The sequence below is a fragment of the Vibrio tapetis subsp. tapetis genome (assembly GCF_900233005.1).
Lineage (GTDB): Bacteria > Pseudomonadota > Gammaproteobacteria > Enterobacterales > Vibrionaceae > Vibrio > Vibrio tapetis.
Window position 1 is genome coordinate 230,687 of sequence record NZ_LT960612.1, and the last position, 115,343, is coordinate 346,029.

The window sequence follows — 115,343 nt, forward strand, 5'->3', positions numbered from 1 at the left end:
TTAACCACAATGTTCCTGTTTCATCATTACTGATTTGTTCCATTTCGGCGTCAAATATTGGGTCACCAACCGCCACAATACCAAGGTCTTTATAACGGTCTTTTTCTAACAAGCTATTGACGGCTGGAGCGATCTTCTTACGTGGATCCACTTCGTTTTTCGGGTAGGCGTGTAACTCTACGAGCACCCCTAAGTACCGAGCATCACCTGAAACAAACAATCCTTGATAGAGTTCATTTTTAGACAACCGAGTGATCTTTTCTAACAATTCTTCCTTCGATTCTTTCCCTGACAGGTACGCGTCTATAATGATTGCCCCTTCACCCACCGTGCGCATTTTTTCTAGGTTGTTAATACCTGTAGCAGCGCGAACATACGGGATGGAGGTTTCTAGGTCATGGGTCAATTGATTGAGTTGCGCGATCGTCTTATCCGGATCTGTCCGTGAAATAGGCATAGCCAAAACTAAGGTGTCTTCGTTCCCAAAGGTCGCTTTGAAACTTTCCATGTCAGCAATTAGTGACGAACTGACAGGTAGAAAGCTCTCATTACTATTGTCAAACTCTAATGTTTCCAGACGGGTAAAAAGACCGGCAACAAGCAACACAGTCGCTAAAATAACCCAATAGCGAAAATGAATAATAAAACGAACCCACTTTTGAAAGTGGAGATTAACTTTGGATTGATTCAACGGATCATCCAATTTCCATTGCGAACTCATAGATGTGCGCCCTCGCATAATTTTGTGTGCTGCCAATAAATTTCTGCGAAGATTATCACCCCAATCGATAATGATTACCATTCACAATCGGGAGGGCTTTTATCACTTAAGGTAGGGTTTTGAATCAATAACGAATAAAAAACGAGCGATGGTATGTCGCTCGTTGTTATTCAATCGATTTGCAGTCTCTATTTTATTTAAGTTTGAGAGGGGAGAAGAGTCAGTGCATCCGTGTAAAGCGCAAAGAGCTCTGAGCTAACAGGAGACAAAGATAAACCTAATGATTCAATGTAGGCGCAAGTAAGAGTACTATCAGCCACAATAGGTAACAGCGTTTCAGCATCCTCTTCCTCAACTGTATACGGCACAAGATTACTCAATTCTGGATATTGTTCCAGATGGGATAACAGGGCAATGCGCCACTTTGATGCCGACAAAGGTTTCAGCTTCTTACCTTTAACTAGAGTCTCTTGATAAAGGGTTGACCAAGGCATTGGCTCAGGGTTGTTCATATGCCATATAGGACGTCGAAAATCATCGACTTTGGCGCGAACCAACACATCAGCAACCTCATCAGTCACCGTTAGATCTGCCAATGTACCTGATTCAGGATACGCTTCTAGCAAATGACACGCCTGAACTGATCGCCAAATAATGTCTTTCTCGTTGTTGATTCCTGTCTGCTTATCTCCAGACATGCTTGCCAGTCGATAAATGGAAACATCCAATCCTTGCGAACACGCTTGTAAACACAGTTGCTCCGCAACCCATTTACTTTGATTGTAACCACCAATTAAATGTTGCCAGTTAGGCATTAGGGACGACTCAGTAATGCCTTCAATATCTGATGCAGAAGAAATTAAGCTCATGGTAGAAACAAAGTCGAACGATTTAATACTTGACGTCGAAGCCAACTCTAGAAGAGTGCGCGTTGCCTCAACGTTAGCCCGTTTCAAAAGACCATAAGGATAGGCAAAGTTCACCAAAGCACCACAATGCACTATGTGACTGACGGATTTCGCCAAATTTTGCCAAGATTCTAGCCCAAGACCTAATTTATGTTGCGATAGATCCCCTACGACGATAGCAATTCGCGTTTGGTAGTCATTGCACCATAACTTCAATTCAGTTAGCTTACTTTTTACCCGAGAAAACCCCTCTTTCTTATCATTGGCTCGAACAATACAAACCACTGTTCTATCGGTATTTTTTAATATACTTGCGCATAAATGAGCACCGACAAATCCTGTCACTCCAGTTAACAGCCATTCTCCATTCTCTGCTTTTAGCAGCCCATCTGGCACTAAATCCTGAGCGAGTACAGCCTCTTCTCCAAGATCATAATGAGTAACAATTTGGCGTAACGGCATTTCATGACCATCTTGTCTAAGATTAAGCCAATCTGCCAAGGTCTGCATCGAAGGGAGTTGGTAGAACTCATTCAACGGAATGTCAACATCAAACGTCTCCCTGAGTTGGCTAACACATTGCGCGACCTGCAAAGAGCTTCCCCCCATCGCAAAGAAACTTTGATCTAAGTAAGAAATCTCACTTTTGAGTAATTCACTGAGTAAGTTAAGAAGTGTTAACTCTGTACCAGAATAAATCGCTTCTTGAGTCGCTTGAACATATTTTTGCTGAGTTAGCGCTCTAGCATCAATTTTATTATTAGGCGTTAATGGCCAAGCTTGTAAACAAGTGAAGGTTGACGGAATGACAGAGTTAGGGAGCTTACGCACCAAATGCTGGCGAATGACCTCGGAAGCGAATGGACGACCGTCTTCTGTTAAATAGTACGCATATAATGCGTCCACTTGTCCATCCATATAGTTAGGAACCACTCTTGCCTCTTTCACAGAAGCAAACTCTGACAACGCATACTCTATTTCTGACAACTCCACTCTTACGCCGAGAATTTTTATTTGGGTATCCAATCGGCCCAAAATAAAAACGAAACCATTCTCATCACTTTGGCATTGATCGCCACTTCGATAAAACTGAGATTGACCACTCGAAATGAAACGCGCAGACGTCAGTTCATCTCTTTGATGATACCCTTTTGCTACTCCTGTCCCTCCGATATACAGCTCACCAGAAACCCCGCTTGGTAAGGCATGCCCGCACTGATCGACAAGCCCAATATCAACGTCAGATAAAGCCAATACTGTCGTACTTCCGCGTTTTATGTACGGGGTTGGCCACGCAAAAAATGCTCGCTTCTGAAGGACCATACAAATTATACAATTGCCCTCTTTCTGCCCATTTTCTTGCCAAAGCTGGTGGGCAGCGATCACCACCGACACCGACCCAAGAAAGCCTTTTAACTTGCGTTACGTCAACGTGAGTCAGCAGCGCGGGAGGCAAAAATATCATCGTAATCTGATGTAATTGGATGATTTTGGTGATCTCTTGAGGATTGCGAACACAATCAATATCGTCAAAGACCAACGTCCCTCCGCTAGCCAACAGCATTAATACTTCAAGTACCACAGCATCAAAACTCATACCTGAGCACTGGAGTAATCGGTGGGGTTGATCCATGGTGGATGACAAGAACGCCATTCGGCTCGCTAGCCCCTCATGGGTATTGATTGATGCTTTAGGCTTACCCGTCGTCCCAGACGTATAAATTAGATACGCAATATCATCACATTGCGTCATTATTTGTAAATATTGATCTTTATTGCCAGAACAAGCACTAAGCCCGTCGACGGCTTGAATGTTGTTTACTTCACAGTAGTCATTCAACCAAGCTGGCATGTTTTCATTAAATAAGAGGTGCTTCGAGCCACTGTCTGACAGCATATCTGAAACCCGTTGTTCTGGGTATTGAGCGTCAAGCCCTAGATAACAAGCCCCCATCTCCATAACCGCAAGCATATTGAGAATCGACTGATGCTCGTTACGGCTAAAACAAGCAACAACCTGCCCCTTTTCGACTCCCTGATGTCTAAGTAAAGCGATAAGGCTCTTCACTTTCTGCCATGCTTGAGAGTAGCTCAACGTAACGTTAGATACCTTGTCTTCAATGAGTGCTAATTCTGGTTGAACCTCGACTAATTCACGTAATCGCTGCGATAAGAGAGGCGTTTTTTGCTGTTTTGCTTATCGCTTGAGACGCCATAGGCAAGTACGTTGTCAAGCCGCTGAGTGGGCTTTCACCCTCCCTCAATAGCGATGTCATCACATCACACACTGAGTTAGCCAAAATATTAATTAGCGATGCGTTCCAGCGCGACGTATCATATCGAACTTGGATCTTGAACGGGTCACCCGGCCACGCGTAAATCGCCATTGGGTAACCAACCGATTCCTTAGCCAACACTGGGGTCACTTTAAATGGCAGAGTTGAATCCGATTCAACGTCATGCGCTTCATATTGAAAGACCGTTAACACCTGAAATGGCATAGAATTCGCTTCCCAGTCCGCCGCTTTCATTATTTGACTAAGAGGCAACTGATTATGGTGAAAACTTTCGCTCAATTCTTGATGACGTTGGATCAAATAGTCACAGCATGATTGCGACCAGTCAAACCGCCAAGCTTGAGGCACGGTGTTCAACAACGGACCGATAATCCTTGATTCATCAAACTGGCTCATCTCTCTCATTAACGTCGTCATGCCTAGCACCACGTTATCTTCATGAGTCCAACGTGCCATCACTAAGCTACAAGCACTCTGAAACAAACTGCTTTCTGTAATGGATAACTTCTGACAACCGGCTTGAATAGAATCACGCCAAACCTTGGAGCGTAATACTTCTAGGCTACCTTGACCTTCCCCCGAATGCCCGACTTGTGAACCCATCGCCTTGCCAACATCATATCCCTTCAGTTTGTCTTTCCAAAACCAGGCTGACTCTTCTTGCTCAAGCAATGATACCCTTTTAATGTGATGAGCAAGGGATGGGGCAAATGGCAATGCACCAGAATCCTGAGAAGATAGCCTGACGTAAGCTTCACCTAATTCTTTGGCTAAAACCCCAAAAGACCAGCCATCAATAATCACATGGTGCACCGTCACCAACATATACAACTTATCACTGGATACCCGCACTATATTCACACGGAACAAGGGGGCATTTTCTAAATCAAAACCTTTGGCCTTTTCTTGCTCCGCATAGTCATGAATGTTGAATTTTTCGTCATTAATGTCAGAAAAAGACCAAGGTACAACACTGTTAGATGGCTTAAACACAACTTGATGTGGCTTTTTCAATCCTGAAAAGTAAAGACGCGTACGCAAAGCTGAGTGAGCATGCATGACCGCTTCCCACGCCTGCTTATTAAGTTTAACATCATAACTACCCGTAATTTCAACCGCCAGTTGCTCAATATAGAGCGCATCATTTGACTGTATTGACTGATTGAGAATAGCGGATTGCATCGCAGTTAACGGAAACGCATCCGAAACAACATTATTCCAAGTTTCCACAGCTCTCTCCTCGCGTTTTCCATTGTTTAATGATGACGGTTTTCTCTTCTAGGGAAAGAGTGCTCAGTTCAAATGGTTCAATAGTCTCACTCTGTTTATCCAGGTGTTGGGGTCTCTGTCTATATCCACCGTTAACCTTATCTTCCATCGTCTTCAGGTTCAGGCACTGGTATGCTTCAGAGACAGACAACTGGCCACCGTGCAAGGATACTTGTCGAACCAAATCTAATAGATCGACCGAGCTACCGCCCAACGCAAAAAAATGGTCATCATCAGACAGTTCTGAAGCGTTAATTCCTAATATGTTCGACCAAATAGACTTCATGCTCACCGGGTCACTTCGCTTAGCGATCTCTTCAACTTCTCCACTTTGAGTCGCCTTTGAATCAGAAAGTGCTTTTACTGTTAGCTCAATCTCTGCCCAATAGCGTTGAGGAGCGAGTGCAATGCTCGGTAGCGGGACTCGACGTCCCTCATCAGAGCACCAATCCTGCCAATCAATGTTAAAGCCATGAACCCAAAGTGTCGCGAGTGTCGTTAGCCACTGCCCTACGCCCGAGTGGTTAGGCTTATTAGCCGTATTCGTGACGGTGCTAGTCACCTCACTAATTAGCGGGCTTAATTGAGGTTTTGCCCCAATTTCTAAATAGAGTGCATTGGGATATTCTCGATGAATATTGGTAACAGCGTCCCCAAATTTGACCGTATTTCGTAAGTGATCACTCCAATACTGTGCGGTGGTAACTTGCTGAAGATCCACTTCTATTCCGGTGACATTGCTGTACCAAGTATGACGAGGAAAATTAGGGCATGACTGTTCTACAACCGCTGAAAACTCTTGTAAGATGGGTTCCATCGCCCGACTGTGGTAAGCCTGAGACGTATTTAATTGAGTATGCCGTACTGAATTGTCATTCAGAACTTTCAACAACCACGCCAGTTCACCGTTTTGTACACTGAGAACTAACTGTGTTTCACTGTTGATTGCAGCCAAGTCTACCTTCTGCTTCCAATCTTCTCCGAGAACCTCATGCAGCTGATTCTCTGCCAGATGACAAGCGATCATTGCTCCTTTTTCCGCCCGAGCCATCAGGCTTCCGCGAAGAAATACTAAATCTAGAGCTGTTTCATAGTTCCATACCCCTGCATAGCAAGCTGCGACAAACTCACCAAGGCTATGACCAACCAAGGTGTCAGGTGATAACTTGGTACTTTTCAGAAGTTCTAGATAGCTCATCGCTAGAATAAACAATGCTGGTTGGACAAGAGCCGTGTTCTGCAAAGCTTCATCTAAGTCGTTACTCGCCTCAGTTAACAAGGGTAACAACTGAACACCGTAACTTCTTTCAATATACGCGCAGCCTTGGTCAATCATTGCACGTGCAACAGGATAACTGTGATAAATGCCAGCCGCCATGCCTGAAAACTGACTACCTTGACCAGTAAAGACGTACACTAGCTGATCACATTGACGTTGAGAAACAATAGGTTGTTCTAAGGCGTCGGCCAGAACTTGATTCGGTTCAATCACGCACGAACAGCGGTGAGAAAATGCTTTTCTCGTGTGTCGTAAGGTCCATTCAATATCTCCCAACGAATGTGCTCGAACTGACTTCGATTGCTCAAACAAACGTACCGTTTCTACAGATTGAGCATAACTCGGCGTTGACCATTGTAGAACATGATGCTGTTGACTAAACACGGCATTCCCCCCCTAAAAATTCGGGTGCAGACGATAAAACAACATGTGCATTAGTGCCGCCAAACCCAAATGAACTGACTGCCCCAAAAATGTCACCTGACTCCCTCAAAGAAAACGCATCTGAATTAACAAAGAATGGACTGGACTCTAGCCCTAAGCGAGGGTTAGGTTATTTCATAATGCAAAGTAGCAGGGAGCACTCGCTGTTCAATCGTTTTTGCTGCTTTGATTAGTGCGGCGATACCGCTCGCACAATCCAAATGCCCAATATTTGATTTGATGGAGCCAAGGGCACAATATTGCGAGCCACATTCACCATAAGCACTTTTTAGCGCAGACAGCTCCATGGGGTCACCTAGTTCAGTTGCCGTACCATGGGCTTCGACAAAGTGAATCTCTTCAGGACCAACACCAGCTACATTCATTGCCTCTTGAATAACTTCAGTCTGACCAGCCAAACTTGGAGCGGTAAACCCTGCTTTGCTCGCCCCGTCGTTATTAACGGCAGAACCTCTCACAACCGCATAAATATAATCATTGTCAGATTGTGCATCTTCGAGACGCTTCAATGTCACCGCTCCAACACCATCACCAAACAAAGTGCCAGACGATTGATGATCAAATGGACGGCAATGACCGTCTTTCGAACGTATCCCTTGTGGCGAGTAGAGATACCCCATTGGACCATATGCCGAAATCGAAGCACCACCAGCTAAAGCGAGATCACACTCACCCGCCAACAGCGCCTGACAAGCTTGATGCACTGCCACCAAAGAGGTTGAACACGCGGTTTGCACTGTCATTGCGGGTCCCGTCAGGTTCAATTTATATGCGACACGCGTACAAAGAAAATCCTTATCATTGGCCATCATGATGCTCACTGGATCACGATGAGCATACTTCGGATTACCAAGAATATTGTTTGCAAAGTAAGTGCCTATAGAACAACCTCCGAAAACGCCGGTTTTTAAACCCACCGTTTCTGGCTCTGGGTAGCCAGCGTTTTCTAAAGATTGCCAACAAATTTGTAAAAACAAACGCTGCTGCGGGTCCATCATTTCTGCTTCTGCGGGCGTGATATCAAAAAAGCTGGCATCAAATAAACTCGGTTCTTGCAGGCATGAAGCACGCAAAACATAATGTGGATGATCAAGCCACGATGAGTCCACTTTCCCGACTAAAGCCTCATGAGGGATTGTCTCTATGGTTTCTTCTTTTAAAAGTAACCGTTGCCAAAGTTCGTCTACACTCCCAGCTTTCGGGAACAATCCGGCCATTCCAACAATGGCAATCGCTTCTTCACTCATGCGATTCCCTCTAGATCTAGCCCTTGCTCACGCACTTCTTTTTCTAGGCTTTCAGCAATCACCAATTGATCAGCAATGACCGTTTGTAAGTGACTACGTGTTGTGAGTGGATTTAGCATCACAGCTCGGAATAATACGAGAGATTGCTCTGGGTATAGATTAGTTACCCGCTTGGTTCGTGAAACAAACGTATTACCTAATGCCCTCTGTCGCTTCTGCAACACAACATTAAAGGCGTTAACGTATTCATTTTCTTGTTCATTTAAGTGTCGTTCACGGTAGCCTTCTGGTAAATAACGGTAAACCATCAAATTCATTTTTGGCTGATGAACCAATTCAAACTCTTGAGTTTCATTAAGTATCTGCGCCATCACCTTGGCTCTGGATAAGCTTTGTGACAAGAGCTCACCATAGCCAGACTTACCGATAAGGTGAAAGGCTGCGTGCAAGTACAACGCCATAGCAGGGCGAGTTCCCTCTAAAGTAAAACGACCTTGATCAAGAGAGGAACTCCGGATGGCATAAGGCGCTTCTTTACGAATTTGCCCTAACGTTTCAACTTCACGTGTTAAAAGCAGACCACACCCAATTGGCGTCATCAATTGTTTATGTCCATCAATGGTTACCGAATCTGCACGATGGATATCAGAGAGGATCGCTTTACCTTCTTCGCACAGCACCATAGCCCCACCCCAAGCACCATCCACATGAAGGTGAGCGCCATTTTCTTGAGCCAACTCAGACATTTCAGCAATTGGATCCACACTGCCAAAATCAGTGGTTCCGGCGATGGCCACTAAAGAGACAACAGGCTGATTCTTTTCCTTTACCTTGTTCAACGCCTCTTTAAGGTGGGTGAGAGATAAACGATATTCATGATCAAAAGGAAGTCGAATTAAGTCTAATCCTAGCAAATCTGCCGCTTTGTCAAACGAGTAATGCATGAGTTCTGAACCAATGATGACGCCTCGTTGTGTGTTTGTACCATCAGCTTGTTGGCGCTTGTTTCTGGCCACCCACATCGCGGTAATATTCGCGACCGTACCACCACTTGTAAAGCAGCCAAAGTTAACATTCGCATCTTGAACACTTTCTAGATACGAATCTTCACTTAAATTAAACACCTCTTTATGAAGCATCGCTAAGACTTGCCTTTCCAAGAAATTCAGTCCACGACAAGACTCAATTTTCATCATATTTTGGTTAAGAATCATCACGATCCTTGACAATTGGCTCACAAAGTTAGGAAGAGGCGACGTCATATGCCCTACGTAAGTCGGAGAGGCTAAGTGCGAGCAATGGGGCAAAATATCATTTTGAAACCCTTCCAAATAGGATCCCATTGACTGCTGCTGAGCTGGAATTGTCGTGTCTGTAAACAAGGTTTTCAGTTCACTTATCTTCATCGAGTCACGACTGTCCGTTGAACTTAAGAACTGTTGACACATCTCATCGATCCAGCCATCAAATTGACTGAATCCCTGAGTAAATAAGCCTTCAACATCTAAATTATTGTCGGCCGCTAATGGGTTTGAGTAGATATTCATTTGTTATTCCTTCGGCTTATTTTGTTCTTCTACGCACTCTAGAAGTGCGCTGTCCGCGTCTAGCGGGCTTATTAGTTGATAGGTCTTTTGAACCAAAAAGATACTGAGCAAGAGAGCGAATTGTCGGATATTTCAGTAATGTCACGACGTCTACGGCTTTGTCTAAGGTAGTCATTACTTGGTGCTGAACCTGATTCAGCTCCAGAGAAGAAAAACCAAGATCAAAGACATTTTTGTCAATGTCACAAGCGTTAACTTGCAAGACACCCGCATAAATATCTTCTAACGCTTGTTCATGTTCAGTTTTTTCGGCTGGAGCTTGCGACTCGATTAAACTCCGCTCCGCTTCGACCAATTGTTCTAGTGCTGGCATATTCACTTTGCCGTGTGGCAGCAAAGGGATCTGACTCAAACAGTAGAGTTGGGATGGCACCATATAAGCAGGCAGTCTCTCCAACAATTGTTCACGGGTAGATTGGGGGCTGTTAGAACCTCTCCAACAGCCAATGAGTGCTGAGTATTGATGAGAAAAGTACACCACGGCGCCGCTATCCCCCGTCGACTCACGCAAGTTCATTTGAACTTCCAGTACCTCAACTCGATTGCCACGAATCTTTACCATGCCATCTTTGCGTCCAATGAGTCTCACTTGTCCTGAAGGCAGAACCGCCGCTAAGTCACGCATTTTAAACGCTCCCTGCTGCCCATTATCAGATTCCTCTGCTGGCGTCTGATGATGGGTATAACCAAGCAGTTTCTGCTGACCAGTAAGTTCAATTTCTCCGGGGCAACCAATGGGCATAAGGCGACCAAACTGATCCACAATCTCTATTCGCGCACCCTCTACGATTTGCCCTAAATAGCCCGACATAACACTTTCTACGCAGACTTTATGCCAAGCGATATCATTCACTTCTGTTGAACCGTAGAGGTTAAAGACATCAGCCTCCGGAAAAGTTTCCTGAACCTCAGATAGCAATGTCAGAGAAAAAGGCTCTGCCGTTGAATAGACATGCCTAAGTGTCGGAAAGACATGATTTCCCATACACAGCATTCTAAGCAGACTCGGTACGGCATATAGCTTCGACACCTGCTGAGTATTGACCAACTCAGCCAAAAGCGACCCAGAAGCTACCTCATGATTCTGTGCAACAATACTCGTCGCCCCTGTCATTATCGTGTCGAGCACTTCCCACAGTGCATCGACAAAACCCAAAGGCGTTCGCTGTAAAACACGATCGCTTGGCAAGGTCGTCAACGTGTTACGCGCAAAATTCAACCTCGCATTCGCCGCACCGACAGAAATGGATACGCCTTTAGGCAACCCCGTCGTGCCAGATGTATACAACACGGCAAATTCTTCAAACGACGTTCTAGGTTCAATAGTTTGGATCATCGAGGTAAAATTCGACACGGTCTTAGCGAGTGCGTCCTGCGTGAGGATCTCAGCTTGAGTTGAAAACTCTACCGCAGGCTGCTCCCCCTCTTCAAAAATCAGCAAGGTTGGGCAAGCATCATTAATGATCTGCTGGCAACGCACTTCTGGTAATGAGCGGTCCAACGGGACATACGCCACCCCAAACACCGAACAAGCAGCAAGTACTGCCTGTTGTTCCAGTCCTCTTTCTCCCCAAAAAGCAACACGTTCACCTCTTTGAAGTTGACGGCTTCTAAACGTTTCCAACCACAACGAGATGCGTTGTTTGAGCGAACCATAAGAGGTCACCTGCCCATCTATCACCATCGCGGTGTAGCTATCGCTAATAGAATCCAAACGTGCTGCCAGTTCAGACAGCATATCGGGCTGGTCTGTTTTGCGGCGATCTAACGTATTCAGTATTTCCTGTTCTTGTACGGTAACAATCTCGACAGATTGCAACGGTTGCTCTAGTGGCGCTGTTGCAAACGACCTCAATACTTGCTCATAATGATCTGCTAACCATTGAATTCGCTGCTTGGTATATCTTGAACTGTCGTAGTTAAGGACTAATTCAAATGCGTCTCCTTTTGGCCAAACGTAAATTTCCAGGTCCATGTGCGCGTACGAGCTTTCAGCCTCTAACGCTCTGATTTCCAGCTCTCCCCAGCTATCGAGAGACACTTGTTCAGGTTGCATCACCAGACCAATCTGATAAATAGGGTGCCCTTCACTTTGCCAACCAACCGATTTCACCACTTCTGGAAAAGGGGCAGATTGATTCGCCAATGCTTCTAACCCTGTGCGCTTAGAGATATCCAAGAAAGCGTGTAAATTGTCTGATTCACACCACGCCTGACGAAGTACGATATTGTTGACAAAACACCCTATTAGCGACTGACTTTCGGTTTTATCTCGCCCAGATACGTAGGAGCCAATCACAGACTCTTGAGTATCGTTATAACGCCCAACCAAATACTGCAACGCCGCACTAAACAGCATAAAGTTCGACATGCCAAGCGCTTGCCCACGAGCAGACAGAGCACTCGCTAAACTGTCTGGTAAATTATGCCGAACCACCGCGCCTTGAAACGCCTTAGTGTCCAATGAAGGCAACACATCCGCTGGCAATCTAGTGACAGGGGCATTTGAGAGTTTCTGTTGCCAATAGTTGAGCGCATCTTTACTTGCAATCTCTTGGCTCATCCCAGCAACGTCAATGTAATCTTTAGTAATCACATCGAGATCTTGCTGTTGCTCTAAGTAAAATGCTCTTAACTCATCCAGTAAAATCCCTGTAGACCAACCATCAAACGCGATGTGATGAAACTCCAAGCTAAGGATATGTTCTTGTTCGTTCAGTTTAGCGACCGTGGTTCGATAGACTTCACCTTGTTGAAAATCCAATGGTTGGTTATTCTGACAAGAAGCGCGTTCAAGCCAGTCGGATACATCATCGAAGCGTTGCACGTTTAATGGTTTCGACTCTGCTTCACACAAAAACTGTACCGCTTGCCCCAAATTCGAGTCAAAACGATACCCCGTTCTTAGTGTCGCATGACGTTGAATCACACCTTCAAGGGCGTGACCCAGTTTCGTTAAATCTAGGGGGCCTTTCACCAACAAGTGCATCGTAATGTTATACGCGGCACTGGCCTTAGCATCTTGAGAGACTAACCAAACACTTTGCTGAGAAGGGCTTACCGGATAACTCTCCCCAAGCTTTCTCTCTGTGCTCCGCGCCTTGTTTACTGATCTCGTTTTGGCTTTTGCCTTTTTAATCAGCGCATTAAGCTGTTCAGTATTAAGCTGTTGAATATCAATGGTTGACATGATTACTCGTCTCCTTGACGCGTTGCTTGAACGAGCTTCTCACCAATCAAAATCGATTGTTGTTGAATCGTTGGGGAAAGAAAAATGTCGGCGAGTGAGAGTTCAATACCAAACGTGTCGTTGACCAAACTCGACAAACGTGTCGCGGTAATAGAGTCAGCCCCTAGCATGAAGAAGTTATCGCCCATGTACTGCACATTCTCATCAATCAATTGCTGCCAAAGCTGAGCAAGAAGAACAGACAGCGCGCTTTCAATCGCTTGCTGGTCTTGACCTGTACTGCTGCACCAATCGCACAATTGCTGCCTGTTAATTTTATTGTTGGCCGTAAGAGGCCACTCATTGAGGGCTAACCAACTCTGAGGCATCAGCGCCACAGGTAATGACTCTGACATGCGTTGCTTTAAGCGCACGTCAAGTGTGTCATCTGGCGAATTATCGGCGAGATAACACAAGGCAAGTCTATCGCCATGATCCCCTGTGATAATTAAGGCGACACTTTGAATCACACCCGAAACGCTCGCGGCGATTTGCTCTATTTCACTTAACTCAATACGGTGTCCATTCAATTTCACTCGGTTATCGGTTCGACCAATGAACTCAATATTTCCACAAGGGCGCATTCTACCAATATCACCCGTGCGATAGAGACGACCATATTTAGGGTGTGAGATAAACGCGTGTTCATTCAGGTCAGGGCGATACAGATAACCATCAAACACGCCCGTGCCAGTGCACAACATTTCACCAGCAACCCAAGTCGGTGCAAGCTCACCGTCATTAGAGAGGATCAAGTAGCCACTGTTATCGACTGGTCGTCCATAAGGCAAAGAGGGCCAATCACCAGCATCGTGGGATACTTTGGAGAAGATATTCCAAACGGAGATCTCGGTAGGACCACCAACGGTGTACAGTTGGCAGTTTGGCGCAACAGACTTAAGCAGCTCTGGTGTCTCTGTCGGTACCCAATCACCACCTAAGATCATGAGCCTCAAACTCTCCAACGTGATGGCTTGTGCATTTGCCGTGGCAATCAACTTTTGGGCAGCCGCAGGAACGCCATTCCATACTGTCACTTTCTGAGCGTTTACCAATTGCATCCACTCTTCAGGCAAACGACGATGCGCCTCGTCAGGAACAATCAGCGTCGCGCCCGCCAGTAATCCACTAAATAAGTCGAACACTGACATATCATGATGGATGGCACTCAACGCCATAATGCGATCATTTTGATTGAGGCCAAATGTTCTTTGATTAAACTGGGCAAAATTGCTTAACCCTTTATGTTTGATCGGGACCCCTTTTGGCGTGCCTGTTGAACCTGACGTGTAGATCACATACGCTAAATCGTCAGCGTCGCTGTCTTTACGAGACAGTTGCTCGCCCGAGCCTTTAGTCAATACATCCACGTTGATTTTTTGTATATCTAGCCCAGACAATACCGAATCCGTTTGATACACAAGCACATCAGCACCAGACTCTGAAAGAATCGAGCTAACCCGCTCACTAGGCGCTTCAATATCAATCGGTAGATAGGCGTAGCCTGCAATCACACAGGCGTATGCCGCCATAATTTGGGCTGGTCCTTTTCGCAAAAACAACGCCACCAAACCAGATTGTGGGTTAGCTGCTTGTAAATTGACGGCCATCGTCTGGACCTCAGAATACAGTTCCGCCCAAGTGATCACATCGGAACCACATACCACAGCGATACTTTCAGGTTGACGATACGCATGATCTTGGAGTACGGCATGCCAATCGACAAGCTGATAAGGCGTAACCGTATCGTTGATTCCATCCCACATAGTCTGCTGTACTTCTGGAAGACAAGCTTTCAACGACGTGTTCCAATTGGCATTGTTTGATGAAATAGCGCACAGCAATCGCTCAAATTCATCAAACATCGCCGAAATCACACCTTGTTCGAACTTGTGAACCAATGCATCCCAATTAACGTTGAGTTCATCTTTCAACATAAAGTACTGGCAATCTAAATCGACTTGAGGCGTTTGAGAGATGGCATGTTTGATTGAGCCGAAGATTGCAATCTCATCCTCAAATTGCTTTTGCTCTTGACCTAGCTCCGGCGAAGCGGTGAACACCACAGGCATATTCGCAACACTGCCATGCTTTTGCGTAAGAGAGCGTAACAACTCCATACCACTCACAGATGAATGTTCCATGTCTTTCATCATCTGGTTCTGAAGGTTTTTCACCTGCTCAACGAATGGCAGTTCAGTATCTAGGCTAACCTCAAGCAATGAAAATGTCGCAAATTCACCAATTACCTGATTGATGTCAGGGTGTACACTCGGTCGATTAAATCTTGGAATATTCAGCGTAAAACCATTGTCACCAGACCACTTACCCAGAACTAAACTGTAAACCGTCATCAAAACACTGCTCAGCGTGACACCATGATGCTGTGCATAGGCTTTTAATTGTTGAGTCTGATCTTGTGGCAACGTAGTGAGAAAACGTTCAAACCCTTGCCCTGCTTCTTTTCCATTACGCTTCGCTGGCAGACTCGGCGCTGACGGGAGCGTCTCAAGGCGCTGCTTCCAATACTCTTTCGCTTTCAGGGCGGTGTCAGTGTCTCGCTGAGATTGTTGATACACAACATAGTCTCTAAACGTCAGTGTCGATGAACCCAAACCATCGCTGCTTCCATGCTGGTACAAAGAGGCGAATTCTTTCAAAAGAATCTGATAGCTTCGACCATCAATGCACCATAAATCTAAGCTCAGATGCAGACGGTAGTCGTTCTCAGCCAGTTTTGTGACAACAACCTGGTTTTGTGGCCACTGAGTGAGATCTGATTTCCGATGCGCCAATTCCTTGCGTAAAGCCTCTAAACGGTGAGGCTCAACACTGAAATCTAACAGCTCGATATTCACTTGAGGGATATCTTGCAAAACTTGTTGATATTCCGAATCAAGCACCACAGCATGCAACATGTCATGCCTTGCTATCACCTCATTGAGTGCCCACTCGATCCGTTCAATATCATAAGACCTATTTTGGAACTCCAAATACAGATGCATAGCGACATCACCACCGTCAAGATGGTGACCTCTTCCTAACCAATAGGCTTGTTGCATATCGGTCATGGCGAACGGTTCGTAACGTGAATCTCTGTGCGACGTAACAGCCTCGGCCTTTGGTTGATTGTTCCTGAGCCGATTAAGAAGTTTCGCCTTGATTAGACTCGATTCCTGCGTCATCGGATGTTCTCCATCTCTTCTGGTTGTTCTTCAGCCAATGCCATTAACGTATTCATAAATTGGCCGAAAGTGCGTTGATTTAGAAAGCGGCTGATCGGAAACGAAAGGTCTAGCTGCTTCTCAAGCTGATCGCAGATTTGAATCGCGGCCAGTGAATTCCCCCCCAACGCATAAAAATCGCTGTCATCGTTAATGGTGACTCCCGCACCTAACTCGGCGCACCACAAAGATTTAAGCCAAGCGGTAAGTTCATCGTCGACAACCTCTTCGGCCTCATCTTGTGACAACACTTTGCTATTTACTTCACTTTGCCAGCGAACCGCATGTGGAGCTTGCTCACTCCAAAAACGAGTTGTATCAAAACAGTAACTGGGAATGTTAGCCGGTGGCTGGCGTTTGGACTCGCCGTTCAAACGATCGCAACAAAAGGCGATGGCGTGAGACTCTGCCAACCACTTATTTTCCTCATTTTTCGAAAATACCGTGGTAACAGAAAATTTGGTGAGCTTTGCTTGAACAAGGTCACCCAACACGCTGGTGCCACCACATTCAATCATTGCAACATCGTGCTCCAACAAGTTGTCGATCACCAAGTCAAAGCGCACTTCCTGAGTGAGATGTTTAACCCAATAATCCGCATCGACGCTAAACAATCGTTGACCGGTTAAGGAGCTTATCCAATCACCTTGTACCGGTTGGAACTCAACACATTCACATGCTAAGCGAAAATCTTCACATGCCGACATCATCTGTCTGGAATGGAAACCATGTGTGGTCTTGAGTCGCTTTGTTTGATAATTTCTACGCTTCAGCTCGGACTCAAAATCTTGAAGTTCCGTATTACAACCCGCAACAACACACTGCTGTTCACCATTCACGACAGCAAGATCAAGTGTTTCTGGCAAAAGCGACAGTACTGCCTCTCGGTCTAGACGTATGGCCATCATTCCCACGTCACCTTTACAGTGCTTTTCAATGGCTAAGCCACGCTGGCATACTAACGACACCGCTTCTGGCAAAGTCATCACGCCACAAATTAACGCCGCGGCGAATTCTCCAAGGCTGTGACCAACCACAGTGTCATATTGAACACCTGCAGCCGTTATGGTTTTCGCCAAAGCAAATTGATAACAGAACTGGTAATAATGTGCGCCACCAGCATTAGAAAAAGCATGGTTGAAATCGACGTCCCCTTTCCACACCGAAGACGCCGGGTAAATATCGAGTGCTTCGTCAAGATAATCATCACATTGATCAGTCACCGATTTAAATATCGGATCATTTTGATACAGGTAACGCCCCATGCCTTTCCATTGCGCTCCCTGACCAGTAAAGGCAAGAACCAATCGACTTGCGCCTTGCTTTAATACGCCATCAGTTAACGACGCTGTAAGCTCTTGCCAGTTATGCCCCACTGCCGCGGTACGATAGTTAAAATGATGTCGATTCCACATCAACGCGTTGCTTGCGGCACGCAGCTCAGATTGGTTTGGTCTATTTTCTGTCAGCCAAGTTTGCCACGAAGCAACTTGTTCGATTAATGACGCTTCACTTGTGCCACTAAACGTTAATAGGCTGGTATCTTGAGGCTCAATCTGTTGGGGCTGATCATCGGCTTTCAAGCGCGGCGCTTGTTCTAAAATAAGGTGTGCGTTGGTGCCACCAAAACCAAGTGAGCTGATCGCTGCCCGTCGAACATCACACTCCGGCCATGTAAGCAAAGTTTTTGGTAATGCAAAGTGAAACGCGTCAAGGTTCAAAGTAGGATTAGACTCGGTATTGCCTGCATTGGGTGCAATTTTTCCATGGTAAAGAGACAGCACCGTTTTAATAAAACCAGCAATGCCCGCTCCTGCGTTGGCATGACCTATGTTGCTTTTTACAGCACCAAGGTATTTCGTGGACTGTGAATCCCCGTACACTTTACTCAGAGCGCGAACTTCTATTTCATCGCCAAGTTGAGTCCCGGTTCCGTGTGTTTCAATGAATTGAATTTGAGCAGGCAACAGATCTGCCAACTGCAAAGCTTTGTTCATCACGGCAGACTGCCCCTCAACACCAGGAGCCATAAAGTCCATCTTGGCTCGCCCATCATTATTAATTCCAGCACCACGAATCACAGCCCAAATATGGTCACCATCATCAACGGCATCTTCCACGCGCTTTAACACTACCGTAGCCACCGCATTGCCATTCAAGGTGCCCGAAGCATCTTGGCTAAACGGTGAACACTGCCCATCTTGAGACAAAATACTGCCTTGCTGACGAACGTAACCGACCTCTTGAGGTAAAGTTAACGCTGCCCCACCCGCAATCATCAAATCCGCTTGATAAGTCTGAAGCTGTAAGCAGGCGTTCGCGATAGCAACCAATGAGCTTGAACACGCCGTCTGAACGGTCAATGCTGGTCCAGTTAAGTTAAGTTTGTAGGCTGCCCAGGTCGCTAAAAAGTCATTACTGTTACCAGTTAGCACTTGCAATGCTTTGGCATGATGGTTTGCATCCAAATGTGCGGTAACCGTTTCCCCTAAATAACCGTTCGGATTACTGCAAGCGATGACCCCAGCGTTCAGAGTATTAAGCTTCATTGGGTTATAGCCCGCGTGCTCTATTCCTTTCCAACACGCTTGAAGGAATCGACGACATTGAGGATCCATTGTCTCTGCCTGTACTGCCGTCATTTCAAAAGCACGGGCATCAAACTGGTCTACATCTTCAATGGGCATTGACCACGGAACATAATTTTCATCATGAGTTTTCTGTGCGGGCATACCTATTTTCGTCGCGTTGTCGGGAGAGGTATAACGCCCAGCGCTTTTTCCAGATTTTAAGAGAGACCAGAACTCATCAATGTTTTTACAGCCAGAAAATTCGCCTGACATACCGATAACGGCAACTGCCCCCAAATCGGATAAGATACTGATGTCCGCTTGAGCCTTTTTAAAATTTTCCATTATTTATTCATCCGTCGCTTAAATCGCTCTTTGACTGACGCATTACGCACCGCGCGATTATCTTTTTCGAGTGGTTCATTTGGCGTAGTCGCCTCTTGCGGGGTGAGCCTAGTCAACATCAATGTCATTGACTGCAAGGTAGGCGCTGAGAAAAGATCCGCCATCATGACGTTTTGATATCCCAATTCCTTTTCGATAAGATGCTGAAGCTTGTAGAGCAAAATCGAGCTCCCCCCTAACTCAAAAAAGCTCTGGTTAGCTGGAATATCATTACGCCCGAGTAGCTCCTGCCAAACCTTACGCAACGATGCTAGACTCGTTTTATTGATCCCCCCAGCCTCTGAAGGACTTAACTCAACGGTAGGTTGTACTTCGCCGTTTTTTTCTTTTGTTCCAATCAGGTAATCACCCGATGGAAGAGCAAGGAGGCTAGACAACATGTTCATGCAATCCTTAGCTTGAAGACTTTGTAATCCAGCCTGTTTCAGCGCCGTAGTGTCCACTTCACCGACTGACATCCCAGTGTCTTCCCACGCACTCCAACCCAACCAAGAAGCTGATAATCCCTGCTCCCTAAGTCTTTCAACAGCGCTTCGTGTTGCCGCTTGTGACAAGTTGTAAGAAAGGCTTTGATGTCCCCCACGCACACCATTTAACGAACCAAACACAAGCCATTGAATTGATTCAGAATTAATGTAACCGCGTAACAAAGAGACCAACTTTATCAAGCCTCCTTCGTTTACCGCTTTGACCTCTGAAAGTGTGGTCAGATCCAAATCATCGATGGAATCACGATGAAATTGCGCGGCCAAGTGATAAACACGTCGAGGAGCCTGCTTTAATTGCGGCGCATCGGTTCGACGCTCCTTCCAATACTCATCCAATGATCTCTCATCGGAAAAATCGGTACGAATCCATAGATACTGCCCTGTAAGTAATGTGTTGGTGATCTCTGGCTTGGAGCGAGAAAGCAGCACAACAAACTCACCTTGATTCACAAGTTCTTGAATAAGATGATGTGCTATGCCACCCGACGCCCCCGTTACCACTGAATAGGTGTCTGTTTTTAACGTCTGTGACTCGTTCACCTGCCGCCAATCCGTCATGAACTCGCGGTCTTCGAAACCATTCACGCCATCAAAATGAAGACGTTTGATCGTGGAATGTTTCGGCAACGAATGAACATTCATAGGGGATTGACAGGTTACTATCTGGATCGACGTATCTATGGCCATCGACTGATATGCCTGCGCCCAAAGCTCCAGGACGGGTCCTAAAGCTCTCTCGGCTAACAGCACAAGTTGATTGATTCTTCCGTGATGAAGTGCTTGTTGAATCTCACCCTTACTACGTATTAGCAACTCAATGTCATTGGCCATCACTGCCACAACGGTTCTGTTCGAGCAGGCACGACCACCAACTAGATCAACCGTTGAAATTGGCGAAACACGTTCGATCTTTTGTTGAGGAATAGGAACAGGAAGTAGCCGAACCATCGCGATCGGGTTGTCATTTAACGCTTTTTCCAGGAGCCAGCGTTCAACCATTTTACGGCGCTGAATTTTTCCTGCGGTTGTTTTGAGAAAACCTCCATATTCAAGTATCACGAGTTCAGTCGGGTAAAATTGCAGTTTTTCACCCAACTGTCTGCGAATGCGATCTTCTAACTCATCCAAACTGCTTTGAGATGTTGCTACGTAAAATACGACCGCCGAATCCCCATGATCCTGATAGCCAACAGCAGCCACACAGGTTTCGTCAACACCATCAACCGAACCAACCAAGGCTTCAATATCATGGTTAAAGAAATTCATGCCATTAAGAACAATGCTCTCTTGCATCCTTCCGGTCAGATATAGCTCCCCCCCAGCGATGACACCACAGTCCCCAGTATCAAACCAGCCATCTCCAACAAACGCCTTTTGATTCAATTCTGGCGATTCAAAGTACCCCATGGTGATTGAAGGACCACGCAGTTGCATTTTTCCCACTTCAAACTCTTTAACGACTTCATTGTGCTCATTCGCGATACGTATTTCGGTGTTGGCAACGGCCTTACCCAATGACACAAATTCGCTGTGCCCAATCTGGGTATATTCATCTTGGCTATCAATCGAATAACTAGGTAGTGAAAAAGCCTCACCTTGATTGATTGGTTTCGTCGAGATAACTGTGCACGACTCCGCCATACCAAAAGCAGGCGTTAAAACGTTCGACTTCAACCCCCATGGAGTAAATGCTTCAGTAAATCGGCGCACCGTTTCAGCGACCACCATTTCACCGCCATTGATTAACTCTTTAAGTGAAGAAAGGTCATAACGTTGATTCGAGGATGTCGCTTCAGTGATCATCATTTTGTAAGCAAAGTTAGGGCACCAACTGTGGGTCACTTTGCACTCTTCAACTAAAGCAAGCCATCGTAAAGGTGACTGGAGCACATAAGGGGTTGAAACATGCACTTGCTCGCATCCGAGGTAAGTATCACGCAGGTGCGTAAACAATAAGCCACCAACGTGATCAAATCCCATCCAATTCAGAGAGACATCCGTTGAACGTTGCTCTCGGGTTTGGGTGATCAAATCGCAATATTCAACAATCGTTTGATGGCTTTGTTGAATGCACTTGCTTTTGCCCGTTGAACCGGACGAAAGCTGAATGATCCCAGGGCTATTCTCATCAATCGCACACTGGACGTAACTCTGTAGAGGCAAGTGGTTCGGAACCACAATCTGGACATCGTCTGTTTGTTTCAGCAAATCGGCAATAGCACCTTTTCCAGCCTCGCAACAGACGATCAACGCTTGATTGAGCTGAACAAACGCATCGTAGATTTTTGTTAAGCCTTCCTGCGTTTCCACTTGTGGTGCATTGATTGTGGCAGGTTGCCCCCCAGCTATGACCACCCCCCAAAAATTCACCAGATATTGTTGTAAATCTGCGGCAAGAACGATCACCGGACGCCCGGCATGAGACCAATTTTTCCCTTGTTGCAATTGCCCAGCCACTGTTTTGGCTTTTTGATAAAGTTGGGAATAAGTCAAAACACTCCGAGCCCCATCAACCGCTACGAAAGTGAGTAACTTATCTGGGTTAATTTGGGCCGTCTTTTCTAGCATTTCCGCTAGATTTTTCGGCAGATCCAACGGCTTTGGTAACTCAGCACCTTTCATCCAAGCTTGCTCAGGTTTTGGTTCAGACACCAACGAAAATTCGTTCAACGCATGCTCAAACCGCAAGAGTAAGGTATGAATCTCTGCTTCTTCATACCAATTTGGATCGTACTCCACGTTTATCGTCAATTGTCCGTTGATCGTCGCCATTTGTATCGACAGTGGCAGTTTGGCATAAGAGTTTTTCGCCGCCTCTAACGTGTGAGGAAGATCAGCATGTTCTTCGTCCCAATCGAAGCTTTGGTAGCCAATAACAACTTGTGTTAACGGATTATCATGGCCAGTTCGCTCATGTTGAACTGAATTGACAATATGGCCAAAAGGGACTCCTTGATGAGCAATGCTCTCCAACCATTGCCCTTTAACTGATTCCATCAGCTGCTTAGCGGACGTAGTTAATAGGTGGTTTTGGGTAACGGGAACCACATTGTTGAAGTAGCCCAAACTGGATTCGATTTCGTTGTGACAATCACGATTTGCAACCGCAACCCCTAACACCATTCGGTTGCAACAATATTGACGTCCTAAGGCCAAAAACCACGCTGATAACAATGCATTAAATTGTTGGTGATGCTGAACGTGCTTTATCAAATCCATACCAATACGGTGATCTACATGACCCGCTCGGCTGCTTTTGGGTGCTTTTCTTGTTAACCAATCATTCTGCATCGGTGCTGATGCGAGCAGAGTTTTCCAGTATTCGAGACTTTGCAGCCATTCACCTTGCCCACTAGCGTCACGTTGATACTGTGCAAAGCGATCTGAACCTGAGTGTTCTTGCACCTCGGTGGCATTTAAGTTCTGCCCGTAAGCGTGGCTTAACTGCTCGCGAAATAATGCGGAACTCCAACCATCCCAAACAATATGATGAACAATAATGACCAACCTGCTTGTTTGTTCCGTTTCAACAAAGAAAAACTGCCATAGAGGTGGCGAACTAAGATCAAACGGCGCTTGACTCACCTTTTTAAGCCAAGTGTCATAGTTTTTTTCTTGCAGCTCGATCGATTCAAAAGGAACCTCATCGACTGCACGACGAAACATGACGACATCACCATCCTGACGCTCAAAACCACTGCGCAACGCGGGTTGCTTAGCCTGTATAAATGCTAAGGCTTTTTTTAAACGTTCGATGTCAGGTTGTTGTTCAAAACACAGGGAAAAACACAAGTTATAACTCGCGTTAATCGAATCCTTTTGACACAACAAATACATATTTTCTTGTGAGATAGAACATTGAGGTGTGCATTTGAGTGAAGCCTCGTCATTCGACACTGACGCTTTTAACAAGGTCACCAGTTGCGATTTGTTTCCCTTCAAAAGATCAACTTCTTCACTGGTCAATGAACGCTGCGCTTCATAGCCCAGATTTCCATCATCAGTAATATGCAAAAAAATGCCTTCTGATCGCATTGATTGCAATAGTTTTAACGCGATTCCCATTAGATAATACCTGTTTCTTTAATGCTTGATTTGACGAGATTTGTCGTCGTAAGCGTCTCGATTAATTGGGCCATTTCGCTGAGCACAAGCGAGTCGTAAACCAGACCTAAGCGAAGTGATAACCCAAAGGTTTTATTCAATGCATTTGTTAGCGAGTTCACCAGCAGAGAGTGGCCTCCCATGTCAAAGAAATGACTTTCTGGATCTTGTGGGTAGATACCTGTCAGCGCCTGCCAAATTTGAGCAATGTCATGTTCGCTTTTAGTCATTGCTCGCGCATCTACAGGTAAATTAGGGCGTTGCTTAAGGCAATCTGCGGCCGCCTTTAAATCGACTTTTCCCGTTGCTAGCAATGGCATTGTAGTCACGCCATGCCAAACTTGAGGGCGCATATATCGAGGTAAAAATTGTTCGGCAATACCTTGAAGTGACGTTGCACTTACGCTTTCAGGTGTATAGATAACGCCAATACGATGCTCATCCACCATAACCACAGCCAGCTGTGTAACGGCCTCGTGCTGAACAAGGGTTTCCTTTATTTCTGCAAGGGAGACCCTCTGGCCTCTAATTTTCACTAACTGCTGCTGGCGTCCAACAAATACAACTTCGGTCGTTTCAAGATTCGCATCACCACAGTGAAATTGGGCCATATCTCCAGTTGCAAACGTCGCTTCTCCAAGTGAATTTTGAGGAAACGCGTTTTCATTGAGATAACCAGAAATGACCTGACGACCAGTAACCGATAACTCACCTTTACCACCGTGAGGTGTTAGAGCTCCCCAATTGTCGCGTAGAGAAACAGTAGTATTGAGCAGCGGCTGACCCAAAGTAACGTAAGTTCCACTTGACTCTATGCGACACGCGAGTACATCAGCCGCCACTTCTGCGCTGCCATATACATTCCATAACTCAATATGAGGCCACAAGGTCAGTACGCGATCAGCCAAGGCCTGCGATAAGGTTTCACCACTGAGGGTCCAGTACTTAAGAGTCTGATAACACTTGTTAGACTCAGGGTCATTAAGACGGTGTTCGACCAATGTTTCCATCAGTGATGGCACCATAACCAAACGTGTGATTTGATATTTTTCAAGGCAGTCCGCGAATGCTTCAGGCGAACACTGCGCCTGAGTTGGAATAACCGCAAGAGGAACGCCTTTAAGAAGTGGAGTAAATATCTCTGCGATAGAATCAACAAAGCTGATCGATGTTTTCAGTGCAGAGATTTCTCCAGCAACGTAAGGCATATTCTGCCAAGTCCATGAGAATCTATTCAGTGCACCCATTTCCGTTGCCGCAACGGCTTTAGGTGTCCCCGTTGACCCAGACGTAAACGTCACATAGAGGAAAGGTTTGTTGGCCTGCGGATGAACGGTGGTCACCAAGTTTCTCTGGCTCTTAACATCCGTAGAGTCAAGATATGGCGCACCTATATCAAATGTATTACAACCTAAGACCAACTCACATTGCGCAATCTCTACCATTTGTTTTAAGCGACCTTCAGGCAGAGTTCTTGCCAGCGGTACATAACACGCAGAAAGCTTGACGATGGCGAGCAATGACACCAACAACTCTTCCCCAAGATCAAGGTGAACACCGACTCTTGTTTGATAACCAACACCAACAAACGCTAACTGACGCGCTAATGTCTCTGCTTTGTCATTCAATTGTTCAAATGTGCACGTAACACCGTCATCAAAAAAAGCTGGCGCTTTAGGGGTAGCTTCAACCACTTGTTGCCATACTTCGTAGATGCTGCTGTCCACAATTGGCGTTAACGGCCCTTGCAATACCCCATGTTGATTGTGTGAGTTGTAACAAAGGGCACTTAATTGGCATGAAGGGCGAGCAATCATTTGCTTCAACACCCCCTGATATTGATCCAATAACTGACGCATACTCGATGCCGTAAATAACCCCTTTCTGAACACCAGATTAATTCGTCCTTCGCCTTTTCCTAGCTGAACATTCATTTCTAGTTCATTGGAAATCGCAGCCTGTTCCGTGGGCTTAATCACACACCCCAGCTCTCCTTCAAGAGTATTTGAATTGTCTAAAACAAAGCTGATCTGATAAATAGGATGACGACTTCCATCACCTCCAGCAGCCATCTCACTGACCACTCGTTCAAACGGAACATTTGAGTGCTTCATCGCTGAGAGTAATGTTTTAGTTTGCTCGGTAATGAGTTGCTCAACACTCCAATCCCCATTCAAACGTTGACGAACCACAATGTTATTCAGGAATAGTCCGGGAATTGACTGCATTTGAGCGGTTGGTCGATTGGCAACATGCGTCCCAATGACAACATCATCCTGAGCGAGATATCGGCTAATTAAGAGTTGAAATGCAGCCATCATCACAGCGAATTCCGTGGTGCTGTGCTTTTCTGAAAAACCTCGTAAAGACTCAACCATAGAAGCATCCAGTGACAATGCCTCCGTCTGGGCCGTAAAATCTATATGTTGAGGATCAAGCTGTGTAGGCAATAACGCCGAGTCTTGAAAGTCCTCTAGCTGTGAACGCCAAAAATCGAGTTCCCCATCAACACCATTCTGCGCAGATTCCCACTCACAATAGTTGAAATAATCCGCACGTTGAGTGACTAGCAACCCTTCATCGCGGTAGCAGTCTTGCCATGCCTTCAACAGAATTTGCAAAGACCAACCATCGAACAACACGTGGTGTACGGTCAACAACAACTCACAGTGCCCTTCTTCATGATTGACCAGCAAAGCACCCCAACCCTTTCCGCTGGACAAATCCAACATTTCAGAAGCCTGCTCTTGACTAAGCTTGTCAATTTCCACTTCATTTAACGGCAGACTCTCTAACACAACGCGCGGGGTATTGGCAGTACGCACCCATTGACCATTCACCAATTTCGACTGAAACACATCAAACAGGGACAGGGTTTTCTCTAACGCACTTTTTAACCGTTCTGCTTCACAATCACGTCCTAAAGCAATTCTGAAAGGCAAATTGAATAGGTTTTTTCTTTGCGTCATTTGCTCAACAAAACAAATACGCTTTTGGCTTTGAGAAAGCTCAACAGAATCAAGCCGTTCTTCGGATAATGCCAAAACGTTGCTGCCAGCACTCTCTAACATCAACTCGCGTGCTGAGCAACCGTTCTCAATTCGAATAGACTGACTACCGATTGAGTGTCGTGACCTTGTGGAAACATAAGAGCAAACAGCTCAACCGCAGCGAGTGAATGGCCACCAAACAAAAAGAAATCATCGTTTGTCTTTTGAGGGGCTCTACCGAGTACTTGCTTCCATAGCATGGCGACGCGCTTGTGCTCGGAGAGTAAAATGTCCGCCGCGTCGATTTGGCTGAACGCTAGCAACTGACTATCTGACGAAGCTAAAGCTGCTTTATCTACTTTGCCATTGCCCGTTAATGGTATTGCCTTAACGACAAAATAGACGGAAGGGATCATTTGCTCAGGCAACATATTCCTAAGCAAGGAGTCCAGTTGCCCTGCTGACACGGTGTGATCGTGTTCCCCCACAACAAACGCCTGCAATTGACCGTTGTCGACCAAAATTTGAGCCTGATTTACGCCTTTGTGACTCTCTAAGGCACGATGGATTTCTTGAGATTCAATTCGGTAGCCTCCCACCATGATCTGATCATCTTTACGTCCAATGAACTCGATTTCACCATCTGCACGATAGCGACCTATGTCTCCAGTGCGGTAATAACGGCATCCATCTTCAGGCTCAAAGAATTTATCAACCTCAAGTTCAGGGCGATTTAAATACCCCTGTGTCACACCGATTCCGCTGCAACACATTTCTCCCTCAACCCAAGGTGGGCAATCTCTTCCGTGACGATCTAAGATTCGATATTGGTTGTTCGCAATAGGTTTGCCATATGGCACACTCGACCAAGTATTGTCGAAAATATCGACCTCATACATGATATTCCAAAGCGTTGTTTCCGTTGGTCCGCCAACAGAAACCAAGCGTGCATTGGGAAGAGAAGTCTTCATGTCTGAGTTCGTTGAAAGTGGGATCCAATCCCCTCCTAAAAAGGCAATACGAACACTGCTTAATGCACCAGGGCTCTTCTGCTTTAACGCCGTCAGCAGCATTTGCATCAATTGTGGTACGCTGTTCCAACACGTAACCCCATAACGCTCAATCTGGCGGTTCCACGCAAGCGGATCACGACAATCCTTAGATGCCGGGTAGACGAGTTGCCCCCCAGTCTTGACAGCAGCCAACAGATCAAACCATGCCATGTCATGATGAAGCTGAGTCAGGCCGAAGAAAACGTCTCGATGATCAAATTGGAATCGTTCAATGGTTGCACTCACCGCATTGTTCATCGCGACTGCAGAGATCTTCACGCCTTTCGGCTGCCCTGTTGAACCTGAGGTATAAATGATCAACATGGTCTCAGAGTAAGGCTGTGTTCTCGCCACTGCACCATTGCCCGATACTTTCGCAATATCCAATATCGGCAACCCGAGCTTAGCCGCTTTTTCCTCATAAATTTCAGTACACAAAATCAGTGGCGCTCTAGTATCATCGGAAATAAATTGAATGCGCTCGGCGGGATTTGAACAATCAAGCGGGACAGCAATATGACCTTGATGCATCACTGATAAAGAGGCAGCAACTTGCTTCCATCCTTTTTCAGCCATGATGAGAATTGGCTGACTCGGAGCTAGGTTGAGTGATGAAATGTGGCCAGAGAGTGCATTCACGCGTTCATTCAATTGCGCCCACGTCATTTCACCGTCTTCACACACAATCGCAACCTTGTTTGGGTAACGTAAGACTGTATTTGAAAAATCGGCCCACAAACTTTCTTGTAATAAATGTTCTTCCGGTATCAGAGCCACGCTGTCTACTTTAGGACGTTGCTCTTTCTCAGGTTGTTCAACCAAATCTAAAATGCCATTTAGAAACAAATCGAACATCTGCTCAATTTGATCCGGATAAAACGCGTCTTCTCTTGCATCCCAAAATACGTAAAGCCCATCGCGACTCTCATGGTACTGGCAATCAACCTTTACTTGCGGCGTTTGCGAAATTGCGTATTCCAGTGGACCTAATTGTCGAAGGGTATCAATGAATGACTGTTTTTCACCGCTTTGAGTCACCCATTCAGGGGCATTGGTGAACACAAAAGGCATTGTTTGAACACTTTGCGAAAGCTCATTTCTTTTTCGTAAGATGTCGACGCCAGATACACCGGCTTCCACACTTTCTAATACTACTTTCTGAGCGTGCTTAATTCGGCTCACACGGTCCATTTCAACAGTAAAATCAAAACTAATCAGTGAAAATGTCGCGAACTCACCAATAATATGATTAACCCTAGAATCGTCAGTATTGCGATTAAACCGTGGAACATTCACAGTAAAAGAATCATTGCTTGACCACAGTTGTAGCACTTCTGCATACAAGGTCAGCAAGGTTGAAGCCAACGTGACGCCTTTGTTTGAGCACCAATTCTTAAGCTGCTGTACCTTTTTGTCCGACAACCAGCGCTCATAACGCTGAAATCTCGGCACCGACTGTGAGAGTGAACATTCAGGCAAACTAGGCGCTGGAGGTAAACTACCCGCCATATTATCGATATAGTCTTGCTGCTGTATTGAACATTGCTCGCTATTAAGGTGAGTACAATAATCTCTGAAGGTCAGTTCAACCTCGGATAATGCCCCTTCGTCCCGATACAACTGCAACCACTCCTGAAAGAGGATTTGGTAACTCCAGCCATCGATGCACCAGCAATCAATACTCAAGCATAAGGTTTTCTTATTGCTAGAGGTTACAACCTGAAAAGTGTGCTGGGGCCATTTCGTTAGATCATAGTTAGCATGAGACAGGCGGTTCCGTGTATTGAGCAAAGCTGCGTCAAAATTCGGTTTATTAGCCTCAATCATACGAAAAGGGGCTACAGTCACCTCTTTGAGAATCCTCTGTTGCCCATCTGAAGTGACGACAGCGCGAAGCATGTCATGGCGTCGTACCATGGTATCCCAGGTATTGTGAAGCCTATTTATATCCAACTCAGTCGCATCTATTTCAAAATAAAGATGGATAGCGACACCACCCCCGTCAACAGACGCACTGCGACCTAACCAGTAGGCCTGTTGATTTTCATTGAGGTTAAAAGGTTCAAATCGTTGCTCGACAAATGAAGCAATCGTTCCATTGCTTGATTTTTCACTTAAATAACTAAGCAATTTGTCTTTATTGAGTGTGAGCAGCTCCCTCGTTTCAGCGTCTAGCGTTCCACTTTGAATAGACACCTTTAACTGCCCATTCAACGCCCTCAATTTGATGCCTTTCGCTTTAAATTGTTTTAAAAGAGAATATGTGTCTTTATGATTCATTGTTAAAACGTCCATTCTTCAGTCGTGTCATCTTCCATTTGATTCCATTGCTGTAGTTCAACCCAATCGCATACCTCAACAGGCGACGAATTTTCGGCCAAAAATGACAGTTCAATGCTGTGAGAAAACGTCTCGCGCAGTTCCGTTAAGAGCTGCATTAAGTGAAGTGAGTTACCACCGAGTTCAAACAATGACGAATCGATACGAGTGACAGGAGCACATAGCAGTGCTTCATAGAGGGATAAAACTTTGCGCATGGTCCGAGATACGCTTTCAATCGGCTCAACAGCGCGTTTTTGATCAATAATGGCATCCAACGCTTTCTGATCGATTTTGCCATTTGGATTAAGAGGAATGCTAGGAACCCAGCAAATATCAGTAGGCTGCATATAGTGCGGCATATTTGAAAGCATAAGGCGAACGTCATCAATATCTACGTCAGAACCACTTGTAATAAATGCTTGGATCTGGCGTTTCTGCGTACTTAAACGAACATAAGCCGTCGATATCTTCGCATGATTCCTTATTGCACTCTCAATTTCGCCCAGCTCAATACGAAAGCCATTCAGCTTGATTTGCGAATCCACACGCCCAACAAATTCAATATTGTTCATTGCAGAAAAGCGGGCGTAATCACCAGTCAAATAGCCTCTATGACCTTTAAAATCAATGAATTTTTCTTCCGTTTGCCCCTTCGAACCCACATATCCTGTTGCTAAACCTTCACCAAAACACACTAGCTGACCAACTTTACCTTGTGGTACGGGCATAAAGTCATTATCTAAAAGAGCAACGTATGTCCCTGTTACTGGTTTTCCAATTGGGATGTCTTTCAAATAGTTCACGGAGTTGGATTCGACAACGTGTGTCGTGGTAAAAATTCCGTTTTCAGTTGGACCGTAACAATGAATAAACTGAGCATTCGGAGCTAGACTCAACGCTCGTTGCACATGAGAAACCGACACCTTTTCTCCTCCGAACATCACGTAAGAAAGAGAGTCAAAGATCAACGCATCTGCATCGGAAATTCGGTTAAACAAACCTGAAGTGAAAAACGAGGTTGTGACGTTGAATTCCCTCAACTTCCGCGATAGCAACTCAACATCCAACACCTCATCTTTATTCAATATTGCCAATGTCGCACCGTTATACAGCGCTCCCCACAATTCCAATGCTGATGCATCAAATGCCAGGTTAGCAATATAACTAATGATTTGCTCCGTCATAGGACCTAAAAAATTAGGTTGGTCGATGATTCTCGCGATGGCTAGCCCGGGAAGAGCGACCCCTTTAGGCATCCCCTCTGAACCCGAAGTAAAGTACACATAGCTAGGCTTTTCCAGCGCTAAGGGCCGCAGTTGTTGAGGGCTGATTTGACGACTAGTGCTTTGATTCTTAGCTTCAAGTAGATACTCAATCGTTATCACATTTGTTTTACTTTGTAGCTCATTCGCTTTTTCAACAGAAGTGATAATACTTTGGCACTCAACAAGCGATAACTGTTGTTTTACGCGCTCAAGCGGTGTGTCGTAGTAGATAGGGACAGCCGCACAACCCAGTGCGTGGCAAGCTAATGTCGCCACGATTTGATAGACATCTCTTTCCAAGTAAAGCGCAATTGGATCATTAGATTCTAGGTATGGCACGACTTGAGAAATAATCGCTTCAGTTTCAGCCAAAAGTTCAGCGTATGTCCATTTCACATTGGTGGATATGATCGCTAATTTATTCGGATTACTAAGCGCTTGGTTGCGGAAAGTTGAGTACAACGAATGATCGGGATTGCATTTCTTCGTCTCGCCCACCATAAATACGTTGCCAAGTAAATCCTCGCTCTCACAATGTTGAATAAACAGTTCGATCTCTTTCGCATCATAACCGTCCGTAAAGTAGATAACATTGTCACGGCCTAACGACACAACCAACGCATCAGCATTTAAACCCAGCAACACATGAAGCTCACTTGGTTTTTTGGAATCAAAGCTCACTATCGTGCGTACGTTTTTCTTCGGTAAAGCAGCCGCTTCAAAACAGAACTGTTTTATTTTCTGCTGTCGAAGTGACCATTCGAGTGAAGCTGTATGCCATTGTTCATCCATCAAAACGTTGCATTCAACGTACCCTTGGCCGGTCATTGAAGCACCGACTGAGAGAAGGTGACGAACGTATGCCTGTACATTTTCCCTGTCCAAAGCTTGTATCGGCCGTGAGTTTAACGCTGAAAACTCCGATACATCGCGCCCAACGGGAAGTAGGAAGTAATGGGCACCCTGCTCTCTTTCAAGCGGAGAAGTTTGTTCTACTAACACGTGAGATGTCCCAATAATGTTTTAAAAGATCATCAGGTTAAACAAATATTACCCAAATGCTAATGATATCCATTATCAAATCCGTAGGGTGAATATATTGCTCCGCATAATGACAAAAACATTGTTTCCCACATGCCACAATACCGAAATCGAGCAACATAACTTAACCATGGATTAATACATGAACAAGAAAACACCGATTTATAAAGAGATAATCAAACTCTCTTTACCACTAATGTTTATCCAAATATGCCAAGCTTCACTAGGACTCGTCGACACCCTTCTCGCCGGACAATACCATTACAAGGATCTCGCAGCGGTGGGACTGGCTAGTAACATATGGACTCCTATCGCCATTCTTATTACGGGCATTATGTACGCGTTGGTCCCGAAGTTTTCAGCGGCAGATGCTAAACAAGATAATGCAGCTTGCGCGAAATTGTTGGCTATGGGTAAACGTAATGCCGCGGCGCTGTCTGTGATTGGATTCATTGCATTACAGCTTTGTGCCTTCTCAGCCCCCTATATCATCTCTGATCAGGAGGTCGCAAAAATAAGTCAAAACTATCTTCACGCTGTTGCCTTCGCCGTACCCGGTCTTACTTATATGATTCTTTATCGATTTTTCAATGAAGGTCGGGGAAAAATGCTACCGATTGCAGTTACTGGGGCTCTACTGTTGATGCTCAATAGCGTTCTCAATATTGTTCTTGTTAATGGTTATCTAGGGTTACCAGAACTCGGAGGATTAGGTTGTGGGGTAGCAACGGCAATCACGACGTATTGTGCTCTTATTTGTCTATTCGCCCTTTCCAGAAAGTCACTTAAATCCACAACTCATCAACATATCCACTTTGAGAACTCGGAAGCAAGAAACTTAATGCTAGAGGGCTTACCGATCGGCATTGCGCTCATCCTAGAAGTATTGGCACTGACTGCGTTAGCTTTCTTTGCTTCGGCACTTGGCACCAAAGTGATCGCTGCACATCAAGTCGCCATAAATATTGCTATGGTCGTATTCATGATTCCGGTAGCAATAAGCAGTGCCGCGACCATTCAGGTATCCAAATATAGGGGAATGACTTTGCCATTGGAATCTAAACGTTCTGGTATCGCAGCTCTCACCATAGCAACCCTATATGGAGGGATCATGACGGTACTCATTTTAGTGTTTGGTAATCAAATCGCACCTTGGTTTAGCGATGATCCAGAAGTAACAACGCTCATTTCGAGCCTGATTATTTTCATTGCGATGTTTCAGCTCGTCGACGCAATACAAATGGTCGCCGCAGGTATCTTACGTGGCCTAGAAGAATTTGTGCGACCTCTAGTGACGGTGTTGTTTGTCTATTGGATTGTCATTATACCTATCAGTTATTTAATTGGAGTCAAAGGTTGGCTAGTTGACCAACCTAACATCGAACATATCTGGCTCTTGCTCACCTGTGGACTTACCTTTGCTGCGTTGTTGTTAGGTACTCAAAGCTACCTTCAGTTAACAAAAAATGTACACAAATCCGAGCTAGCAAGCGCATAGAAAAAAGGCTCAAGCAATGCTTGAGCCTTTTTTTACCCTACGTGAACCGATTTTCGTCGGTAATGTTTTGGGCTACACATGTACTGCTCTTTAAACTTTTTTGAAAAGTGTCCTACGTGTTTAAATCCAACAATATGCGCCACTTCCTGAACGGAGAGATCACCCACAGCCAAGAGTTCTCCAGCCTTAGCCATGCGCTTATTGGATAAAAACCCATACACAGTATCTCCGAAGACCATCTTAAAATTTTTCTTCAGTTTGTTGTCGTTAATACCAATTTGGCGGGACAGCTCGATTAATGATGGAGGCGAGTCCATACGCTCTTCCATAATTCGAGCCGCTAGCTGAATACAATCCATGTCTCGCGGCGTCATTCCACAACATATATTTACCTCTCGGTGCATGTTGTGATAAATAAGGGCAAGCAGTTCCAACACTTTACCTTGCAAATAAAGAATGTTGGCGGTTTTTCCTAGTTTAGAACGAAAGATTTCATCTACGTTCTTGACAATATCAGAGGTCACTTGAACAGACTCAAATCGATTAATTTCAAAATGTGCACCCGAACCATCTTCAAATAACGACTCCATCATTGCCTTGGGAACACAGAAGTTTATAAACTTCACTCGAGATGTATCGTAACGAAACTCCAATTCCCCTTCGTGACAAACAAAAAACAGCGCCTTATCTTTATCTATAATTATCGATTCTTTCTCACCTGATACTAATACCTCAACCTCTCCTTCAATTGCGAGGCATGCTCCAAAGTAGTCCTGCGCAACCTCTTTAAAGCTAGTAGGGCTATTAAAAGTAACGTCACTGTAGGTGATATTTAGGCCAGGAGCTAATTCAACAATGTAACCATGACCTAAACATACATTTTCATCGAGCTCGACTTTTGTTGTTGCATAATCCGCAAGTCGATTTTCGCCGCCCCCTTCAAACCCTTCACACATTTTAAAAGCAGACTGAACGTTACTTTTTACATAGGCCATGATTACATCTCTTAGCTTTTATTCTCTAGTGAGTAGCCCTTGAAAATACTACAAATGATAATTATTATCAATTGGGTTAATAGTTGTACAAATGTTAGAATCGAGAGATAAGCTTATAAAAACAATATGTTAAGCAACCCAGCCTTGCGATTCTAACTGGTCATTCCACAGTGTTTTATATACATTGGACGATTTCATCAACTGCTTATGGGTACCAATCGCTTCTATATTGCCATTAGCCAAGACAACTATCTGATCAGCATGGACCACATTCAACAGATTATGAGCCACGACGATCACTGTTTTGTCTTTCACTAAAGAGGAAATAGCTCCTTGTACAAGCATTTCATTATTCGCATCCAAAGCCGAAGTCGCCTCATCAAGTAGAACAATAGGTGCACATTTTATCAGCGCTCTGGCGATAGAAATTCGTTGTTTTTCACCACCAGAAAGTCTCGTCCCTCCCTCACCGACAATCGTTTGTAATCCTTCCGGAAAACGATGAATGAACTCCCAACATTGAGCTTGACGACAAACCATCTCCAATTTTGATGATGAAATTTCTTGTCCCATCACCAAATTGTTATAGATAGTATCGTCAAAAAGGTAAACCTCTTGAAAAACCATACTAATATGTTCAGAGATCTCGGTTTGACTCATGTTTTTTACATTCTTTCCGCCAATAGTGATGGTGCCTTCATCCGTGTCCCAAAAACGAGCAAGCAAACTCATCATTGTTGATTTACCTGATCCCGACGGTCCTACTATCGCCGTTACAGAGCGCTCAGGAAAAGTAACATTCATACGATTGAAAAACGGTGCATCTTGATAACTAAAGTGCACATTATTGAAACTCACTTCATGACCTTCGTTTTTCAGTACAGTCTCAGTCTCTTCCTCCAGTTCTTCTTGCTCTAATACCCCTTCAATACGAGACATAGAAATCTTAAAATATTGAAATTGAGTCAGTAAAATGGCAAGTTGCGTGAGAGGGCGATAGAATTGCATTGAGACAAGTAAGAATAACAAAAAAACAGTAATTGGAAGCGTTTCTGTCCCGATAAAATAAAGACCAAACATGATCAAGCTGGCAAAACCTGACTCAGAAAAAATAATGAATGCGGCTGGGGCTAAACTCGCTCTCATTTCATATTTTAGATGAGCGTCTCGTGCACTTTTCATTTTGTCGTCAAGTTCGAGGAACTCTCCATCAGCTTGCCCATGCGCTCTAAGTACTCGTATTCCCATAATGTACTCAAAGATTGCGCTACTTAATTTGTCTGCGGTTCGAAACAGTTTACTTTTCCCCTGTTGACTTAAACGAGACAAAACCACGAACATAACGATCGCTATAGGAAAACCGATCAGCATGCTCAACGCTAAACGCCAGTCAAATATGAATAGACCAACCATTAACAATACAAGAACACAGGCAATTCCGAGCACATAACTAATAACGTGAGATAATGTATGCTCTGTAAACTCAACATCTTTTAATAAAGTATTATTGAGCTTTCCTAAATCCATAGAGAGTAATGAACCTAATGGAATGTGAGTGAGCTTTCTCATCATATCTTTACGCATTTTGTAACCGGAACGACTACTAAATTCACTGTGCGTAGTGAACGTCATTTTCACTGCGATCAGCCGGGCGACCAAACAAACAACAATTAAACCACAATAAAAAAAGAGGTTGTTTATAGATGGCGTTGGAGCCAACATTTCGGTAAGGATAAAGAACACACAAAAATTCGGAATAATCATTGTTACCGCATCAGCTATCGTTACGGCTATATTTTTCCCAATCGTTGCCATCGAGCAACCAGATAAACGCATTATTTGATCAAGCACAATTCATTTCCTCATTCTTTGCTTTGTTGGTCACTGACCACTTTTGAGCATTTTGGCTGGTACGCCACATTGAACCATATAAGCCATTAAGTGCGATCAATTCATCATGCGTCCCTTTCTCAATAAGCTTCCCTTCGTCTATAACGAGGATCTGGTCTGCCCGCTGAATCGTGACCAGACGATGAGCAATAATGATCACTGTTTTTCCTATCATCAGTTTGTTCAAGGCGCTTTGAATAAGCTTTTGATTTGTAGCATCGGAATGAGAGGTCGGCTCATCCAAAATTATGATTGGTGCATCTTTCAATATCGCGCGTGCAATGGATAGCCTTTGTTTTTGACCACCACTAAGTCGTGTATCTTTGCCGATCACGGTGTCATACCCATCAGGAAGCTTACAAATAAAATCATGAGCATTTGCCGATTTTGCTGCCGCTACAATCGCCTCTGTTGAATAATATTTACCCATCGAAAGGTTATTCGATACCGACTGAGTAAATACAAAAGGGTCTTGGTAAACCATTGCTATGGCATCCATACGCTTCTCTTCAGACATCTGTGATAAAGCGACCCCGCCAATAAGAATTTCGCCTCCAGTCAACGGCCAGAAACCTGCTAACAAAGAAGCCAACGTGGTTTTCCCTGCCCCAGAAGGACCAACGATAGCAGTAAGACTTCCGGAAGGTAACGTGAAGCTAACATCATTGATCGCCTTGCGTTGCTGCTCTTCATAGCAAAAGTCGACATTTTTAAACTCTATGTCATGCCGATGTATTTCGGATTGACTCGCAATGCCTTCCATTTCCGGTAAATTGGCTATTCTTATTAAACGCGCAACACCTTCAAATACTTGCCCAAGATAGGTACTTAATAACGTGAGATTAAACAGCGGCTCTAACATACCCACACCAAGCAAGATGCACAGTAGAAAGCTAGAGATACTTAACGAACCCTGAGCCCAAAAATACAAGCCGAAAGGCACCAGAAAGACAAGCCCAGAACTAAGAACGATTTTAAATAAAGCAAACGGCCAACCCGCACTTTTAGTCCATGATTCAATATAGTTCTTATGGTGTTGTATATCATTGTCTAGCTGGCTATAAGAGTGCTCACCAATACCAAATAAACGCACAACGGGCATAGCTTTAATAAATTCAGTCACAGAGCTGTTTAGTTTTTCAACGGACTCATGATATTGCTCAGCCTTCGACTTATAGTCCTTAAACAGCACAGCCTGACATAGAATAGCTAACGGAATTGGTACTAATGCGATCAGCGCCATTCTAGTGTCAATCACCAATAACAAAATAAAAGTCGCCAATGGGATAATAAAAGAGGACACCAAATCAGGGAGTTGATGTGCAATAAATACCTCGATCCGATCGATATCTTCCGTCAGATTCTTTTTCAGCTCTCCACTGTTTGTTTGACTAAAAAAGCCGAGTCTTATTTTTGAAAGGCGATTTATTACCGAGAGCCTAATATTATATTGAATATGAAAAGCGCAATGATGGGACAAATAAACTGACATCAATAGAGATACGTAACGTGCAACCATGATGGTAAACGCAATAACCGATAGCGACCAAAGCTGGTCCCAACCTGCGCCCACTAACAGTTTATCGACAATTAAATAAACAACATAATAAGGTCCAAGGGCAAGAACAGCAGCGGTCAACGAAAATAGAACCGCTAACCAAAGCATCCACTGTTGTACCTTACATTGATTGAGCAACCATTTTAAAGGGTGAGAATCTGTTTGTTGCATAATAAATCCTTTTTTAAACGCAAAAAAGGCAGCACATTGCATGCTGCCTGAAATGAAATGAGCGAATGCATGCTCAAAGTTGCTTAGTTAGAATTTTGCCTCTAAATCCAACCCAAACCTTAATGGTTCTCCGTAAGTACTGTACGAGCCAAAAGAGAAAGTTTGATAACGTTCATCGGTTAAATTAGCCCCCCATAAACGGACCGAGTAATTGTCACGATATGAAAAATCAAGATTGGCGTTGACAACAAAGTACGGTTCTTGGAATTTTTCGCCTCGCCCATCTTGAGCCACTTTTCCGAAATACCCCATGCTCATCGTAGGCGTAAAGCTCCAATCATCGTTGATATCAGCGAAGTATGTCGTTTCAACGTGAACATTGTGATCTGGCGCATACGGCACTCGATTGCCTTCGGCCATACTTGCCCCGGTATAACCGTCCACTTTAGTGATCTTTGCATCATTAAAACCAAACCTTAGGGCAGCTTGCCAAGCGTCGGTCAATAATGCAGAGACAGCCCCTTCAATTCCCCGAGAACGAACTTCTTGTATACTTGCAATACGAGTATTACCACCGGCATCTGGGTAAGCGTATTGAAAATTTTCTACTCGAGCATCAAATAGATTGATATTGGTCATTACCGAACGATCAAGCCAATAACTTTTATAACCAACTTCAAAGACTTTACTTGTTTCCGGAGCATAAGTTTTCCCGTAACCCAATCGTTCTCCAGAAGAGGTAGTTTCCTCATACATCCAACTGCCACCACCACTCAAAAGCCCTTCCCCATAACTTGTATAGACCGTGTGATCTCGCCCGAAATCTTTTGATAAAGCGGCTTTTGGCATGAACTTCGAATAGTCCGTGTTATAGTTACCCTGAGTCACCGATGGCTTTGAAAAAGAAGAATCTATATCATAATTCTCTTTTGTATAGCGTCCACCTAGATTAAGTGACCATGTGGGTGCAAAGCGCCAATTTGCATCAACGTAAGCGGTATAACTATCTCGGCTAAAATTACCTCTCGTTTTCGTCAACGCCGTATTAGACACTTTCATTGCAAATTGTTGATTATTATCTTCCGTTACTTTGTAATATGCTGCGCCGAAAATCCAATCGATAGGTAGCTCGCTAGGTGTTGATACGAGCCTAAGCTCTTGAAAATAATCTTTTTCCCTTATCCATGTATCGATCAACGTTGATGTGGCATCCGGTGTAACGGCTAGATCAGCATCAAACCTACCGAAAGAACTGATGTTTCGATATCCAGAAACAGAGCTTAATGTCCATTGACGGGAAATATTCCAATCTAAGCTTATCGCGGCGCCCTTTGACGTTTGGTCAAAGAGGCCTTCTACATCAAATGCAGTCTTAAGATCGTCACCACGGCTTGGTTTTGATGTCTCAGGCACATATGGGTACGCACCTCCTTTAGTTTCACCATAATCCATATACAACGTTGCCGACCAATCCTCATTCGGGGTCCAATATAAACTTATCGCTATATTGTTTTGTTTTTTATCATCAACAGGCTTGTCTAAATGTGTGTTATAAACAAAACCATCACGTTGTAAGTGATTGACGGCGATTTTTGCACTCAACTCATCTTCAATTAGTGGACTTGACGCTAAGACCTGAGCACTCTTTTCATTGTAGTTAGCGGCACCAAGCTTCACTCTGGCCGTTGGTTCATTAGCAGGCTTTTTCGTCGTAATGACAATAATGCCATCTCGGGCATTGCTACCATATATATTGCCCTGAGGTCCCCTTAGGAATTCGATAGATTCAACATCTACCAATGATAAATTCAATCCATACAAGCTAGTTTGCGGCACGCCATCGACATAAATAGGCACGTTAGCTTGCTCTAAATTTCTTGGTAGGCCTCGAACTTGAACATAATTGTAGTCCCCTGCAATATCAGATAATGACATGTTTGGGATCGACTTTATTGCATCGGAAACGGTCCGATATCGTTGTGTCTCCATATCTTCTGACGTTAGAGAATCCATACTCTGTGGAATGTCTTTAATATCTTTCCCTACTCGGGCTGCTTGCACGATCATCGTCTCATCGACGTTATCATTTGCAACCACAGGTAAAGTTCCCAGAAGCGCAGCAATCGCGGTTCCTACCACTGTTAAATTATTCATTTAATAAATCTCTACCACTTAATCCATAACCACCCAAATACTAAATGAAAACTATTCTCGTTAAAACGCAACGAACATCATTGAAAGGAGCAATTCAATCACTGTAAGGATTAGAGATAGATAAACGAGATCTAAGAGCGTCGTACTAAATGAGTTCCTTATTTAAAACTCATTTAGTACACTTCACATGTATGAAGAGACTTTGTTACATCATTTAAGAGGGATTAAATCCAGAGGCTAGAAATCAGAAGCTTTGCGCCCTGAGTTAAGTAAGTACGATTGCTAACGAGGTAAGCAATTATAACGTCGTGAGTAATGTTGCAAGCATCTCAATCAGTAGAGCGCTTTCAAAAAAAAGAAGGAGACTTACGCAGACAAAAAGGGAAGGACTATTAAAATACCAAACAATAGACTTAGGCATCGTAAGAAAGGTCGCTGTAGATTCAATGCAACAGATACGCAAAAAACGCACTTAAGCGTTTCATTTTTTAATTTGGAAAATTGTACCGAGAAAGGAGAAGTTGGAGCGTGCAGCGGGAATCGAACCCGCATCATCAGCTTGGAAGGCTGAGGTAATAGCCATTATACGATGCACGCACATCGTTGGTACGAGATAGATAATGCCACATCGACCGAGAAAGAAAAGCCCTAATTTGAATTTTTCTCCTAAAACTCAACTGTTTGCTGAAAATTCACACAAAGCGTACAAAGACTCAGCGATTTATACAGGCTAGCCGTCATAGGTCACGGCCTATCTCACACGAAACAGAAGAAAAGCAAGGGCCCTCACCCTTGCTGTTCTTCTATGAACTTACAATAATGCAGGAATTCCTGGCAATTGGCCCACGACAGCCAATGCGCCGACACAAATAATGACGGCCGTTAATGGGATAGCAATGCGGTCAGTACGAGATAAAGAAGCCGTACGTTCTTTATTGCCAATTAACCCCATATTATCGAGCAGCATTGTGATGGCCCAACCGAAAACGGGATTAACCAAAGCACAAGCAAACATACAGATGCCAGCACTTTGGGAGTTACGTGCATTTTTGACCATCTGCATTCCCGCTTCCAACAACGGTAAAAATACGCCCACGAGTAATGCAACGCGTAAAACCGGCTCCCATATGGCTAAATCCATCGGATAGCCCAGTACAGCGGCAAATACGCATAAAAAACCAGTCAGTAAAGCACCACCAGGGATCGGGCGCTTAGCAATAGCCGCTGGGATCATGTACGTTCCCCAAGATGAAGCAAGGTTGCCCCCCCCCTAAACCGGCTCCAACAATCTGACGAATGGAACAAACCGTCATAGTGTCGTCTACATCCATTAATGCGCCTTTCGCTTTCTTCGGATAATTAAGCTCCTGAAACACTCGATGGCCTAAAAAGTCCGGCGACCACATGGCTACTGCGAGAATCGCAAACGGAATAACCGCTATATAATGCTCTAGCGTTGGCCAGCCTAATTGCCACCCCGTATTTTCACCCCACCAATAAAATGGGCTCATATTAGGTAGCCCTGGGCTGGTAGAAAATTCAAATGGAACCCCCATCAAATAAGCGACGACTCCCGCAATAAACGAACAAAGCGGAATCGCAAGCCATCTCTTTTCTATTTTTGCTAAATACGCATAAATAACAATGGTGGCACTAATCACAATGAAAGAAACGGCATCAAGCCCTGCGTTAACAGACCAAGATTCAAATTTATTTAATTGACCAATTAACCCTACTGAACCTAAGTATATTAACAGCCCACCTCTCACCCCTTCTCCCGTTAATTTAACGAGCTTAGACCCACCTTTGGTTGCACTTAATATTAGCCCAAATACCCCGACCATTATTCCCAATGCCAACGGGTGACCACCAGCCGCAGCAATAAGTGGAATTAAGGGGATCATAGGTCCATGAGTTCCCGCGAGATTGGTTAACGGGTTCATAATCGCAGAAAAGAATACAACAAAGATGACACCTGCGATTAATAACTCGAAACGAACATTTTCTGCGACGAACTCTGGCGACAAGCCAAATTGAGCGGCAAATGCGGCAACCATTGCGGTTACCATCACTACTTTGCCTATCGTTGCGGCAATGGCTGGAACCCAGTCTTCAATTTCTATACCAAAGTCTCTAAAAGGTAAATGGACTCGCCAACGGCGTAAATCCATAATAGTCAGTTCATGCTCTAAGTACTCTGAACGTGTATCAAACTCTTTGGCCTTCTTCCGACGTGTTTGATAATCGCTACCCTGAAATTCACTCATTACAACTCCGTATGTTTTTATTATTCCCTCTACGATTATTGATGCGATGAATAATTTCTTATTGATACAAGTCAATATTAATAATTTACGTCATTTCATTCTTTGATTAATTCGCGTTCGTTCACAAATAGCCCCACACTATGAGAAGCTCATCACAAAAAGATTTATATATCGTTTAAACTCAAAAACCCAATTAACTCATTAATAAAGGCTCCGCACTGGTTAATAAATTCAATTTAATGCAGACAATCGTAATATTACAGAAACAATAAACACCTTGTCACATAAGTAATCTGTTCAATAATATTAAATCAGTGTCATTATATAATAACTTGCCACCCAAGTTAGACATAATTCAACTGACCAAGCTATCTTGGGGAATAAGTATGTACTTAGTACCGGCGACAATAAACCTTACTAAAAGAAAACCTATTAAGCCTGGAGGGTACCAAAGCAGCACGTTGAACTAGCCTTTACAGACAGATCATTTACAATACAACGCCAAGCATCATCGCGACTTAACAAGGAATACAATGAAACCCGGAGCTACAGGCTTAACTCGAATATTTCACGCTACACGTTACTCAATCCAAGGGCTAGAAGCTGCGTGGAAAAACGAAGCCGCTATCAGACAAGAAATCGCGTTGCTCGTCATTTTTGTACCGGTTACCTTTTTCTTACCCGTGACCAAGCTGGAACAAATAGCGCTGATTGTTTCCCTGCTTCTCATTTTACTTGTTGAATTACTTAACTCTGCAATTGAAGCGGTCGTAGATAGGATTGGGCCGGAGCATCACGAGCTCAGTGGCCGCGCAAAAGACATAGGCTCTGCGGCCGTAATGATTGCTCTGTTCATCGCGGCAATTATTTGGGGTGGGATTGTGTTGCTTTAGAGCGACTGATCGCATTATTTCATTGCCGATCCAGCTGCTGATTTTTAGTTTCTCTCATACGCTGCGCGTGATGTACGTTCACAGCCATAAGATTGACTAATTCTTGAAGTCGATCTATTTCGGGCAATTGCCCCCTTGCTAGATCGGCTTTAATTCTGTTTTGCAAACCCACCATATTTGTCAGTCCGAGCCTACTCGCGAACTCACTCAACTGGCCAAGGCTCTGGTTAAGGCTGTCTAAGTCAGTTTGCATATAACCAACAATCAGAGCCTCAATACCATCGTCAAACTTCTCTGCACACTCATCAATTAACGCGAGGTAGGCCTCTTCATCTTGTTCTAGCAATTGAAGCGCTTTACTGTGTGTTAACTCTTCTTCCGTTAGCGTTAGCCGCTCAAGCGTTTCACGCTGTAAGAGCTGACCATCGTGCTCAGTTTCATGCCTGCGTTGTTTCTTGTTTTCGCCTAAATGCTCATCTAACGTCAACCGATTGGAGAATTGACTTAAGGCATCGCTAAAGCTGGAACGCTGCAACGGTTTGGTTAAGACATGATCAGCACCAGAGGCAATCAGGTTGTCGTGTGCTTCTCTAAATACATCCGCAGTATACGCAAAGATCACCGTCTCGCAGTTTAATTCTTGTCGAATATAACGAGTCGCTTCAACCCCATTCATTTCAGGCATGTGATTATCCATCAAAATCAAATCATATGATTTCTCTTGCACCATCTGTGTCGCAATTAAGCCGTTCACTGCAATATCAACCGAATGACCCAGCTTGAGACAGAAAGATTTTGCGACGATGGCATTTACTCGGTTGTCCTCAGCCAACAATATTTGCAATGATTTAGAGTCGGGCTTAGGGTCAACGGAAATATTCGCCGTTGCTTCGGTTGAGGTCGATCTAACGACGGACCGAATGGGTAGTATGACTGAGAACGAACTGCCTAAACCAACGGTGCTTCTCAGTTCAATTCGTCCTCCCATCAGTTGTGTTAAGCGCTTAACAATGGCAAGCCCTAGTCCTGTTCCGCCAAATTTGCGTGTGGTCGAAGAGTCAGCCTGCTCAAATGACTCAAACACCACGCTTTGCTTATCTTGCGCAATCCCATCACCGGTATCGGTTACTGTCAGTTGTAGCGAACGCTCGGGGTCATCCCGCTGCTCGGCACGAACTCGGACATAACCTTGTTGGGTAAACTTAACGGCATTGCCGACAAGGTTGAAGACAATCTGCCTAATGCGTGCGATATCCCCTTCAAATTGCACCTCAGCGTCCACTTTATTTTCAATCAGCAGTTCCAGTTTCTTTTCATTCGCTAGCGGAGACACCGCGCTGATTACCGGCTTAATAACATCAGTAATATCGAATAGGACTTTCTCAAAGCTCAGTTTATTCTCTTCTACCTTCGAGTAATCAAGAATATCATTTAATAGTGTCACCAAATGCTGGCCGGATTCGAGTATCAACTTTATGTTTTCCTTCGTTGAATCCTCTTTGGTTTCACTCAACACAATTTCAGAAAGCCCCAACACGCCGTTCATTGGCGTCCTTAATTCATGACTCATCGTTGCCAAAAAGTTTGCCTTAGCTTTCGCCGCTTTTTGCGCTTGTTTTGATTGAAAGGCAAGCCGTTGGTTTAAAATCCGAAGCTTCTTCAATTGGTACAGGATATTGTGGACGACCAATAACGCAATCAAGAAAAAGCTCAACAAGAGCGTACTCCCTGCCAATAAGGTTTCCATCTGCTTAAGGTCATACAGCTTTTGCTCTGCCGTGCCAATAAACACAAACCCATGCTGTTCAACGATGTCTTGCGTCACACCCTGAATACGCTGCTCTATTTCACTCAGTTGAGTGGAAAACAATCGAATTTGGCTGTCTTGAATCGAGTCTCCGATCACTTGATCCATGAAGTTAAAAAGTTGCCATTCCAACCAACTCTCTTTTTTATACGATGCCAGTTTTCCTTCCAAAAATGAGTGTAATCGAAATAGGGTGTATTTTTTTGCCACCTGTAACCCAACCAGCATGTCTATTTTCTGAGTTTGTTCTCTGAGTTCTAAAGCAAATTCTTGTGCAGTATTGTGCACCGCTGATGAAGAGTCGAGTAATGAAAAACGGCCAAAATCTTGGGTCTCTTTAACCAACTTTTGTGCTTGGTTTTCTGTCTCGACCAAATGCTTGGTTAGTTCGAACGCCCTTACATCACTGGATGCATTTCGATGAAGGATATTGTCTCTTTGAATAATCAACTCAATGCCAATCTGAGAAAGCTTTACCTGAGTCTTCTCGATATACTGACTATTGCTATAAGCCAGTATCGACAAAGCTAAACTCCCAAAGAGTAACAAGACACAAATTAGGTTATACAATCGCGACCTATTCACTTTCAAACACCTCTAGTATGTATGGACGCGGTGCCGTTAGGGATTTTAAAAACGCTTCAATGTCTTTAACAGAATCAGGAGGGAGAGACACGCCTAGCTGTCCTTTTGCCATGATGTCTATGGCTTCTTGTAAACGTTGTGTTCTGCCATCATGGAAATATGGTGGGGTAATGGCGACATTTCTCAAGCTGGCAACCCGAAAATAGAACTTGTCTAGGCTGTTATTCGTCACTAAATGCTTGCCTGTATCAAGAGCACCGGGTTGCGGAACAAAGTAGCCAAACTTCTGGATCATACTGCCACCAATATTAGGGCCTTGATGGCACTGAATACAGCCAACAGTTTGAAACAAGTTCCACCCTCTTTTTGCGGCGTCATCAATGGCGAATAAATTACCGTTCAAGTATCGATCAAATGGGGCATTGGGTGTCACTAAGGCTTCCATAAAGGCGATCAAGCCTTGTTTTATATGCTCCTCGTTAATCTCCAAGTCGAGTTGTTCAAATAACCGTTGATATTGGGTAGAGCTTTCCATGTACTCAACGATATACGGCCAGCTAGAGGCCATTTCTAGAGGGTTATGTATTGGGCCATCTATTTGTTCCGAAAGTGAGTTCGCTCTGCCATCCCAAAAAAAACGATAATTTAACGACGCATTAAAAACCGTAATTGAGTTCCTTGGTCCCTGACCTCCTACCCCCGTAGAAACAGAGGAAGCTTCCGCACCATTTGAACTAAGATCATGACAAGATGCACAGCTAATAAGATGGTTGCTAGAAAGTTTAGGATCGTTAAAAACGGTCCACCCCAGCCGTGCCATATTGGTATTTACCGGGCTATCAGTTTCAATGGGTTGAACCCACAAAGAGACATCATTAGCAGAGGTGGGTAACCAACAAGTAGGAAGCAAAAATGCAGCGATGAATAGCGAACAATTATAAGAAAACCCACGAGAAAAGACCATTTAGGCGCCTATAAAATTAATCTATAATATTAATCTAGATGCTCAATGATATTTGTCCAACTTTTCCAAGGTTTACCGGTTTAAATAGTGCTAAATGATGTGATTAGACGTGAATGACCAAAAAAAAGCCCTATTCAAACATCGCGATTAAGCGACTTTTGAATAGGGCTCTTCGCCTCTATGTTTTCCTTTTCTCTTGAAACTCCCCTTCCCTTTTTTGGCTTTCTCTACTCTTGTTGTAAATAGCTTACTCGTCACAACCGCTTTCAATGCGTTGTCTTTAATTGTCCCTCGACCGAATTCGGTATCGCCATCGTGGCTTTCGATGTTATTCGGTTGAGATATTGAACGCTTCGCCTTCATTTTTATCTCCAAGTTAAAACATGCACAATTTTTGTGCGCTGGTATGTTGACTTTATCAAGCTTTAAAGTCAAATTTTAGTTAGCTCACATTCAAAAGGACTTCCAATGAAAAAGCTAGCAAAAGCTTTACTGGCCATCACCACAATCAGTTCATTCTCTACTTTGGCTAACAACATTACTGTCAGTTATCTAAAGCCAACAAATAGTGATGATAAAGCAAGTCTTATCCAGCTCCAAGAAAGCCAAATTAACGAGTTAGTTGTCGAGCTAGGGAAAACGCATTTTCCATTTGATAACCCATTAACCATTGAATACGGCTCTGACGATGGTCCATTGTTTAACCCGGAAACAAATACAATTCAAATGCCATATCACTTTATGGCCGAAGCGAATCATTACTTTTCCAAAAACAAATACGATGAAAAATTCAATAAATCAGCTCAAGATGGGGCTATCGATACCGTTCTTCACACTCTATTCCATGAAATAGCGCACGCGTATATTGCAGACAAGAATATCCCTATATTAGGCAAAGAAGAAGATGCTGCGGATAACCTGGCAGCGGTGATGATGATCGAATACGTTGATAATGGAGCCGACAGCGCCATCAGTGCCGCAGACATGTTTGCATTTGAAAGTGAGGACATGCCCCAAGATATTCAAGCAGCAGAATACATTGATGAACACAGCTTTAACTTACAACGTTACTTCCAAACACTATGCTTGGTCTATGGCAGTGATCCCGAGCAATACTCAACGTTACTCGATGAGATTGGGGAAGACGGCCTTGAAGACAGACAAGCATTCTGTGAGATGAACTACCAAGACATTTATAATAATTGGCATGTTTATTTAGGCAAAGCGCCTTAGCAAACCTGAACAATGTTGTCACGACTGCATATCTCAGCGTAGCGATACATACTATGTATCGCTACGAACAAAGTTAAGATCGGCAGTCAGGCTAGCTACGTTCTTTGCCGTGCTCGCTTCCTTTGCCTTTTCCACTCCACTCCCAACTAAGCCAAGCCAAAACCCACCGAAACCTCTTCAAAAAAAGCACCATAAAGCCCTTAAAACGGCCCGCTGTCCATAAACGTTCTTTACAAATATTACCCTTTAATGTGCCTAGATAATTAATTACTCATTATTTAGGTGAAGAAACCGGTCATCTCAGCGTTAATGGTTGCTCCATTTAAAATCATTCAATAATACGGTTGAGCTAAGTCGTACAACTCAGTAGCCAATAAAAACAGGAAGCTATTGATATGAACAAAACATGTCTATCAAAATCGAAGTTACTTATGACTTTTGTCGCGGCTAATACCCTACTGATTTCAGCTGAAGTCACCTCTTCTGAGCATAAACCGATAAGTGTGGTCGGTGATTATTATATGTTTGGTCTATCTTCTAGTGATCCACTTCAAGGGAAGGATAATAGCGCGGCTTCGGGTATTGCCAGAATAACGTTAGATTGGCTAGCGTTAGAAGATGAGTCCACTTTAGATAAGGGGTCATTTCGAATAAGAGTCGACCATAAGCACTCCTATACTGAGGACTCTCCTTCTAACTACGTGATGAACAATATCGGTGGTTTTGGCTTGATACAACCCGCGTTTAGTGACATCGGGTTAAGGCTAACTAACCTGTATTGGAAACAAGAGTTTAATAGCCAAGATACTGAACTGATGGTCGGTTTTTTAGACAGTACGGATTACGTCGACACTTATGCATTAGGAAACCCGTATTCAGGATTTTCCAACCTACATTCAGCACAGGTGCAGGCGCGATCGCTATTCCAGATGAATCGACGTTCGGGGCCTCTGTGCGTCACATGTTATCGGATAACTACTATTCTTACGTGAGTTTCTCTGATGCAAAAGCTGACTCAACAGAACCTTTTATTGGTGTCAGCAATTTCTTTAAAGATACTCAATACTTTAAGTCATTAGAACTGGGCTGGGTTCCATCTAAAGAAGCGTTTTATATGCAGAATTCTCACCTAATTGTATGGCACAGTGATGGCCCTAGAAAACAAGCCAGTGATAATTATGGTGCTAACTGGTCAACGATTTACAAAATGGGGAAATGGGTGCCATTCTTCAGGGCTGGGGTAGCTAAGGGGCCTGAAGCTCTTTATAAATCATCTGTCGTTGCCGGTACTGGCTATTTGGGTGTTTGGGATGGAACCTTGGGTTTAGCCGTTGGCTGGGCGTCGCCCAACGCTTCACTTGATGACACCTACAACTCAGAGATCTATTATCGAATAAACTTCGGCCCGGTATCTCTCACTCCTAACATCCAGTATATCAACTCGCTTCCTTTTAATTCTAAGTCTGATGACGCATGGATATTTGGTTTGAGGGGGCATATCAACGTCAGTTTATAGATACGCATTTTACACCGCCGATGACTCACATTGTGACAATGAAAAAACGTCACACTGAGTCTCTACTGCTGCGTAACGTAAACGACTGAAAGGTATGTATTTACATACCTTTCTTTGCGTCGCTCGCTGACTGGATTCTGAGTCTATCTATTATTCTGAGCCCGTTCGGTTATACCATGCATCGAGTAATTCTTTACCAAAGATAACTTCTGTTTGCATGTGCATAACAATCAACGCGACCACCACGAATGCGCACACGATATTGAACCATCGGGTTATTTTGTCACGCTGACGTTTATCAAATATGGCTATTTGTAATCCAACTAATGCAAGCGGGTAGCCGAATACAATCACAAAGAACCAGCCCAAAAAACTAGAAATTGCCATCGGTGTATTCATTTTGTCTCTCCTTGACTAAAAAGCACGAAGAAACTGTATCGCGTTATTAATTATGGTTTCTGACTGAGAATGCTGAATGTCTAAAGCACAACGCTAGATAGGGCACGAGTTGGAGGTAGCTTAACTCAGGGTTAAGTCGTCGTGAGCGGAAGAAAATAGCCCTAGCGAAAGAATTCCCTGCTAGGGCTCGGACACACGGTAACTATACCGTAAATCTATCGACTAAGTGGGCGAGTTCGTTGGCTTTGCCTTTTAGAGCGGTGCTTCCCGAACGGTTCTCGTTTGCCAGTTCTGCTGAACTTGCACTTTGATCCGAAATTACCACGATACGTTCAGATATTTCTTGCCCAACGATACTTTGCTCCTCGGTCGCTGTCGCAATTAACGCGTTCATATCCATAATGTTGTGAATGAATTCTTGCACTTGCTCTAGTGCGATGCTGGCCGCTTTTGCTTCCTCAACGGTACCTTGGCTCCTTTGTTGACTGGAATTCATCACACTGACCGCAGCATCAGAGGCAGACTTAAGTTGTTCGATCATTTTGTGAATTTCGCCGGTACTATCTTGGGTTCTACTTGCTAGTTTTCGGACTTCATCCGCCACGACCGCAAACCCTCGACCTTGCTCCCCTGCCCTTGCAGCTTCAATGGCAGCGTTAAGCGCTAAGAGATTAGTCTGTTCGGCAATATCTTGAATCACCTCTAGTAGGCTAGAAATATTTTTCACATCCCCTTCAAGCCTAGAAATCACTTCGTTTGCATTGGAAATTTCGTTCGCTAGTTCAATGACAGACTCTGCCGCAGCTTCAACAATACGATTGGCATGTTTGGTGTGGTCGTCGGCATCTTTCGCCGAGCTTGCAGCCTGATTCGCGTTGTTGGAAATGTCGTTAGCCGTCGTTGTCATTTCGGTCATCGCCGTTGCGACTTGTTCTGTTTCACTTCGCTGCCCGTCAGCAATGGTATCGACTTTAGAGGCGCGTTCAGACATGTCGTTGGTTTCTGACACCACTTGTTCACTCACAGACGTGACGTTAGTAATGATAAGCTGCAAACTTTCTACAAAATGATTAAAGTTACGGCTAAGCTCCGCAAATTCAGGCACTTTGAACGCTGGCATTCTCGCGGTTAAGTCGGCATCGCCACCAGCAAAGCTCTTAATTGACTCATCAAACATCGCCAGTGGTCTCAAAATACTTCTATTTACCAGCATTGCTAACAATGAAACACACCCGACGACCACCAAACCAATAATAATGATATTCATAATGGCTCGATTTAACTGCTCATGACTGGCTGCCGCCATTTCGTTAATCGTTTTATCCACATCATCAGTATAAAAGCCCGTACCAATCATTAAATCCCATTGTGGGAAGAAAACAGAATAGCTTAACTTGGGTAGTGGCGTTGTTTCACCGGGTTTTGGAAAGAAATAGGTGGTGAAATCACCAGTTTTGGCGTTTTTCAGTAGCTCTCGTATTAGATAAGTTCCATTACTGTCTTGTAGATCCCAATAGCTATTGCCAACGCCTGTGTCACTCTGACCTTGGATCACCCGTATCCCTTTGGAGTCATAGCCAAAAATGTAGCCGCTACCACTGAACTTAATACTTTTAAGCACCACCGATGCTTCTTCTAAGGTTCCATTCGTATCGGTAATTGGCTTTAGGGCTGTTTTGGCAATTTCTAAGAAGGCTTTTAGCTCATCACGCTTCATTTCCATCATGTTGTCACGAGCTAAGGCCATTTGATTATCTGTTAACTTATTGGTTTCATAATACGTTAACAACATCAGGCTCAAGGAGATGATAATGAGAGGCGCTATAGAGAGGTTTCGGATTGTTAGGTTCATGTTCAGACGTCCTTATAATGATAGCAAGCTACCGATGGACAACTGACGTTTGTTATTATTTGTGGTTGATTGAATTACTACACGCTTGCTCTCGGGCAATTAGGCGTAATATTCAATTTCTTTCTCTTTAGTCTTGACCATATGTGACGTTTGTCAAACTAATGTCTTATAAAAAATGTGGTTTAAAGGAAAGCATACCCGTTTGGCTCAAAGGAAGCACTCAAGTGCCGTAACAGCACGAAATAAAAAAGCGAGCAATACCCGCTCGCTTTTCCTATTGCCTATCAAGAGAGCCTGACAAATTTTACACTGTAAATCGGCCTACCAGCTCTGATAGTTCGTTTGCTTTACCATTGAGTATTTTACTACCCGAACGATTTTCATTAGCTAATGAGGCTGAACTTGCACTTTGATCTGAAATCACTACGATTCGCTCCGAGATCTCTTGCCCTACGATGCTTTGTTCTTCTGTTGCGGTAGCGATAAGCGCATTCATATCCATGATTACGTGAATTGACTGTTGCACTTGATCAAGCGCTTTACTTGCCGCGTTCGCTTCTTCAACCGTGCTTTGGCTTCTATCTTGGCTTGAGTTCATTGCACTTACTGCTGCATCTGATGCGGCTTTAAGCTGCTCGATCATTTTATGGATCTCACCGGTACTCTCTTGAGTTCGGCTAGCCAGCTTACGAACTTCATCTGCAACCACGGCAAAACCTCGGCCTTGCTCCCCAGCTCGAGCGGCTTCAATCGCTGCGTTCAATGCCAGAAGGTTGGTTTGTTCTGCGATGTCTTGGATCACCTCAAGTGACGAAGATATATTCTTAACGTCTCCTTCGAGATCTGAAATCACACTGTTCGCTTGAGAGATTTCTTCCGCTAACGCTTCTACGGATCTCGCTGCCGATACAACGATGCTATTGGCATTAATCGCATTATCATCTGCGTCTTTTGCAGACTGGGCGGCCTGATTGGCGTTGGCTGAAATATCATGTGCAGTGGTGGTCATTTCGGTCATCGCAGTAGCCACTTGCTCTGTTTCTTCACGTTGACCCGATGCGAGCTTGTCAACTTGAGACGCTCTGCGCGACATATCGTTCGTTTCGCCGACTACCTGAATACTCACATCGGATACGTTCTTAATGATATTTTGTAAGCTTTTAACAAATAGGTTGAAGTTACCGCTTAACGACCCGAATTCTGGCACGCTGAATTTCTCCATTCGCGCAGTTAAGTCGGCATCACCGTTGGCAAATGACTTAATGGACTGTTCGAACACTTCTAGCGGTCTCATTATGCTTCTGTTTACCATAACCGCAACCACAAGAACAAAACCCGCTATAACAAGGCCAATGATCGCTATCTTTATAATCGCGTCATTCACCTTTTTGTCTGCTCTTGCATCCATGGTCGCGACGACGGCATCGATATCATCGGTATAAAAACCGGTACCAATTGCGAGATCCCACTGAGGAAAATAAACAGAGAGCGCTAATTTAGGAAGAGACTCGCTTTGGCCTGGTTTTGGAAAGTAATAGGTACTGAATTCTTTAGTTTTAGCATTATTAATGATGTCTTGGATAAAAGAATTGCCAGCGGTGTCTTTTGAAGTCCAAAAGTTTTCACCAATTCCTTTGTTTTGAGAACCGAGTAAAACACGGTCGCCTTTACTGTTATATCCGAAGAAGTAACCACTTTTACCAAACTTAATGCCCCGTAGCACCTCTAGAGCCTCTTCTAATGAAGCTTGTCTTTTTGTTAACGGGATCAAGGCGGTTTCTGCTATGTCGATGTAAGAACGAAGTTCGGTTTTCTTCATGTCCATCATGGTTGTACGAGCTTCCTGAGTCTGCTCATGACTTAAGTCCAATACCTCGACATAAGTAATGTACATTAAGCTCAGGGCGATAATCAGTAATGGTGCTATTGAGAGCACATAAAGGCGGCTGCGAATTGTTAGATTCATGGTTGTGTCCTTAAAACAATCAGTCATAACGAGCTTAATTAGCCAACCGCTCGAGTCTCAATACCACGACAGAATCTAAGTTCTATTTACCGCGGCAATTATATATATTTTAAAGGCTTATTAACCTCAACTTTAGTGTCGTCTAAACTTTTAGATTGTCAAACAACACACCGGCTAAATGATACCTCACATCCAAATACAACAATCACATAGTCTGAACTAATGCACTTAGTTGTTACCCACAGAACACCTTGCTCAATAATCATCCAGTTGACTCACATTTCTACGTAAACCGAGGCAAAAACCGCGCAAACGTTTTACAGCTCTCACTTTGATGATTTTATTTACTTTTTTTTTTGCCAAACTTAGCTAATGTTTAACTTATGACCGTTCCCCTGACATTGCTCTAACATTGTAGAGCCCAGCAGTTAGTACTCTAGGCGACTGTCTTTCATTTTTGTTAGCATGGATTGCTGCATAAATTGCTAAAAATTAAACATGTTCATTCAATATTTTTATTAGCAAGGTCGGAATAAAGGAGCCGAAAACAGACAAAGAAAAGAGGTTTTATGAACGTTTCATATTCCATTGGCCCGCTAGAATCATTCTTGATCGCTATTAGCGTTCTTTTTATTGGCCACCTAGTTAACGCTAAAATCCCTACATTAAAAAAATACAATATCCCAGAGCCCATCGTCGGTGGTCTTATTGTTGCCATTGCAATCACGGTTTTGCATTTTAACGGCGTTGACCTTGAGTTTTCGTTGCCTTTGCAAAATACGTTTATGTTGATGTTTTTCAGCACCGTTGGTTTAGCGGCCAACTACAAACAGTTAATGAAAGGAGGAGCAAAAGTCTTCCTATTCCTTGCGATAGCGTCTATCTACATCATCATCCAAAATGGTGTTGGCGTTTCATTGGCGACGGCTTTAGGGCTTGATCCTCTTATGGGGTTAATCGCCGGTTCCATAACGCTAAGTGGTGGACACGGTACTGGAGCTGCTTGGTCGCAAACTTTTGCAGAAAACTATGGCATGGCTAACACCCTTGAAATTGCCATGGCTTCCGCTACTTTCGGCTTGATCATTGGCGGTATCATCGGTAGCCCTGTCGCTCAGCGCCTAATTAACAAACATAATATTGAATCGGAGTATGGTTCTGGTAACCACACCCACGAGCGCTTTCCTGAATTGGTTACATATAACGAATTAGAAGAAGACAAGGTCACCGCCAAGAAGGTCATTGAAACACTGTTTGTTTTACTGATCTGTGTGACTGGCGCAAATTATCTGGAGCAGTTTGTCAGCACATTTGAGATCAGCTGGTTACGTATTCCGGACTTTGTTTACGCACTGTTTATTGGTGTTTTCATCACAAACCTAATGGAAGTCACTAAAGCGCATAAGATTGATACTGAAACCGTTGATATTCTAGGCACCGTTTCGTTAGCGCTGTTTTTATCTATGGCATTAATGAGCCTAAAGCTTTGGAATATCTTTGATTTAGCCATTCCGTTTTTGGTTATATTGTCTGTACAGTCGGTTATTTTAGGCTTGTTCTGTTACTTTGTGACCTTTAGAGCAATGGGCAGTAATTATGATGCGGCGGTTATTGCCGGAGGACATTGCGGGTTTGGCTTAGGCGCAACCCCGACCGCAGTGATGAACATGGGTTCTTTGGTTTCTCGCTTTGGGCCATCACCACAAGCCTTTATGGTCGTGCCAATCGTCGGGGCTTTCTTTATTGACATCGTAAACCTGATCATTCTTCAGACTTATATTTCGTTTATCGGTTAGTTTTACGATCAACCCCAAAACGCCGAGCCAGACTCGGCGTTTTTTGTTGCTGTTCCTCTATACTATTTAGTATCGATTTCTTACCTTATTGAACCAAAATGCTGCGCGTTTTTCTCGCTATTCTACAAAGTCTTAACTTACTACCTATCGTGCTCACTAATGGTACGACGCGCCTGAGCAAATTAGCATTACCCTTTTTCATAGGGAGCGCTTTTGTCTTTAGCTCATTAAGCCATGCCGCAGTAGATCTGGTAAAAGTAGACAAATCTAAACGACGCATGTACTTACTGGATAATCAGGTGGTGGTTGCTGAGTTTCAAATAGCGCTTGGCAAGTCACCTAAAGGCCACAAACAGCAAGAGGGAGATCAAAAAACACCAGAAGGACGCTACATCCTAGATTACATCAAAACTGATTCTGCATTTCATTTGTCCATCCACATTAGCTATCCCAATAACTCAGATAAACAACAAGCGAAACAACGAGGCGTTGATCCTGGCGGTATGATTATGATTCATGGCCAAAAAAACTGGCACCCTGACTTTGCCCCTATCGCTCAACAATTCGATTGGACTGACGGTTGCATTGCGATAACCAATGACGAAATGCAACTGTTCGCTGAAATGGTTAAGCTCGGCACTCCCATTGAGATTGAATGGTAGTCATGGCACCTATCGACAATGTCATCAATTTAATTTGTTCACTTTTGATACTATTTTGAAGAAACTACCCCACACCTCTTATTCCTAAAGAAAAATCTCACATAAATACATTAGATAAACTAATCCGATTAATAGAAAACAATCTTGCTGAAACACCCAGTTTTCTATTGCTTGCTATGCGCAATACCACTACTATCTCGCCGTTCCAACACAGTGTGATCTATCACACATTTTTATATCTTTCACTGTTCCCATATTGATAGTGACTTTTCAGGAGTTTCAGCATGTCCGCTTCTGTGCCTTTGGCTCGGTTGACGTTTCTTATCGCCATCTTAGCTGCCGTAGGTCAAATGACTCAAACTATGTACGTACCATCTATTGGTCACATGGCAAATGAGTTTTTGGTCGATCCTAGTGCGCTTCAAGCAGTAATGGCGTGTTACCTGATCCCATATGGCTTATCTCAATTTGTTTATGGCCCGTTATCTGATCGCATTGGCCGTAAGCCTGTCATTATTATTGGCATGAGCATTTATCTTGTTGGTACGGTTGCCGCGTTATTCGCGTGGAATTTTGAACTGTTTCTCCTAGGTAGCTTTGTACAAGGCGTAGGTATTGGATGTGGTGGTGCCATGGCAAGAACCCTGACCCGCGACTGTTTTTCTGGCTCTGACTTGCTCAGAGCCAATAGCCTGATCAGCATGTGTTTGATGTTTTCGCCCTTAGTCGCGCCCGTTTTAGGCGGCTTCTTAACGGAAAGTTTTGGCTGGCGTAGCAGTTATCTATTTTTGGCCTTATTTGGCATTGCAGTGTCACTAACCATGATGACAAGCTTACATGAGACGCTACCAAAAGAGAGACGTAAGAACGAATCCGTAGTCGAAAGCTATCGCTTCGTGCTGAGCAATCGTCAATTCCAAGGTTTTTTGATAACACTGGTCGCCACGTTTGCAGGCGTTGCGGTGTTTGAAGCAGCCGCTGGGGTATTGCTCGGCGGTACGCTTGGCTTACCGGCAACAACCGTGAGCATGCTGTTCATTGTGCCGATTCCTGGCTACTTAGCCGGTGCGGGTATTTCCAGTGTTATTGCCGATAAATGGTCTGAACGTACCTCTTTGCTTGGTGGCCTAATCGCGATTACGCTTGGCTCCGCCATCGTGCTCGTTCCTGGTTTGTTTGACCAAACGACCGTACTGACACTGGTCGGTGGTGCAACCATCTACTTCTTAGGTGCGGGTATTTTGTTCCCGGCGGCAACCACGGGTGCGCTTACGCCTTTTCCCTCTCATGCGGGGACAGCGGGTGCCATTTTGGGCGGTTTTCAAAATTTTGGGGCGGGCTTAGCAACATTGGTTGCATCATTTATGTCGTCAGAAAATCAAATGTCTTTGGGTGCAATCATGCTATTAGCGTCAATCCTAGCCTTCATCGGATTATGGCACTGCGACAAACCGGACTCGGCGCAACAAGCTCCAATCGCTTAAGTCGTAAGAGACAAAACCGCTTCTGCCTCAAGCTTCAAACTATCTTCTGTCACTCAATTGGTGATAGAAGATAGCGAGCTTCCAACTTGTTAAATATCGACTTGCCTATAACATCACTCACCGCTTCGACAAACTCCACAGGAAGCCTTACATCACGACCTTCTTCCGTTTGATTGCTATTCTCGCTTGATCCATCACTTTTCATTTGCAACAACGACACATAGTTATCTAAGCTGCGCTGCTTACGTTGTAAGTGTAAATCTAGATCTAACCAAAACGCAGTCCCTTTCAAATAGAACAAGGGGTAATATTGCATCAAGCCTTGCTTAGACACTTTATCACTTGCCAAATACAACCCTGTACTTGCGACTGGCAGTTTTTCAGATTTTTTTCGCCACACTTGCACCGGATCGGGAAAAGCGTATTCAGTATCCACCAAAGATTTTTGCGCATAATACTCAGCCAAACTTTCACTCAGCCAAATGGGTGAATCTACCGATGAAATAAAGTGAAGTGACTCATGAGCTGATATTTTCAAAAAGTGATTTAACGCGTCGACTTGAAGTTCGCCTTTTTCCAGTGGCACGTTAGTCATAAACACACGGTTACCTGCGGCGCCCCCTATGCTGCCAGCACTTACTTCCCTGCCCAATGCGACCAAGCTCCAAGGTTTCGTTCGGTACGCAGAAAACACACCCATCAAATACCCCATTTGCTCTTCCATTATGGGTAGCCATTGCTGTTGATTCTCGAGTAAAGCAGGGACGTCAGTAAACAAAGCCAGCGGTTGCTTATACAAAGACAACTCATGCTTAGGCATATTGAACGTCATGAATAAAGGCGCTTCGGTTAAGGTAGGAAGGCCTTGGCAATGCGTTGTATCAAAACACACCTTAATCGGTTTAGACGTTTTTAATCTAGGTAGAGAATGCCATTCTGTTAGTAAATACCACGGCTTTTTACGACTTTTGCTGACTGGAAAGTAACTATTAACTTGAGCCGAGGCATCTAGGCCAAGTTCTGGTGCAGTGGTAAATGTGATAGGCCATGAAACTTTATCGCAACTCTGAGTGACCTCATATGGCAAACTATTTGTTTGTGCGCCATTGTGACACGTCAATTCAACCGGATCCGACTCTCCTAGACTGCGAGCAGCAGACCAAAAACTGGTTTCCATGAGTGACGTATCAACCTCAATTAACGCCTGATTGGGGTTATCATCATTAAGGTGGATTTGATAAATAAACTGATTGGGTAATATCGAACCTTCATCTTTGGCTTTAGTACTGTCGGGTAAAGCGATCACCTCTATAGATGAAGAATGGCTCATGTTAGGTGCTGCAACACCGTCAGCGAAAACGGGTTGCGCGCCTAATAAGCTCGCAACCAAAAACGCACACTTTACCGGCCTAAAACCAAGCTCAACGCCCATATTACAAGACCTTACTCGTATCTGCGGGGAAGATCACGCCGGTTTGTTTACGGATTTTAGTAATGACTCTGGCTGTAATCAAAGATCGACCGACGGCAGCCTCATCCATCTCTCCATTCTTGATCTGCAAGGCAAAATGTTCCGCCTCATAGCGCATACTCAACTCATCACTTTCAATGGTCAAATCTTTGGCTGGTTCTGCATTCATATGCAAGGTCACCTGCTTAGCTTCTGAAAGGTGCGCGATAGATAGCGCGCCTTTCTCGCCCTGCACTTCGCTTAAAATACTGGAGTTCGACACTTTGGAATGCGCAATCATCACATCAAACCCGGCATAACTCATTAAAACACTGCCATGACCATCAACCCCTGAAGGCAATAAATCTGCGCTTGCGAAAATACTTGTCGGTTCCCCAAACAGTTCTATTGCGCTTGCAACACAATAGTAGCCAATGTCCATGATTGAACCGTTTGAAAATTCAGGGTTAAACGTATTTGGGTTTTCTCCGTTAAGGTATTTCTGGTATCTCGAAGAATACTGGCAGTAGTTAAAAAGCACTTTTCGTAAAGGCGCTATCTCGCTCAAGCTATTTCTCAATTGACCAAAGTTTGGCAAGTATGGCGTTTTAAATGCTTCAAACAACACCACGTTATTTGCTTGGGCAGTGTTATACATCGCTTCGACCTGGCTCAAGTTTGAACCCAGCGGCTTTTCACATATCACGTGTTTTTTTGCCGTTAATAATGCAATGGACTGTTCACAATGCAGAGAGTTCGGGCTGGCGACATAGACAGCTTGAGTCTTGGTGTCTTGGCAAAAGTCATTGAAATCGTCAAATACCGTTACATCGGCGTTGTATTGTTTGGCAAATTCACGCCCTTTATCAGCCGAACGAGAATAGACACTGACCAGTTCGAACTGGCCACTCGCGAGCGCAGCGCGAATAAAACTGTCGGTGATCCAATTTGTACCAATTATCCCAAGCTTAATCATTTAGCAATCCTATGTATGAAGTCCTTTTCTTTATACACAAAGCGCCACAAAATTGCTGTGATTTTACAAGCCAAAGCCAATATTTTGCTCACAATTGCCCGTCGTTACATTGCAACTAAGGTATTTCACACTATCTTTGATACAAGAAGATAGAAAATATCGCGATGAATGTCGCCACTTCTGTCATAAAGACTGAGAACGTTATGCCTAAAACACAGCCAATGTGGACCCCAAGCGAGCAACGCATCACCAATGCAAACATGACCCTGTTTATTGATCATGTGAATGCCGCCTGCTCGCTCTCCATTCAAAGCTATCAAGATCTACATCAGTGGTCGATAAAGAACCCTGACGTGTTCTGGGGGCTACTTTGGGATTACTTCGATATCGTGGGAACAAAAGGTGAAGAAATTTGCTGTAGCGGCCCGAGCAAGCACGGGGATTTCATTCCACAAAGAGACACGCTATGGTTTCCAAACGCGAACATAAATTACACCGAAAATGTCCTCGCCCACGCTTTTCAAAACCCGAGCCAAACAGCGCTGTTTTTTGAGAATGAACAAGGGCAAGCGCGTCAAATCACTTGGCAAAGGTTGTGCGACAAAGTGTCTGTCACACAACAATGGCTGCGTGATTGTAACGTTGGTGAAGGAGATGTGGTTGCGGGTTACTTGCCGAATATTCCTGAGGCCATCATTGCGATGTTAGCCACCAGCAGCTTAGGCGCGATATGGACAGCAACCTCGCCGGACTTTGGGGTAGACAGCGTTACCGAGCGATTTGGGCAAGTTCAGCCTAAAGTCTTGTTTTGTGTCGATGGCTATAGCTTCCATGGACAAGCCTTTTGCATGAACAGTAAAAACCAACAGGTCGTTGCAAACTTACCCTCAGTGACTCAAGTCTGCCAAATTAACTACTTACACCCAGACAGTGAAAGTACGTTTTCAGAATGGCACCACATGCTGGAAGGATACCAAGCAACGGGCATGCGCTACTGTCGCCAAGGGTTTAATGCTCCATTGGCCATTCTGTATTCGTCTGGCACAACGGGTAAACCTAAGTGCATCACACACAGTGTCGGGGGCACCTTATTAAACCATCTAAAAGAACACCAACTTCACTGCGACATCAAGCCAAACGACCGCGTATTCTATTACACCACCTGCAGTTGGATGATGTGGAACTGGCTGACCTCAGCACTCGCAAGTGGAGCCAGTATTGTTGTTTACGACGGCCATACCACTTACCCGAATACCGATGCATTGTGGCAAATGGTTGAGCGCTTACAAGTGACCTTATTTGGTGCTTCTGCCAAATATTTAGAGGTCATCCAAAAGCTCAATTATGCGCCGAATAAATACCACGATCTAAACTGTTTAAAAACAGTCTGCTCCACAGGTTCAGTGCTACACGCTCATCAATTTGACTACGTTTATCAGTGCATTAATAACGACGTGCATTTGGCCTCTATTTCTGGCGGAACGGATATTTGCGGCTGCTTTGTTCTAGGTAATCCCATATCCCCTGTTTTTAGAGGGGAGATTCAAGGCGCTGCATTAGGGATGGATGTGCAAGTCTTTAACTCTGAAGGCTTGCCTAAAACGCAAGAAATAGGTGAGCTCGTTTGTTGTAATAGTTTTCCGAATCAGCCGATTGGTTTTTGGCTTGATGATGGCGAGCGATACCATAATGCCTACTGGAAAAAATACGATAACACATGGCATCACGGCGATGAGGTTATGCTTACTGAGCATCTCGGAATGGTGTTTTATGGCAGAAGTGATACCACGCTAAACCCAGCAGGCGTTCGTATTGGCACCGCTGAGATCTACCAACAGGTCAATCAATTACCTTTTATTCGTGACGCATTGGCTGTTGGACGATTACTGCAAGGAGACGAACGTGTCGTCCTCTTTATTCAGCTTGAAGACGGCTATCAACTCGATGAGGAATTGGAAAAAGAAATTCGCACGTGTTTAAAGCTAAAGTGCTCTCCACGTCATGTTCCCTCTTATATTTATACCCTATCTGAAATGCCACGCACCAAGTCTGGCAAGTTAGTCGAGCTGGCTGTTAAGCAGATATTGGCCGGGAAAACGATAGAGAATATCGGAGCCATTGCCAACCCTGAAGTACTGGATGAAGTTGCCCTGTATGTTTGATTAATAGGCCCTACCTAGCTGGACTCGGGCAAGATATCTCCCATGGATAAACTCTGCATAAGTGCCGTTCTTAGCTAAAATAAGATTACTATTGGCATTTATTTTTAAAGGTGTATTATAAATGCATCTTTAAAAATCGAGAACAAACCTTATGTTAAACATCACCGATATGAAAGAGGAAAACAAGATCCCACCGCTACTGCGTTTGGGGTTTCGTCCTTTTTTCTTGTTTGGTTCCGTTTACGCCCTAATTGCTATTGTGGTTTGGGTTTATGCCTTTCAAAACGGCCAACCAGATCTGCTCTCTGTTCCTGCCCTATGGTGGCATGTGCATGAAATGTTGTTTGGCTTTGCAATGGCCATTGTTGCCGGGTTTGTTCTAACCGCTGTACAAAACTGGACCGGTATCAACGGCACCAAAAAAGGCATGTTGGCCTTGGTCTTTGGGCTCTGGTTAGCCCCAAGAATCCTGTTTTGGACTCCTGCTCCACTCTGGCTTACGTCCAGTATTGAAGGGTTATTTTTTGCCGTACTCGCCTATGAAATAGGCTCACGTGTCGTCAAGTCGAAAGGCTGGAAGAACTTGTTCTTCGTTCCCCTTTTTATTCTGGCTTTGGTTGCCAACTTTGCGAGTTACGCAACCATTAAAGGGATGCCACCTTTCCCTTCGTCGGCAGTTTGGCAAGCCATGATTTGGTGGTTTATCTTGTTGCTTTCCGTCATGGGTGGCCGCGTCATTCCATTTTTTACTGCTCGTCGCTTCCAGTTCGAAAAGCCGCAGCCCATTGTTTGGTTAGACTACGTCGGTAATTTACCACTTGTGCTGCTGTTCATATTGAGCTTTTTCCCAATGGCTCAAAGTGAGTTATCTCAACCCCTGATGCTCATTGCGGCTATCGCGCATTCTATTCGGATCTATCGATGGAAACCTTGGAAGACCGTCAGTGAACCACTCGTTTGGTCACTGCACCTGGCTTACGCTTGTATTCCATTAACGCTCTGGGTACGTGGCCTAACAGACCAACCATTTATTGAACACAACATGCTCCACTTATTTGCCATTGGCGCGTTGGCGGGCTTAATACTAGCCATGATAAGCCGCGTTACGCTTGGTCATACTGGCCGTAACATTTACGAAGGCCCCAATATGACATTAGCATTCATCGCACTCTTTATCGCAGCCCTACTTCGTAGCATAGGCGTCGCTCTAATGCCCGAACACATGATGCTATTCATTAATATCTCGGCAACCTTATGGGTATTTGCATTCGCGATGTTTGTTGGAAAATATGGATTGATGTTGATGAAACCGAGGGAAGATGGTCGACCGGGGTAAGGGTTTGAGGCGTTAGGCAGAAACTTAAAAAGGCTAAGTGCGAATCCAATCACACTTAGCCTTTTCTTTTAGCTTTCAATACTTCGCTTTTAGTACCTAGCTTTTAGCACTTCGCTCTCAGCACTTCGCCCCCTACAACTTAAAGAACGATAACTGGTGTTTCTGTTGTTCTGCTAAACGCGATAATTCATTACTCGCACTCGCGCTTTGGCTAATGCCCGTTACGTTTTGATTAACAAGCTCAGACATATTGTTGATGTTTCGGTTGATATCTTGAGTCACCTGAGATTGCTGCTCAGCGGCTGTTGCGACTTGAGCATTCATATCATTAATGTCGTTAACAGACTCAGTGATACCAACAACAGAGTCATTTGCTTGGCGACTCAATTCTTCGTTCTGCGCCAGCATTTGAATGCTGGTTTGCATACTTTGGTTAGCAATAAGAGATTTTGATTGTAAAGACTCAATGATAATTTGAATCTCTTTAGTAGAGTCTTGTGTTCTTGCGGCCAGCATACGTACTTCATCTGCAACCACGGCGAAACCACGGCCAGATTCACCAGCACGTGCGGCTTCAATTGCAGCGTTCAATGCAAGTAAGTTGGTTTGGTCAGAAACACCACGAATCACTTCAATGACATCGTTGATCTCATCAGACTGATCTTTAAGCTGAGTTACCACTTCCGCCGCTTCATTCAGCGCAACAGACATTTGTTCATTGGCGTCACCGGCTTGAGCAAATACTTCTAGGCTTGCTTTTGCTAGCTCATCCGCTTGTTTTGCTGTTGAATCTGCAGCCGTTGCGTTATCAGAAACGTTGTCTGCTGTGCTTGCTAATTCCGTTACCGCTGAAGCCACTTGATCAAGCTCGTTGCGTTCTTGGTGTGCGTTCGCTTCTGATTGCGTCATCACTGCCGCAAGTTCTGTTGACGCTGACGCCACTTCTTCACTGATGCGAGCCAATGCTTCAACCGTTTCATGCAATTGAACAACGGTCTGGTTTACATCCGCGCTGAGTTTGGCAATTTCATTTTCGCCGTCTTGATCTGCTCTCACGGTTAAATGACCTTCCGCCAGTTTACGCATAACGCCTTGAAGCTTAACGATAGGAGAAACGATTAGACCCGATAACCACCAAGCCACGACAAGCGAAATAACAAACACGGTCAGTACTAAGTAGCTCGCCGTTTGTTTCACTTGCTCATTTCGTGCAATGCTGTCATCTAAATCGCGCATTGAGTACTGGTTAACATCACGAGAAAGTGTGTTGATAGACTCAACCATTTCGTTACCAACAGCACGGTAGCCTGCAATAAAGGCATCAAATTCTGATTGTGTGACCTGATTGCTGTCATGACGTTCAAACATAGTCAGAGCGCGTTTAGAATAATCAACGTACGCTTGAATTGACTGTTTAACATGAGTCACTTCACTTCGAAAGTCAGGGTTAGTCACAAGTTTGCTTAACGAATTATCAACCATACTTGGGATCGTCGTTAGCTTGTTGCTGAACGTTGTTCGGCGAGCGCTATCATAAATGGCGTAAACCGCGTCAATTCGCAAAGGATAAATTTCGTCATCTAAACCGGCTAAGGCATCTTTGTATTCAACAAGCGCATGGGTATTATCAGCCATGTCTTGTTGTTCGATCTCTAGGTTCGTTTTTGTCACCAACAGAGCACAAAAAAGTGAAATGACAAGAAGTAACACAGGAATTAGAACTTGAACTTTAATAGATATATTTTTCAACGAAAATTGCATAAATGCCTCATACAGTAATTAAACTGCGTCCATGCCGGAATGTGATCTAGGGCACAGAATATAAACTCTAATTACATAGATGTCCATGATGAGTTGTTATTTTCCAATAAAGATCAGTCATTTAATGCGACATTAATTTGCCCCTCAGTCAATCAGTTGGCGAAACTTCCCATATCTATACGATTAAGACTGAATATATAAATGTATGAATACTTGTGTGCTTTGTAGCAACATTGTTAGTAATTAAATAAATGGTTCAAATTATTTGCCATCCATTTGTTTGCATTCATTCGGGATCACATTCTATATATGAAATTCTGCTACTATTTAAAGGCTCAGAATCGGCTATTTAGTTAAATGGCTACACAGTAATACAACATACGGTACTTAATGAACATATCTCACTTCAGCTTACGGCAGCTTTCAGTGGTTATTTCGACAACCATTTGCCTACTTTTTGTCGGTGGATATATGCTTATAAAATACACTTGGTCTCATGACCGAGCGGTAGTAGAAGCGATCCAATTACAAGATTTAGAAGTCGAGCGGGTCAAAGCCGCAATCAATATTGAAAAACAAGATCTAGGCTCTACTCTCAGCGATTATGCATCATGGGATGAACTGCGTACTATCGCCATCTCAAAAGATCCTCAGCAATTAACTCGAGTAATTAACGATTACGTGTTTAAGAGTAAAATGCTCGATGGTGTCTTTGTATTTGATGGTGATGTGCAACTTCTATGGGGGATGCGTTACGACCATAACACCGAACAACCAACTCAATTTGGCACAATAAAGTACAAGTTTGGCTCTTTGCTAGCAGAGACTCTTCGCTCTGATACTGATAAGTTTGAACCTTTTGTTAGGCTGCTGGTAATCGATGATTCTCCTCACTTACTGGCCACCAGCCGAATTTGTAACAACCACGGCACCTCGTGTGAAAACGGCTTTTTGATGTTTATTAAGAAAGTCAGAGCACCCCTTATCAACCAAATTGAAGGCTCTACTGGGCTAGACATCAAGTTTGATGTTATGCCACAAGAAGCCGCCAAAAAACTGGTTAAACACGACAATCACTCCCACATTATTAAAAATGACCGTCAATACCCGTTGTCGGTGGTTGTCGAAGTTTCTCATTCAATCAAAATCCCTAGCTTTTTACGCTGGGACGAAATCTCGGCTTTAGCTTGCTTCTCGTTGCTCATGCTGGCATTTAATCTGTTTGCTGCATCAACATTTGTAAGCCCTTTTAGGCGTGCTCAAATTGGATTAAAACGATTTAGAAAAACGGGAGTTCTACCGCCCGACGATCAATTCATGTCTTACGAAATGCAAGATTTTGCTCGAAACATGAAGCAACTGATTATTGAATTAGAAGAAAACCGCAAAGAACTCGCTTGGCAGTCAGCCCATGATCCACTCACCAGTGTTGCAAACCGTCGTGAACTTGAGCGTGTCATTAAGGAGCAGATAAAGGTTAAACGAGCACCGAATATGCTGGTATTGCTGGTAGACATTGACCACTTCAAGCTCTATAACGACAATTACAGCCACCTTGATGGTGACAAAGTCATTAGGAAAGTTGCCCAAGCACTTGATGCCGTCGACTTTGTTGGAGAAGCCTGTGTTGCCAGAATTGGCGGTGAGGAATTCAGCGTCTGTTTATTCAGCGCAGAGCCCATCGATGCAACAAAACAAGCCAAACGATTAATGGCCGCCATTGAACAGTTACAGATCCCTCATGAGCATTCGCCGACCAAATCGACAATGACGATAAGCGTTGGAGCAGCCGGCACCACCAACCCAACATTGGATAGCTACATGATGATGTTCCAAGGTGCCGATAGAGCCTTGTACCAATCGAAAACGCGCGGTCGCAACCGATACACCATTCACAACGAACAAGAACGCTCCGAAAAAGAGCCAACGACTGAAACATCGCCTTAAATTACACCATAGAAGCAAAAAAACCTTAGGTCAACCACTGATGGGATTGACCTAAGGTTCTATATCTTCCATTTACTTCTCTTTAGCCAGCTCCTACCCGAGGCCTTGCGCCCCGAGCCTTAAGCCTTCTTTAGCTTTAAATCTTAATTTCTACACGGCGGTTCTTTTCGCGCCCTTGTTGCGTTGCGTTGTCAGACACTGGCTGGCTTTCACCTTTACTCATGGCTTGCATGGTATTTGGGTTAATGCCTTTAGCGATTAGGTACTTTTCAACTTCTTGGCTACGACGAAGACCCAATGCTAAGTTGTATTCTTTACTGCCCATGGCATCCGTATGGCCTTCTAGCGTTACCATGTTTGGGCTGTTTTTCAACTGTTCTGCAATGTGGTCTAAAATGCGTACTGATGTTTCACTTAGCTGAGAACGGTCAAAATGAAAGAAGACACGAGCCAAAATAGGTTCACCTTTGTAGGTGACTTTGGCTTTACTGCTACTTACCTTAAGCACGCTACGATGCTGAAGATATGCCAAGCAATCGTCAGAAATGCTGTTATTCGCCACAAGCAACGGAGCAAAACGAGAGAGGTCCATGTCTTTTGCCTCTTGCCCTGAAACCAAACGGCCATTGCGATGATTGGCAATCACAACGGGGGTGTCCATCGTCACGGTCAACTCTTGGTTAAAAGCCGTGGTTTCACACATCTGTTGCAATAATGTTTGCTCTGCGAAAGCTTGAGTTGAAAGCGTAATAAGCACGCCAAGTAGCCACTGTTTCATTGTTATACCTCTTCGATTGTCATCGACGGTTGCGAAAGAACCTCCGATGTAAATGATTCGCCCGAAGGCAATAAAGTCGGTTCTTGCAAGCGATTAAGGTCATCCTTCAATTGAACAAACACTCGCAGCGCCTTCTCTTCGTCCATTTCTTGCAAAAGCATTTGCTTGACGACCGACTCTTGATTAGATCGCATTAAGCTCACGATCAAGTTAGCTTTAATGGTTGGATCTGAGCTGCGCTTTTTATACAGAGGCATTAAACGTTCTGCAGCTTCCTGATACTTGCCTTCCATCATCTCGGTCATCGCCAAGTTATTTTTGATCGCATCTTCGTCTTGAAACCCCAAGCGCGCCTCGAAAAAATACTGTTTCGCGAGCTTATATTCCCCTTCAATTGATAGGATGATCCCATACAAGTTTTTGACCTGAAAAGCATCTTTACCTACCGCTAAACTGTAATCGATAAAGTACTTTGCGTTTTCATAGTCTTCGTTGGAATAGGCAATGTTGGCACGAGTTAGCCAGCAACCATCTTGCACACTGCACGCTTCATCTGGAATTTGATCGATGTAATAGCTGGCGGCTTCTACATCCCCAGCCCGAAAATACACCTGAGATAACTTGACCGATGCTTCATGATCTTTTGGGTTCTTTTGCAAACGTTCACGGTAGTTTTCTTGTAATCCTTGGTAATTCTCCGTGATTTCCATTCTTTTTTCGTCGCTAATGGTACTTTGCGGCGTTGCGCTACAGCCCGCTAACATCATCAGCAGCAATATTGGAATTAGTCTCATTGTTTTTCCTAACGGCATATCATGCATTACCGTTCGTCTTCATGACGTTTCTGTAATGCGTATTTAGTACATGCTTGGTTATTAATTACTTCGTTAATGCATCCGCCATTAACACATGGTCTGCCAATTTTTCGGCCGCTATTGCATCAGCCTCATGACGCCCGGTGCAATAATCAAAATAACGATGGGCATCATGATAAAAATAATCAAAGGCACACTCATTTTTGCCGAAAGGGAACCAATCTTTTCTTCCGTTTCCAGCATCTGAACTTCGCGGATGTCTTTCGACAAGGTAATCAACACCTGATAAATAGAGCTACCGTGTTGTAGGCTTTGCAATAAAGTAAAAGTAAAGCTGCGCACTTCTTGAGTATTAATACGAACCGCTAGCTCAGTTAAGGCGCTTTCTAGCCCTGTTAACCTCGCCCGCTCTGCGGTTTTCTTGATGTGGAACGCCAGATCTTTATCAAACCCTTCCAGTTCATCGGCCAAATACGCTAATGCAGATTCTAACGTCATACCGGTTTGAACACAGACCGCCATTAAATCAATTAAGTAAGGCAGTTCGCGACCAACACTGCGTTCGACACTTTTCTTTTTAGACGCCAACACCATGTCTGGTACCACAATCACAGCGACTAAAATACCAAAAACAGGAATCAGCACATCTTCCAGAACCCAACTGTCGGTAAATACCATGAATCCGGCAATGCCGAAGGAGAGCAAAATGATGCCGAATTTGACGGGCAGGTAATACAGCGCCAAACCTCGGTTATAAATGCCAGCCTGTTCCAACTTTTGCTCAAATTCTTGCTTGTTTTCTGCACTGATCTTGGTCATTGCAATGCGAAACTTCTTTCGAGCTTCCGTCTCGACTTCTTCACTTTGAAGTAACTTATGCATTCGAGTACGTTGCTTCGCTTGAGACGAATTACGCAGCGTGGAATACACAACAATACTGAGCAAAAAGGTAATAATAGAAACGATCATCGAAGACATTAGCGAATACCTCGAATTAGGAACCAAATAATCGCCATGCCGATGGTTTCACTACCGATCAGGTAATACAAAATCATACGGCCGCCTTCATCATGAATCACGAAATCAAAGTTCTCTGGGCTCATGTATTTCATGCCAAACAAGAAGAGAAAGGGAATTGCCCCTACTATTTTGGCGGAAAGACGCGCTTCAGAGGTCATGGCATTGGTTTTCTTTTCCACCGACCGAGCATCAAACAACACACGGTTTAGCCGAGCCATGATCTCTTTGAGCTGACCACCCCGGCTCATGTTGGCGCGCAGTGTAATGATGAAAAAGCGATAACTTTTATAGGGGCAGTTCTGGCAAGAACGTTTAAAAATTTCGTCTGGAGACTCACCAATTTGTAGGCGTTGCCCCATCCATTTAAATTCTTTACCTACTTCGCTATCTAATTTATCACCCACAAACTGAATCGCTTGCATCACACTCTCACCTGAACCTACCGCACTGGTCATCAAGTTGATGGCGTCAGGAAACGAGGCTTCGAATCGCTTCTTACGACGAGCAATCAAAAAACGAATCAGCAAAAATGTTGCAACAAATGGGGTTGCCGCCAATGTCGCCATACCAGATACAAAGCCGAGGGCAAGATACACACCAACCACATAGCTCATGACGAAGCTAATCAATGTGATACCCACGATGGCTTGCATCAACCCTTTTTTACCCAACTGCTTAGCGACGGCTTTCAATTTGATCAACAACTTATCTTTTACACTGTCACCTTTTAATGATGACAAGTTGACTAAATCGATGTCGTCTTCGGCAAGTGAGTGCTTGTCTTTTATGATCATGTTTACTTTTTGCTTTTTCAGCATGCGGCTGTAATAAAACGCCACGGCTCCAATCAGCAAAATAGAAAGATATAATTGCATTGCCCTACCTAAACGCCGCCATCAGCTCTTCATACAAGCCAAAGAAACGGGCTTTTTTCGCTAACTCTGAACGCTGCATTAAGCCTGGCGTCATAAAGCGGCCGGAGATCTTCTCCCCTTCGCCTTGGCGCTCGTCCGCTTCGAAACGGAAGATCTCTTCCATCACCACGTTTTCGCCTTCCAAGCCTACAACTTCAGAAATAGACGTGACTTTACGAGTGCCGTCGTGTAAACGGTTGGCTTGAATCACAATATTCACGGCGCTCACAATAGTGCGGCGAATGGCTTCAAGCGGTAAGCTCAAGTTGGCCATCATGATCATACTTTCTACACGAGCCAACTCATCACGGGGGGTGTTGGCGTGCAAGGTAGACATAGAACCATCGTGGCCTGTGTTCATCGCTTGCAACATTTCAAACGCTTCAGAGCCACGACACTCACCAATAATTATGCGATCCGGCCTCATACGAAGGGCGTTAATCACCAAATCGCGCTGCGAGATAGTGCCTGTGCCTTCTGTACCGGCGACGCGAGTTTCCAAGCGCAAAACATGAGGTTGTTGTAGCTTCAGTTCCGCGGCATCTTCAATGGTCAAAACACGTTCTTTTTCAGAAATGTATTGAGACAAGCCATTTAACAACGTCGTTTTACCTGAACCCGTACCGCCTGAAATCAAAATGTTGCAACGACAGCGCGACGCAATCATCAACACTTTTGCCATTTGCGGGCTCAGTGCGCCAAATTCAACCAACTCTGGTAAACCAATGCTTTGCTTTTTGAATTTACGGATTGAGATAGCCGTACCATCAATACTGATTGGGCTGATCACCGCATTCACACGGCTACCATCGGGCAAGCGGGCATCCGCCATTGGGGTCGATTCATCAATACGGCGGCCAACGCGAGAAACAATGCGCTGGGCAATTTGGCGAAGTTGGTTGTCGTCCACAAAACTGATGTCGGTTTTTTCAACCATGCCATGGCGCTCAACAAATATATTGTCTGGGCCGTTGACCATGATATCGGTAATGTCTTCGTCATCCATTAGTGGCTGTAAGGGCCCTAAGCCTGTGAGTTCGTCTATTAAATTGGTGACAAACTGACGACGCATGATCGCAGGAATAGGCTGTTCCATTTGCTCAACCAACATATCAACACCGTTGGTTAATTGAGTGCGAAGCTGCTCCTTGTTCGCATTTTCGACCGCTGAGGTATCAAGGGCTTCATAGATTCGGCTACGAATGTCTAGATATAGGGATTTGGCAGCACTCATTTAATGACTCACTATTTATTATTTGGCGAACTTCAATTTAAATTGCTGCAGAGCAGCGACAAACGGATTGGTTTTTATAATGATGGAACGGCCTAACACCAAACTTGCTAGGTTCAACATGCGAGTAGAGAATTTCCCTCTCATGTCGGTAAATCGCTTACCTGATAACAAAACCGACGGGATGTCTTTTTCGTAACCGATCTCAACGTCCACTTTGCGCTTTAATTGTTGTTCGATTTCTTGGGCATAAAGCACGCCATCTCGGTACGTTCTGTGTTGATTGAGTACTAGCAAAGAGCGAGGCGTTTTTAAGCTGTTACGTGCAGCAATATCTAAGTTATGCAATACACGTTTAGCGGAACGTACCGCAGAAACCGTCGGATCGGTCACAACCAAAATTGAATCGAAATGCTCACAGAGGTGAAGATAATCTATTGGAAACTCAACCGAGCTAGAGAAGTCCTCTACCACCATGTTGTAACGACGCAACAACAAAGACACCATGACGTCGGTTTGCTTAGTGCAATCATCAATCGCGGCTTTTTCGCCATCCACAGCCAGCAATGAAATACCACTGCAGACCTTTTGCATCAGGCCTTGGGCCGAGTCTTCATCGAGCTGAGAAACCTGTACAGACGATTTATTCATATCGAGCTTTTCGTATTCATCAATGCCCAACAGAACATCCAGATTACTGTCACGATAGTTATGATCAACCAGCATCACTCGGCTATGGGTTTCTTTATGTAAGAAGCTGGCAAGCTCACAAGCAACTAAAGAGCAACCCACACCGCCTTTCGCACCAATCACAGCAATGCGCTTTGCTTTACGCTCTTTGCCTAAGCCTTTTCCCCCATGGTGGTTACGTACTACATGGCGCATGAAGTCACTCAATTCGGCTTTAACGACTGGCCAGAAAACGTAGTAGAACCCCATTTCTTTTAAAGAACGTATGGTTGAAATGGCGTCTTCTTTACCAATAACCACAACAGACGCGGTATTAGGGATTTGCGGAGATAACTCTGCAATTTTGGCGATCACATCGTCACATTCAGTCAGTTCAATTAGAACAAGATCAAGGCGAATGGTATTGGTTTCAAAAAATTCATTCCAAGCCGTTGGTTTCATTTCCAACAGATCAGGTTCACCCAGTGAATCAAAACTGAACACTTCCTGAACTAAACGTTGGCAATGCTCCGATTGATAAAATAGGGCTGAGTTTAAGCCTTCTTTGGTTTCGGTAAGCGATTCGGTCGCTTTAAGCGCAGAGGTAAGATCTAACATTACAGCCCCTCTTGATCGTATATTGACAACTCAGAAACAACAGGCGTGAGTGTTGACGGAGTGGCCAACGATTTTTGGCGCGCACGATCAACAAAGCAGCCGTCTTGCATACTCCAGGTATTACTACTGCTGAGTTGAGGACAAGGTGGCATGATCACCTGAGTGCGATGAGAGGTAAGCACTATGTCTGACGTTGCTTTGCCATTGTCTTGCTGTTGGTATTCGATCCACTGCTGGTATTTGCCTAAGTCGCTTTTTAACTTAGCTTGCAGTTGCTTACCGGCTTTTGTGTGGGCAACAATGACGATACGCTCGGCGTCTTGTTCAAACTGGCTAACAACAAAGTCTCGCGCTTTTTGCTCTAGCTTATTTTTTTCAACTTGCTTAGTCGACTTATAGCCCAGCTTTAGCTCCGCTTTCACAGGAACCAATACCGCTTCTGTCCCTGTAATCGGCTTACCACTGCAACCCGCTAACAGAGTGATTGCTGCCAAGGTTACAAGGGTGTGTTTTATTCTTGTTATTTGGATCATTTTTTAAACCCACCTTGAGAGAGTAGATCGTAAGTCACTTGATATTTAGGCGTGTCACTCATGCCAAACAAACGCTTTAACGTGCTGGTTGGGTACATGCTTGGCAGCTGAATTTCAGATGCATGTTGTGGTTTAACGCGGTTTACGGTGGCTACGATAACAAGCTCGCGTTTTTCGCGTTTAGTGGCGGCGCTTCGAAATAACGCACCAATGATAGGGATGTCACCAGCACCAGGGATTTTTGAAATACCTTCAACGTCTTCACTACTCATCAAGCCACCGATCACAAAACTTTCGCCATCTTTTAATTCAAGAGTGGTGTCAGCCTTACGTGTTCTTAAAGAAGGGTAGAACGAACCCGAATCTTTATAGGACTGATCTAACGTGCTCACTTCTGGCTTTAACTTCAACCGAATTCTACCGCTTTCCAGCGTTTTGGCAGCAAAGCCAAGTTTGATTCCGTATTCTTTATATGAAACGCTTTGCCCGTTAGCACTGGAGCTAACGACTGGGAGCTCTCCCCCGACAAGAAAACTCGCAGACTCACCCGAAATCACAGACAAGTTTGGCTCTGCTAGCATTTGTCCCAACGTATTGTCGTTCAAGGCAGAGATTAAGGTACTCAGGTTTTCAGCTTTAAAATTTGTTAATAAGAACTGCCCTGCATTTCCGGTATCTGCTGCCCACTTAAAACCAAGCTCTTCATTAAGTTGACGACTTACTTCTGCAATGGACAATTTCACGTTGATTTGATCAGCAGAAGCGATTTTCAACTTGTCGACCAAGCCTTTGTATTCCACTTTGGTATTAAAATCAGCGACAACGGGTTTCATCTCAGTCGGCTTAGACTTATCGTCATCTTTACTGTCTTTTTTATCTTCAATTTTTTCTAGCTTGAGCAATTCACCAATCAGCTTGATCACTTCTAAATGCTGAGTTTGGTTAATGATTTCGCCTTGTACTAACACCTGCTCGTCAATCGCTTCAACTTTCACGTTGAGATCTGGGTAGTGCAACTTTAGTTGGCGATTCACTAGTCTAACATCACGAACAACGCTCACTTTGCGCTCGTAAATTTTGCTGTTGTCCTTGGCAAATACCATGATGCGAGTATCACCACGTTCTTTGCCAAAAATAACGAATTTATTAGCATCCAATATTTGATAATCTGCAATGTCTGGCGATGAAACAAAAATGGTGCCTATTTCTTGTTTAGTTGAAACGCTAGTGGCGTCCCCTAAAGAAATGGTGATGTTTGCCGCCATGCTTGGGGCAGCAACACTTACACAAGCCGCAGCGACGACTGGTAGAATAGATAATTTCATAATAGCTCCAGTGATTAGCTGCGACGTGAACCGCGAAGTTCCACAATGCCTTGATAGCCAGGTAAAATGTCTTTGGTTTGCGCTTCCGGCAAATACATTTGGTTACGAGACTTATACACTTCCAATGCGGACAAACGACGAGCGAGCGTCATTTTACTGATGAATTTGTGTGGTATTTCCAGAACCAAAGTAATCATGGTGCTGGCTTCATCTTGGCTGTAATGAATAAGATCTTGATCATCGTACGTTTTACCGCGAACGGCTAATACTCGAACTTGATTGAGTAATGGCTTCACATCAATGTTGGCGTCTCGTGGCGATTCAACTTCATCACGTCTTGCCATGTTTTGCTGCAAAGAAGTGAGTGCCAAAATATCGATAAAATCGCCGGCTTTAATGCCTGCAGCCACAATATGACGTTGCTCCATCGCCAATGGGAAAGCACTCATGCCGTTGCTTATAATGGTATCGACGTAATCTGGGTTGTCTGGCGTAATAAGGTCGTCAGGGGTTAACATTTCACCCGGACGAATACGGTGACGAAATACCGCACCTTTGCTGTAAGGGAGATCTAACAAGGCAAAGTCAGCTTCATCTTCTAAGCGCATTTCAGCTTCTACTAACTTCGCCGAAAAATTGCTACCACGCTCAATGGTTTGGTTGGCAAGCCATACGCGTACTTTACGCTCTGGCACTTCAACGTGTTCAAACGCAGTAGGCTCAGGTTTCGTCGCGAATACTTCGTTAAATACGCCATAAACGCCAACAACAAGCGCTAGAATGGCTAAAAGGTGGGTAAATCTCTGTTTCATAGGTTGGATGGGTCCAATACTAAACAAACGATATTAAAAGTACTGACACTAGCTATTGCGATCCCATACGGGACACCTCGTTCCTTTAGCTCTTGGTAACCTGCAGTCAAATATGCCCAGCCAAACTGAAACATCACCACCACACCGCCTACCAACAAAAATCCAATTAAATTATTCAGCGCGAGAGAAAAATCAAAACACAATGAATAGCCCATTAATAACTTAATATCGCCGGCGCCAAACACTTTATATTTAAAAAGAAATAAACCAATAACAAAAGTAATTAGGGATATAACCAAACCTTGCCAAATTGGGGAAACATCCAATAGCAAAGCGATAAACAAACAGACTGCAAAGTTAAGGGCGACCAGTTTGTTGCTGATCAGCCTTTCTTTCCAGTCTGAGATACAAATATTGACCGCCAAGACGGTCAATATTGAAAGAAAAATAACAACCGTCATTTATGGACCGACAGATGGGTTGTCAATTTGATTCGTAATTTTGATAAAGGCACGATCTATCGCACTTCGAAGGCCACTTTCATTATCCGTACCTAGAGCAACTCCAAGAACAGAAGCCATTGCAACTCCAATTACAGCATATTCAATCGCCGTTACACCGCTTTGGTCTTTCAGAAAAGATTTAAGTAAACTTGTCATTATTAAATACCAGCTTTTAGATTGTAGTTACTCGAATTATTTTATATCAATTTGGTTGCTAATTTTCACGAATGCTCGATTAATCGCCCCACGTAAACCGGCGTCATTATCAGCACCAATAGCAACACCCAAAACTGCCGCCATAGCCACTCCAATAACTGCATATTCAATAGCCGTAACACCGTCTTCATTTTTGATAAACTGGTTAATTAGGTTTTTCATTTTTACTTTCTCTTTTTATAAGATTTAATGCAAAGCTAGAAACACTGAAAAGGACAAAGGTTTAACTAGCAACGTTTTTTTGACACCGCCTAGTTTACTGAATCAACATCACATTACAAGTTATTTATTTGATATAATACCACTCTTGACAGAACACTGACATTCAATAGGAAACAGATACTTAAATCAATAATGGGTTATTTTTCGATCAGCCAATCGTCCTACCATCAAGCTAATAGGCTGAAATTGTAAACAATCAAACACTTGCCAGAACATTAGAAAAACTTGGCGCCATAAAAATGACGCTCATGGTATTACGTGAGCTTATCTATAAAAAAGAGGCCCACAATTGTGGACCTCGTTACTAAGGGGGCTGATGGGTGCTAGCGTTCTACATTGTAAGATGTCGTGGTACTGAGTAACTCCATAATGACGTCTTTAAGTTTGCTCAAGTCTTTTACTTCGTAGATGTGTTTGCCAAAGCAATCTTTATAAGCTTGAGCCTTATTGTTAAACTTAAGGCCAATTACAAACATTTCAAATTTAACCGCCTCACCTTTCTCATTTGTACTCAGCTCATTGCGAATATTTTCGCATAAGCCATTGTTTACCAATTTTTTAAAACTATTATTGTTTTCTTCACCATCTGACAATACAAATATAAATCGATTCTTATTCTTCCCTCTATATAATTGTTGTGGCGCAGCCAATAAGCCTTGATACATATCTGTCCCACCACCGATTCTCATCTTATTGATATCGTTGTTGAATTTACTTAGCTGCGTACTCGAGTTCATTTCGACCCTCTCCAGCATATAGTGCGCCGGCGTAGATGATCTTGTTGAGCAAAAGCTTTCATTAGCCGTTTTTGTCACGCTTGAACCCAATTTTAGAGGCGTCATTAACTTAAGTTCATCCGACAGCTGAATTTCTTTGGCCGTTCGCCTATAGTCTATATGATCTCTAAACTCATCATTCCATCCGCTTCGACATCCACTACCGTGATTACAATCTAACCCTAATACCCGATAATATGAGCGAGATCTCGCCCACGTAACATACTTCTCACTCACCCTTCTTTCTTCGCTAGTAAATCTATTGTCTTTATACCAACGTTCTCTATCGCTGCTACTAACTAACGAGTCAAAAGTGTTATTTCCTCTCGGCCTATCAAATATAGATAACTTTTTCCCCAACAGTAACGATGAACAAAAGAACTTATCCCCCTTTCTAACTACAATTCGCTTAGAGAATGGCACAAAACCAAAAGATGAATCATTAATCGTTTCATTTGGGTGTTTTTGTTTTAGTTCTTGTGTTGCGTCAAAGATGGTCGTAGTAACGCTTTTAATTGCTTTTTTAAGGTTACCAATTCGATTGTAATTCTTCATCGACCCTGAGAAATCCGACACAAACACCACATCGACGGGTTCAAAATCTGTCCTCACCCTAGCAGCCGTCGCTTTGTTGTATACTTTCTGCTGTTTATCAAAGGAAGGTAATCCTTTCATGTACATCCAGGAATCTTGTGTAGTGGTACTATCGATTTTGTAATGATGAACTGTGCGTTCAACAAAGACCTTAGGTTTCACTTCTTTCTTGTAGGTATGTTTTTCTCGAGAGACGGTAAAATCAGCCCCTTTATTATCGGGAACTAAATAATTGACCCAAGCGGTTGCCGTCTTCGTCGCTCTTTTTTGGTCAAACCCTGCTTCATCACGAATCTCATCACTCTCAGATACCGCAATAGCAGTTGCTTCCATAACGTCACCTAGGTGAGCTTTTTCAGTGATATATCTGCTCCCTTCTACACCAAGAGCACCCATGCTTAAAATGGCAATCGCGATAAACACAAAGTAGATAGCAGCAGCACCGGATTGTTTTTTTAATGACCTCATGATCTTAACGCCCTACAAAAATTGAAGTGGATTGAAGTACGCGGTCATCTTTTTCATTATCGTCACCGATCACTTTTTCAAAGAAAACAGGCACGCGTCGGCATACCGTTACCCGGTAAACATTGAGATCGTGTTTACTGCCGTCGACGAGCTCATTAGTCATTTGGGCTGCATTACAAGGAATGCTTGAATCCCCAGCAGTCAGTGAAAACTCATTTTTTTTGCCACTTTTAAATCCGATATTAACGCGTATGTCCGTTTGCTTAGCGTCTAAAAGTCGACGCGCCATCTGGTACATTTCTTTCGCTTGAGTCTGATTAATATCCCAGTTGGTACTGCGAGTTCCTTTGGTATAGAAGCCTTTTCTTTCTTTAAGCACAGACACCATAGCATACGAGGTACGGTTAAGTTGACTTTTTTGTATAACCTGAAAGCCCAAGTCAAAGATAAAAAATAGAAATGCGGTCATGCCTAGCAGAACGAAAGCCAGTTCAATGCTAAATACACCCTTTTGATTCTTGATATTCATGTCATTCGCCTTTCAACTTGCTACGAAACATCGCCGTATCTTGGACAATTAACAAACGCCTAGTAATCGGTCGTTCCGTAAAAGACCAACGAAACATAATAGGGCTGTAGGTGTAAGTCACTGTGTACTCAGCCAACGCAGCTTCATCCCACATTTTTTGGCCTTTATATGCTTTCCCTGACACGTAATCCTGAGGTGATTTGTATGGCACTACAGACAGGCTATAGTCATTCTCACTCGTAAATATTTTCCAAAGAGGGGTCGCATTTTCTTTAATGAACGCGTAATACCAGATTGCTAAATCATTACCCGCCATCTTTTGAACTCGATGGCATTCCTGAAGCTTTTTGGGATCATCTTTATAATCTGAATCACAATTGGCTAACTTATACTCTGAGAATTTTTTACTCTTCTCTAGTTGAACCCGAGCATCCCTCGCCGCTTCCGCAGTCGCGTAGTCCAACACCGAGCAAATATACGTCAACCGACAAGTCTCAAAAATCAGCATAGTGAACATAAAAAGCACGATAAAACCAAGGGCAAATTCAATAACGAACATCCCATTTTGTTTGTTTCTTCCTATCTTTCTCATTTTTTTAATCGTTATATTTAATTTATAAAGAACGGGTTACATGCAAGCAAATTGTAAAACCCTTGGTTCATTGCCATCAATACGTGACATTAGTTCGAAATCGTACATTATTGTATTATGTAAAACAATCAGCGTAGGTTATTTCATGTGCATCTCTGACGATAAATTGACATTGACGGGAATTTGCCAGTTAATTGACACCTAACTCATTAATGAGACACGCAGACATCCAACAAGCCACTTCTAGGACATTCTCGGACAGAATCGAAAGTTAATATGGTGTAACATGACCACCATTCGTTGGTGAGATTAACCAACCATTGGTTTTCATCGCATAACTGCGCGCCACGCTGATTTTTAAGTCGGTGTAAGTCATTATTAATATTAACTTTTTATTTGGCGCGTTTTTTGCGAAGGGTTTTGTGAGCAGTTTTATAAATGCCAACTAGCATTTGGATGTAAACAGAATCAACGTTTCGAATAATTATGACGTCACTTCGCCGATTTGGGCGAAATTTGATACTAGGGATATGTATGTTTAAAAAGATCATCAAATGGCTACTGCCTATTTTGATTGTACTGGCTTCTTATGCGGGCTATACCGCGATACAACACGCCGCACCGGAAGATGATACACCGCCACCCATTGCCACAGCACCAACAGTAACGACCCAGTCGATTTTACCTACAGACCATCAAGTTATTATATCAAGCTTTGGTGAACTGGCTCCGCTAGAAGCAACGCAGCTTTCTGCCCAAGTATCAGGAGAAGTCACCAGTTGGCACCCAAATTTTGTCGCCGGTGGTGTCGTTAAGCGTGGCGAAGTCTTATTCACCTTAGAGCAAGACAATTACCAAGCCGCAGTCTTACAAGCAGAAGCACAATTGGCCAAAGCTCAGGCGAGCCTGATTGAAGAAAAAGCCAAAGCAGAAGTGGCTAAGCGCCAAGCAAAAAAACTCAGCGACAAACAAGTCACCGACCTTTACTTACGTAAGCCTCAAGTACTGAGTGCCAAAGCAGAAGTAAAATCGGCGCAAGCTGGGCTTAAACGCGCACGTCGTGATCTCGACAACTGCAAGGTTATTGCGCCATATGATGCGTTAGTGGTCGAGAGAAAAATCGGTGTGGGTCAATACGTCCCTGCTGGTACTCAAGTTGCCACAATTAATAACATCGAAGCAGGTGAAGTGATCTTACCGATTGCAGGGTTCGACAGTGCGTTCCTGCCAGATGTACTTGAAGGCACGGCCGCCAATATCGTTTCAAACGGCGTTGTTACCATTGAACGCAAAGGCGAAATTGCTCGAGACCTAGGTATTGTTGACAGCAGCACCCGCATGATCAACTTGGTTGTACGCATTCAAGACCCATACGGCGTCGCAAGCAACAAACCGGCTCTTAAATTCGGCTCCTATGTTCAAGTGCACTTTGCTGGCAAGAAACTCAAGCACATTTATCGTCTGCCTCAAGAAATGGTCAATAACCGCATCGTATGGGTGGTTGGCCCAGATAATAAAATGCTAGCGCGCACCGTGAACGTATTGCGTGAAGAAAACCAATTGTTCTTGATTGACCAAGGCTTAAATGAGGGCGACCAACTTGTCACCACCGTGCCAGAGTACCCACAAGTGGGCATGGACGTGATTGTTGCTAACGCTGAACAAGACAAAGAGTAAGGAAACCCATGTCTGAACTCAATTCAAACGAGCCAGAGCAAACCATCTCTCGCCATCCCATTCCCAAGCAAACGGGCCTTATTGCCTACTTTGCTAATAATTCGGTTGCTGCCAACCTATTGATGATTTTTATCCTCATTATGGGTACTGCCACCTATTTCTTTATTCAGAAGCAAATGTTTCCGAATATCGAAATCAATTACATAACGATAGACGCCACCTATTCCGGCGCTTCGCCACAAGAAATCGAAGAAAGCATCTTAATTAAAATTGAAGACTCGATTAAAGATGTAACGGAAATTAAAAAGACCGTCACCAGAGCGTCTCGTGGCAGCGGCTCTCTACAGTTAGAAATCGACCCGAAAAAAGACCTGTCGAAAGTGCTCGATAAGGTCAAACAGCGGGTAGACAGCATCTCCTCTTTCCCTGGGGCCATGGAGCCGATTAACGTCAGTCAGGTTGAATTTCAGCAAGAAGTGATTTCTATGGTGTTGTCTGCCGACAAGCCGCTATCAGAAATCAAACCACTGGCGAAAACCATTGAAGACGAATTGCGCCTATTAAGTAATGTTGACTTGGTGGAGCGTTACTCACCACTGGATGAAATCGCCATCGAGATCCACCCAGATACATTAAGAAAGTACGATTTAACACTGAGCAGTGTCAGCCAGTCTATCGCCAGTTATTCTGCTAACTACTCGGCAGGTATGGTGCGCACGAACACGGGCCAGATATCGGTTCGAATCGAAAACAAATATTACAGCGGTGACGAGTTCCGACGTATTCCGGTGAAAATCGGCAACCACGGTGAACAAGTTCTGCTTCAAGACATTGCCACCATCAAAGACGAGTTTGTTGAAGGCGATCTCTACTTCAAATATTCCGGTGAAAACGCTACCTACCTATCGGTGAAAGCAACCAAAGACCAAAACATGGTCCCCGTTGCTAAAACTGTGAATGCTTACATTGAAGCAAGAAACAAAACTCTGCCTCAGGGGTACGAGCTACACAGCCTGGTCGATATGACCTACTACCTCAATGCTCGTCTCGATATGATGCTAAAAAACCTGCTGCAAGGTGCCATTTTGGTGGCATTACTGCTCAGCCTATTTTTACGCGTTAAACTGGCGATGTGGGTAATGGTTGGCCTTCCTGTGTGTTTCCTTGGCGCGTTGATGATGATGCCTATTTTTGGCATCAGCATTAATATCATCTCGCTATTCGCCTTTATCATGGTACTGGGTATCGTGGTTGATGATGCCATTGTGATGGGGGAAAGCGCCTATACCGAAATTGAAAAACACGGAGGCGGCGTTGATGTCGTGGTCAGCGGCGTGAAAAAAGTTGCAACTCCGGCGACCTTTGGTGTGTTAACGACCATTGCGGTATTCGCGCCTTTCATCATGTCGACAGGGCCAGAACGTGCGTTCTTCTTAGGCATCGCGGTGGTGGTTATCTTGTGTTTGGTATTTAGCTTAATTGAATCTAAGTTAATTTTGCCTGCTCACTTGGCTCATACCCATTTCACACCCATTAAAAAAGGCAGCTGGAGAGATCGATTCAATACGCGCTTCTTCGGTTTTGTAAACGGCCCGTATAAGCGCTTTGTGGAATGGTGCACTAAGTGGCGCTGGTCTGTATTTGCTACTTTCATTGCGTTGCTGGTGATTAGTGCTGCGTTAGTTACGTCAAGCTTTGTGCGAATTGTCCCTAGCCCAAAAGTGCCACACGATTTCCCTGCCGTCTCGATTACTATGAACGACACGGTTTCGGATGAGCAAACCATTGCAGCGTTAAAAACCATCGAAAAAGTCATTTATCAAGTTGATGAAGCCACCATTGCCGAATACGGTAAAGGCATGGTGAAATCAACCATGTCAATGACCCGAAGCCGAACCAAAGGCCAGATTATTGTGCCCTTGGTTGATGAAGAACACCGACCTTTCACCACCTTTGAGTTATCTCGTCGCTGGCGTGAACAAATGCCAACCATTGCCGGTATGAAATCGTTCACCATAGCTGATGATGTTAACGGCGGTGAAGGCGGTGATGAGTTTGGTTACCTACTATATGGGCCAGACATCGAAACCTTGAATAAAGCCGGTCGCTTCTTCATTTCGCAACTACAAAACCAAAAAGGGCTATACGATATTAGCTCCTCTATTGATACCGCCAGCCAAGAAGTGTTGTTGAGCCTAACCCCTGTAGCTTATGACCTAGGGTTAGATTTATCGACCATTGCGAAACAAGTCGGTGGTAGCTTCTACGGTGGTGAAGCGCAGCGTATTCTTCGTAACGGTGAAGAAGTCAAAGTCATGGTTCGTTACCCGAAACTGACACGTGAAGCATTTTCTTCACTACGCTACGCTTTGATCACAACACCAACCGGCAAGAAAGTGATGCTTGGAGACGTAGTAGAAATCACCCAAAAACCGGGCATCAGTAACATTCGACGTGAAAAAGGTTACCGCACTGTTTATATCTACGGCTCTATTGATGAGGAGCAAGTAGAACCCAACGAGGCTGTAGAATTTCTCCTCGCCCGTCTCAATTCTGATCCTGCCGCCATTTCATCACGATATGAACTTGAACGCACTAACTCCTTGTGATCTAATCTAAATTATTCGCCACAAGACACGGTTATGCCCAACTTCAAAACCGATTACTCGAACCAAAACATGTTCGTCCCTATCATCATCGATGAACAACTCATCCCCGGAACTATTGAGTATGCGATTTCCCACATTGTCGATAACCACCTCGACCTCTCGCCCTTTGATGCGCACTACCACAACGACAAAAACGGGGCGGCGGCTTATCCACCCTCCATCATGCTTAAGGTTATTTTTTACGCCTATTCCCTCGGCATGTTAACTAGCCGACGCATAGAAACAGCCTGCATCAACAATGTCACTTTCATGTGCTTATCGGGCGACGAGCGACCACACTTCACCACTATCGCGGCTTTCATCGCACAAATGAAGGACACCATCGAACCACTGTTCACTCAGGTTCTCATGATATGCGATGAACAAGGCCTAATAGGCCGTAACATGTTTGCTATTGATGGCTGTAAAATTTCATCCAATGCCAGTAAGGAATGGAGTGGCACACACGAAGAGCTTCGCCGTAAAAAAGAAAAACTACAGCGGGCGAGCCAGCGAATTATCGAGCGTCATCAAAGCCAAGATTCGCTCCCAAATGAAGTTATCGAACAAGACCTAAGACAAAAACAAAAGCTTGATAGCAGCGCCGATAAAATAGGTTCATTTCTGGCGAGCACTAAAGACAAATTGGGCAGCAGTAAAAAACCCGTAAAAAGCAACATCACGGACAATGACAGCGCTAAAATGACCACCTCAAAAGGTACGATTCAAGGTTATAACGGCATCGCCATCACGGATGACAAGCACCAAATTATTTTACACAGCCAAGTGTGGGGAAGCGTTGGTGAACAGCAAACATTAAAGCCTGCAGTGCTCGCTTTGAAAGAACAATTAGAGAAGCTACCCAACAGCTCAAGCGCACCACCAAGTTCACCGCAGACAGCCGATTTCATAGTAAAACCAACCTCAAGTTCCTGTCTGAGACTCCTTATGATTGTTACATAGCAGACACTGGATTTCGCAGCCGTAATCCGCTGTTTCAAAACAGTGAAACCTATCAGACCGAGCAAGCGAAAAAACGAAAGAAACGCTCGAAAACAGGTAAAACCTGTTACTCCATTTCTATGTTCGAGTTCAACCAAGACGACATGACTTGCCGATGCCCTGCAGGAAATATGATGCGGCTGAGCAGCAAGAACGCCGTCATCCGTGGAGAGCGTGGTGCTCAGTTTTGTGGATACCTAAACGACTGCAGACAATGCGTTCATCAACCGCTGTGCATGAGAAAACCGCCTGGCAAGCAAGTCGGTCGACAAGTCTTCTTCATCTACAAAAACACCAAAGACTTTGACCACATGCAAGCCATGAAAGACAAGATTGATAGCCCAGAAGGAAGGCGGCAATACAGTAAACGGCTTGGGTGTGTTGAACCTGTTTTTGGCAACATCACCGTCAACAAACAGATGAATCGATTTACGCTAAGAGGACAAGAGAAAGTGAACGCCCAATGGGCGATGTTCAGCATGCTTCACAACATGGAAAAGCTACGGAATTGCATCATCTAGAGGGTAAAACCTCTAAAATCAGCGAAAAACCCAAATTAACTCTCATCCTGTCGCTCTATCTTTCCTTACCATGATAAAGGCCGCTACCATCGAGCAGTATTTACGCCGTTGCCAGTAGGATTAATGACGATAAAAACATGGGAAATCGGTGAAAAATCGAGAAATTCTACAGCTTCAACGCGGTAGTTAAGGATATTCAGGAAAAACTGTTGCCAGACCTGTTCGAAGCGTTCCCACAAGTGAAAACTGAACTTGGCGGCGCGATTGAAGAGCAGCAAGCACAACAAAACCAGCAAATCCTGTTCTTCTTAGCAGGCATGATCATTGTTTATATGCTGTTGGCGATTCCGCTGAAAAGCTACAGCCAACCTTTGATCATCATGTCGGTTATCCCGTTTAGTTTAACCGGTGCCATTTGGGGCCACTTCTGGTTCGACTTAGAGCTAAGCATGATGTCGACCTTCGGTTTGATTGCCGCAGCAGGCGTGGTGATCAACGACTCCTTGGTCATGACAGATTACGTTAACCAAGCAAGAGCCCGTGGTGTGGCGATCAAAGAAGCCGTGATAGAAGCAGGTTGCGCGCGTTTTCGTGCTATCACCTTAACTTCTATCACCACATTTGCAGGGGTATTACCAATCATGTTCGAAACCAGCTTACAGGCTCGTTTTGTTACGCCAATGGCCGTTGCGTTAGGCTTTGCGGTGTTGTTCGCTACGCTGCTTACGCTTGTGTTAGTGCCTTGTTTGTACTTAATTTTGGAAGACATTAAAGTGCCGTTCCGTACGATCAAGAACAAGATAACCAACAGAAACAAACAAGCTGCTTCGCTATAACGTACCCTATCATTTAAAATGATATCAACGTTTTAAAACGCCATCGAGTAGGGTGAGGCGTCTCCGCCTCATCCCTCTCACAGAACCGTACGTACGGACCTCGTATACGGCTCATGCACATTTCCATTCAGCATAATGGCTGAACACATATCCTGTCCTAACGTGTTCAAGATTCACTAATCCAAGGTCGTTAAACCATTGATTTGGCATCGAGTAACTGGCTAATGGACTCGCAGCATTTCTCCAACTATCCATACAGATATACCTGAATGACCCTTCGTAACCTAGCTGTCTTAGCCTGCGGTGGAGTCGGGTCGGTTTTTTCCATAATCGTAATTGGACGCTGCGAAGTCTTCGCCTTAACCACGCGGCCAGTTTCTTAAACTCCCTGTTGGCATTCGCTATTCGAAAGTACTGGCTGAACCCTCTCAGAAGTGGATTCAGTTGTTTAATGACTTCTAACAATGGCTTACCACCATTGCGTCTTGTCACTCGCTTCAACTTTCCTTTGAACGTCGACATTTTCTTTGGCTGAATACGGCTATAATGGCTACCGATTTCTATTCCAAGGAATTTCACACCTTCGCCGCTGTGCGCTATGTGTGATTTGGTTTCGTTCACCGTTAACTTGAGCTGTTTTTCCAGGACCTTCGTTGCCTGTACTTGCGCATTTTCTGCACCTTTACGGCTGCGACAGAAGATCAGTATGTCGTCGGCATAACGGACTATTCGATGTCCTCGCTTTCGCATCTCTTGATCAAACGCATCCAGATAGATGTTCGCTATCAGTGGGCTTATTACTCCACCTTGCGGACTACCTATCTCGGTATGCTGCCACTCTCCATCAACCATTACGCCACTTTTCAGGAACTGTTTGATGAGCTCCAGTACGCTACTGTCTGTGACTCGTTTCTTAATGCTTTTTAGAATAAGCTCATGATCGAGCTTATCGAAGCACTTCGATAAGTCCATATCTACGACGTGTTGCATTCCGTATCGACGGATGAACATCGTCGCTTTGTTTATAGCATCGTGACAACTTCGATTCGGTCTATACCCAAAGCTGGATGGGTGAAACTGCTCTTCGAAGATTGGGGTTAATAGATCATTTAGAGCTTGTTGGACAACTCTATCCCGTACTGTTGGGATCCCAAGTAATCGCACCCCACCATCATCTTTCGGTATTTCTACCCGTCTGACGGGTTGAGGGGTGTATCGCTTGGTTTTGAGTTCCAGAAGAAGTTGATCTAGGTTATCACTCAGATTTTGGGCGTAGTCGCTTAGGCTCTGCCTATCTATTCCGGCCGCGCCTTTCGCTTTCCACACTTTTTTAAATCCTTTATAGAGTCGCTCTTTGTGGAGCAAGTGACCATATAAACTGTAGTAAACTCTCAACTTTTTCCTTTAGATTGTGTGCCGTGTGGGGACAAATGCTCTCTCACAGTGTTGGTGTATTTCACTCCACTCTCTAGCCTTCTAGCTCAATGGCAATTTACTAGAGTGAGTCAGAGTTACTCCCTTGTACGGTTTCTCGCTTCAGTGCTTTGCTTTCACAAAGACCGAGACGGAATACCTCGATAGCTAATCAACTTGTATACCACTGAAAAAAAAACATCTGCTCATCACAGACTTAAAATGTACTTCATCCCTTCGCAACACCAGATTGCTTTTGGCAAAATGTTGTCCCATCAGACGTGTTACTGATGGTCAGCTCAGTTTTATCCTCCACACCATTACTGGGCTTCACCGGCCGAGCTTTACTCACTACTACGGATTCATCTGCCACCTCGCACCAACATAGATCTTGGCTCTCGCCTTGAGTTTATGCTTCCGACGTTTGCTCGGATGTGATGTCAGGCTTCCCCAGTTACTGCACTGGCTCCCTGTTAACAATGCCACCCTCAAGCACAATCTAGGTCTGATTGAGTATCGGGCTTCACGCTATTTTGCACGCTTACCCACCTAAATTGCCGAATCAGGTTCACTTTCGTTGTGTACTGTTAACTTCCTATCGCTTCCTTCAAACCCTGCCGTTGGCCAGCAACGCCCTTGCGATTCGGATTATCTTCCCCTCAATCAGGGTGATTTAGGCTTCTTTCAGCCTAATGGGTTTGCCAGCTTCGCTGGGCAAACAAAAAAAAGGGCCTCCATCACCGGAGGCCCTTTTCTATTCTACTGCTGCATTACGCTCAGTCTTCGCCATTACTCACCTACACATCAACAAAGAAAATTCTGATTTAACATTTGATAACAATGAGCTATATATCGAAGGAAGTTTGAATCAATTTATCGACCAATACGTCAATATATCCGATTGCTTGCTTTATTTAACAGCTTGAGCTTCTATAATGAAAACAATCACTTTATACTGATTTAGTGGACAATCGAATTAAGGAGAAATCGATGCTGAAGAAATGGACCATTGCTTTTGGGCTCACATTGCAATGCAGCGCAGGATTTGCGGCTAATGTTATTGAAACCGATCGCATCGTTGGGTTTGGTGAAGCAAAGTACCCAAGTGGCTTTACTCACTTTGATTTCGTGAAAGCCGACGCCCCTAAAGGTGGCAGTGTGACCTATGGCACCATAGGCACGTTTGACAACTTCAACCGCTACGCTTCGCGTGGTAACCCAGGGTCTGCTGTTGGCAAAATCAACGACCCGCTGTTCTACATTTCTCCTGATGATATTGATGTCTCTTACGCCCTAATCGCAAAAACCGTTCGCTACTCCGACGATTTCACATGGCTTGAAGTTGATCTCAACCAAAACGCCAAGTTTCATGATGGTGTGCCAATATTAGCCAAAGATGTGGAATTCACATTTGCTAAGTTCTTGGCAGAAGGCGTGCCGCAATTTAAGACCTATTACAAAGACGTAAAATCCGTCAAGGCCACCAGCGAGCGAACCGTTCGCGTTGAAATGACGATACCTAACCGAGAAAAACTGCTCGCGGTACTGCGTAACATTCCTATTTTGCCCGAGCATTTTTGGCAAGATAAAAGCCTAGCCGACCCGCTAAGCCAACCACCGCTGGGAAGCGGCCCTTATGTGGTCTCTAATTTCAAATCAGGCCAGAGCATCACCTATTCACGCGTAGAAGATTATTGGGCGAAAGATCTCCCCGTGAACGTTGGCCGCAATAACTTCGACACCGTCACCTACGACTACTATCGTGACGACACCGTAATGCTAGAAGCCTTTAAAGCTGGTGAGTTTGATATTCGCCAAGAAGGCGTCGCTAAATTCTGGGCTACGGCCTATAACGGCGTCAACTTCGATAAAGGCTATATCAAGAAAGAAGAAATCGACCACTCCATTCCTCAGTCGATGCAAGGTTTCGTCTTTAATATCCAACGCCCGATATTCAACGACCCGAAAGTACGTGAAGCTCTAACTTATGCGCTCGATTTTGAGTGGATGAATAAGAATATGTTCTATGGTCAATACACTCGAACTCAAAGCTATTTCCAATACTCAGAGTACCAAGCAAGCGCCTTACCTAGCCCTGAAGAAGTCAAATGGCTAGCGCCGATTAAAGACCAGATCCCGCCACGAGTGTACACCGAAGCCTATCAAGCACCCGTTGCCGACGGTTCAGGCCGCATTCGCAAACAAATGCGTACCGCTTTTAAACTATTGAAAGAAGCCGGCTGGGAGCTAAAAAATAAAGTCATGACCCATGTCAAAACCGGCGAGGTTATGAGCTTTGAGTTACTGATTTACAGCCCAACAACGGAACGCTTTGCCATCCCAGTGCAAAAAAATCTTAAGCAAATGGGCATTGAGATGAAGATCCGCACTATCGATACCACTCAATACCTAAAACGTTACCAAGACCGTGATTACGACATGGTATTCGCATCAATAAGCTCAGACAAATACCCAAGCACCAGCCTGCAAATTGTTTGGAACAGTCGCTACATCGACAGCACTTATAATCGCCCTGGGGTTCAAGATCCTGCTGTAGATTATTTGACGGACAAAATTGCAGAAAACCAAGAAAACCCAGAAGCGCTACTGCACTTAGGTAAAGCGTTAGACCGCGTACTGATTTGGAATTTCTACGCCATTCCTGCTTGGCATAACAGCCAGTATCGAGTCGCAAGTTGGGACAAGTTTTCACGCCCCGAGCACCGCCCTACTTATGATCTTGGCTTAGATACTTGGTGGGTCGATACGGAAAAAGCAAGCAAGCTACCAGAAAACAGACGCTAACCGCGATTTAATGGTAATTAGCGCAGTCGCTATTTTGCAAAATCAATATCTTAAAAACAGATAGCCTGCGCCAGCGCAACAAGGTAATCCCCTAATACATGACTGCTTATATAATTCGACGTTTATTGCTCGTGATCCCCACCTTGTGGGCCATCATCACCATTAACTTTTTTGTTATTCAGATTGCGCCCGGTGGGCCCGTTGAACAAGCAATGGCGCAAATGCAAGGCTTTGAATCTGGCATAATGGAGCGTTTTACTGGTGGCGGAAAAGAGCTTGCAAGCGACATAGATGCCGAAGCAACGTCAGATTACCGCGGCGCTCGCGGCTTAGACCCGGAAGTCATTGAAGCAATTAAAGTGCAGTTTGGTTTTGATAAGCCCATTCACATTCGATACTTTGAGATGCTTAAGAACTACGCCACCTTTAATTTTGGCGAGAGTTTGTTTAAAGACGGAAATGTGATTGATTTAATCAAAGAACGGCTGCCTGTCTCTATCTCTTTAGGGTTATGGAGCACGCTGATCATCTATTTGATATCCATTCCATTGGGCGTAATGAAAGCCATCCATCACGGTTCCAAGTTTGATATTTGGAGCAGTGCATTCATCATTGTTGGCTATGCCATTCCTGGTTTCTTGTTCGCTATTGTGTTGATCATTTTATTTGCCAGCGGTAACTACTTTAACTGGTTCCCATTGCGGGGGTTAGTTTCTTCTAATTTTGAACAATTAAGCTTTTTTGAACAGATCATTGATTACTTCTGGCACTTAGCCTTGCCTATCTTTGCCATGGTGATCGGCGGGTTTGCCACACTCATCATGCTCACCAAAAACTCATTTCTTGATGAAATTAACAAGCAATACGTGGTAACAGCCAGAGCCAAAGGTTTAGATGAAAACAGCATCTTATACAAACACGTTTTCCGTAATGCCATGCTGATCATCATTGCGGGTTTCCCAAGCGCCTTCATCAGTATCTTCTTCACTGGATCTATGCTTATCGAAGTCATGTTCTCATTAGAAGGCATTGGGTTACTCGGTTTCGAGTCGACCATTCAACGTGATTACCCTGTGGTGTTTAGCTCCTTGTATATCATGACGTTACTTGGGCTTATTCTCAGTATTATTTCCGATTTGACCTACTCTTGGGTCGACCCACGCATTGATTTCGAGGCGCGTTAATATGAATCCATTGGTTGCAGTAAGATGGCAACGATTTAAAGCGAACAAGCGTGGATACTGGTCACTATGGCTGTTTTCAATCCTCTTCATATTAAGTATGTTTGCAGAGCTCATCGCCAACGACAAACCCTTGTTGGTGAGTTATCAAAGTGAGTGGTATTACCCGGTCGCCTTTGAGTACGCCGAAACACAATTTGGTGGCGAATTTGAAGCCGAAGCCGACTACACCGACCCCTATGTGATTGAGTTGATAGAAGAAGACGGTTACATCGTATGGCCTTTGGTGCCTTTTAGTTACGACACCATCAATTACAACCTCACGCAACCCGCGCCCTCACCACCCGATGACGTTAACTACTTAGGCACCGACGACAGAGGGCGTGATGTGTTAGCCCGAATCATCTACGGCTTTCGTATTTCAGTGTTGTTTGGTTTTGCGTTAACCATCATCTCTAGCATCATCGGCGTGGTGGTGGGCTCCACACAAGGCTACTATGGCGGAAAAATAGACCTTATAGGCCAACGTTTCATTGAAGTGTGGTCAGGAATGCCAACGCTATTTTTGCTCATCATTTTATCAAGCTTTGTCGAACCCAATTTCTGGTGGTTATTAGGGATCATGGTTCTGTTTAGCTGGATGGGGCTAGTCGGCGTGGTTCGGGCTGAGTTTCTGCGATGCCGCAATTTTGATTACGTCAGAGCGGCTCATGCATTGGGGGTTGATGACAAGCGCATTATTCTTCGTCATATGCTGCCTAATGCTATGGTGGCCACATTAACGATGATCCCGTTTATCTTGTCTGGCTCTGTTACCACCCTAACCTCGCTTGATTTTCTTGGCTTTGGCTTGCCGGCAGGTTCCCCCTCTCTTGGAGAGTTACTGGCTCAAGGCAAAGCGAATTTACAAGCTCCTTGGTTGGGCATTTCGACCTTTGTTGTTCTCTCTATCATGCTTAGTTTACTGGTGTTTGTCGGTGAAGCTGTTCGTGATGCATTCGACCCCCATCAGCAGAGGTAAGCATGAGCGATACTCTTCACGACCCTAAATCATCTGAGACTAAATCATCAGGCTCTCTATCACCAAGCTCTTTATCACCAGAGGCTGCCCTTCTTAGCATCCAAGATCTGTCGGTTGGGTTTGGCCGAACAAACGACGTTGAAGTGATTACTCACTCGGTCAACTTAAACATTCAGAAAGGCGAAACCTTAGCTCTGGTAGGCGAAAGTGGTTCGGGCAAGTCAGTGACGGCTAATGCTATCATGCGCTTGCTACCAAAAGGCGCGACTCATTACTTGTCTGGGCGCATCGTGTTTGATGGCTTGGATTTATTGCAGTGCAGCGAACGTCAGTTACGCGGTATTCGTGGCGGCCGAATTGGCATGATTTTCCAAGAGCCGATGGTCTCTCTTAACCCATTGCATAAAATTGGTCGTCAGCTTGTTGAAACCTTAGAGATACACAGAGGAACAAGGGCAACCAAAGCTAAAGCTCTCGCACTAGAGTGGTTAAAAAAAGTCGGTATTCGACATCCAGAACAGAAGGTAAACGCTTACCCTCATGAACTGTCTGGTGGTGAAAGGCAGCGTGTGATGATCGCCATTGCGCTGATCAATGAACCCGAACTCTTAATCGCCGACGAGCCCACCACGGCGCTGGATGTGTCCGTTCAGGCGCAGATCCTAGATTTACTTAAAGATCTGCAAAAAGAGTTAGGCATGGCAATGCTTTTTATCACCCACGATCTCAGTATTGTTCGTCAAATTGCCGATAACGTCGCGGTAATGAAAAACGGTGATTTGGTTGAAACCGGGATCTGCAAAGACGTCTTTAACGCTCCTAAGCACCCTTACACTCGCCAACTCATTGAATCCGATCCAAAGGGCGAACCCGTACCCGTTAAAAGTGAAAGCAAAACACTCATCGAAACCCAAGATCTTAAAGTCTGGTTTCCTATCACGGGTGGCATCTTCAAAAAGGTGGTGTCCCATGTGAAAGCCGTCACCGACGTCAATTTCAAACTGCCTCAAGGCCAAACCATTGGGTTAGTCGGCGAAAGTGGCTCGGGTAAATCAACCACTGGCATGGCTGTACTAAGACTACTCAACAGCAATGGTGGCATTCACTTTGATGGCCAAGCGATTGATGGTTTTGATCGCGCGGCAATGTTGCCACTAAGAAGGCGCATGCAAGTGGTGTTTCAAGATCCCTTTTCTGCTTTGAACCCAAGAATGTCAGTCGCGCAGATCATTGGCGAAGGCCTAAAGGTTCACGAAAAACTCACGGAAGTCGAGCAAGACAAAGCCATTTGTGACGCTATGGAAGAAGTCGGGTTAGATCCCGACACCCGTTTTCGTTACCCTAATGAATTTTCTGGTGGGCAGCGTCAGCGTATTGCTATCGCTCGTGCGCTCATCTTAAAACCAGAATTCATTTTGCTTGATGAACCCACCTCCTCTTTAGACAGAACCGTGCAAGCTCAGGTATTGGATCTGCTGAAAGACCTTCAAATCAAATACGGGCTGACTTACTTGTTCATCAGCCACGATTTAAATGTCGTGAAATCTCTGTGTCATTACACGCTCGTGCTACGAGAAGGCAAAGTCATTGAACAAGGCAACACCAAGCAGCTGTTTGAGCACCCTCAACACGAATATACCCAAACCTTGGTCGAGCTTTCTAAAGTCGGCCAGAACTGACAACCAGTATAAAAAAAACGGTTACCACTATTAGTAACCGTTTATCCCGTCTGCAGATCAATCAGTTACTGATTTTTCTGCCATGGCCCCGATAGATCGGTGCCGGGTTCCTCATTTATATTCCACCATTTAGCGGTGTAGGCTGAACCATTATGCGTGACTTTCTCTCCTTTGGAATAGACTTCGCTCGCGTTCCATTGGTTCAAAGTTGGCGTCGGAATTTCACCACTGTTTAATAAGCTGATTGCCGCTTTGGCGTCAGCTAAACCCGGCCCACAGCCAATACATTGATTGGGGTTAGGGAATGCACGAGATGACTGCTTAATGATGCTTTCAACTTTGTCGGGTGTAATGGTCGGATCGGCTTGATACAATAATGCAGCGAGGCCGGCGACATGAGGGGCTGCCATACTCGTCCCTTGGTAATATCCGTACCCTTGGGTTGTCGGCTGTTTTTCACCATTATTAATGGTCGACAAAATGGCCTCCGTTTTACCTGCACTGGTGTATTCTCCCCCGGGAGCGGCAATATCAATGGCCGCGCCAAAATTTGAATAATATGAACGGCTACCCACCTTATTAACCGCTGCTACGGTTATCACATTCGAACAACTCGCTGGGGTAAAATTATTGGCATCGCGATTGCTGTTTCCCGCAGCAACAACGACAGTCGCACCATTTGAACGAGCCAAATCGATGGCATTTTGTGTTGTACGAGAACAGCGACCTTCGCCCCCCAACGACATATTAATGACCTGAGCAGGGTTTCGATTTTGATCCGCACCAGACACTCGGCCACCCGATGCCCAAATGATTCCGTCGGCAATATCAGAGGTATAGCCACCACATCGACCTAATACACGTACTGGTACAACTTTCGCGTCGTATGCCACACCAGCGATACCTTGATTGTTATTTGCTACTGCTGCAATCGTACCTGCCACGTGAGTACCGTGCCATGAGGAGTTGCGTGCCCGTGTATTTTGACGACATTCGTTTTGTAAGGTCCAATCACCGGGGTCACTCGCATCGCTGTCTCGCCCATCGCCATCATTCCCCATTTTTGGTTCCGTGATGAAATCCCAGCCCGGCAACATATTGGGTTCTAAATCATCGTGTTTGACATAGCCGGTATCGACTACCGCAACAACGACACTTTTGCCCGTATTACTCGGCCAAACAGAGGTGACATTCATTCCCGCATCATTATTACTCACGCCCCATAATTCATTCATACGGGGATCATTCGGTGTCGTTAATGGGTGCATTAATAGGTCTGGCTCAGCATACTCAACGGCAGGGTCATTCTCTATCCCGCTTAAGACAAAGTTCAATTCGTCGCTATTTTTCCAGCTTTCAAGTTCATAAACTTCCTCACCGGTTGATAGCGTTCGCACATACTTCGTATCACTGCCAGTCGCAGAGCTTAATACTGTCGCGGTATCAACTCTTCTAAAGTCCAAGTCATCGATTCCAGATAACCGAAACTTGACTGGTTTGTATTTGATAATCACCCGGTTAGTTTCAATCACGGTTTGATCGTTTTTCTCAACTTGATTCGCCAAAGCACTACCACTGGTAAAAGCCATCGCGATACCCATGCACAATAACGAGCATTGAATATGTTTCATTGTATATTCCTTATTTTTATCGTTTTGCCTACTGACGTTGTGTTTATCGATTTCTCTGTTGCTCACTAAACAAGCAACCTTTGTGTCATAAGTAATCGATATGGCGCTTGTATCATATGAAATTAGGAATCACAGCATCGATATTGATTGCTGTGATCAATTACTCTTTCACCCAATTAATGAAACATCAGTTGCATATTAGTTGTGATGATGCTGCCTATTTTATAAATGATGCATACGTTAAATGGAGTTAAACAAAGTAAGGAAGAAAATTGAGAAGGACGGATGACATAGATACATCGAGTAGGGTGAGGCGTCTCCGCCTCATCCCTCTCACAGAACCGTACGTACGGACCTCGTATACGGCTCATGCACATTTCCATTCAGCATAATGGCTGAACACATATCCTGTCCTAACGTGTTCAAGATTCACTAATCCAAGGTCGTTAAACCATTGATTTGGCATCGAGTAACTGGCTAATGGACTCGCAGCATTTCTCCAACTATCCATACAGATATACCTGAATGACCCTTCGTAACCTAGCTGTCTTAGCCTGCGGTGGAGTCGGGTCGGTTTTTTCCATAATCGTAATTGGACGCTGCGAAGTCTTCGCCTTAACCACGCGGCCAGTTTCTTAAACTCCCTGTTGGCATTCGCTATTCGAAAGTACTGGCTGAACCCTCTCAGAAGTGGATTCAGTTGTTTAATGACTTCTAACAATGGCTTACCGCCATTGCGTCTTGTCACTCGCTTCAACTTTCCTTTGAACGTCGACATTTTCTTTGGCTGAATACGGCCATAATGGCTACCGATTTCTATTCCAAGGAATTTCACACCTTCGCCGCTGTGCGCTATGTGTGATTTGGTTTCGTTCACCGTTAACTTGAGCTGTTTTTCCAGGACCTTCGTTGCCTGTACTTGCGCATTTTCTGCACCTTTACGGCTGCGACAGAAGATCAGTATGTCGTCGGCATAACGGACTATTCGATGTCCTCGCTTTCGCATCTCTTGATCAAACGCATCCAGATAGATGTTCGCTATCAGTGGGCTTATTACTCCACCTTGCGGACTACCTATCTCGGTATGCTGCCACTCTCCATCAACCATTACGCCACTTTTCAGGAACTGTTTGATGAGCTCCAGTACGCTACTGTCTGTGACTCGTTTCTTAATGCTTTTTAGAATAAGCTCGTGGTCGAGCTTATCGAAGCACTTCGATAAGTCCATATCTACGACGTGTTGCATTCCGTATCGACGGATGAACATCGTCGCTTTGTTTATAGCATCGTGACAACTTCGATTCGGTCTATACCCAAAGCTGGATGGGTGAAACTGCTCTTCGAAGATTGGGGTTAATAGATCATTTAGAGCTTGTTGGACAACTCTATCCCGTACTGTTGGGATCCCAAGTAATCGCACCCCACCATCATCTTTCGGTATTTCTACCCGTCTGACGGGTTGAGGGGTGTATCGCTTGGTTTTGAGTTCCAGAAGAAGTTGATCTAGGTTATCACTCAGATTTTGGGCGTAGTCGCTTAGGCTCTGCCTATCTATTCCGGCCGCGCCTTTCGCTTTCCACACTTTTTTAAATCCTTTATAGAGTCGCTCTTTGTGGAGCAAGTGACCATATAAACTGTAGTAAACTCTCAACTTTTTCCTTTAGATTGTGTGCCGTGTGGGGACAAATGCTCTCTCACAGTGTTGGTGTATTTCACTCCACTCTCTAGCCTTCTAGCTCAATGGCAATTTACTAGAGTGAGTCAGAGTTACTCCCTTGTACGGTTTCTCGCTTCAGTGCTTTGCTTTCACAAAGACCGAGACGGAATACCTCGATAGCTAATCAACTTGTATACCACTGAAAAAAAAAAACATCTGCTCATCACAGACTTAAAATGTACTTCATCCCTTCGCAACACCAGATTGCTTTTGGCAAAATGTTGTCCCATCAGACGTGTTACTGATGGTCAGCTCAGTTTTATCCTCCACACACCATTACTGGGCTTCACCGGCCGAGCTTTACTCACTACTACGGATTCATCTGCCACCTCGCACCAACATAGATCTTGGCTCTCGCCTTGAGTTTATGCTTCCGACGTTTGCTCGGATGTGGTGTCAGGCTTCCCCAGTTACTGCACTGGCTCCCTGTTAACAATGCCACCCTCAAGCACAATCTAGGTCTGATTGAGTATCGGGCTTCACGCTATTTTGCACGCTTACCCACCTAAATTGCCGAATCAGGTTCACTTTCGTTGTGTACTGTTAACTTCCTATCGCTTCCTTCAAACCCTGCCGTTGGCCAGCAACGCCCTTGCGATTCGGATTATCTTCCCCTCAATCAGGGTGATTTAGGCTTCTTTCAGCCTAATGGGTTTGCCAGCTTCGCTGGGCAAACAAAAAAGAGGACTCATTCGTCCTCTTTTAAGTTCTCTAGGTACTAAAACGTAAAGGTTTACTTACCACCGATGCTTAAACGTGCAAAACGCACATCTGGTGCATAGAAAGTACGACTGTCGTTAATAAGCTGAGTATCACCGACAGCGTCAACTTCTTGCAGTATCTTGTAGAAGTTACCCGCAACAGTAATGCCACGAACCGGCTGAACTCGTTGACCATCTCTGCACAAAAAACCACTTGCCCCAAACGAAAAATCACCGCTTACTGCATCTGCACCAGAGTGAACTCCTTGCAACTCAACCAACTCTAGATATTCGCCCGCCTTTACTTCTGATGCGCTGCTTGCTCCGGTGGCAATGAGTTTGTGATTGGCTGATACATCCAAACTCGACTTCGCTCCACGTGATGCACTTGCTGTAGATGGCACACCAAAATAACGCGCTGTTTGGCTGTTATGAAGCAAGGTGTTGAGCTGGCCGTTAGCAATAAGTACGTTATCCTGGGTCGCAAAACCCTCGCTATCAAACCCAGTGATAGCCATGCCATTTTTCATATAGGCGGCATCAGTGAAAGTAATCAGTTCACTCGCCACGCTTTGACCCAATTTGTCGCCAAGCGGTGTGATACCTTTCATTGCACTTACGCCTGATAGCGCGCTGCCAAATGCACCAAATAGACTGCTTAACGCATTAATGTGGAAAATCGCTGAATACTTACCAGTTGCAACAGGGGCTCCGTCAAGCAGATCGCGAGCCAAGTTGTAGCCTTCCTCAATACAATAAGCTGAATTCAATTCATCAAAACGGCGCCCTACCGATACTTTACCAGCCATAGACTGCTTGCCATCTTTTTCAAATAACGTATAGGCATAACAACTAAATGAACGTTCAAAATGCTGACATAACGTGCCTTGGGTATTGGCAATAATAAGCTGTCCTTCGCCGTTGCTGTAGCCATTGTAAGGGGAGCTAGAAGCGTGTGGTCTCGCCACAACGCCTTGCTCAAGGGCTAAAGAAAGTTCGATTTTTTCATCTACAGAAGCGTTGTCATCTTGAGCAATCTCATTGGCATCAGTTGTAATCTTGCTGTTCACACAACTAATACGTTGGTATTCGTCTTGCTTAGAGAAACGGGCACTTTGTAATGCATTCGTTAGCATTAAGCCGAGGCTAGATTGTTGCAGTGATTCCGAGTAACTCGTTGCAACACGACCCTCTTTTACCACTCGTACACCCATTACTTGGCTTGAACTGACTTTGTATTCGTCTAACTGCCCTTGGTTAGCTTTTAAAGAAAAGCTACTATTGCGGTTAACGATCACATCAGCTTCAGCACCTTGTTTTTGGGCTTCCGATAAGACGTAATCAACGGCATTAAATAGTTGTTGTTCTTGGCTCATTAGTTACCGCCCCCTACCAAAATATTATCGACTTTTAACGAAGGTTGACCCACTGTGGTAGGAACAGCCCCACTGACTGAACCACACATGCCTGGAGCAAGCGCCATATCTTGACCTACCATACTGATCTCTTTCAGTACTTTTGGACCCGTGCTAATGAGCGTTGCCGTTTTTAGAGGCTTGGTGATCTTGCCGTTTTCTATAAGGTAAGCTTCTCGTACTGAAAAGTTAAATTCACCAGTACCCGGTTGAACAGAGCCACCGCCCATTTTTTTTGCGTAAATACCGCGTTCAATACCAGCGAGCATGTCATCAAGTGTATGCTCACCTCTTTCGATGAAGGTATTACGCATACGCGATGTGGGTGCAAACTTATAATTCTGACGACGGCCAGAGCCGGTTGGTTCATAACCCGTTTTCATGCCGCCCATTTTATCGACCATAAAGCCAGTTAGCTTGCCGTCTTTAATGAGTTGAGTACGCTGTGTCGCCATGCCTTCATCATCAACATGAATTGAGCCCCACTCGTTAGTCATGGTGCCATCATCAACCGCATTCACACTAGTATGAGCAATCATCTCACCCATTTTGTCATGGAATACCGATGCCTTTTTCGCAACTGACGTTGTTTCTAACAAATGGCCACACGCTTCATGGAAGATAACGCCACCAAAGCCGTTACCAATAACCACCGGCATTTCACCAGATGGGCATGCGTCAGCACCGAGTTTAACAAGAGCTTGACGAGCGATGGTTTGACCAAGTTCTTTGGCGTCTAATTGCTCACTAAACTCCCAACCTGCTAACGCACCTGGGCCTTCTGAACCCGAAGATTGTTCGTTACCCTTCTGCGCAACGGTATTACCCGCGACACGAATGTAATGTCGAGTGTCATCAACATGCAATCCTTCCGAATTAAAGATAGAAACCTGCTGTTCGCGTTGTAAAACGCTACCAATAAACTGGCTAATGTATTCACTTTCTATACGAGCGGCTTGATCGACTTTAAGTAGAAAATCGATTTTGGAATCGAGGTTAGCGTCTTTGTTCAACGGCATACGGCAGGCATGTTGAATTGGATAGCGATTAAGGTTCAAAGAACCCGCTGACGCAATTTGTTCACGTTTATCTTTCGCAGCAAGCAGTGATGTCACGCGCTTCAATTCAGCTTCATCCGTACTGTTGGTGTAACCATAAAGCACTTTTTTTCCGTAAAAAAGACGAATACCGATACCAAAATCGATACCTGAATTGACCTTGTCCACTTCCCCCGATGCGATTTGAACAGTGTTGGTTAGATGATGTTCAACAAATAACTCAGCAAAATCAGCCCCTAGAAAGAGAGCGTGATCGATCACTGCTTTCGCCGATACAGAATTCAGCATGAAATCTCCTTGTTCATTGTAGGTCATAGCCTAGCTTACTTTTAAACTACGTGAGGTTTATTAGTAAGTTGAATTGGTTAACGTTTTCGATGCCGTGTTTTATTGCTCTGCGACGCTTAGTTAGGTACACAGCAATGACGTAATTTTAATTGTACTTGGTTTTTTGAACGTCACGACAGAATCGACATAACCTAAAAACAGACTCTATAACGTTCAATGAGAACGACGTGTGAGGCACTGAATCAGGTAATCGATTGCATAAAAACGAATAGATTGATTGTGAACTTACATAAAAATGTTAAAAATAACAAAGGAATTATTGAAGTTCTAATTTGTATCGTAAGGAATATGTTGCAAGAAGTGGGGTTTACAATGGGTGTTTTGAAATTTACATACAGCAGATAAAAAAGTGACGCAAATGGTTAAAAACCATTTGCGTCGGCTTACAAGATTATAACGCTACAACGTTAGAAGCTTGTGGGCCTTTTTGACCTTGTTCAACTTCGAAAGAAACCTTTTGGCCTTCCGCAAGTGTTTTGAAGCCTTCAGAAGCGATAGCACGGAAGTGAACGAATACGTCAGCACCGCCGTTGTCTTGAGTAATGAAACCGAAACCTTTCTCTTCGTTAAACCATTTTACGATGCCAGTAGTCTTAGACATGATATGTCCCTTATATAATTAAATTCATAAAGTTATCGCGAAATTGCGACTGCGCTGATAGCTTGAATTATTGAATGTGACGATGAAGCTAAGGGAACCACTGAGGATAACGACAATAACGAAGCAATACTAAGGATTTTCTTTTACTTAATCTTTATGTTTCAAATAACTCTGCAATAGAGCGAGACGAATCATACCCCATTGAGGTTCTTTGTAAAGGCTTATCGTGAAAATAATTGCAAATAAAGCGGAGTTTTTCTGTTTTTGTAGACAAAGTAAACAAGCTAACCGAATGACACGAAAGACAAAGACAAAAAAGCCCCAAACAGATCAATCTATTTGGGGCAAAGGGTACTTAAAATATGAAAAAACTATTGATGCCTCTCTACTTGCATCACAAAGGTCACTGTTAAAAATAACCTTTAGGATACCCTGCAGGCTAAGAATCAGTTGTTGGAAGACTGAAGCATAAAGTGCTTAGTCAGCTTTGGTGCTGAAAATTCAAACCTTGTTATTGAGCTATTGTCTTCTTTGTTATTGCCGATAAGTTGAATTCGTTCTGAATTTACTTGGTTGCTACCCACTACATGGCAATACTCTTCTGAACCGCTATTTGCTCCACACTCAGATGATGCGATTGGCGCGGCCAGCGTTGACGTTGACGCTAATAGTAGTAAAAATCCTAGATATTTGTTCATTGTATAGTTCCTCAAAAGTATGTTGTATTCCGTCTCGCTAGGCATCGCTCCGTTGACACAAATAAGAATACGCTTTAGACAAATGAGAAGCGAAATAGTAGGCATTCGAAAATCAGATACGTTGAACCCATTTTAATTTTCTTTACGCATAGATCATGCAACTTATCGCTTGAACTGCGCAACCAGCTGCGCGCGGTCTACTTTAATATTCATAAATGTAGATATTGTTGAAATAGTGAACACATAGTAACATCGCCACGCTAACGGGTTTAAGGTGTAAATGGACAATGAAAAAAAGCGTTTTAATATCGATCCTCGTATTCTGTTTAAGCCTGTTGTTTGCTGTTGTTGTTGACATACTCAATTCTGAAGTCAACTCAGAATCGAGTTCGATCCCAACAAGCTATAACCCCGAAATAGAGCTATCATCTTCCTCTTATGGTAAAGCCCTCTTATCGCTGCATTCCCTCATGTCAGCCACAGACCCAAAACAAGTTCGTAAAGAGCTCGCTATCATTGATGCTCAGTATTTAGAGTCTGCCTCTCCTTTGGAGTCAGTCTATCGCACGTTAATTTTGCAGTACGTCGCTAAGCATGAAAAAGACGCACAGAAATTTGAACGGTACACCGCTGATTTGCGTGATCTAGCCAAAAAGCATCAGTTCGACTGGTTAACGGCATCTCTGATGATCGATGATGCCATTGACTTTGCGGAAAAGGGGCAAGTACTGCCAGGGATTGAAGCGGTATTAAAATCGATAACAATGGCACAAAACAGTCATGCGCTGTATTTGCTACCAAAGGCCTACAATACTGCAGGTGTACTCAGTAATTTATCTAATCAGCTCATTGATGCTCAACGCTATTTCATGCAAGGTATTTCCATTTCAAAAGAGCTCCCCGCTAATCTGTATACGAGCAAAACATACAATAATTTGGGCTTACTGTACCTGCACATTGAAAAGTGGCAAAAAGCACTAGAATACCTTCAGCAATCCAAACAGCTTTATTACGAGAGCGGGCTATTTGATAACCACCTTATGAATGTACTACTTCTTAATGAAGCATATATTTACAACCGACTTGGTAACATAGAAGCCGCGAAACAAGCCTACCTTTCATCACAACAGTACTACGAACCAAGCGACGCAGACACTCGTCAAAACTTGATGAATCTCAAAGGTAAAGCTGAATTAGCACTTCTATTGGGAGAGTTGGACAACGCATTGGTATCTAGCGAGCAGTGCATTAACACCCCTGGCTCAGAAAACTACCCAGTAGAACATGGGCAATGTTGGCTTCTAAAATCCAAGGCATTATCCGCGCTTAACCAGCCCCCTCAGGCACTTGATAGTGTAGAGCAAGCAATCGCGGCCTTTAAAACGATTGAACATAGCCGCTGGCTCATACGCGCTTATAAGCAAAAAGCACAAGCGTACGAAGACCTTGGCAAGCCTTTAATGGCTCTGACCACCTACAAAACTTTCTATACCGAAGAAAAACAACAATTACTCGGTAAAGTTTACGATCTAGAGCATGCATTCGCTACTCGTCAGATTAAACAAGAAAGGGATTTACTTAACGTTCAAAACCAACTAACCAAGGTGCAACTCAGTAAAGAAACGCTGCGCTTCCAAGTTGCCTGCATTGCTGTGATCATCGCAACGCTTGCTCTAGTATTTGTTATCAAACAAACATTCTCTGTGCATTCTAAAAATGTTGAATTGGAAAATCTCTCCAACATTGATCAACTAACCGGGCTCCACAACCGCCGCTATTACATTCAACAACTAAAATTGTGCTCCCACATCAACAGACGAGTTCAATATCGAATCGTCTTATTTGATTTAGACCATTTTAAATCTGTTAACGATCAACATGGGCACGACGTTGGAGATGAAGTCCTCGTTGAAACTGCGGAAAGATTAAGGCAGTTCACCGCTCAATCAGAGCTTCTCATTCGTTGGGGAGGGGAAGAGTTTCTCATGTTGCTCAAAGATGAAAATGACTTACCGAATAGAGTAGAGGCAATACTCAATGCCATTAACCGTCGCGCTTTCTCTACCCTTGCTGGCGACCTTAAAGTCACAACATCAATAGGCCTCAGCCAACCGGCTTCTCCGTTAAATTTAAGAGCCAATGACGAGTTCTTCCGAAACGCAGATAAGAGCCTCTATGAAGCAAAACGTTCAGGCCGAAACAGAGCCGTATTTTCGACACAAAGTGAACAGAATTGATGCAGCGATACAAGTATTAACCTGTATCGCCGCGAGTACTAAGAGTGCACCTAACCCGTTACACAAACCAATATGTTTGCGCCATCAATTGCGATTATCTGCGTCTAACCCTTGTTGCCAAAACGCCACTTCCATTCTCGTTGCAGTCTTAAATACGGCAATCAAGTTACGTCCACGCTCACTGTCTTTGTCGATTTCCGCAAGCATTTCATCAAGGTGTCGCGTGCTTTCGTTTACACCTGACTGAAAGTCCTCTCCACCATAAAGCGCAATCCAACTTGCAAACGGATTACCTTGCGTCTTTGTATTAGGATCCTGCTGTAAGTTTTTTCCTATTTCCGCATAGCCAATAGAGCAAGGGGCTAACGCCGCATACAAATCGACGATGTCTCCCGTCATGCCTGCATCAAGTACATAACGAGTGTATGCGACCGTACCAAAATCTTCTGGTTCCGCTTCCATATCCGATTCAGTTAAACGCCATTGTTCACAATACGTCACGTGATGAGCAATTTCTGAATCCAGTAATGCATGGACACTTGGCAAAGCTCTTCGCATATCAGCCAATGTTCTTGCTTTATAAATCGCTAACGCATGCGCACGGGCATATTGCTTTAAAAATAAGAAATCTTGCTTCAAATAGTGCAAATAACACGACGGTGCCAATGTACCATTCGCTAATGTCTGTACAAACTCGTGTTTAGTGTAGGCATCCCAATCTTCACGGCATGCATTAATCAAATCTTGATGGTTCATTCTTCTTTCTCAACTTAGTCTGTTGTGCAGCAATGGGTTAAACGGCTTATTGGAAGCTTGGTACGTAATCTTTCGCTTTTGGCAGTGTTTCAATAATGTTTTGCGAGTACATAAACTCGGCGTAATCATCGTAACGCTTGTGATCCACCGCTGATGGGCGCAGCGCGAACCGAGTGAGAGTATCGTTCCATGCACGCTTGTTTAATTCGTTATTTAACGTATCTGGAGCATAGGCAACGAATTCTTTCCAAGATTGTTGAGGGTGGTTTACGATGTAGGTGGTTGCTTGTTCTAGGGCTTTGTTGAAAGCCATGATTGCGGCTTTATCGTAATTATTTGCGTTAGCAACGAACACCAATTCATCATAGGCTGGCACACCGTGTTCTTCAGGGAAGAATGCCTTCGACTGATACCCTTCTAACGCTAACTGATTGGTTTCAAAGTTACGTAAGCCTCCCCAAATCGCATCTACTTTTCCAGAAGCGAGTGAAGAAGAAAGCGCCCAGCCAACATTCACAATTTTCACGTCATCATAGCTAACGCCACCCGTCTTCAACATAGTACCAATTGTTGCTTCCTCATTTCCTGCGATAGCAATACCAATGGTTTTATCTTTCAGATCCGCAATGTTGGCGATTTTTTTGTTATCCAAAACCATCAGCGTATTAAGAGGTGTCGCAATTAAGGTTGCCGAACGAATGAGAGGTAACCCTGCCGCTACGTCAATGGTTAAACTCGGTTGGTATGAGATAGCCAAGTCTACTTTATTCGCCGCGACCAATTTAGGCGGCATACTTGGGTCTGCGGGTTCTTGGACCTCAACTGTTAAGCCTTGTTCTTTAAAGTAACCACGCTCTTTAGCGATCACAATGGGACCATGGTTTGGATTGACAAACCAATCTAACATGAGCGTTAGATTCTTAGTTTCAGCTTGGGCGTTGATAGAAAGCATCATGGCAGATGCCACTGCCGCGCTTAGTATTGTTTTATTTTTCATTTGATTCCCTTTCAAAATTTAATAAGTTGATGGCTGTTTTTCTAATTATTGGGTAGAACTTTTTCTTTCTTTGGGAAGAGACGGTCATCTCTCCCATGGCACAACGATTTTCAGCACCTTGTCGGTGATGAAATATAAGCAAACCGATAACGCGGATAAAATAAACAACGCTGCAAACATCTCGTCAATCATCATTCGAGCATTGGAGTGCAGCATCAAATACCCCAACCCTTCACTCGCACCAACCCATTCCCCCGCAACGGCCCCAATAGGGGCGATCACAACGGCGACTCGAATGCCAGAAGCCAAAGTGGGTAATGAGGCAGGAAGCTGCACATGCCGTAATAGTTGCCAACGGCTTGCTCCCATTGTTTTTGCGAGGTCAAGATAGCCCGTAGGGGTATTTCTTAGGCCGTCATAGCAGCAGGTCGTCACTGGAAAGAAGATAATGATGGCTGCCATAACTACCTTTGATGCAATGCCGTAGCCAAGCCATAACATCAACACAGGAGCCAGAGCAAAAACAGGGATCGCTTGGCTGGCAATCAGCAAGGGCAGTAACCAACGTTTTACGGGTTTAAAGAGCAACATTTGCAATGCAAAGAAAAGCCCCATAGAGAGCCCCAACAATAGCCCCAATAGTATTTCCTGAGCGGTTACCCAAGTATGTTTTAATAAAATATCGTAACGCTGGATCAGCTTAGTAAACACATCCATCGGTGCGGGAAGGATAAAAGATGGCATCGAAAATCCGACAACAACCGCCTGCCATATGCCAACAATAACCATGCCACTGATGATCATTCTTATTAATGGCAATGAGGGATTTTCTCTCTTTTTCAATTCATTAGAAATTGACGTTAATTGAGTCATTTCACTCATACCAATCTCCCATCACTCATTTTGTTATGCATAGTCTTTCTCCAACCTGTCGATGATTGCTTGCTGCAATACCGCGCTATCTGCGCAGTATTTTCTCGGCATTTCCGTTTCAGGGGTGCATATCTGGGGAGGTAACTCGATATGATTTGCGCAAGCAGGCGCGCCTTGCATGACATAGAGCTTATGGCCTAATCGAATCGCTTCTTGTGGATCATGCGTGATCAACATAACGGTTTTACTTTGCAATAACTCATACGCTAAATTTTGCAGCCTATGCCTCGTTACGGCATCTAACGCTGAAAAAGGTTCGTCCATTAATACAATGGGTTTGTCTTGCATTAACGTCCTTGCTAACGCCACACGCTGACGCATTCCTCCGGACAATTGCTGTGGTGTTAGGTGAGCTTTATCCGCCAATCCCACCATTTGCAATAAGTGGCGAGCCTTTTCATTTTGATCTTCGCTGCTATGCTCACTCACCTGACTAAAACGCGTACTGAGCAACACGTTTTCCAATGCAGTTAGCCATGGCATCAGCAAGTCTTGCTGCGCCATATAAGCGATGTTATTAACCAGAGAAATAGGGTGATGTAGATGACTATTAACACGGCTATTCGAGCTTTGGCCGCGATTTACCGTTAACTCGCCTCGCCATTCTGCCACTTCATCTAATAAGCCTGCCATGTAGCGCAATAACGATGTTTTTCCGCAACCACTTCGGCCCAAAATACACGTCCACTTCCCTACGGGGATCTGCATATTTAACGCTTCAAGCGTGGCTTTATCACTATCGAGGTAACGTAAATAACCGGCGCGAATGGCGATTTGACCTTGTAAACAGGCCGCCAAATTCGTCTCCGCTGATTGCACCGAGGATGCCAAGGTCATTACTTGTCACCCAATCCAGCGAAAAAGTGATGCACGGGACCATGACCTTTACCTATATCTAGCTGGTCAGCATGAGCGATTGCGTTTGAAATATAGTGTTTGCCCAACTTGACCGCTTCGAGTAGGCCATGACCGTGAGCTAGATAAGAAGCAATTGCAGAAGAAAGCGTACACCCCGTCCCGTGAGTATTTTTCGTATTCACACGCTTAGCGCTTAAGTGCGCGACATCATCAGATAAGATCAACAGATCATTGCTATTTTCGTCTCGCTCTAAATGGCCGCCTTTGAGCAAGACTGCATTAGCCCCTAGCCCTCTTAACTGAGCCACCATGTCTGCCATTTGCTGCTCTGTTTCCGGCACTTCACAACCAATCAATGCGGCACCTTCAGGTAAATTAGGTGTGATCACATCCGCCATCGGCAATAGTTCTGTTTTTAAAGTGTGAATGGCCGACTCTTCTAGCAACATGTCACCGCTGGTCGCCACCATGACTGGATCAATAACCAAAAACTGAGGCTTGAATTGCTTAAGCTTCGCCGAAACTACCTTAATGATGTCGGAATCCGCCAACATGCCGACTTTAACAGCAACAATATTGAGATCGGAAAACACCGCATCAAGTTGCTTTTCAACGTGTTCAAGAGGAATAGGGAAAATAGCGGAAACGCCGATGGTGTTTTGAGCAGTAATAGCCGTGATGACCGAACACGCGTAGCTACCGGTTGCAGAAATGGCCTTGATGTCGGCCTGAATACCCGCTCCACCACCAGAATCTGATCCTGCGATAGTTAAAACAATAGGAGTGTCAGTAGGTAAAGCTGATATAGATGAAGAAGAACTTGTCGCAAAATGCGTGGCTGTAGAGTATGACATTAAAGCTCCTATACTGGCGCATAGGAACTGTGCTTACTAAAAATCAGGCAAACGTGTGCACTGTATCATCAGCAAGACTTATAGTTCCCTACGTCAGTGTTAACTGAATCAGGTTCAACGGGTCTCGCGTATGCGATCTCAGCCCTAAGGCCCCCCGACTATGTATGCGGCGATAATAACAACTTATACTAAAAGGGCAACGTTTTGATTAAATTGTTAATGGGTGAGTTAACATCGACCGTCATTATCCCCACTCACTTTCATTACCTTTTCCACTTTACTCCGTTAACACTGTCGCTTATTGAGCGGTCTATTCTTTTACGTTTTTATCCGCGTGTTTCAAAGCTAAGAACACCATCGTCAACGGCCCCGAAAGCGCATCCATGGATAGCGTAGCGCCTTGGTTACAATTCAATGCCAATACAAAGCCATGTAAGTAGTCTGCTAACAAATCTAAGGTATTTTTAATCGAAGTGCTTGAAAGCCCCAAGGGCGAAATTATCCGTTCGAAACGTTGAATAAAAACTTGTGCTGGGCTCACCGAGTTCATGGTTAATAGTGTCTCTAACAGGCCGGGATAATCATGTAATAAGCTCACATAACTGTGGCATAACTTATGTAGCTCGGTCTGCCAATCCTCGCTCTCAATGGGCTGATAAATGTCCCCAATTAATGAGACAGTAATAGACTCCAACAGCGAGTTCTTGTTGGTAAAATAGTGATAAATCGCCATTGCATCGACATTTAAGTTCACAGCCAACTTCCTTATGCTCGGAATTTTCTCATCCGTACGCATCATACTTTTGGCTTCTGATAAAATAACCTCTGCACTCAACTGGCTTTGTTTGGTCTTAGGCCTACCGCGTTTTTTTTCATTGACAGACATTTGTTCTCACCACTAAACTAGTATTAATTTCTACACCGTAGAATTATTTTATACAACTCGGCCGGGTAAGCCAAGTTTCTTCTAAAATTTGGAGTCAAAAATGTCAAACAGTGTTTATATTGCCACCAGCCTAGATGGCTACATTGCTGATCAAAACGATGGCCTAGATTGGCTCCATACCATTCCTAATCCGAATGGTGACGACATGGGCTACGCCGAACATTTCTCCCGTATTGACGCCATGGTAATGGGACGAAACACAATGGAAATGGTTCTCAGCTTTGGTATTGAATGGCCATATACCAAGCCAGTATTTGTCCTTAGTAACACATTAACAAGCGTACCTAACGGCTATGAAGACAAGATATTTTTGGTCAAGGGTGAGTTAAAATCTGTGCTACAAGAAATCAAGGACAAAGGCTTTAATGATCTCTACATTGATGGCGGTGTTACAGTACAGAGCTTTCTGAAAGAAGACTTAATCGACGAGCTGATTATTTCTACCATTCCTATTTTACTCGGTGGAGGCTCCCCCTTATTTGGTAATTTAGTTGAGCCTCTTAACTTTAAGCTAGTTAAAAGTCAGAGCTTCCTCAATGCGATAGTGCAAAGTCATTATGTAAGAGATAAAGGTTAAAATAGACAAAATGATCGAATTGCTTGCCTTGATTCGTGGCCCAAGTGCAAGCAAATCTAAGCTTAACGTATCACTCTGCCGACTATACGGCTTTACTCGCTAACTTTAACTTCAGCGCATTTTTGTTTGCGTACATGCTTTTATCCGCTTCAGACAATAACTCTGTGATGGTCGTTTCTTGCCCATCATAAATGGTATAACCAATACTCAAAGATGGCTTGATCTCATGGCCATCGAATATAATCGGACTGGCTTCAATTTGTCCGCGGATCTTCGCAATGATCTTCGAGACCTTATCAGCATCAGAGACTCTGTACAGCAACACGGTAAATTCGTCACCACCAAATCGAGCAACGACATCACTGGTTCTCACACTGTGTTGCAACAAGGTAGCGATATGCTTCAACAACACATCTCCCGCTTCATGACCATGACTGTCATTGACTTGCTTAAAACGATTTAAATCAATGTTCAACAAAGCAAATGAAGACTTTGCGGCATCTTTTGTCATTTGTCTCTTAAGCATGGCAATCAAAAATCGGCGATTTGGTAAGTTTGTCAGTTCATCGTGCAGGGACGCTTTATGAGCGATGATGAAATTTCGATACAACAGAAACACAAGAGAATAAACAAGGAATGCGGTCAGGATCCCGATCAGCGCAACAATTTTTCGCACGTATCGAAGTTGCTCTACATCTTTAGTATTTAGGCTCGCGGCCAATTGCCAAGACACACTTGGCAGGTGTATTTGATGCAAGACATCTTGGCGTTCAAATAACCGACTATCGCCATAAAACACACGATCAGGGCCACTTCCTGTCACCAATTTTCGTATAGCGATCTCTGCTCCCTCAAAGCCAACAAGCCCTGCACTGTCGATCAATTTATTGTAGTCCATCACGACACTGACACTGCCCCAATACACTTCATTTTCAGGGTAATCTGAGAAGATTGGAAAACGGGCAATTAAGCCCTTTCCACCTTGTACCAAATCTACCGGGCCAGAGATGTAAACTTTCTGCATCTTTTTTACCGTTAAAATAGACTTATATTGCGCAGGAACCGTACGGTAATCTAAGCCGATGGCTTTTTCATTCCCCTTCAAAGGATAGACATGGCTGATAATATCATTCGGTGCAAGCGCAACATTTCGTACAAATTTAGATTTTCTGTAGAGCTTACCTGCAACGGTAGGCCAATTGTTGGTGGCAAGATTTGGATCAATAGTCACGACCGTCGCTAGGCTGTCAGCTAGGTAGGTATCCATGTAGATGGATGCTTCAAAATTCGAACGAACCAAGGCAAGGTTGTTGCGCAACGCACTTTCAACTTTGGCCGCTTCATTTTGCACAAAGTAAGTGGTCACTACGCCAACAACAAAAATGGCAAAAACCATGTAGAAAAAAGATAACATTAAAAACAACACGTTAACTTTTTTATTTAGAATAGACAGCATAGACTTCCCATAAACTAAATCCAATAGGTACTTTGATTCATTTATAAAGCCGATGCTTTTATTATTATATTTTGAGTTAATTATACATAGAAGTGCCACTTTGTGCAGTAGATCAAGAAAAAACCGTGTTTTTCTTGAAGCTCATTAGGAAATAAGCAACCAATACCGATAATTATTTTTTGTTATAAAACGGTGAGTTGATAAAGTATTTATTAATTTAAAAGCTCACCATAACCCAATAGAAACTAAGGGAATTAAATAACCGTCAAACTGATATAGCTAAACGATACTCCAAGAGTGTGTCATTGTTACTCCCTCAGCCAACATCAGACACACCGAGCAATATTTCTTAAGAGAATCTTCTGTGACTTTTGCGACAATAGCAGGATCTAAGCCTTCACCTGACACATCAAAATGTATATTGATTGCAGTAAAAATACGAGGAGCTGACTCTCGTCGCTCTGTCGTCAGCTTCGCAACGCAACCTGTCACCTTTTGCTCTGCGCTTTTTAAACCATCAACGACATCAACCGAGCTGCATCCACCAGCAGCCATTAGAACCATTTCCATTGGACTAGGCGCTGTTTTGCCACCGCTTCCATCCATCACAATTGAGTGACCGGATTCAGATTGACCTAAAAATTGAAAACCTTCGACCCACTTAACTTCTGCTTGCATGATTTATCCTTGATGTGTTCATTTAAGTGACAGTAAGTGCACACTATCATTTAAGAGACTTCTATTAAATTACTGCTCAGATAAAGCCAAGCCAACTTTAGCCGGTGTCGTTTTATGAATGCATAACGAAACACAGGCATTGAAAGCCATAAACTCTGCCAGTTCAAGCTTTAGAGCGGCAACAAATTCATCCAACTTTGGCACATTTTTCTCTAAAACCAAATTGAAAATATGAAAAACTTCACGGCTTTTTTCTGCTTTACAATCCATGCGGGCAACGAGCAACCCACCCCATAGAATCGGCAAGCTAAAGTAACCATACTGCCTTTTGGGTTCAGATACATAACATTCAATGAGATAGCTAAAATCAAACAACGCTTGCATCCGCTTACGTTGTATCAACAGATTATCAAACGGAGAAAGTATCTTGAGCTTGCTTCTGGCCAAAGGCTTTGTAAGCAATTCAAAAGATTCTGGCAACGCATAATACAAAACGCCCGCCACATCGACCTCTACAACCTCTTTTTCAGCCAACATTTGGTTAAGCATCAACAACACTTTAGGTTTGGTATTTTTCAACAAATACGCCATTTCAGGGACTAGCCCCAACCCATTAGCCGACAGATATCGAGTAATTAGATGCCGAGCGTATTCTTCATCACTTGGCAAGCTTGTGTCGACGCTTGATGGGATAACTCTATCCGCAAGATCGTACACTTTGTGAAAATTAACCCGCTTGGGAATCATTAGATCACCCTGCATATAGAGGTTTTCCAAGGCTCGTTTTGCGGGTTTACTGCCCCACCCTGCACTTTGTTGACTCTCGCCTTCAAAGTCCTTTGCCATTAGCGGGCCTTCTTCCTCTATCCTTTTAAGAATGCTATCCATCAATTCGTGGTTGCGTGCATGCCAATGGCTTTGATGCCCTTGAATCAATGCATGTTTTCTCGGCAAGCTAAAACGATAGTCCCGCATAGGGAGGTAGGCTGCAGCATGAGACCAGTATTCGAAGATTTGTTTCTCTTCCAATAGGGTATCAAGATGCTTGGTTTGATAACGAGGGTTTCGATTCCAAAGAGTATGATGATGAGCCCGCTGGACCACAGCAATGGTATCAATTTGAATATACCCTAGATGTTCTATGGCCGATAACGTCGCGGAAACAGCATTACCTTTTTGCTGCTTTGGTGGCAGTTTCTGTGCGTGCAGAACCAGTTTTCTCGCCTCAAAGGCCGATAGAGAATACATCATCGCTCGTTTATCTAATGCATTAAAGAAAGAGTAATAAAGTGCTCTGCTCGCTCGGGATAAACAGCGAATCAGAGCTTACAGCCTTTAAGATTTAACAGTCACACCTTCTACTTCCAATACCGTACTGGCATTAGCTCGCTCGATGATTTTCACCAGCGCAGATTGAATCACTTCGTCTTCACGCGCATCGGTTTTCGTTGCGAATCGCTCTTCTTGAGGTTCTGCACCTTCTTCTAACGTAAACTGAACAACGACTTCCGTCGCGACATCTACATTTTCGCCGAAGTAAGACAGCGAAATTTGAGGGTAGCCCTTAAATCCTTTCTTAACTTGCTTGGCTATACGTTTCTTCGCTTTATCTAGATTCATTTCAAGTCCTTGTAATAATTACGGCAACCAATCTAGCATACCTATTATTACGACTTATGTAACCAACACGACCGCTATGT

The 115,343-nt window shown here is 44.2% G+C and carries 76 protein-coding genes, 1 tRNA gene, 5 pseudogenes and 1 riboswitch (1 of these 83 cut by a window edge); of the genes and pseudogenes, 20 read left to right on the plus strand and 62 right to left on the minus strand.

The window, feature by feature from the left end; all coding sequences use genetic code 11:
• The 15 genes from VTAP4600_RS18205 to VTAP4600_RS18270 form a co-directional block, all read right to left on the minus strand.
• Positions 1 to 721, minus strand: partial view of an efflux RND transporter permease subunit gene (locus tag VTAP4600_RS18205; RefSeq protein WP_172443172.1) — the 5' portion only. Its footprint begins 1,640 nt before the window's first position; only the first 721 of its 2,361 coding nucleotides appear in the window; its start codon is at positions 719 to 721; its stop codon lies off the left edge, out of view.
• A gap of 197 nt (positions 722 to 918) precedes the next feature.
• Complete coding sequence (locus tag VTAP4600_RS18210) at positions 919 to 2,883, minus strand: thioester reductase domain-containing protein (protein WP_331813012.1); 1,965 nt, start codon at positions 2,881 to 2,883, stop codon at positions 919 to 921.
• Positions 2,870 to 3,724, minus strand: coding sequence for an AMP-binding protein (locus VTAP4600_RS18215; protein ID WP_231897968.1), 855 nt, complete (start codon positions 3,722 to 3,724; stop codon positions 2,870 to 2,872). Before VTAP4600_RS18215 ends, VTAP4600_RS18210 begins: the two co-directional genes overlap by 14 nt.
• A gap of 58 nt (positions 3,725 to 3,782) precedes the next feature.
• Positions 3,783 to 5,156 (minus strand): condensation domain-containing protein, encoded by a 1,374-nt coding sequence (locus VTAP4600_RS18220; protein ID WP_102524223.1) that lies wholly within the window; start codon positions 5,154 to 5,156, stop codon positions 3,783 to 3,785.
• Positions 5,140 to 6,858, minus strand: coding sequence for an acyltransferase domain-containing protein (locus tag VTAP4600_RS18225; protein WP_102524224.1), 1,719 nt, complete (start codon positions 6,856 to 6,858; stop codon positions 5,140 to 5,142). Before VTAP4600_RS18225 ends, VTAP4600_RS18220 begins: the two co-directional genes overlap by 17 nt.
• Positions 6,851 to 6,967 carry a hypothetical protein gene (locus VTAP4600_RS26745; RefSeq protein WP_415239698.1) on the minus strand — a complete coding sequence of 39 codons (117 nt, stop codon included), beginning with the start codon at positions 6,965 to 6,967 and terminating at the stop codon, positions 6,851 to 6,853. Before VTAP4600_RS26745 ends, VTAP4600_RS18225 begins: the two co-directional genes overlap by 8 nt.
• A gap of 55 nt (positions 6,968 to 7,022) precedes the next feature.
• Positions 7,023 to 8,165 carry a beta-ketoacyl synthase N-terminal-like domain-containing protein gene (locus VTAP4600_RS18230; protein WP_102524225.1) on the minus strand — a complete coding sequence of 381 codons (1,143 nt, stop codon included), beginning with the start codon at positions 8,163 to 8,165 and terminating at the stop codon, positions 7,023 to 7,025.
• On the minus strand, positions 8,162 to 9,712 hold the full coding sequence (locus tag VTAP4600_RS18235) for an aminotransferase class V-fold PLP-dependent enzyme (RefSeq protein WP_102524226.1): 1,551 nt from the start codon (positions 9,710 to 9,712) through the stop codon (positions 8,162 to 8,164). Before VTAP4600_RS18235 ends, VTAP4600_RS18230 begins: the two co-directional genes overlap by 4 nt.
• Before the next feature lie 16 nt (positions 9,713 to 9,728).
• The gene (locus VTAP4600_RS18240) at positions 9,729 to 12,962 is read right to left on the minus strand and encodes a condensation domain-containing protein (RefSeq protein ID WP_102524227.1); all 3,234 of its coding nucleotides are present in this window, start codon (positions 12,960 to 12,962) and stop codon (positions 9,729 to 9,731) included.
• 2 nt (positions 12,963 to 12,964) lie between these two features.
• Complete coding sequence (locus tag VTAP4600_RS18245) at positions 12,965 to 16,186, minus strand: non-ribosomal peptide synthetase (protein WP_102524228.1); 3,222 nt, start codon at positions 16,184 to 16,186, stop codon at positions 12,965 to 12,967.
• On the minus strand, positions 16,183 to 19,140 hold the full coding sequence (locus VTAP4600_RS18250; protein ID WP_102524229.1) for a type I polyketide synthase: 2,958 nt from the start codon (positions 19,138 to 19,140) through the stop codon (positions 16,183 to 16,185). The genes VTAP4600_RS18245 and VTAP4600_RS18250 overlap by 4 nt, the downstream gene beginning before the upstream one ends.
• Entirely contained in the window at positions 19,140 to 23,753 is a 4,614-nt protein-coding gene (locus VTAP4600_RS18255; protein WP_102524230.1) for a condensation domain-containing protein, read from the minus strand. Before VTAP4600_RS18255 ends, VTAP4600_RS18250 begins: the two co-directional genes overlap by 1 nt.
• Positions 23,753 to 26,863, minus strand: a complete 3,111-nt coding sequence (locus VTAP4600_RS18260) for a non-ribosomal peptide synthetase (RefSeq protein ID WP_102524231.1) — start codon at positions 26,861 to 26,863, stop codon at positions 23,753 to 23,755. Before VTAP4600_RS18260 ends, VTAP4600_RS18255 begins: the two co-directional genes overlap by 1 nt.
• Positions 26,863 to 30,114, minus strand: a complete 3,252-nt coding sequence (locus VTAP4600_RS18265) for a non-ribosomal peptide synthetase (protein ID WP_172443173.1) — start codon at positions 30,112 to 30,114, stop codon at positions 26,863 to 26,865. Before VTAP4600_RS18265 ends, VTAP4600_RS18260 begins: the two co-directional genes overlap by 1 nt.
• A gap of 2 nt (positions 30,115 to 30,116) precedes the next feature.
• Positions 30,117 to 32,423, minus strand: a complete 2,307-nt coding sequence (locus tag VTAP4600_RS18270; protein ID WP_145958596.1) for a non-ribosomal peptide synthetase — start codon at positions 32,421 to 32,423, stop codon at positions 30,117 to 30,119.
• Between the two features lie 181 nt (positions 32,424 to 32,604).
• On the opposite strand from VTAP4600_RS18270, the gene VTAP4600_RS18275 reads away from it, so the two are divergent.
• Positions 32,605 to 33,960 (plus strand): MATE family efflux transporter, encoded by a 1,356-nt coding sequence (locus VTAP4600_RS18275; protein WP_102524234.1) that lies wholly within the window; start codon positions 32,605 to 32,607, stop codon positions 33,958 to 33,960.
• Between the two features lie 32 nt (positions 33,961 to 33,992).
• Here the strand turns inward: VTAP4600_RS18275 and VTAP4600_RS18280 are convergent, their stop codons facing one another.
• The 6 genes and pseudogenes from VTAP4600_RS18280 to VTAP4600_RS18305 all read right to left on the minus strand — a co-directional run bounded on the left by VTAP4600_RS18280 (position 33,993) and on the right by VTAP4600_RS18305 (position 42,995).
• On the minus strand, positions 33,993 to 34,955 hold the full coding sequence (locus VTAP4600_RS18280) for a helix-turn-helix domain-containing protein (RefSeq protein ID WP_102524235.1): 963 nt from the start codon (positions 34,953 to 34,955) through the stop codon (positions 33,993 to 33,995).
• A gap of 129 nt (positions 34,956 to 35,084) precedes the next feature.
• Positions 35,085 to 36,806: an ABC transporter ATP-binding protein gene (locus VTAP4600_RS18285; RefSeq protein WP_102524236.1), complete on the minus strand. Its 1,722-nt coding sequence runs from the start codon at positions 36,804 to 36,806 to the stop codon at positions 35,085 to 35,087.
• Entirely contained in the window at positions 36,799 to 38,574 is a 1,776-nt protein-coding gene (locus tag VTAP4600_RS18290; RefSeq protein WP_172443174.1) for an ABC transporter ATP-binding protein, read from the minus strand. Before VTAP4600_RS18290 ends, VTAP4600_RS18285 begins: the two co-directional genes overlap by 8 nt.
• An 87-nt stretch (positions 38,575 to 38,661) precedes the next feature.
• A complete protein-coding gene (locus tag VTAP4600_RS18295; protein WP_102524238.1) occupies positions 38,662 to 40,728 on the minus strand; it encodes a TonB-dependent receptor in 2,067 nt (688 codons plus the stop codon).
• A 522-nt stretch (positions 40,729 to 41,250) separates the two neighbouring features.
• Positions 41,251 to 41,325, minus strand: a tRNA-Gly gene (locus tag VTAP4600_RS18300).
• A gap of 214 nt (positions 41,326 to 41,539) precedes the next feature.
• Positions 41,540 to 42,995: pseudogene (locus tag VTAP4600_RS18305) on the minus strand (DUF3360 family protein).
• A 533-nt stretch (positions 42,996 to 43,528) separates the two neighbouring features.
• Between VTAP4600_RS18305 and VTAP4600_RS18310 the strand changes: the two are divergent.
• Positions 43,529 to 43,888 (plus strand): diacylglycerol kinase, encoded by a 360-nt coding sequence (locus VTAP4600_RS18310; RefSeq protein WP_102524239.1) that lies wholly within the window; start codon positions 43,529 to 43,531, stop codon positions 43,886 to 43,888.
• Between the two features lie 19 nt (positions 43,889 to 43,907).
• On the opposite strand, the gene VTAP4600_RS18315 is transcribed toward VTAP4600_RS18310, so the two are convergent.
• The 3 genes from VTAP4600_RS18315 to VTAP4600_RS18325 all read right to left on the minus strand — a co-directional run bounded on the left by VTAP4600_RS18315 (position 43,908) and on the right by VTAP4600_RS18325 (position 47,607).
• Complete coding sequence (locus VTAP4600_RS18315) at positions 43,908 to 46,220, minus strand: hybrid sensor histidine kinase/response regulator (protein WP_102524240.1); 2,313 nt, start codon at positions 46,218 to 46,220, stop codon at positions 43,908 to 43,910.
• A 52-nt stretch (positions 46,221 to 46,272) separates the two neighbouring features.
• Complete coding sequence (locus VTAP4600_RS18320; RefSeq protein ID WP_102524241.1) at positions 46,273 to 47,244, minus strand: cytochrome-c peroxidase; 972 nt, start codon at positions 47,242 to 47,244, stop codon at positions 46,273 to 46,275.
• 147 nt (positions 47,245 to 47,391) lie between these two features.
• On the minus strand, positions 47,392 to 47,607 hold the full coding sequence (locus VTAP4600_RS18325; RefSeq protein WP_102524242.1) for an alternative ribosome-rescue factor A: 216 nt from the start codon (positions 47,605 to 47,607) through the stop codon (positions 47,392 to 47,394).
• A 105-nt stretch (positions 47,608 to 47,712) separates the two neighbouring features.
• Between VTAP4600_RS18325 and VTAP4600_RS18330 the strand changes: the two genes are divergently transcribed.
• Together VTAP4600_RS18330 and VTAP4600_RS26630 are read left to right on the plus strand one after the other, a co-directional pair.
• Positions 47,713 to 48,477, plus strand: coding sequence for a DUF4344 domain-containing metallopeptidase (locus tag VTAP4600_RS18330; RefSeq protein WP_102524243.1), 765 nt, complete (start codon positions 47,713 to 47,715; stop codon positions 48,475 to 48,477).
• Between the two features lie 431 nt (positions 48,478 to 48,908).
• Positions 48,909 to 49,993, plus strand: a pseudogene (locus tag VTAP4600_RS26630) (carbohydrate porin).
• A gap of 150 nt (positions 49,994 to 50,143) precedes the next feature.
• Here VTAP4600_RS26630 and VTAP4600_RS18340 read toward each other — a convergent pair.
• The 3 genes from VTAP4600_RS18340 to VTAP4600_RS18350 all read right to left on the minus strand — a co-directional run bounded on the left by VTAP4600_RS18340 (position 50,144) and on the right by VTAP4600_RS18350 (position 54,210).
• Complete coding sequence (locus tag VTAP4600_RS18340; protein ID WP_102524244.1) at positions 50,144 to 50,392, minus strand: hypothetical protein; 249 nt, start codon at positions 50,390 to 50,392, stop codon at positions 50,144 to 50,146.
• Between the two features lie 202 nt (positions 50,393 to 50,594).
• On the minus strand, positions 50,595 to 52,244 hold the full coding sequence (locus tag VTAP4600_RS18345; protein WP_102524245.1) for a methyl-accepting chemotaxis protein: 1,650 nt from the start codon (positions 52,242 to 52,244) through the stop codon (positions 50,595 to 50,597).
• 304 nt (positions 52,245 to 52,548) lie between these two features.
• Positions 52,549 to 54,210, minus strand: a complete 1,662-nt coding sequence (locus tag VTAP4600_RS18350) for a methyl-accepting chemotaxis protein (RefSeq protein ID WP_102524246.1) — start codon at positions 54,208 to 54,210, stop codon at positions 52,549 to 52,551.
• 569 nt (positions 54,211 to 54,779) lie between these two features.
• On the opposite strand from VTAP4600_RS18350, the gene gltS reads away from it, so the two are divergent.
• The 3 genes from gltS (at position 54,780) to emrD (ending at position 58,152) form a co-directional block, all read left to right on the plus strand.
• Positions 54,780 to 56,006, plus strand: coding sequence for a sodium/glutamate symporter (gltS, locus tag VTAP4600_RS18355; RefSeq protein WP_102524247.1), 1,227 nt, complete (start codon positions 54,780 to 54,782; stop codon positions 56,004 to 56,006).
• 98 nt (positions 56,007 to 56,104) lie between these two features.
• Positions 56,105 to 56,668, plus strand: a complete 564-nt coding sequence (locus tag VTAP4600_RS18360) for a L,D-transpeptidase family protein (RefSeq protein ID WP_102524248.1) — start codon at positions 56,105 to 56,107, stop codon at positions 56,666 to 56,668.
• Positions 56,669 to 56,952: 284 nt separating this feature from the next.
• Positions 56,953 to 58,152 carry a multidrug efflux MFS transporter EmrD gene (gene emrD / locus VTAP4600_RS18365; protein WP_102524249.1) on the plus strand — a complete coding sequence of 400 codons (1,200 nt, stop codon included), beginning with the start codon at positions 56,953 to 56,955 and terminating at the stop codon, positions 58,150 to 58,152.
• A 49-nt stretch (positions 58,153 to 58,201) separates the two neighbouring features.
• On the opposite strand, the gene VTAP4600_RS18370 is transcribed toward emrD, so the two are convergent.
• On the minus strand, positions 58,202 to 59,584 hold the full coding sequence (locus tag VTAP4600_RS18370; RefSeq protein ID WP_102524250.1) for a hypothetical protein: 1,383 nt from the start codon (positions 59,582 to 59,584) through the stop codon (positions 58,202 to 58,204).
• Position 59,585: 1 nt separating this feature from the next.
• A complete protein-coding gene (locus VTAP4600_RS18375; RefSeq protein ID WP_102524251.1) occupies positions 59,586 to 60,578 on the minus strand; it encodes a Gfo/Idh/MocA family protein in 993 nt (330 codons plus the stop codon).
• A gap of 203 nt (positions 60,579 to 60,781) precedes the next feature.
• On the opposite strand from VTAP4600_RS18375, the gene VTAP4600_RS18380 reads away from it, so the two are divergent.
• Complete coding sequence (locus VTAP4600_RS18380; protein WP_102525442.1) at positions 60,782 to 62,740, plus strand: acetoacetate--CoA ligase; 1,959 nt, start codon at positions 60,782 to 60,784, stop codon at positions 62,738 to 62,740.
• Positions 62,741 to 62,891: 151 nt separating this feature from the next.
• Positions 62,892 to 64,076, plus strand: coding sequence for an NnrS family protein (locus VTAP4600_RS18385; RefSeq protein WP_102524252.1), 1,185 nt, complete (start codon positions 62,892 to 62,894; stop codon positions 64,074 to 64,076).
• A 132-nt stretch (positions 64,077 to 64,208) separates the two neighbouring features.
• On the opposite strand, the gene VTAP4600_RS18390 is transcribed toward VTAP4600_RS18385, so the two are convergent.
• Positions 64,209 to 65,837 (minus strand): methyl-accepting chemotaxis protein, encoded by a 1,629-nt coding sequence (locus tag VTAP4600_RS18390; protein ID WP_102524253.1) that lies wholly within the window; start codon positions 65,835 to 65,837, stop codon positions 64,209 to 64,211.
• A gap of 471 nt (positions 65,838 to 66,308) precedes the next feature.
• Here VTAP4600_RS18390 and VTAP4600_RS18395 point away from each other — a divergent pair, with 471 nt between their 5' ends.
• A complete protein-coding gene (locus VTAP4600_RS18395; protein WP_172443175.1) occupies positions 66,309 to 67,784 on the plus strand; it encodes a sensor domain-containing diguanylate cyclase in 1,476 nt (491 codons plus the stop codon).
• Positions 67,785 to 67,920: 136 nt separating this feature from the next.
• On the opposite strand, the gene VTAP4600_RS18400 is transcribed toward VTAP4600_RS18395, so the two are convergent.
• The 15 genes from VTAP4600_RS18400 to VTAP4600_RS18470 all read right to left on the minus strand — a co-directional run bounded on the left by VTAP4600_RS18400 (position 67,921) and on the right by VTAP4600_RS18470 (position 80,399).
• Positions 67,921 to 68,562 (minus strand): OmpA family protein, encoded by a 642-nt coding sequence (locus tag VTAP4600_RS18400; RefSeq protein WP_102524255.1) that lies wholly within the window; start codon positions 68,560 to 68,562, stop codon positions 67,921 to 67,923.
• 2 nt (positions 68,563 to 68,564) lie between these two features.
• Positions 68,565 to 69,356: a hypothetical protein gene (locus VTAP4600_RS18405; RefSeq protein WP_102524256.1), complete on the minus strand. Its 792-nt coding sequence runs from the start codon at positions 69,354 to 69,356 to the stop codon at positions 68,565 to 68,567.
• Between the two features lie 138 nt (positions 69,357 to 69,494).
• On the minus strand, positions 69,495 to 70,355 hold the full coding sequence (locus VTAP4600_RS18410) for a type II secretion system F family protein (protein WP_102524257.1): 861 nt from the start codon (positions 70,353 to 70,355) through the stop codon (positions 69,495 to 69,497).
• The gene (locus VTAP4600_RS18415; RefSeq protein WP_197708689.1) at positions 70,355 to 71,272 is read right to left on the minus strand and encodes a type II secretion system F family protein; all 918 of its coding nucleotides are present in this window, start codon (positions 71,270 to 71,272) and stop codon (positions 70,355 to 70,357) included. Before VTAP4600_RS18415 ends, VTAP4600_RS18410 begins: the two co-directional genes overlap by 1 nt.
• A gap of 4 nt (positions 71,273 to 71,276) precedes the next feature.
• Positions 71,277 to 72,545, minus strand: coding sequence for a TadA family conjugal transfer-associated ATPase (locus VTAP4600_RS18420; RefSeq protein ID WP_102524258.1), 1,269 nt, complete (start codon positions 72,543 to 72,545; stop codon positions 71,277 to 71,279).
• A gap of 18 nt (positions 72,546 to 72,563) precedes the next feature.
• Complete coding sequence (locus VTAP4600_RS18425) at positions 72,564 to 73,829, minus strand: CpaE/TadZ family protein (RefSeq protein ID WP_102524259.1); 1,266 nt, start codon at positions 73,827 to 73,829, stop codon at positions 72,564 to 72,566.
• Complete coding sequence (locus VTAP4600_RS18430; protein WP_102524260.1) at positions 73,829 to 74,362, minus strand: hypothetical protein; 534 nt, start codon at positions 74,360 to 74,362, stop codon at positions 73,829 to 73,831. The genes VTAP4600_RS18425 and VTAP4600_RS18430 overlap by 1 nt, the downstream gene beginning before the upstream one ends.
• Positions 74,359 to 75,687, minus strand: coding sequence for a type II and III secretion system protein family protein (locus VTAP4600_RS18435; RefSeq protein ID WP_102524261.1), 1,329 nt, complete (start codon positions 75,685 to 75,687; stop codon positions 74,359 to 74,361). The genes VTAP4600_RS18430 and VTAP4600_RS18435 overlap by 4 nt, the downstream gene beginning before the upstream one ends.
• A 14-nt stretch (positions 75,688 to 75,701) precedes the next feature.
• The gene (cpaB, locus tag VTAP4600_RS18440) at positions 75,702 to 76,499 is read right to left on the minus strand and encodes a Flp pilus assembly protein CpaB (protein WP_102524262.1); all 798 of its coding nucleotides are present in this window, start codon (positions 76,497 to 76,499) and stop codon (positions 75,702 to 75,704) included.
• Positions 76,496 to 76,960: an A24 family peptidase gene (locus tag VTAP4600_RS18445; RefSeq protein ID WP_102524263.1), complete on the minus strand. Its 465-nt coding sequence runs from the start codon at positions 76,958 to 76,960 to the stop codon at positions 76,496 to 76,498. Before VTAP4600_RS18445 ends, cpaB begins: the two co-directional genes overlap by 4 nt.
• The gene (locus tag VTAP4600_RS18450; RefSeq protein WP_102524264.1) at positions 76,961 to 77,158 is read right to left on the minus strand and encodes a Flp family type IVb pilin; all 198 of its coding nucleotides are present in this window, start codon (positions 77,156 to 77,158) and stop codon (positions 76,961 to 76,963) included. It lies immediately after the preceding gene.
• A 36-nt stretch (positions 77,159 to 77,194) separates the two neighbouring features.
• Entirely contained in the window at positions 77,195 to 77,380 is a 186-nt protein-coding gene (locus VTAP4600_RS18455) for a Flp family type IVb pilin (RefSeq protein WP_102524265.1), read from the minus strand.
• A 383-nt stretch (positions 77,381 to 77,763) separates the two neighbouring features.
• Positions 77,764 to 79,278: a pilus assembly protein gene (locus VTAP4600_RS18460; RefSeq protein ID WP_102524266.1), complete on the minus strand. Its 1,515-nt coding sequence runs from the start codon at positions 79,276 to 79,278 to the stop codon at positions 77,764 to 77,766.
• 4 nt (positions 79,279 to 79,282) lie between these two features.
• Entirely contained in the window at positions 79,283 to 79,807 is a 525-nt protein-coding gene (gene tadF, locus VTAP4600_RS18465) for a tight adherence pilus pseudopilin TadF (RefSeq protein WP_102524267.1), read from the minus strand.
• 1 nt (position 79,808) lies between these two features.
• Positions 79,809 to 80,399, minus strand: coding sequence for a TadE/TadG family type IV pilus assembly protein (locus tag VTAP4600_RS18470; protein WP_102524268.1), 591 nt, complete (start codon positions 80,397 to 80,399; stop codon positions 79,809 to 79,811).
• A gap of 534 nt (positions 80,400 to 80,933) precedes the next feature.
• Here VTAP4600_RS18470 and VTAP4600_RS18475 point away from each other — a divergent pair.
• The 4 genes and pseudogenes from VTAP4600_RS18475 to VTAP4600_RS18490 form a co-directional block, all read left to right on the plus strand.
• A complete protein-coding gene (locus VTAP4600_RS18475) occupies positions 80,934 to 82,076 on the plus strand; it encodes an efflux RND transporter periplasmic adaptor subunit (protein ID WP_102524269.1) in 1,143 nt (380 codons plus the stop codon).
• Between the two features lie 8 nt (positions 82,077 to 82,084).
• Complete coding sequence (locus VTAP4600_RS18480; protein WP_102524270.1) at positions 82,085 to 84,685, plus strand: efflux RND transporter permease subunit; 2,601 nt, start codon at positions 82,085 to 82,087, stop codon at positions 84,683 to 84,685.
• A 33-nt stretch (positions 84,686 to 84,718) separates the two neighbouring features.
• Positions 84,719 to 86,247: pseudogene (locus tag VTAP4600_RS26805) on the plus strand (transposase).
• A gap of 182 nt (positions 86,248 to 86,429) precedes the next feature.
• Positions 86,430 to 87,083: pseudogene (locus tag VTAP4600_RS18490) on the plus strand (efflux RND transporter permease subunit); the annotation flags it as partial.
• Between the two features lie 111 nt (positions 87,084 to 87,194).
• On the opposite strand, the gene ltrA (VTAP4600_RS18495) reads toward VTAP4600_RS18490, so the two are convergent.
• Entirely contained in the window at positions 87,195 to 88,478 is a 1,284-nt protein-coding gene (gene ltrA, locus VTAP4600_RS18495) for a group II intron reverse transcriptase/maturase (protein ID WP_102521018.1), read from the minus strand.
• A 1,008-nt stretch (positions 88,479 to 89,486) separates the two neighbouring features.
• Between ltrA (VTAP4600_RS18495) and VTAP4600_RS18505 the strand changes: the two genes are divergently transcribed.
• The 4 genes from VTAP4600_RS18505 (at position 89,487) to VTAP4600_RS18520 (ending at position 95,182) form a co-directional block, all read left to right on the plus strand.
• Positions 89,487 to 91,301: an extracellular solute-binding protein gene (locus VTAP4600_RS18505; RefSeq protein ID WP_102524272.1), complete on the plus strand. Its 1,815-nt coding sequence runs from the start codon at positions 89,487 to 89,489 to the stop codon at positions 91,299 to 91,301.
• A gap of 98 nt (positions 91,302 to 91,399) precedes the next feature.
• Positions 91,400 to 92,485 (plus strand): microcin C ABC transporter permease YejB, encoded by a 1,086-nt coding sequence (locus tag VTAP4600_RS18510; protein WP_102524273.1) that lies wholly within the window; start codon positions 91,400 to 91,402, stop codon positions 92,483 to 92,485.
• Between the two features lies 1 nt (position 92,486).
• A complete protein-coding gene (locus VTAP4600_RS18515; protein ID WP_102524274.1) occupies positions 92,487 to 93,503 on the plus strand; it encodes an ABC transporter permease in 1,017 nt (338 codons plus the stop codon).
• Between the two features lie 2 nt (positions 93,504 to 93,505).
• The gene (locus VTAP4600_RS18520) at positions 93,506 to 95,182 is read left to right on the plus strand and encodes an ABC transporter ATP-binding protein (protein WP_102524275.1); all 1,677 of its coding nucleotides are present in this window, start codon (positions 93,506 to 93,508) and stop codon (positions 95,180 to 95,182) included.
• A gap of 65 nt (positions 95,183 to 95,247) precedes the next feature.
• Here VTAP4600_RS18520 and VTAP4600_RS18525 read toward each other — a convergent pair whose 3' ends face one another.
• The 6 genes from VTAP4600_RS18525 to VTAP4600_RS18555 form a co-directional block, all read right to left on the minus strand.
• Positions 95,248 to 96,813, minus strand: a complete 1,566-nt coding sequence (locus VTAP4600_RS18525) for a S8 family serine peptidase (RefSeq protein ID WP_102524276.1) — start codon at positions 96,811 to 96,813, stop codon at positions 95,248 to 95,250.
• Positions 96,814 to 97,180: 367 nt separating this feature from the next.
• Positions 97,181 to 98,464 (minus strand): group II intron reverse transcriptase/maturase, encoded by a 1,284-nt coding sequence (gene ltrA, locus VTAP4600_RS18535; protein ID WP_102524277.1) that lies wholly within the window; start codon positions 98,462 to 98,464, stop codon positions 97,181 to 97,183.
• Positions 98,465 to 99,263: 799 nt separating this feature from the next.
• On the minus strand, positions 99,264 to 100,607 hold the full coding sequence (locus VTAP4600_RS18540; RefSeq protein WP_102524278.1) for a TldD/PmbA family protein: 1,344 nt from the start codon (positions 100,605 to 100,607) through the stop codon (positions 99,264 to 99,266).
• Positions 100,607 to 101,992, minus strand: a complete 1,386-nt coding sequence (locus VTAP4600_RS18545) for a TldD/PmbA family protein (protein ID WP_102524279.1) — start codon at positions 101,990 to 101,992, stop codon at positions 100,607 to 100,609. Before VTAP4600_RS18545 ends, VTAP4600_RS18540 begins: the two co-directional genes overlap by 1 nt.
• Positions 101,993 to 102,443: 451 nt before the next feature.
• On the minus strand, positions 102,444 to 102,653 hold the full coding sequence (cspE, locus tag VTAP4600_RS18550; protein WP_102524280.1) for a transcription antiterminator/RNA stability regulator CspE: 210 nt from the start codon (positions 102,651 to 102,653) through the stop codon (positions 102,444 to 102,446).
• Positions 102,654 to 103,099: 446 nt separating this feature from the next.
• Entirely contained in the window at positions 103,100 to 103,351 is a 252-nt protein-coding gene (locus VTAP4600_RS18555) for a hypothetical protein (RefSeq protein ID WP_102524281.1), read from the minus strand.
• 287 nt (positions 103,352 to 103,638) lie between these two features.
• On the opposite strand from VTAP4600_RS18555, the gene VTAP4600_RS18560 reads away from it, so the two are divergent.
• Positions 103,639 to 105,588, plus strand: coding sequence for a tetratricopeptide repeat-containing diguanylate cyclase (locus VTAP4600_RS18560; RefSeq protein WP_102524282.1), 1,950 nt, complete (start codon positions 103,639 to 103,641; stop codon positions 105,586 to 105,588).
• Between the two features lie 84 nt (positions 105,589 to 105,672).
• On the opposite strand, the gene tenA is transcribed toward VTAP4600_RS18560, so the two are convergent.
• From tenA to VTAP4600_RS18590, 6 genes and pseudogenes are all read right to left on the minus strand, one after another.
• Positions 105,673 to 106,344 carry a thiaminase II gene (gene tenA, locus VTAP4600_RS18565; RefSeq protein WP_102524283.1) on the minus strand — a complete coding sequence of 224 codons (672 nt, stop codon included), beginning with the start codon at positions 106,342 to 106,344 and terminating at the stop codon, positions 105,673 to 105,675.
• Positions 106,345 to 106,390: 46 nt separating this feature from the next.
• The gene (locus VTAP4600_RS18570) at positions 106,391 to 107,341 is read right to left on the minus strand and encodes an ABC transporter substrate-binding protein (RefSeq protein WP_102524284.1); all 951 of its coding nucleotides are present in this window, start codon (positions 107,339 to 107,341) and stop codon (positions 106,391 to 106,393) included.
• An 84-nt stretch (positions 107,342 to 107,425) separates the two neighbouring features.
• A pseudogene (locus VTAP4600_RS18575) lies at positions 107,426 to 108,148 on the minus strand (ABC transporter permease); the annotation flags it as partial.
• A gap of 99 nt (positions 108,149 to 108,247) precedes the next feature.
• Complete coding sequence (locus tag VTAP4600_RS18580; RefSeq protein WP_415239708.1) at positions 108,248 to 108,982, minus strand: ABC transporter ATP-binding protein; 735 nt, start codon at positions 108,980 to 108,982, stop codon at positions 108,248 to 108,250.
• A gap of 128 nt (positions 108,983 to 109,110) precedes the next feature.
• On the minus strand, positions 109,111 to 109,986 hold the full coding sequence (gene thiD / locus VTAP4600_RS18585; protein ID WP_102524287.1) for a bifunctional hydroxymethylpyrimidine kinase/phosphomethylpyrimidine kinase: 876 nt from the start codon (positions 109,984 to 109,986) through the stop codon (positions 109,111 to 109,113).
• Positions 109,987 to 110,054: 68 nt separating this feature from the next.
• Positions 110,055 to 110,153, minus strand: a riboswitch (TPP riboswitch).
• A gap of 143 nt (positions 110,154 to 110,296) precedes the next feature.
• On the minus strand, positions 110,297 to 110,872 hold the full coding sequence (locus tag VTAP4600_RS18590) for a TetR/AcrR family transcriptional regulator (RefSeq protein ID WP_102524288.1): 576 nt from the start codon (positions 110,870 to 110,872) through the stop codon (positions 110,297 to 110,299).
• A gap of 100 nt (positions 110,873 to 110,972) precedes the next feature.
• Here VTAP4600_RS18590 and VTAP4600_RS18595 point away from each other — a divergent pair, with 100 nt between their 5' ends.
• Entirely contained in the window at positions 110,973 to 111,509 is a 537-nt protein-coding gene (locus tag VTAP4600_RS18595; protein ID WP_102524289.1) for a dihydrofolate reductase family protein, read from the plus strand.
• An 82-nt stretch (positions 111,510 to 111,591) separates the two neighbouring features.
• Here VTAP4600_RS18595 and VTAP4600_RS18600 read toward each other — a convergent pair whose 3' ends face one another.
• The 4 genes from VTAP4600_RS18600 to VTAP4600_RS18615 all read right to left on the minus strand — a co-directional run bounded on the left by VTAP4600_RS18600 (position 111,592) and on the right by VTAP4600_RS18615 (position 115,263).
• On the minus strand, positions 111,592 to 112,965 hold the full coding sequence (locus VTAP4600_RS18600; protein ID WP_102524290.1) for a diguanylate cyclase: 1,374 nt from the start codon (positions 112,963 to 112,965) through the stop codon (positions 111,592 to 111,594).
• Positions 112,966 to 113,244: 279 nt separating this feature from the next.
• Complete coding sequence (locus tag VTAP4600_RS18605) at positions 113,245 to 113,643, minus strand: OsmC family protein (protein ID WP_102524291.1); 399 nt, start codon at positions 113,641 to 113,643, stop codon at positions 113,245 to 113,247.
• A 69-nt stretch (positions 113,644 to 113,712) separates the two neighbouring features.
• Positions 113,713 to 114,891, minus strand: coding sequence for a winged helix-turn-helix domain-containing protein (locus VTAP4600_RS18610; RefSeq protein ID WP_102524292.1), 1,179 nt, complete (start codon positions 114,889 to 114,891; stop codon positions 113,713 to 113,715).
• Between the two features lie 87 nt (positions 114,892 to 114,978).
• Positions 114,979 to 115,263 carry a hypothetical protein gene (locus VTAP4600_RS18615; protein ID WP_102524293.1) on the minus strand — a complete coding sequence of 95 codons (285 nt, stop codon included), beginning with the start codon at positions 115,261 to 115,263 and terminating at the stop codon, positions 114,979 to 114,981.
• Between the last annotated feature and the right edge of the window lie 80 nt (positions 115,264 to 115,343).

What these genes read in the sequence shown, in the direction of transcription:
- VTAP4600_RS18260 (WP_102524231.1), bottom strand. Translation starts at nt 26,863, where the DNA reads ATGTTAGAGAGTGCTGGCAGCAACGTTTTGGCATTATCCGAAGAACGG.
- VTAP4600_RS18615 (WP_102524293.1), bottom strand. Translation starts at nt 115,263, where the DNA reads ATGAATCTAGATAAAGCGAAGAAACGTATAGCCAAGCAAGTTAAGAAA.
- VTAP4600_RS18330 (WP_102524243.1), top strand. Translation starts at nt 47,713, where the DNA reads ATGAAAAAGCTAGCAAAAGCTTTACTGGCCATCACCACAATCAGTTCA.
- VTAP4600_RS18450 (WP_102524264.1), bottom strand. Translation starts at nt 77,158, where the DNA reads ATGACAAGTTTACTTAAATCTTTTCTGAAAGACCAAAGCGGTGTAACG.
- VTAP4600_RS18400 (WP_102524255.1), bottom strand. Translation starts at nt 68,562, where the DNA reads ATGAAACAGTGGCTACTTGGCGTGCTTATTACGCTTTCAACTCAAGCT.
- VTAP4600_RS18545 (WP_102524279.1), bottom strand. Translation starts at nt 101,992, where the DNA reads ATGCTGAATTCTGTATCGGCGAAAGCAGTGATCGATCACGCTCTCTTT.
- VTAP4600_RS18470 (WP_102524268.1), bottom strand. Translation starts at nt 80,399, where the DNA reads ATGAGAAAGATAGGAAGAAACAAACAAAATGGGATGTTCGTTATTGAA.
- VTAP4600_RS18310 (WP_102524239.1), top strand. Translation starts at nt 43,529, where the DNA reads ATGAAACCCGGAGCTACAGGCTTAACTCGAATATTTCACGCTACACGT.
- VTAP4600_RS18560 (WP_102524282.1), top strand. Translation starts at nt 103,639, where the DNA reads ATGAAAAAAAGCGTTTTAATATCGATCCTCGTATTCTGTTTAAGCCTG.
- VTAP4600_RS18540 (WP_102524278.1), bottom strand. Translation starts at nt 100,607, where the DNA reads ATGAGCCAAGAACAACAACTATTTAATGCCGTTGATTACGTCTTATCG.
- VTAP4600_RS18275 (WP_102524234.1), top strand. Translation starts at nt 32,605, where the DNA reads ATGAACAAGAAAACACCGATTTATAAAGAGATAATCAAACTCTCTTTA.
- VTAP4600_RS18420 (WP_102524258.1), bottom strand. Translation starts at nt 72,545, where the DNA reads ATGAGTGCTGCCAAATCCCTATATCTAGACATTCGTAGCCGAATCTAT.
- VTAP4600_RS18370 (WP_102524250.1), bottom strand. Translation starts at nt 59,584, where the DNA reads ATGGGCGTTGAGCTTGGTTTTAGGCCGGTAAAGTGTGCGTTTTTGGTT.
- VTAP4600_RS18240 (WP_102524227.1), bottom strand. Translation starts at nt 12,962, where the DNA reads ATGTCAACCATTGATATTCAACAGCTTAATACTGAACAGCTTAATGCG.
- VTAP4600_RS18245 (WP_102524228.1), bottom strand. Translation starts at nt 16,186, where the DNA reads ATGACGCAGGAATCGAGTCTAATCAAGGCGAAACTTCTTAATCGGCTC.
- VTAP4600_RS18430 (WP_102524260.1), bottom strand. Translation starts at nt 74,362, where the DNA reads ATGATCCAAATAACAAGAATAAAACACACCCTTGTAACCTTGGCAGCA.
- VTAP4600_RS18375 (WP_102524251.1), bottom strand. Translation starts at nt 60,578, where the DNA reads ATGATTAAGCTTGGGATAATTGGTACAAATTGGATCACCGACAGTTTT.
- VTAP4600_RS18350 (WP_102524246.1), bottom strand. Translation starts at nt 54,210, where the DNA reads ATGAATCTAACAATTCGCAGCCGCCTTTATGTGCTCTCAATAGCACCA.
- VTAP4600_RS18510 (WP_102524273.1), top strand. Translation starts at nt 91,400, where the DNA reads ATGACTGCTTATATAATTCGACGTTTATTGCTCGTGATCCCCACCTTG.
- VTAP4600_RS18415 (WP_197708689.1), bottom strand. Translation starts at nt 71,272, where the DNA reads ATGCAATTATATCTTTCTATTTTGCTGATTGGAGCCGTGGCGTTTTAT.
- VTAP4600_RS18295 (WP_102524238.1), bottom strand. Translation starts at nt 40,728, where the DNA reads ATGAATAATTTAACAGTGGTAGGAACCGCGATTGCTGCGCTTCTGGGA.
- VTAP4600_RS18505 (WP_102524272.1), top strand. Translation starts at nt 89,487, where the DNA reads ATGCTGAAGAAATGGACCATTGCTTTTGGGCTCACATTGCAATGCAGC.
- VTAP4600_RS18520 (WP_102524275.1), top strand. Translation starts at nt 93,506, where the DNA reads ATGAGCGATACTCTTCACGACCCTAAATCATCTGAGACTAAATCATCA.
- VTAP4600_RS18460 (WP_102524266.1), bottom strand. Translation starts at nt 79,278, where the DNA reads ATGAGGTCATTAAAAAAACAATCCGGTGCTGCTGCTATCTACTTTGTG.
- VTAP4600_RS18455 (WP_102524265.1), bottom strand. Translation starts at nt 77,380, where the DNA reads ATGAAAAACCTAATTAACCAGTTTATCAAAAATGAAGACGGTGTTACG.
- VTAP4600_RS18320 (WP_102524241.1), bottom strand. Translation starts at nt 47,244, where the DNA reads ATGGTCTTTTCTCGTGGGTTTTCTTATAATTGTTCGCTATTCATCGCT.
- VTAP4600_RS18280 (WP_102524235.1), bottom strand. Translation starts at nt 34,955, where the DNA reads ATGGCCTATGTAAAAAGTAACGTTCAGTCTGCTTTTAAAATGTGTGAA.
- gltS (WP_102524247.1), top strand. Translation starts at nt 54,780, where the DNA reads ATGAACGTTTCATATTCCATTGGCCCGCTAGAATCATTCTTGATCGCT.
- VTAP4600_RS18290 (WP_172443174.1), bottom strand. Translation starts at nt 38,574, where the DNA reads ATGCAACAAACAGATTCTCACCCTTTAAAATGGTTGCTCAATCAATGT.
- VTAP4600_RS18600 (WP_102524290.1), bottom strand. Translation starts at nt 112,965, where the DNA reads ATGCTGTCTATTCTAAATAAAAAAGTTAACGTGTTGTTTTTAATGTTA.
- VTAP4600_RS18380 (WP_102525442.1), top strand. Translation starts at nt 60,782, where the DNA reads ATGCCTAAAACACAGCCAATGTGGACCCCAAGCGAGCAACGCATCACC.
- VTAP4600_RS18480 (WP_102524270.1), top strand. Translation starts at nt 82,085, where the DNA reads ATGTCTGAACTCAATTCAAACGAGCCAGAGCAAACCATCTCTCGCCAT.
- VTAP4600_RS18235 (WP_102524226.1), bottom strand. Translation starts at nt 9,712, where the DNA reads ATGAATATCTACTCAAACCCATTAGCGGCCGACAATAATTTAGATGTT.
- VTAP4600_RS18525 (WP_102524276.1), bottom strand. Translation starts at nt 96,813, where the DNA reads ATGAAACATATTCAATGCTCGTTATTGTGCATGGGTATCGCGATGGCT.
- VTAP4600_RS18255 (WP_102524230.1), bottom strand. Translation starts at nt 23,753, where the DNA reads ATGGGAATCGCGTTAAAACTATTGCAATCAATGCGATCAGAAGGCATT.
- emrD (WP_102524249.1), top strand. Translation starts at nt 56,953, where the DNA reads ATGTCCGCTTCTGTGCCTTTGGCTCGGTTGACGTTTCTTATCGCCATC.
- cpaB (WP_102524262.1), bottom strand. Translation starts at nt 76,499, where the DNA reads ATGAAACAGAGATTTACCCACCTTTTAGCCATTCTAGCGCTTGTTGTT.
- VTAP4600_RS18610 (WP_102524292.1), bottom strand. Translation starts at nt 114,891, where the DNA reads ATGTATTCTCTATCGGCCTTTGAGGCGAGAAAACTGGTTCTGCACGCA.
- VTAP4600_RS18360 (WP_102524248.1), top strand. Translation starts at nt 56,105, where the DNA reads ATGCTGCGCGTTTTTCTCGCTATTCTACAAAGTCTTAACTTACTACCT.
- VTAP4600_RS18325 (WP_102524242.1), bottom strand. Translation starts at nt 47,607, where the DNA reads ATGAAGGCGAAGCGTTCAATATCTCAACCGAATAACATCGAAAGCCAC.
- VTAP4600_RS18570 (WP_102524284.1), bottom strand. Translation starts at nt 107,341, where the DNA reads ATGAAAAATAAAACAATACTAAGCGCGGCAGTGGCATCTGCCATGATG.
- cspE (WP_102524280.1), bottom strand. Translation starts at nt 102,653, where the DNA reads ATGTCTAAGACTACTGGCATCGTAAAATGGTTTAACGAAGAGAAAGGT.
- VTAP4600_RS18230 (WP_102524225.1), bottom strand. Translation starts at nt 8,165, where the DNA reads ATGAGTGAAGAAGCGATTGCCATTGTTGGAATGGCCGGATTGTTCCCG.
- thiD (WP_102524287.1), bottom strand. Translation starts at nt 109,986, where the DNA reads ATGTCATACTCTACAGCCACGCATTTTGCGACAAGTTCTTCTTCATCT.
- VTAP4600_RS18555 (WP_102524281.1), bottom strand. Translation starts at nt 103,351, where the DNA reads ATGAACAAATATCTAGGATTTTTACTACTATTAGCGTCAACGTCAACG.
- VTAP4600_RS18345 (WP_102524245.1), bottom strand. Translation starts at nt 52,244, where the DNA reads ATGAACCTAACAATCCGAAACCTCTCTATAGCGCCTCTCATTATCATC.
- VTAP4600_RS18435 (WP_102524261.1), bottom strand. Translation starts at nt 75,687, where the DNA reads ATGAAATTATCTATTCTACCAGTCGTCGCTGCGGCTTGTGTAAGTGTT.
- VTAP4600_RS18425 (WP_102524259.1), bottom strand. Translation starts at nt 73,829, where the DNA reads ATGTTAGATCTTACCTCTGCGCTTAAAGCGACCGAATCGCTTACCGAA.
- VTAP4600_RS18410 (WP_102524257.1), bottom strand. Translation starts at nt 70,355, where the DNA reads ATGTCTTCGATGATCGTTTCTATTATTACCTTTTTGCTCAGTATTGTT.
- VTAP4600_RS18395 (WP_172443175.1), top strand. Translation starts at nt 66,309, where the DNA reads ATGCTTATAAAATACACTTGGTCTCATGACCGAGCGGTAGTAGAAGCG.
- VTAP4600_RS18250 (WP_102524229.1), bottom strand. Translation starts at nt 19,140, where the DNA reads ATGGAAAATTTTAAAAAGGCTCAAGCGGACATCAGTATCTTATCCGAT.
- VTAP4600_RS18265 (WP_172443173.1), bottom strand. Translation starts at nt 30,114, where the DNA reads ATGAATCATAAAGACACATATTCTCTTTTAAAACAATTTAAAGCGAAA.
- VTAP4600_RS18390 (WP_102524253.1), bottom strand. Translation starts at nt 65,837, where the DNA reads ATGCAATTTTCGTTGAAAAATATATCTATTAAAGTTCAAGTTCTAATT.
- VTAP4600_RS18580 (WP_415239708.1), bottom strand. Translation starts at nt 108,982, where the DNA reads ATGCAGATCCCCGTAGGGAAGTGGACGTGTATTTTGGGCCGAAGTGGT.
- tenA (WP_102524283.1), bottom strand. Translation starts at nt 106,344, where the DNA reads ATGAACCATCAAGATTTGATTAATGCATGCCGTGAAGATTGGGATGCC.
- VTAP4600_RS18590 (WP_102524288.1), bottom strand. Translation starts at nt 110,872, where the DNA reads ATGTCTGTCAATGAAAAAAAACGCGGTAGGCCTAAGACCAAACAAAGC.
- VTAP4600_RS18595 (WP_102524289.1), top strand. Translation starts at nt 110,973, where the DNA reads ATGTCAAACAGTGTTTATATTGCCACCAGCCTAGATGGCTACATTGCT.
- VTAP4600_RS18605 (WP_102524291.1), bottom strand. Translation starts at nt 113,643, where the DNA reads ATGCAAGCAGAAGTTAAGTGGGTCGAAGGTTTTCAATTTTTAGGTCAA.
- VTAP4600_RS18475 (WP_102524269.1), top strand. Translation starts at nt 80,934, where the DNA reads ATGTTTAAAAAGATCATCAAATGGCTACTGCCTATTTTGATTGTACTG.
- VTAP4600_RS18405 (WP_102524256.1), bottom strand. Translation starts at nt 69,356, where the DNA reads ATGAGACTAATTCCAATATTGCTGCTGATGATGTTAGCGGGCTGTAGC.
- VTAP4600_RS18385 (WP_102524252.1), top strand. Translation starts at nt 62,892, where the DNA reads ATGTTAAACATCACCGATATGAAAGAGGAAAACAAGATCCCACCGCTA.
- VTAP4600_RS18515 (WP_102524274.1), top strand. Translation starts at nt 92,487, where the DNA reads ATGAATCCATTGGTTGCAGTAAGATGGCAACGATTTAAAGCGAACAAG.
- tadF (WP_102524267.1), bottom strand. Translation starts at nt 79,807, where the DNA reads ATGAATATCAAGAATCAAAAGGGTGTATTTAGCATTGAACTGGCTTTC.
- VTAP4600_RS18340 (WP_102524244.1), bottom strand. Translation starts at nt 50,392, where the DNA reads ATGAATACACCGATGGCAATTTCTAGTTTTTTGGGCTGGTTCTTTGTG.
- VTAP4600_RS18445 (WP_102524263.1), bottom strand. Translation starts at nt 76,960, where the DNA reads ATGACGGTTGTTATTTTTCTTTCAATATTGACCGTCTTGGCGGTCAAT.